This is a genomic window from Nonomuraea insulae (genome assembly GCF_042656245.1).
In genome coordinates this window covers 1-82505 of sequence record NZ_JBHSPA010000117.1, presented here as the reverse complement: position 1 = coordinate 82505, position 82505 = coordinate 1, and the positions used below count along the sequence as shown (strand labels likewise).

Annotated in this window: 78 protein-coding genes and 5 pseudogenes; 44 read left to right on the top strand and 39 right to left on the bottom strand. The window is 68.7% G+C overall.

Translation table 11 applies throughout. The features are described from left to right. Positions 1-282 precede the first annotated feature (282 nt). Complete coding sequence (locus tag ACFPZ3_RS65775; protein ID WP_379524526.1) at positions 283-705, bottom strand: transposase; 423 nt, start codon at positions 703-705, stop codon at positions 283-285. A 238-nt stretch (positions 706-943) separates the two neighbouring features. Here ACFPZ3_RS65775 and ACFPZ3_RS65770 point away from each other — a divergent pair, with 238 nt between their 5' ends. After that, complete coding sequence (locus ACFPZ3_RS65770; RefSeq protein WP_379524525.1) at positions 944-1186, top strand: hypothetical protein; 243 nt, start codon at positions 944-946, stop codon at positions 1184-1186. Here ACFPZ3_RS65770 and ACFPZ3_RS65765 read toward each other — a convergent pair. Beyond that, positions 1166-2167, bottom strand: a complete 1002-nt coding sequence (locus ACFPZ3_RS65765) for a helix-turn-helix transcriptional regulator (RefSeq protein WP_379524524.1) — start codon at positions 2165-2167, stop codon at positions 1166-1168. The two genes, ACFPZ3_RS65770 and ACFPZ3_RS65765, sit on opposite strands and share 21 nt — an antisense overlap. A gap of 184 nt (positions 2168-2351) precedes the next feature. Here ACFPZ3_RS65765 and ACFPZ3_RS65760 point away from each other — a divergent pair, with 184 nt between their 5' ends. The 4 genes and pseudogenes from ACFPZ3_RS65760 to ACFPZ3_RS65745 all read left to right on the top strand — a co-directional run bounded on the left by ACFPZ3_RS65760 (position 2352) and on the right by ACFPZ3_RS65745 (position 6940). Beyond that, complete coding sequence (locus tag ACFPZ3_RS65760; RefSeq protein ID WP_379524523.1) at positions 2352-3296, top strand: alpha/beta fold hydrolase; 945 nt, start codon at positions 2352-2354, stop codon at positions 3294-3296. A gap of 197 nt (positions 3297-3493) precedes the next feature. Beyond that, entirely contained in the window at positions 3494-3853 is a 360-nt protein-coding gene (locus ACFPZ3_RS65755) for a YdeI/OmpD-associated family protein (RefSeq protein ID WP_379524522.1), read from the top strand. 161 nt (positions 3854-4014) lie between these two features. Then, a pseudogene (locus ACFPZ3_RS65750) lies at positions 4015-4160 on the top strand (NAD(P)H-quinone dehydrogenase); the annotation flags it as partial. A gap of 41 nt (positions 4161-4201) precedes the next feature. After that, complete coding sequence (locus tag ACFPZ3_RS65745) at positions 4202-6940, top strand: heparinase II/III family protein (protein ID WP_379524521.1); 2739 nt, start codon at positions 4202-4204, stop codon at positions 6938-6940. Positions 6941-7010: 70 nt separating this feature from the next. Here ACFPZ3_RS65745 and ACFPZ3_RS65740 read toward each other — a convergent pair whose 3' ends face one another. After that, positions 7011-7478, bottom strand: a complete 468-nt coding sequence (locus tag ACFPZ3_RS65740; RefSeq protein ID WP_379524531.1) for a DUF1702 family protein — start codon at positions 7476-7478, stop codon at positions 7011-7013. An 899-nt stretch (positions 7479-8377) separates the two neighbouring features. Beyond that, entirely contained in the window at positions 8378-8815 is a 438-nt protein-coding gene (locus tag ACFPZ3_RS65735) for a hypothetical protein (protein WP_379524520.1), read from the bottom strand. 609 nt (positions 8816-9424) lie between these two features. Between ACFPZ3_RS65735 and ACFPZ3_RS65730 the strand changes: the two genes are divergently transcribed. Then, on the top strand, positions 9425-10129 hold the full coding sequence (locus ACFPZ3_RS65730; protein WP_379524519.1) for a HEAT repeat domain-containing protein: 705 nt from the start codon (positions 9425-9427) through the stop codon (positions 10127-10129). Positions 10130-10269: 140 nt separating this feature from the next. Next, positions 10270-10728: a bacteriocin immunity protein gene (locus ACFPZ3_RS65725; RefSeq protein ID WP_379524518.1), complete on the top strand. Its 459-nt coding sequence runs from the start codon at positions 10270-10272 to the stop codon at positions 10726-10728. A gap of 208 nt (positions 10729-10936) precedes the next feature. On the opposite strand, the gene ACFPZ3_RS65720 is transcribed toward ACFPZ3_RS65725, so the two are convergent. Beyond that, on the bottom strand, positions 10937-11323 hold the full coding sequence (locus tag ACFPZ3_RS65720; RefSeq protein WP_379524517.1) for a hypothetical protein: 387 nt from the start codon (positions 11321-11323) through the stop codon (positions 10937-10939). Positions 11324-11655: 332 nt separating this feature from the next. Here ACFPZ3_RS65720 and ACFPZ3_RS65715 point away from each other — a divergent pair, with 332 nt between their 5' ends. Both ACFPZ3_RS65715 and ACFPZ3_RS65710 read left to right on the top strand, forming a co-directional pair. Further along, positions 11656-12144 carry a sigma-70 family RNA polymerase sigma factor gene (locus ACFPZ3_RS65715; RefSeq protein ID WP_379524516.1) on the top strand — a complete coding sequence of 163 codons (489 nt, stop codon included), beginning with the start codon at positions 11656-11658 and terminating at the stop codon, positions 12142-12144. Beyond that, positions 12141-12725, top strand: a complete 585-nt coding sequence (locus ACFPZ3_RS65710; RefSeq protein WP_379524515.1) for a hypothetical protein — start codon at positions 12141-12143, stop codon at positions 12723-12725. The genes ACFPZ3_RS65715 and ACFPZ3_RS65710 overlap by 4 nt, the downstream gene beginning before the upstream one ends. A 79-nt stretch (positions 12726-12804) precedes the next feature. Here ACFPZ3_RS65710 and ACFPZ3_RS65705 read toward each other — a convergent pair whose 3' ends face one another. Continuing rightward, positions 12805-13419, bottom strand: a complete 615-nt coding sequence (locus ACFPZ3_RS65705; RefSeq protein ID WP_379524514.1) for a hypothetical protein — start codon at positions 13417-13419, stop codon at positions 12805-12807. A 1077-nt stretch (positions 13420-14496) separates the two neighbouring features. On the opposite strand from ACFPZ3_RS65705, the gene ACFPZ3_RS65700 reads away from it, so the two are divergent. The 4 genes from ACFPZ3_RS65700 to ACFPZ3_RS65685 all read left to right on the top strand — a co-directional run bounded on the left by ACFPZ3_RS65700 (position 14497) and on the right by ACFPZ3_RS65685 (position 18807). Next, positions 14497-16044, top strand: coding sequence for an MFS transporter (locus ACFPZ3_RS65700; protein WP_379524513.1), 1548 nt, complete (start codon positions 14497-14499; stop codon positions 16042-16044). Positions 16045-16515: 471 nt separating this feature from the next. After that, entirely contained in the window at positions 16516-17175 is a 660-nt protein-coding gene (locus ACFPZ3_RS65695; RefSeq protein WP_379524512.1) for a TetR/AcrR family transcriptional regulator, read from the top strand. Then, the gene (locus tag ACFPZ3_RS65690; protein WP_379524511.1) at positions 17172-17996 is read left to right on the top strand and encodes a class I SAM-dependent methyltransferase; all 825 of its coding nucleotides are present in this window, start codon (positions 17172-17174) and stop codon (positions 17994-17996) included. The genes ACFPZ3_RS65695 and ACFPZ3_RS65690 overlap by 4 nt, the downstream gene beginning before the upstream one ends. 460 nt (positions 17997-18456) lie before the next feature. Then, positions 18457-18807: a DoxX family protein gene (locus ACFPZ3_RS65685; protein WP_379524510.1), complete on the top strand. Its 351-nt coding sequence runs from the start codon at positions 18457-18459 to the stop codon at positions 18805-18807. Positions 18808-19217: 410 nt separating this feature from the next. Here ACFPZ3_RS65685 and ACFPZ3_RS65680 read toward each other — a convergent pair whose 3' ends face one another. After that, positions 19218-20690, bottom strand: coding sequence for an MFS transporter (locus ACFPZ3_RS65680; RefSeq protein WP_379524509.1), 1473 nt, complete (start codon positions 20688-20690; stop codon positions 19218-19220). Positions 20691-20755: 65 nt separating this feature from the next. On the opposite strand from ACFPZ3_RS65680, the gene ACFPZ3_RS65675 reads away from it, so the two are divergent. Then, positions 20756-21736, top strand: coding sequence for a helix-turn-helix transcriptional regulator (locus ACFPZ3_RS65675; RefSeq protein WP_379524508.1), 981 nt, complete (start codon positions 20756-20758; stop codon positions 21734-21736). A gap of 234 nt (positions 21737-21970) precedes the next feature. On the opposite strand, the gene ACFPZ3_RS65670 is transcribed toward ACFPZ3_RS65675, so the two are convergent. Beyond that, positions 21971-22327, bottom strand: a complete 357-nt coding sequence (locus ACFPZ3_RS65670; RefSeq protein WP_379524507.1) for a C45 family peptidase — start codon at positions 22325-22327, stop codon at positions 21971-21973. A gap of 205 nt (positions 22328-22532) precedes the next feature. On the opposite strand from ACFPZ3_RS65670, the gene ACFPZ3_RS65665 reads away from it, so the two are divergent. From ACFPZ3_RS65665 to ACFPZ3_RS65640, 6 genes are all read left to right on the top strand, one after another. Further along, the gene (locus ACFPZ3_RS65665; RefSeq protein ID WP_379524506.1) at positions 22533-25088 is read left to right on the top strand and encodes a glycoside hydrolase family 97 N-terminal domain-containing protein; all 2556 of its coding nucleotides are present in this window, start codon (positions 22533-22535) and stop codon (positions 25086-25088) included. Between the two features lie 165 nt (positions 25089-25253). Next, positions 25254-27812, top strand: coding sequence for a glycoside hydrolase family 97 catalytic domain-containing protein (locus ACFPZ3_RS65660; protein WP_379524505.1), 2559 nt, complete (start codon positions 25254-25256; stop codon positions 27810-27812). A 44-nt stretch (positions 27813-27856) separates the two neighbouring features. Further along, the gene (locus ACFPZ3_RS65655) at positions 27857-29113 is read left to right on the top strand and encodes an ABC transporter substrate-binding protein (protein ID WP_379524504.1); all 1257 of its coding nucleotides are present in this window, start codon (positions 27857-27859) and stop codon (positions 29111-29113) included. Further along, positions 29110-30039: a carbohydrate ABC transporter permease gene (locus ACFPZ3_RS65650; RefSeq protein WP_379524503.1), complete on the top strand. Its 930-nt coding sequence runs from the start codon at positions 29110-29112 to the stop codon at positions 30037-30039. Before ACFPZ3_RS65655 ends, ACFPZ3_RS65650 begins: the two co-directional genes overlap by 4 nt. Next, entirely contained in the window at positions 30032-30892 is an 861-nt protein-coding gene (locus ACFPZ3_RS65645; RefSeq protein ID WP_379524502.1) for a carbohydrate ABC transporter permease, read from the top strand. The genes ACFPZ3_RS65650 and ACFPZ3_RS65645 overlap by 8 nt, the downstream gene beginning before the upstream one ends. A gap of 34 nt (positions 30893-30926) precedes the next feature. Continuing rightward, positions 30927-33071, top strand: a complete 2145-nt coding sequence (locus ACFPZ3_RS65640; protein WP_379524501.1) for an alpha-galactosidase — start codon at positions 30927-30929, stop codon at positions 33069-33071. Positions 33072-33076: 5 nt separating this feature from the next. Here ACFPZ3_RS65640 and ACFPZ3_RS65635 read toward each other — a convergent pair whose 3' ends face one another. Next, the gene (locus ACFPZ3_RS65635; RefSeq protein ID WP_379524500.1) at positions 33077-33940 is read right to left on the bottom strand and encodes an AraC family transcriptional regulator; all 864 of its coding nucleotides are present in this window, start codon (positions 33938-33940) and stop codon (positions 33077-33079) included. A gap of 162 nt (positions 33941-34102) precedes the next feature. Here ACFPZ3_RS65635 and ACFPZ3_RS65630 point away from each other — a divergent pair, with 162 nt between their 5' ends. Genes ACFPZ3_RS65630 through ACFPZ3_RS65620 form a run of 3 tightly spaced genes read left to right on the top strand, consistent with a single transcriptional unit; the run spans position 34103 to position 35842 of the window. Next, on the top strand, positions 34103-34834 hold the full coding sequence (locus tag ACFPZ3_RS65630) for an SDR family NAD(P)-dependent oxidoreductase (RefSeq protein ID WP_379524499.1): 732 nt from the start codon (positions 34103-34105) through the stop codon (positions 34832-34834). A gap of 34 nt (positions 34835-34868) precedes the next feature. Beyond that, on the top strand, positions 34869-35027 hold the full coding sequence (locus ACFPZ3_RS65625; protein WP_379524498.1) for a hypothetical protein: 159 nt from the start codon (positions 34869-34871) through the stop codon (positions 35025-35027). Continuing rightward, entirely contained in the window at positions 35021-35842 is an 822-nt protein-coding gene (locus ACFPZ3_RS65620; RefSeq protein ID WP_379524497.1) for a hypothetical protein, read from the top strand. The genes ACFPZ3_RS65625 and ACFPZ3_RS65620 overlap by 7 nt, the downstream gene beginning before the upstream one ends. 446 nt (positions 35843-36288) lie before the next feature. Here ACFPZ3_RS65620 and ACFPZ3_RS65615 read toward each other — a convergent pair whose 3' ends face one another. After that, complete coding sequence (locus ACFPZ3_RS65615; RefSeq protein ID WP_379524496.1) at positions 36289-37287, bottom strand: substrate-binding domain-containing protein; 999 nt, start codon at positions 37285-37287, stop codon at positions 36289-36291. Positions 37288-37483: 196 nt separating this feature from the next. Here ACFPZ3_RS65615 and ACFPZ3_RS65610 point away from each other — a divergent pair, with 196 nt between their 5' ends. From ACFPZ3_RS65610 to ACFPZ3_RS65595, 4 genes are all read left to right on the top strand, one after another. Next, a complete protein-coding gene (locus ACFPZ3_RS65610) occupies positions 37484-38128 on the top strand; it encodes a TetR/AcrR family transcriptional regulator (protein ID WP_379524495.1) in 645 nt (214 codons plus the stop codon). A gap of 274 nt (positions 38129-38402) precedes the next feature. Next, positions 38403-38933: an RNA polymerase sigma factor gene (locus tag ACFPZ3_RS65605; protein ID WP_379524494.1), complete on the top strand. Its 531-nt coding sequence runs from the start codon at positions 38403-38405 to the stop codon at positions 38931-38933. After that, positions 38930-40096 (top strand): hypothetical protein, encoded by a 1167-nt coding sequence (locus tag ACFPZ3_RS65600; protein ID WP_379524493.1) that lies wholly within the window; start codon positions 38930-38932, stop codon positions 40094-40096. The genes ACFPZ3_RS65605 and ACFPZ3_RS65600 overlap by 4 nt, the downstream gene beginning before the upstream one ends. A gap of 78 nt (positions 40097-40174) precedes the next feature. Then, positions 40175-40471: a hypothetical protein gene (locus tag ACFPZ3_RS65595; protein WP_379524492.1), complete on the top strand. Its 297-nt coding sequence runs from the start codon at positions 40175-40177 to the stop codon at positions 40469-40471. Between the two features lie 83 nt (positions 40472-40554). Here ACFPZ3_RS65595 and ACFPZ3_RS65590 read toward each other — a convergent pair whose 3' ends face one another. After that, positions 40555-41022 carry a MarR family winged helix-turn-helix transcriptional regulator gene (locus ACFPZ3_RS65590; protein WP_379524491.1) on the bottom strand — a complete coding sequence of 156 codons (468 nt, stop codon included), beginning with the start codon at positions 41020-41022 and terminating at the stop codon, positions 40555-40557. Positions 41023-41363: 341 nt separating this feature from the next. Here ACFPZ3_RS65590 and ACFPZ3_RS65585 point away from each other — a divergent pair, with 341 nt between their 5' ends. Further along, positions 41364-42446 carry an MBL fold metallo-hydrolase gene (locus tag ACFPZ3_RS65585; protein WP_379524490.1) on the top strand — a complete coding sequence of 361 codons (1083 nt, stop codon included), beginning with the start codon at positions 41364-41366 and terminating at the stop codon, positions 42444-42446. Positions 42447-42503: 57 nt separating this feature from the next. Next, entirely contained in the window at positions 42504-42998 is a 495-nt protein-coding gene (locus ACFPZ3_RS65580) for a Dabb family protein (RefSeq protein WP_379524530.1), read from the top strand. Between the two features lie 152 nt (positions 42999-43150). Here ACFPZ3_RS65580 and ACFPZ3_RS65575 read toward each other — a convergent pair whose 3' ends face one another. Together ACFPZ3_RS65575 and ACFPZ3_RS65570 are read right to left on the bottom strand one after the other, a co-directional pair. Beyond that, entirely contained in the window at positions 43151-43609 is a 459-nt protein-coding gene (locus ACFPZ3_RS65575) for a hypothetical protein (RefSeq protein ID WP_379524489.1), read from the bottom strand. A 35-nt stretch (positions 43610-43644) separates the two neighbouring features. Further along, the gene (locus ACFPZ3_RS65570; RefSeq protein WP_379524488.1) at positions 43645-44844 is read right to left on the bottom strand and encodes a cytochrome P450; all 1200 of its coding nucleotides are present in this window, start codon (positions 44842-44844) and stop codon (positions 43645-43647) included. A gap of 126 nt (positions 44845-44970) precedes the next feature. On the opposite strand from ACFPZ3_RS65570, the gene ACFPZ3_RS65565 reads away from it, so the two are divergent. After that, the gene (locus ACFPZ3_RS65565; protein ID WP_379524487.1) at positions 44971-45567 is read left to right on the top strand and encodes a TetR/AcrR family transcriptional regulator; all 597 of its coding nucleotides are present in this window, start codon (positions 44971-44973) and stop codon (positions 45565-45567) included. A gap of 68 nt (positions 45568-45635) precedes the next feature. Then, complete coding sequence (locus tag ACFPZ3_RS65560; protein ID WP_379524486.1) at positions 45636-46451, top strand: SDR family oxidoreductase; 816 nt, start codon at positions 45636-45638, stop codon at positions 46449-46451. Positions 46452-46593: 142 nt separating this feature from the next. Here the strand turns inward: ACFPZ3_RS65560 and ACFPZ3_RS65555 are convergent. Continuing rightward, positions 46594-46827, bottom strand: a pseudogene (locus ACFPZ3_RS65555) (IS256 family transposase); the annotation flags it as partial. 8 nt (positions 46828-46835) lie between these two features. On the opposite strand from ACFPZ3_RS65555, the gene ACFPZ3_RS65550 reads away from it, so the two are divergent. Beyond that, entirely contained in the window at positions 46836-47237 is a 402-nt protein-coding gene (locus ACFPZ3_RS65550) for a recombinase family protein (protein ID WP_379524529.1), read from the top strand. Here ACFPZ3_RS65550 and ACFPZ3_RS65545 read toward each other — a convergent pair. The 5 genes from ACFPZ3_RS65545 to ACFPZ3_RS65525 form a co-directional block, all read right to left on the bottom strand. Beyond that, positions 47218-49026 (bottom strand): glycoside hydrolase family 15 protein, encoded by a 1809-nt coding sequence (locus ACFPZ3_RS65545; protein ID WP_379524485.1) that lies wholly within the window; start codon positions 49024-49026, stop codon positions 47218-47220. The two genes, ACFPZ3_RS65550 and ACFPZ3_RS65545, sit on opposite strands and share 20 nt — an antisense overlap. After that, positions 49023-49535, bottom strand: coding sequence for a hypothetical protein (locus ACFPZ3_RS65540; protein WP_379524484.1), 513 nt, complete (start codon positions 49533-49535; stop codon positions 49023-49025). The genes ACFPZ3_RS65545 and ACFPZ3_RS65540 overlap by 4 nt, the downstream gene beginning before the upstream one ends. After that, on the bottom strand, positions 49532-50728 hold the full coding sequence (locus ACFPZ3_RS65535) for a molybdopterin-dependent oxidoreductase (protein ID WP_379524483.1): 1197 nt from the start codon (positions 50726-50728) through the stop codon (positions 49532-49534). The genes ACFPZ3_RS65540 and ACFPZ3_RS65535 overlap by 4 nt, the downstream gene beginning before the upstream one ends. 558 nt (positions 50729-51286) lie before the next feature. Beyond that, the gene (locus ACFPZ3_RS65530; RefSeq protein WP_379524482.1) at positions 51287-51448 is read right to left on the bottom strand and encodes a hypothetical protein; all 162 of its coding nucleotides are present in this window, start codon (positions 51446-51448) and stop codon (positions 51287-51289) included. 249 nt (positions 51449-51697) lie between these two features. Continuing rightward, the gene (locus tag ACFPZ3_RS65525) at positions 51698-52591 is read right to left on the bottom strand and encodes a coiled-coil domain-containing protein (protein ID WP_379524481.1); all 894 of its coding nucleotides are present in this window, start codon (positions 52589-52591) and stop codon (positions 51698-51700) included. Positions 52592-53008: 417 nt separating this feature from the next. On the opposite strand from ACFPZ3_RS65525, the gene ACFPZ3_RS65520 reads away from it, so the two are divergent. The 3 genes from ACFPZ3_RS65520 (at position 53009) to ACFPZ3_RS65510 (ending at position 55464) form a co-directional block, all read left to right on the top strand. Next, the gene (locus ACFPZ3_RS65520) at positions 53009-54289 is read left to right on the top strand and encodes a hypothetical protein (protein WP_379524480.1); all 1281 of its coding nucleotides are present in this window, start codon (positions 53009-53011) and stop codon (positions 54287-54289) included. A gap of 200 nt (positions 54290-54489) precedes the next feature. Beyond that, positions 54490-54972, top strand: a complete 483-nt coding sequence (locus tag ACFPZ3_RS65515; RefSeq protein ID WP_379524528.1) for a DUF899 family protein — start codon at positions 54490-54492, stop codon at positions 54970-54972. A 117-nt stretch (positions 54973-55089) separates the two neighbouring features. After that, positions 55090-55464 carry a VOC family protein gene (locus ACFPZ3_RS65510; protein WP_379524479.1) on the top strand — a complete coding sequence of 125 codons (375 nt, stop codon included), beginning with the start codon at positions 55090-55092 and terminating at the stop codon, positions 55462-55464. Positions 55465-55546: 82 nt separating this feature from the next. On the opposite strand, the gene ACFPZ3_RS65505 is transcribed toward ACFPZ3_RS65510, so the two are convergent. The 7 genes from ACFPZ3_RS65505 to ACFPZ3_RS65475 all read right to left on the bottom strand — a co-directional run bounded on the left by ACFPZ3_RS65505 (position 55547) and on the right by ACFPZ3_RS65475 (position 61603). After that, entirely contained in the window at positions 55547-56713 is a 1167-nt protein-coding gene (locus tag ACFPZ3_RS65505) for an erythromycin esterase family protein (protein ID WP_379524478.1), read from the bottom strand. Positions 56714-56804: 91 nt separating this feature from the next. Continuing rightward, positions 56805-57440, bottom strand: coding sequence for a response regulator (locus ACFPZ3_RS65500; RefSeq protein ID WP_379524477.1), 636 nt, complete (start codon positions 57438-57440; stop codon positions 56805-56807). Beyond that, positions 57437-58627, bottom strand: a complete 1191-nt coding sequence (locus ACFPZ3_RS65495) for a sensor histidine kinase (RefSeq protein WP_379524476.1) — start codon at positions 58625-58627, stop codon at positions 57437-57439. The genes ACFPZ3_RS65500 and ACFPZ3_RS65495 overlap by 4 nt, the downstream gene beginning before the upstream one ends. Before the next feature lie 7 nt (positions 58628-58634). Next, a complete protein-coding gene (locus ACFPZ3_RS65490; RefSeq protein WP_379524475.1) occupies positions 58635-59339 on the bottom strand; it encodes an ABC transporter permease in 705 nt (234 codons plus the stop codon). Continuing rightward, positions 59339-60256, bottom strand: coding sequence for an ABC transporter ATP-binding protein (locus tag ACFPZ3_RS65485; protein WP_379524474.1), 918 nt, complete (start codon positions 60254-60256; stop codon positions 59339-59341). Before ACFPZ3_RS65485 ends, ACFPZ3_RS65490 begins: the two co-directional genes overlap by 1 nt. Positions 60257-60455: 199 nt before the next feature. Continuing rightward, positions 60456-61070, bottom strand: a complete 615-nt coding sequence (locus tag ACFPZ3_RS65480) for a nucleotidyltransferase domain-containing protein (protein ID WP_379524473.1) — start codon at positions 61068-61070, stop codon at positions 60456-60458. A gap of 47 nt (positions 61071-61117) precedes the next feature. Further along, complete coding sequence (locus tag ACFPZ3_RS65475) at positions 61118-61603, bottom strand: carboxymuconolactone decarboxylase family protein (RefSeq protein ID WP_379524472.1); 486 nt, start codon at positions 61601-61603, stop codon at positions 61118-61120. 283 nt (positions 61604-61886) lie between these two features. Here ACFPZ3_RS65475 and ACFPZ3_RS65470 point away from each other — a divergent pair, with 283 nt between their 5' ends. Further along, entirely contained in the window at positions 61887-62639 is a 753-nt protein-coding gene (locus ACFPZ3_RS65470) for an ABC transporter permease (RefSeq protein WP_379524471.1), read from the top strand. Here ACFPZ3_RS65470 and ACFPZ3_RS65465 read toward each other — a convergent pair whose 3' ends face one another. Next, a complete protein-coding gene (locus tag ACFPZ3_RS65465; protein ID WP_379524470.1) occupies positions 62640-63545 on the bottom strand; it encodes an SDR family oxidoreductase in 906 nt (301 codons plus the stop codon). It lies immediately after the preceding gene. 165 nt (positions 63546-63710) lie between these two features. On the opposite strand from ACFPZ3_RS65465, the gene ACFPZ3_RS65460 reads away from it, so the two are divergent. From ACFPZ3_RS65460 to ACFPZ3_RS65450, 3 genes are all read left to right on the top strand, one after another. Beyond that, entirely contained in the window at positions 63711-64613 is a 903-nt protein-coding gene (locus ACFPZ3_RS65460; protein ID WP_379524469.1) for a LysR family transcriptional regulator, read from the top strand. 107 nt (positions 64614-64720) lie between these two features. Continuing rightward, on the top strand, positions 64721-65779 hold the full coding sequence (locus ACFPZ3_RS65455; protein WP_379524468.1) for a methyltransferase: 1059 nt from the start codon (positions 64721-64723) through the stop codon (positions 65777-65779). Positions 65780-65816: 37 nt separating this feature from the next. Next, positions 65817-66668, top strand: coding sequence for an alpha/beta fold hydrolase (locus ACFPZ3_RS65450; protein ID WP_379524467.1), 852 nt, complete (start codon positions 65817-65819; stop codon positions 66666-66668). A 31-nt stretch (positions 66669-66699) separates the two neighbouring features. Here the strand turns inward: ACFPZ3_RS65450 and ACFPZ3_RS65445 are convergent, their stop codons facing one another. Next, positions 66700-67236, bottom strand: coding sequence for a MarR family winged helix-turn-helix transcriptional regulator (locus ACFPZ3_RS65445; protein WP_379524466.1), 537 nt, complete (start codon positions 67234-67236; stop codon positions 66700-66702). A gap of 52 nt (positions 67237-67288) precedes the next feature. Between ACFPZ3_RS65445 and ACFPZ3_RS65440 the strand changes: the two genes are divergently transcribed. Both ACFPZ3_RS65440 and ACFPZ3_RS65435 read left to right on the top strand, forming a co-directional pair. After that, positions 67289-68008, top strand: a complete 720-nt coding sequence (locus tag ACFPZ3_RS65440; RefSeq protein WP_379524465.1) for an SDR family NAD(P)-dependent oxidoreductase — start codon at positions 67289-67291, stop codon at positions 68006-68008. Positions 68009-68049: 41 nt separating this feature from the next. After that, on the top strand, positions 68050-68901 hold the full coding sequence (locus ACFPZ3_RS65435) for an alpha/beta fold hydrolase (RefSeq protein WP_379524464.1): 852 nt from the start codon (positions 68050-68052) through the stop codon (positions 68899-68901). A 19-nt stretch (positions 68902-68920) separates the two neighbouring features. On the opposite strand, the gene ACFPZ3_RS65430 is transcribed toward ACFPZ3_RS65435, so the two are convergent. Further along, complete coding sequence (locus ACFPZ3_RS65430; RefSeq protein ID WP_379524463.1) at positions 68921-69286, bottom strand: DoxX family protein; 366 nt, start codon at positions 69284-69286, stop codon at positions 68921-68923. 77 nt (positions 69287-69363) lie between these two features. Between ACFPZ3_RS65430 and ACFPZ3_RS65425 the strand changes: the two genes are divergently transcribed. Then, positions 69364-69783, top strand: coding sequence for a winged helix-turn-helix transcriptional regulator (locus ACFPZ3_RS65425; protein WP_379524462.1), 420 nt, complete (start codon positions 69364-69366; stop codon positions 69781-69783). Positions 69784-69789: 6 nt separating this feature from the next. On the opposite strand, the gene ACFPZ3_RS65420 is transcribed toward ACFPZ3_RS65425, so the two are convergent. The 7 genes and pseudogenes from ACFPZ3_RS65420 to ACFPZ3_RS65390 all read right to left on the bottom strand — a co-directional run bounded on the left by ACFPZ3_RS65420 (position 69790) and on the right by ACFPZ3_RS65390 (position 77829). Continuing rightward, entirely contained in the window at positions 69790-71103 is a 1314-nt protein-coding gene (locus ACFPZ3_RS65420) for an aspartate aminotransferase family protein (RefSeq protein WP_379524461.1), read from the bottom strand. A 16-nt stretch (positions 71104-71119) separates the two neighbouring features. Continuing rightward, positions 71120-71704 carry a dihydrofolate reductase family protein gene (locus ACFPZ3_RS65415; protein ID WP_379524460.1) on the bottom strand — a complete coding sequence of 195 codons (585 nt, stop codon included), beginning with the start codon at positions 71702-71704 and terminating at the stop codon, positions 71120-71122. A gap of 36 nt (positions 71705-71740) precedes the next feature. After that, complete coding sequence (locus tag ACFPZ3_RS65410; protein ID WP_379524459.1) at positions 71741-73000, bottom strand: MFS transporter; 1260 nt, start codon at positions 72998-73000, stop codon at positions 71741-71743. Positions 73001-73021: 21 nt separating this feature from the next. Then, positions 73022-75412, bottom strand: a complete 2391-nt coding sequence (locus ACFPZ3_RS65405) for an ATP-binding cassette domain-containing protein (RefSeq protein WP_379524458.1) — start codon at positions 75410-75412, stop codon at positions 73022-73024. Positions 75413-75613: 201 nt separating this feature from the next. After that, positions 75614-75812: pseudogene (locus ACFPZ3_RS65400) on the bottom strand (arginine deiminase family protein); the annotation flags it as partial. A 56-nt stretch (positions 75813-75868) separates the two neighbouring features. Then, positions 75869-76432 (bottom strand): annotated as a pseudogene (locus tag ACFPZ3_RS65395) (amino acid permease); the annotation flags it as partial. 179 nt (positions 76433-76611) lie between these two features. Beyond that, a complete protein-coding gene (locus ACFPZ3_RS65390; RefSeq protein WP_379524457.1) occupies positions 76612-77829 on the bottom strand; it encodes an MFS transporter in 1218 nt (405 codons plus the stop codon). A 171-nt stretch (positions 77830-78000) separates the two neighbouring features. On the opposite strand from ACFPZ3_RS65390, the gene ACFPZ3_RS65385 reads away from it, so the two are divergent. Next, positions 78001-78903, top strand: coding sequence for a LysR family transcriptional regulator (locus ACFPZ3_RS65385; RefSeq protein WP_379524456.1), 903 nt, complete (start codon positions 78001-78003; stop codon positions 78901-78903). A gap of 25 nt (positions 78904-78928) precedes the next feature. Here ACFPZ3_RS65385 and ACFPZ3_RS65380 read toward each other — a convergent pair whose 3' ends face one another. Both ACFPZ3_RS65380 and ACFPZ3_RS65375 read right to left on the bottom strand, forming a co-directional pair. Then, positions 78929-79867 (bottom strand): cyclase family protein, encoded by a 939-nt coding sequence (locus tag ACFPZ3_RS65380; RefSeq protein WP_379524455.1) that lies wholly within the window; start codon positions 79865-79867, stop codon positions 78929-78931. 117 nt (positions 79868-79984) lie between these two features. Continuing rightward, entirely contained in the window at positions 79985-80989 is a 1005-nt protein-coding gene (locus ACFPZ3_RS65375; protein WP_379524527.1) for a LysR family transcriptional regulator, read from the bottom strand. 139 nt (positions 80990-81128) lie between these two features. Between ACFPZ3_RS65375 and ACFPZ3_RS65370 the strand changes: the two genes are divergently transcribed. Continuing rightward, positions 81129-81863, top strand: coding sequence for a flavodoxin family protein (locus tag ACFPZ3_RS65370; protein ID WP_379524454.1), 735 nt, complete (start codon positions 81129-81131; stop codon positions 81861-81863). A 24-nt stretch (positions 81864-81887) separates the two neighbouring features. Here the strand turns inward: ACFPZ3_RS65370 and ACFPZ3_RS65365 are convergent. Beyond that, a pseudogene (locus ACFPZ3_RS65365) lies at positions 81888-82319 on the bottom strand (hypothetical protein); the annotation flags it as partial. Between the last annotated feature and the right edge of the window lie 186 nt (positions 82320-82505).

Genomic DNA, 82505 nt, shown 5'->3' with positions numbered 1-82505 from the left:
TGCTCAGCCAGCTCCTGCGGCTCGGTACTCGGCATAGTCGCGATGTCGGCATAGATCAAGGCACAAAGCTCGTAGCGGCCGTAGCGGTCAATGGTCTTGTTGAGGGCGAGTTCGTCGGGGGCCGCTCGCGGGCTTTGAGCTTGTTCATCAACCACGTGCCGGGGTCCGGTTCCTGTGCATCTGGCCTGGTCATGTCGATCGCTACGACGGCGTGGGGGCGGGCGAGACATCACGTCGCTCATCGCCCAGTACACCCGTGATTCGGAGCTGGCCGGCAGGTGTTCATCGTCGCGGACCAGGCGCCGGTGCAGCATCAAGGTGCCGCATGTCTGCTCGACGATCCATCGTTCTCGGCTGGGGGACGAACCCCTGGTCGGCGGGGTTGCGTTCGACGATCTCCACGTCGATCCCGAGTCCGGCCCCGTGGTCGACGACCGTGTTCTTGAACCCCTGATCGACCAGGGTTTTGGTCACCGTGCTGGAGGCCTGGGCTGCGACTCGGTCCAGCAGAGCGGTCCCGGCGGTGTTCTCGTGCGCGGAGGCGGCCAGCACAACCACCGCGATGACCAGGCCGAACACGTCCACGGCCAGCCCTCCCTTGCGGCCTGGCATCTTCTTGGCCGCGTCGGTGCTCGTCGTGGTGGCGGAGTGGTGGCGGTGACCCCCGGCCGCCACGTGGACGCTCTGGGTCAGCTCAGCGACCAAACAGAGACCCGAAACCGTCGGTGCCGACAGGCACGATGAACTCGTGACGACGCCCCCGATCACCGGCATCGCCGACCGGCCGCCTACTGCAGTGATGGCACCTCATCACTGGACGACGCGGCCTACGACCAGCTGTTGTTATCTTGAGTTACTCTTAGTAGTCAGCCATGTAAGGCAAGTAACGTGTCTCCGTACTCGCCTTACCGATATTCAGGGGTCTTCAGGCACGTCAGGCACGTTGCCTCGCTACCACCGCCCGGAGCGGGCGGTGGCCGTCGACGAGTCGGTGTCGTGGGTGGTGGTCGATGAGGACTTCGGGTCGCAGGTCGAGGCGTGCGCGTACCTGGCGGGGGTGCGCGGGGCGGGCCGGGCGTTCAACACCGAAAAGACGTACGCGGGCCGGATCGCCTTGTATTTGTCGTACTGCCGGGGGCACGGCGTGGACTGGCCGGGCACAAGATCACTGCGTCGGCTGCGGTGAAGGATTCAGGCAGGAGTCGTCGGGGCTGTCTCGGTTGTATCGCTCGACGAGCGCGTTGCCGATCAAGGTGAGGTGGTCCCGCACACCAGGTGGGTCGGTCACTTCGAGCCATTCGACTAGTCCGGCGAGCTCGCCCGCGAGCGCGTACTCGTTGTAGCCGCGGATCACGACCTCGATGCGGCCGTCGATCGTGGAACCTCCAACCTCAAGCCGGTCCCCAAGCCCCATGCGGAGCTTGCCGATCCCTTCGGGAGTGCACACGGCCTGGACTTCGAGGGGTGTTCGCTTTCTGTCGACTTCGTCGGCGATCTCCCTCCAGCTCTCAGCGAGGTCGAACCCCTCGGGTCGGTGCACGGGATCGTCGGTCGGCTCGACGGATGACACGCGATCGATCCGGAACGTCCGTCGACCGGCGTCAGTGTTAGTGACGAGGTACCACGTCGGTCCTTTGGCGACGATGCCCAGCGGGTGGACGGTTCTCTCGGTTTCGGTGCCTCTGCGGTCGACGTAGTCGAGCCGCACCTGGACGCCGCGGATCACCGCGTCTTGGAGTTCGTCGAGGAAGCGAGGTGGTGGCCGGTGCTCGACCCGACTCGACCCCCATCGTTGCGGGTCCATGACCAACGACGACGCTGCCGCCTCGGCCTGCGCCCGGAAGGGCTCCGGCAGGGCATGGACGAGCTTGCGCAGAGCCGCTTTCACGGCCGGCGTCGCAGCCGAGGCCGGGCCGGCGACCAGGAACAAGGCGCGGGCCTCACTCGCGGTCAACCCGGACAGGTCGGTGCGAGCGCCGCCCACGAGGCGCCAGCCGCCGCTTCGGCCCTGCATGGAGTACACGGGCACCCCGGCCATGGCCAGGGCGTCGAGGTCGCGGCGGGCGGTGCGCTCGGAGACCTCCAGCTCTCGGGCGACCTCTGCTGCTGTCACCTGCTCACGCCGCTGCAGCAAGAGGAGGATGGCCACCAGCCGGTCGGTTCGCACGCCGACAACACTTTCACATAAAACCGGTCATGAGGTGACCGGTTTCGGTTGGCAAGATGGCGACATGACCTCACCGACGAGGTCGACCGCAAGCGAACACCCCCCGGCCCATCAGGGATGCGCCGACGCCATCTTCGGGAACGTTCGTCGCCTGATCACCCCGAAAAGACAGAGAGGAAACGCAATGCTCAATCCAACCGATTTTCCCAAGCCCACCCTTGTTCCGGTCAACGGTGTGGAACTCGAAGTCTTCGAAGCGGGCCGAGAAAATGCGGGAAAACCCATCGTGCTCTGCCACGGCTGGCCGGAGCACGCCTTCTCCTGGCGCTACCAGGTGCCCGCCCTCGCCGCAGCGGGCTACCACGTCATCGCACCGAACCAGCGGGGTTACGGCAACTCGTCCCGCCCGACCGAAGTGACGGACTACGACATCGAACACCTGTCGGGTGACCTCGTCGCGCTCCTCGGCCACTATGGATACGAAGAGGCCACCTTCGTCGGCCATGACTGGGGTGCGTTCGTCGTCTGGGGACTGACCCTGTTGCACCCCAACCGTGTGAACAAGGTGATCAACCTGAGCTTGCCTTACCAGGAGCGCGGAGAAAAGCCGTGGATCGAGTTCATGGAAGACATGCTCGGCGGCGACTTCTACTTCGTCCACTTCAATCGACGGCCGGGCGTCGCGGACGCCGTATTCGAAGACAACACATTCCGGTTCCTCCGCAACATTTACCGGAAGAACGAGCCCCCCAGAGAGCCTCAGCCGGGCATGGCGCTGATCGATCTCGCCAGAGCGGAAACACCACTCGGTGAGCCCATCATGAGCGACAGCGAACTGGCCGTCTTCGTCTCCGCCTTCGAATCATCGGGATTCACGGGCAGCATCAACTGGTACAGGAACCTCGACCGCAACTGGCACCTGCTGGCGGACGTGGACCCGATCATCCGACAACCCGCACTCATGATCTGTGGCGACAGGGATTTGGTCGCACGGGGTGAGAACCTGGCGGAGTTCGTGCCCAACGTGGAGGTGGTCAGCCTTGATTGCGGTCACTGGATCCAGCAAGAGAAGCCGGAAGAAACGAACCAAGCGATTTTGAAGTGGCTGGAACAGCAGGATGCCACCTGACCGCGATATGAGAGGCCGGCATCCGGGAAGTGGCTGTTCCGCTCGGCACCGAAGACATACGTGACCTCTGCGCAACCCCGACCGTCGGCGTCCGAGCACCCCGCCACGTGGAGGTTCGACTACCCGATCTACCACGTCGAGACTCGGCCGCAATGGCGATAGTGGCTCGAGCACAACCACATGTCGACCCGCGGCGTGTGGCTGTGCTCGTGGCGCACCGGCCCCGGCCGACCACGATGCCCTACCCCGAAGTAGTCGAAGAAGCGATCTTCTTCGGGTGGATCGATTCGACCGCCAACCTCCTCGACGACGACCGTGGCCTCCAGCTGATCACCCCCCGAAAAGCCAAAAGCCCTTGGTCCCGACTCAACCGCCAACGCGCCGCCGCAATGGAACGGCGCGGCCTCATGACGGACGCCGGGCGAGCTGCGATCAACGCGGCGAAGGCGAAAGGATGGCGGACCATCTCCGACCAAGTCGAAGACCTCGAAGAACCCGCCGACCTCGCCTGCGAGTGCCGACAATCACGTCCGATGGTCTCACCTGCAAGTCCTTAATGAGGGAAGATCATATCTTAAGCAGGCGCTCAATCGAGTTGAGCGACTGCACAAGCGGTTTTGAGCGATCGCTTGGACAGCGACGCTCAAGATCCGCCCGCTTGTCAAGAGCTGCAGGTCGCCATCTGAGTCGAGTATCCGAGCCCCACAGGCTCGGATAGCTGATCCTGGCTGTGTCGGTCGCCGTCCAGCAGCGGCTTACGGTGGACCAGCCGGCCCACACTTCGCGGTCTATCCGTCGCTTTCGGGGTCGATCACGGAGGCGGCGCGGCGCCTCATGCAGCCCATGGCCGCGATCGGCATCTGACGGCATACCCCCGATATACCGGCTACTCCTACCGTTTTCCTATGTACTCGTTCAGACGGCTGGCCGTCGCGCTTGCCCTCGTCGCCGCCGCTCTCGTTCCCGCCTCTCCGGCCGCCGCGGCCGCGCTGTCCGACGCGGGTTTCTTCGGGAAGTGGACCGCGGGCGCGTGGGAGTACGGGCCACGGCTGGACTACAGCATCCCCGGCCTGGTGCCGGTGGGGGACGCGGCCAAGGCCGGGGACTACACCCTGGCCAAGCAGAGGCTGCTGGAGTACTACCGCTCGCGCCCGGCGATCGAGGCGGGCGGCTTCACGCACACCACCTGGCCGGGCGCGCTGGAGCTGACACCCAGCTATATCTGGACGCTGGGGGCCGGCGAGGTGTACGTCAAGACGGTGGCGGTCGGCCCGGGGACGACGACGGTCACGGCGGACGTGACGAGCACCATCACCAGCGGCAAGTCCGGATTTTTCCTGATGAGCCGGTACAAGGATGCGTTCATCGCGTCCGTCAACTCCGGGGAGAACGCGACAGGCAAGCCCATGCTGCGCCTGACCCTGGCCGACGGATCGGTCAAGACGCTCTACGCCACACACGACACCTACATTGCCGCGGGCGCGCCCGGCACGGTGTACGGCGCCGCCTCTCTCCTCCAGGTCAGCGACCAGGGCGCGGGACCGTTCAGCTCGGCCACCCGCAAGGCATACCTGCAGTTCGACCTCAGCGGCGTCTCCGGGGTGACGAAGGCCGAGCTCACGCTCACCGGGAAGGCCACCACCAGGAAGTCCGTCATGCTGTACGGCAACGGCGAGATCTTCAACGAGACCACCCGCACGTGGTCCAACACGGTGCAGAACACCTACTCCTGGCACGGCGATCCGGGCGGCTTCGACTGGAAGCGCCCTGCCGGCGCCGACAAGGAGTACCTGTACCAGCTGCCCCGCTTCTACTTCGCCGGCCCGCTGGCTCTGGAGTACAAGAAGACCGGTAACGAGACCTACGCCCGCACGCTCATCGGCCTGATGACCGACTTCATCAAGGACGCCGACATCCTGGACGCCGATCAGGGCGCCGGTTCGTACCTGGGCAACATCCACGTGGCCAACCGCGTGCACAACTGGATCGCGGCCTACGAGATCCTGCGCAAGAGCCCGTCACTGACCGCCGAGGCCAACGTCGCGATCCTCAAGACGCTCAACAGGGCCGGGGTGTACCTCCAGACGGCGGTAAACGGCTCGCCGAACCAGATGCAGGCACAGAAGAGCACGCTCTTGCACGCCGGCGTTTACTTCCCCGAGTTCCGGGCGGCATCGAAGTGGCGTCCCAACGCGGTCGACTACCTCTCGACACATCTCAACGACTCGACCTATCCCGACGGCGGCTACAAGGAGGCGACCTCCGGTTACCTGCGCGCCTACGCCCTGCAGTACGTGCGCATCGTGGAGTTCATGCAGCGGCACGGGATCGCCTTCACCGCCACCGGCAAGCTGCGCGAGCTCGGCCACTTCATCATGGACCAGACCTACCCCAACGGGTACGGCCCCGCCTACGGCGACAGCGGTTACGAGGATCAGCGCTCGACGCTGAGGTACCTGGGCGAATTGCTGAAGGACCCGGAGCTGGCCTACGTCGGAGGTGCGTCCGGGACCAAGCCCTCGCACACCTCGGCCCTCTACCCGGACACCCGGGTGGCGGTCTCCCGGTCGGGCTGGACCTCCGCCGACACCTACCTGCGGCTCAACGCCGATCGCGGCAACCACAGCCACCCGGACGAGCTGGCGATCACCGCTTATGCGTACGGCAGGCCGCTCCTGGCCGACATGGGCGCGTTCAGCTACAGCGACGACGCCCGCGCGGTGTGGCTGCGGAAGACCACGGAGGCGCACAACACGATCGAGGTCGACGACAAGGCGCAGGACTCCATGGCCGCCGGCGCGGTTTCCCTGATCTCCAACCCGGCCTTCCACCTGCTCGGCGGGTACACCGACGGTTCGGCCCGGGCGCGGCACGAGCGCTCCGTGCTGTCGCTGCCCTCCGGCGGGTGGCTGGTCTCCGACCGGCTGACGCCCAGCGACACGGTCACGCACCGCTACGAGCAGAACTGGCACTTCACCTCCGATGCCAACCCCGCGCTCAGCTCCGGGACCGAGGCGGTGACCACGGCCTTCGGCACAGGCGCGAACATCAGCGTGGTCCCTGCCGACGCCACCAAGGTCGCCTCGTCGTTGCGGAACGGGTACTACTCGCCGAAGACCTACTCGGTGGAGGCCGCGAAATACGTGTCCTACGTCAAATCCGTCGCCGGGCAGACGACGTTCGACACGCTGCTGCTGCCGTCGCGGGGAACCGCGGACACGTCCGTGACCGTGGAGCGGCTGGCGGTCGGCATCACCCCGTCGTACCAGGCGACCGCGCTGAAGGTCGGTGATGCCGTCTATTACAAGTCCTGGGCGGCGAAGGCGTCCCGCGCGTTCGGCTCCTACACCTTCGACGGGAACATCCTCTACGCCGACGCCGGATCGGTCCTGATGGTCGGTGGCACGTCGGTGATGCGCGACGGCGCGGCCATCGTCAAGTCGCCCACGGCGGTGAACGACCTCGCCGTGCGGATCGGCACGGACGGCACCGTGCGCATCGACGGCACCGACCTGACGGCCAGCGTGGATACGACCAAGGCCATCGCCATCGAGGCCCCGGCCGCCACCAAGGTCCTCCTCAACGGCACCCCCGTCCCCTTCGAACGCGCCGGCACCCTCATCTACGCCGCGACGGCCTCCTGACCGCGACGGGGCGTGGCCTCTGCCTCGGCGCCTGGCCGTCCGGCGAGAACGTCCTCGCGGCCGACAGCCGTCAGACGTCGGCTGTCGGGGCCGGGCGTGGGCCATGGGCCGAGGTCCCAGACTGGAGCAGAATCCAACGAACCCGCTCCTGACCTGCGGTAACGGGGCGCGCCGCAGTCATAAAGGAGGACCACCCGCCCTGGTCATTGGCGCGGAGGGCGGATCTGCGGGGTAGCGAGGTTGAAACCCTTGCGGATGTTGCGTACTCGTCGCGGGCCTGTTGGACAGCGTCGGGGAGGCCGGTGAGCAGCGCATTGGTACGGCGGCCCCTGGAGAGCAGAAAGGTATCCTGCAGGGCGCACGCCATTCCCGCGCCCTCGAAAGCAAAACCGCGATCCTCGGGCTCTACCGAACGTGCACTTGGTCGATCGGGGAACCGGCCATCGCGGAGTTGTACCCGTACAGGAACGATCTGGCATGCCCTTCGAGGACGGCACGGCCGACGGGACGATTCAGGACGAATCCTTATTGGGAGCATAGCAGGGAGGGAAAGGGATAATTTCGACCGCTTTGCAACAGTTCGCAGCGTTCGCATGGTGGGAAGAAGGGGCCGTTCAAAGGGTGAGCGGCGGCGGCGCGCCGTGGGCGGGCGACAGGCCACCAGTAACTCGCCCACCCGTTCCGGATCGATCCGGCCTCTGGCCAGGGCGTCATACAGGCTGCCCCAGCTGCGGCGAAAGACCGGCTCCAGGCTCAGATACGGCAGCGAGGTGACCGTCGGCGCGGACAACACCGCGTCGGTGAGCTCGAATAACCGTCCGCGCGCAGGCAGTCATACCGGCCCGCGCGGAACTCCCGCAGCCTCCTCGTGGACTCCGCCACCGGCGATGAACTCTTCGTCGCGGCCACTCCCGCTCGCAGCGGCGTTACCGTCATACTGGACTCCACGGCCATCGGTTTGATCTTCATTTCTTCGCAGAAACAGAAGATCGGCGATGGCCGCTCTCATGTCACGACGGCGTGCCGCTCCGCCACCAGATCGTGATCAGCCAGCACGAGCGACCTGTGACAAAAGTCCGTCTGCTCAAGCAGACCCTCGACCGGACCAAGCCCCGCCTGCGTGACCCGCACACCGCCGACACCTGGACCTGGCTCATCCTCACCGCGCATACCCAGCTGCGCCTGGCCCGCGGCCTGGTGAGCGATCTACGCCGCCCGTGGGAGAAGCCCGCCGTCACCGAGCGATTCACCCCGCCCGCGTCCGCCGAGGGTTTCGCAACCTCCACACCAAGGCCCTGCCCCGGACCTGCGCCGACGGGGCGTCGTGGGCAGTGGTCGGCCGGATGTTGGGGGTGTCCAAGCAGGCCGCCCAGCAGCTCGCGGGCCGTTTGCGCCGGGCGATGTCAACGCGGCGTTGACGCGGCAAAGAACGGCGCGTCAGGACCACGTGTAGGAGACGGCGGAGAGTTCCGCGAACATGTTTCCACCGACTCTGAATGAGGCGATGTACTGCCCCTTGCCGATCCCCTTGCCGGATATGGACTTGGATTTCGTCGCGCTTGATCCGTTTGTCGAGCACTTGGTGTTGCCGAGGTTGAAATTGCCGCTACTGGCGAAACTCTTGTGCTTGGGGCGGAAGATCACCAGTTCGCCGTTCACACAGTGCTTGGTGCTCTTCGAATAGGAGACGGTGGCCTTGACGACGTTTGTCGCCTTGTGGACCGTGAGGCAGACCTTGACGTTCGCTTTCGTCTTGCACGTGGTGACCGACTTCGGCTTCGAGGCGGGGTCGTCTGCCGACGCGGGTGTGGCAGTCAGGGCCGACATGGTGACGGCCAGTACTGAGACGCTGAGCGCTGTTCGGATCTTGGACATGCTGCTCCCTCGCCTGGTAGTGGAACGAGGAGTCATGCTAGGGATCAGCGGTATGTCGTCGGTATGCCGCGTCGCTCGCGGTGCAGCGTGGTCGGTGGCGCGGCACCCTGTACGTGACGGTCGGGTTAGGGCGGGCGTCGCAGGTGCGGGTGTCCCGCCCGGCTGGCGGCGGCGTCCGGGGGAGGGGGGCACGCGATCCGCGCCCTCGCGGGCTATCTCGAGACCGCGCCGGAGCGGTCGAGTTCGATCACCCGGCCCGCTCCGCCACCGGCTTGAGGAGTGCTGATCCCGATGTCCGCCGACCTGTCGCCCGGCTGGAATCCGAACCAGGCCGCCCGCTGGGCGGCGTGCGGCCGATGGGAGTTCGCAGCCCACGAAGCGGCTTCACAACCGTTGGAAGGTTAAATCGCAAGATCCAGGGATCACCCGCGTGGAGAACTGCCGTCAGTCGTTCAGGGCGGACCGGATGCCTATGGGGACCTCCATGACGAGGGACGCCACGGCTGGCTCCTTCGGGGGCAGCACGCAGGCTCTATGGGCCTCAGGCTGTGATCGACACCAGCCGGTGCCGGTTCACAGATCGGACCGGGCGCCTGAAATGCTTTCTCGATGACCTCCGCTGACGCCTCCGAGGGATCGCCGGGCCCGGATCGATTGATCTCCGGCACCGACTGGGAACTCCTGGACGTGCTGATCGGACCCGACCAGGGCTGCCCGACCGTCCCGGAGTTGCTGTCCTCGCTCATACATGGCGCGCCACCGGTCAAGGCCCGCGCGTTGTACGACTTGAGCGAGGCGATCAACCATCAGAACTCCATCGCCGAGGCGACCGCGCCGGCGATGACCGTGATCGCGGCACTCCTGACCCATCCGTCCACCGACCTCGTGTCTCTGCCCGCAGTACCCCACCGGACAGACACGCTGACTTCGCTGCGGGCAGGGCTCCTCCGGCTGATGGGCGCAGTGCTCGACGACGTCGGCGATGAAACCGAGGCAGCCGGCCGCCGCTTCGGCTTCGACCTGACCGCCGAGTACCTCCAGGTCCGTGCGACCCGTCCTGCCTTGCTCCCGGCCGTTCTGCGTCTCCTGGACGATCCGGACGTGCGAGTGCGCGAAGCGGCCGCCTTGACGAGCATCCCTTTGTCGGAAGACCCATCGATCGCTCAGCGGCAGGCTCTGAAAGAGCGGGCGATCGCGATCCTTTCCAGCAGCGCTGAGCCTCGCCATCGTGCGGTTGCCGCTCGTATTCGCGGGCTACCAGATAATCCCGCTGTCCTGGACGACCGAGGGTGCCGTGGCGATCCGCCCTTCTGATCCGGCTCAGGACTCCCGAAGCCACTCCAAGGGCGAAGGAGTGGTTTAACCGCAGGTCAGCAGAGCGCCAGAGCGCGCCGCTCGGCGTCAGTGAGCCGATCGGTGTTGACCGCGGCGTCGGCGGCTCCAGAATGCCTGGCATGGATCTACGACCGGAGCTGCTTCCCCCGTCCGTCTCCCAGGTGCGCCAGGAGCAGTTGGGGAGGGAGATCGACCGGATCGCGGAACTCCTAGAAACCGGCAGGCTGATGGAGGCACGCGAGGCCGTCGCCGCGTTCAACATGCAGACTGGACACACCTACGAGCCGTCGGATTTCGCCGCGTACTGGGAGTCGCAGGATCTGGAGGAACTCGCCCGGGATGCCGCCCGCCCGGAGCGGCTCAAGGTATCGGACATCACCCGGGAAGAACTCGCCGAAATTGTCCGCAGAATCATGGAGGCAGACCCGGACTCCGACTACTATCTACGCCTGCTAGAGGCCAATGTGCTCCATCCACGCGTCAGTGATCTGATCTTCTGGCCTCCGGAAGGCTTACAGGACGCCACAGCCGAGGAGATTGTTGAAGCCGCCCTCCGCTATCGCCCCATCGCGTTGTGAGCGCAGGCCAGGAGTCTGGAACAGACCATCTGGAAACGGACAGCAGAAACCGACAAGTTAGTCCGGACGACCATGAGCCCCCCGTCCGGACTAACTTGTCGAGCCGCAGGTCACGCCGGATTCCTCCGAAACCATGCAGCAGACCTGACAGCCGCGGCAGCTCTTTGACGCCTCGGGGTGGGCGCCCGTAGGGGGGAGCGGGTGTGGTTCAGCATCGCGGTTTCAGCTGGTCGATGCCTGCGGGGTAGGCGTCGCCGAGCGCGACGACGACGTCCAGGAGCGCGCCGTACAGCCTGCCGTGGTACCAGTGCTCGCCGTTCAGATTCCCGCCGGGCTCCAGCTGCCTGGTGAGCTCGGCGAGGTGCTTGACCCAGTCCTGCGCGGCGGTCGGCGGCCGCCGCTCCAGGCGGGTCTCCACCCGGGTACGGGTGCGGGTGACGGTCTCGGTGACGACCTCGCGCACGGGCTCGGCGCACGCGGCCGCGGCGGCGATGTCGCGCTGCAGGCGCTGCTCGGCGGTGCGCACTTCCCAGGCCCGGTTGCGGTGCGCCTTGCTGCAATACAGCGCGGGCCGACCGCGACCGCTGTAGGGCATCCTGGTTTTGTCGGTGACATGTGACAGCGTTTGCCGGTCTGCTGTGACAGCGACCGTTTCCGCTGGAAGGCGATGTCGCTGAGAAGTAACAGCGCTAGGGGGCTTGCGGTGAGAGCCTTTGATGTGTCCCGCAGCTGCGCATGCGCCTTCCTTCGCGTCGCGGCGCCGGGGTGGGTGCGGTGGCGGTGCGGCCAGCCCTGTTTGTCCTGGGCGCGTCCCGATGCTGCCGCGGTTCTTCACTGGTAGTACGCCGAGCATCGCTGTCTCCATCTACGCGCGAACAATTGCGGTGTTCCGGTAAGTGTGATGACGCTCTCAGGCGTGTAGAGGGTGTGGAGCAACTGGAGTTCGAGGAGTTCTACCGAGACAGCAGGGACGCGTGCCTGCGTGCTGTGCTGGTCGGCACCGGCAATCCGCACCTGGCCGAGGACCTGGTAGCCGAGGCCTACGCGCAGGCGTGGAGCGCCTGGCGCAAGGTTCGGGCCCATCCCGCGCCGCGTGCCTGGATCGTGCGCACCGCGCTCAACACCCGCGTCTCGTGGTGGCGCAGACGCCGCCGCGAGGTCGCCCTGGCCGGCCATGACGCCGAAGGTCGCCAGCAGATGCAGGGTGTCGACCCCGCGCTGCTGGCAGCCGTGCGGCGTCTGCCCAGGCGGCAGCGGGAGGTGGTGGGGCTGCGGGTCTTCCTCGACCTGGACACCGAAGCCACCGCCAAAACCCTCGGCATCGCGCCGGGCACCGTCACCACACACCTGGCACGGGCCGTCGCCGCGCTCCGCGGCGACCTCGCCACCGCCATCACTCAGGAGGGCCAACCATGAACGACGTCTTCGACACGATGAAGGAGTCGATGCAGGGCGTGCACATGCACACCCCCGTCGAGCGGATCGTCGCGGCAGGCCGGGCGCGCCGCCGCAGGAAGGTCACGGGGATCGCGGCGGGGGCCGCCGTGGCCGGGGGACTGTCGCTGGTCGTCGCGACCAGCGGCCCGCAAGTCACCGCGCCTCCCGCGGGCGTGCACGTCCAGCTCGCCGCCTTCTCCCTCGACAGCAACACCGACGGTACGGTCACCGTCAAGCTCACCAAGGAGCAGACCCTCGACCCAGCGACACTGCAGAACGCCCTGGCCCAAGCGGGCATCCCCGCCGACATCCGGATCAACGAGTTCTGCAACTCGCCGGTCGACATCCCGGGCTTCGACAAGGTCATGTCCGACAACAAAGAGGAGGACGGGCGGGTCGTGATGACCATCGACCCGGCGGCCATGCCCGAGGGCACGAAGATCATCGCGGGCATCAGGACGCCCGACTACAAGCCGGACGACCCGAGCAGGCTCGGCGCGGTCTTCGGCCTGGCCCGCACCGGCGACACCCTCCAGTGCAGCACCGAGCTCCCCAGGTAGATCCCGCGAGGGCCTTTGCCTCCCGTTTCCGGACTGCTGTTCAGCACAGCCGGGGTCGTACGCGCCGCACCCGCCAGCGTCATAACGATTCAGGGCAGCGGGTCGGCGCCATGCTGAGCGCGGCGGGGCGGCAGAACACCAGCGGCACGAACGCGGCCCCCGTCACCACCAGCCCTGCGACCAAGCTGCAACGCTGCCTTTCCTCATCGTTGTCGGTGACCAGGTAGAACGGCACGGTGACGGTCCGGTCGGTGATCACCGTCAGGGGTGGCGGCTCGTTGTAGTTCTCCAGGTCGGGCGTGCCGGGGCCGTCGGCCTTGTCCACCACAGCGGGCAGATCGAGTACCCAGGTCGTGGCAGTGGGTGCGGGGTTGGAATGCTCGCTGTAGGACAGCCTGCCGGTCGGCAGGATGAGGTGTTCTTCGGTGTCTGCGTGCGGGTAGAGCGGGGCCACGTTGTAGCGAAGGTTGCGGAAGGCATGCAGCGGGGACACCGGGTCGCTCAGTTCGGCCGACCGGGCGTAGGCGCGGTTGTTGTGCGTCTTCTTCACGCACATCACCGCGTCGGCGGCCGGCGTGCTGCTTCCCTGGGTGATGCAGACGCCCAGGGCGACGTAGTCGTTGGAGGGCGGGGTGGGCTGCCGACGGTGCCAAGCGTCGTGCCGCTGGCCGGGAGCGTGGCCAGCCGGGTGCACCCGGACGGCGCCTTGAGCAGATCGCCTTGCGCGGAGTGGTCCTTGACCACCAGGACGACGTCGTTCCGTGAGCAGAACACGGTGCCCAGCGATCGCCATCCGGAGGGCAGAACGGGGTTCCACAATCCGGGCTCAGTTGTGATGCCGGGACCTATCGCGTGCGTGAGGTGCGTGACGAAGCAGAGCTCGAGGTCGCCGTAGCGCTGGATCTGCGGTGCCGTCATCGCGCCGCGGGCGGGCGGGCGAGTGCCCGCTCGCCATGAGGACCTCGGTGAGGTCCTGGTCCGTGAGGGCTGCTGTTTGCGGCTGATCTTGGATGTCCTGCTGGCTCACCGGTGATTTTCCTCGCCATCCGAGAGTTGGGACTCCTGGTAGTCAAATTAGTGACGCTAAGTGACTAACTGGTGGCGCACAAGACAAGGGGCCGCCGCACTCGGTGCGAGATTCCGAGGGATTTCATACGCATGACGAACACCCGATGAAATCATCAAACCCCTTCCGCGTGTGCGCGGGCGGTCGGCAATTCCGGTCGCGCAGTGGCGTCGATGGGATATTCTGTCCGGGATTTCGTCGGCAGGTTCTCTGCCGCCACGCTCGGCGCGCTCGGCGTCGACACGCACCGCGTGCCCTGCCCGGAAGGAGGCGAGAGACATGGACCGTGCCGAATGCATTGCGGCCATAGCTGCCTCCGGCCGTGTGCCCTCCCTCCTCTGCGGCGCGCGGTAACTCTTCCCCCTTCTTGTTTCTTGTCTTCGGCATCTTCCTGAGATGCCGCGTCACGAGATGTCCTGGCCTGCGCGGTTAGTCGCCGCGCGGGCCGCGGGGGCGCGCGCCCGAAGACGGGCCCTTCTTTGCTGGTCACCGTGATCTCGGCACGCTCCGCCTCACGACCAGCAAGAGCGCCGGCGTGAGTGACACGCAGCTGGTGAGGCAGGCCCCGGGTGCTGGTCCCCGGTTCCCGCTGCCCCACCGCCATGCCGTGTCCCCGTGCTGCGTACACCGGCCCGTCGTCACCACTGCGACCGTCCCTGGCCGGCTGTCTCGACAGCACTTCGACACGAAACGTGCGTGATCGCCATGAGCAAGAAACGTCCCGGAGGGAAATCCCTCCCGTCCGCCCCTTCCACGGCCACCGACCGTTCCCCGGACCGCGTGGTTCCCGCCGCGACTCCGGCACCGGCACCGGATCCGAAGCGCTGGTGGGCGCTGGCGGTCATCGCCCTCGCCCAGCTGATGGTGATCCTTGACGGCACCATCGTGAACATCGCGCTGCCCTCCGCCCAGCGCGCTCTCGGCATGTCGGACGCCGACCGGCAGTGGGTGATCACCGCCTACACGCTGGCCTTCGGCGGGCTGCTGCTGCTCGGCGGCCGGATCGCCGATCTGGTGGGCCGCAAGCGCACCTTCGTCATCGGCCTGGCCGGGTTCGCCGCGGCCTCCGCGCTGGGCGGCGCGGCGGCCGGTCCCGGGATGCTGTTCGCGGCACGGGCCTTGCAAGGTGCGTTCGCGGCGGTCCTGGCGCCCTCGGCCCTGTCGCTGCTGACGACGACGTTCACCGACCCCAAGGAGCGGGCCAGGGCGTTCGGGGTCTACGGTGCGCTGGCCGGCGGCGGCAGCGCGGTCGGGCTGATCGTGGGCGGTCTGCTGACCGAGTACCTGAACTGGCGCTGGTCCCTGTACGTCAACGTGCCCATCGCGCTGGCCGCCCTGCTCGGCGCACCGGCCTTCCTGCGCGACCGCTCCGGCCGCCGGGGCGGGCACCTGGACGTGCCGGGCGCGCTGCTGGGCTGCGGCGGGCTCGTCGCCCTCGTGTACGGCTTCAGCGAGGCCGAACCTCGCGGCTGGACCAGCCCATCGGTGCTCACGCCGCTCGTGGCCGGTGTGATCTTGCTCGCCGCCTTCGTGTGGTGGCAGAGCCGCGCGGCGAGCCCGCTGCTGCCGCTGCGCATCGTCAAGGACCGTGTCCGGGCCGGATCGCTCGCGACGATGAGCTTGGCCACCATCGGCATGTTCGGCGTCTTCCTGTTCCTGACGTACTACCTGCAGGTCGTCCTCGGCTACCCGCCGGTGCGGACGGGCCTGGCCTTCGTGCCGATTTCGGCCGGTATCGTCATCGGCGCGACCCAGATCGCGGCCCGCCTGCTGCCACGCACGGCGCCGCGCACCTTGATGTCGTCCGGCATGGTGCTGGCCGCCGCCGGCATGGTGCTGCTCAGCAGCCTGACCGTGCATGCGCAGTACGTCGCGCACGTGCTGCCCGCCCTGCTGCTGCTCGGTCTGGGCATGGGCCTGACCTTCATGCCGGTCTACGCGACGGCCACCGCCGGCGTGCCCGCGCAGGACGCCGGTGTGGCCTCGGCTGTCCTCAACACCGTTCAGCAGATGGGCGCTTCGCTGGGCACCGTACTGCTCAACACCATCGCCACCGGCGCCACCAGCCGTTACGTCCACTCGCACTTGCACGATCCGGCCCACGGCGGCGCGACCCTCAACGAAGGCATGGTGCACGGCTTCTCCGTCGCCTACTGGTGCTCGGCGGGCGTCCTGCTGCTCGCCGCCCTGGTAGCGGGCCTCACCGTACGGCACAAGACGCCGAAGCACGCCGGAAACGACGCACCGGCCTAGCGAGCCGGGCCGTGTCCCGCCACCGTCCGCCTCACCCCTCGAAGGATCCTCCATGAAACCCCTGACCGAGCACGACATCCGAACCTCGTTCGTCAACTGCTCGAAGGCGAGACCAAACGCCTCCCCCTGCTCAAGAACCTGGCGGACCTGACCACTAGGGCGACCTGGACTTCCTGGGCTGGCTCAGCGCATGCTGTCGGCCAGCAGCTGGTCGATACGGCCCGGATGTGACTTGGATCGCTTGAGGTCGTGATTCTTGGATCGTCGTGGTCGGCTTGGCTGCGGTGGTTGGTCCTGGGCGTTCTGCAAAGCCGCTGCCTGGCCCGGAATAGGGGCGAGGCAGCGGCTTCAGTTCGTGATCGTTGATGGCGTTTCTGGTTGGTGTGACCCCATCGAGCCGATGACGAGGTTCTAGTGAAGGCTGGGACTGCACAATTGTGCAGTATAGTGTTCGAAGAGACAGCAAACTGTATGGACGGACAGGAGACGGCCGAACGTATGGTCAGCAACGAACCAGAACCCGAGGACCTCACCGCCCGCGCCCGGATCAGGGACGCCGCAGTCAAGCTCTTCGGTGAACTCGGGTTCGAGCGCGCCACGTTCCGGGGCATAGCCGAGATCGCCGGCGTGGCACCCTCCCTCGTACGCCATCACTTCGGCTCCAAACAGGGCCTGCGGGACGAGTGCGACAAACATCTGATCAAGACACTCCGGCGGCTCAACGAGCGCGTCGAGGCCGCCGGCCTCGACGCGATCCCCGACGTGCGCCCCTCCGCCGCGCTCGGCCCCTACCAGCGCTACCTGGCCCGCGCCCTGAGCGAGGGCGCGGCCACGACGCTGTTCGAGGAGCTGGTACGGATCCACGAGCAGTGGCTCACGCAAGCAGACCTGACCAGGGACGACCCCCCGCAGGCCGACCTCAGAGCACGGGCGGCGGTGCGCACGGCGATGACCCTGTCCATCGCGGTCCTGTACGAGAACGTGTCCCGAGCCATGGACGCCGACCTGACCAGCCCGCAGGGCGAGCTACGGCTGCTGCGAGCCCTGCTCGAGGTGCACTCCCACCCCATGCTCACGCCACAGGAGGCCGCCGCGGCCCGCGACGTCCTCGAGCGAGGAGAAGCGCAATGAACAAGATCGACACTGACTTCACCGGCATCCGCAACAGCGCCTTCGTCACGCTGTACGCACACTGGCGCGACAGCCTGGACCGGCGCTCGATCCTGCACGACTCCCGGGCGGGCGGCGTGATGGAGCAGCTCAGCTTCGACTTCTCCCAGTTCACCCGGATCCACTACACCCGCTTCACCATCGCCGCCCGCTCTGGCCTGCTGGATGAGTGGGTGCGACGGTTCCTGTCGGACAACCTGGGCGCGGTGGTGCTGGACGTCGGGTGCGGGCTCGACAGCCGCGTCTTCCGCGTCGACCCGACACCCGGGCACCACTGGTACGACGTCGACTTCCCCGACATGATCACCCTCAGGGACCGCCTCTACCCCAAGCGGCCCGATCACACCAGCGCCGGCGCCGCCGTCACCGAACCCGGCTGGCTGGAGCGCATCCCCGGCGACCAGCCCGTGATCGTCGTGGCCGACAGCCTGTTCATGTTCCTGCCCGAGGACGAACTGCGGCAGTTCCTGCGCCGGGTCATCGACCACTTCCCGCGCGGGGAGATCGTGTTCACCGCGTACTCGTCCCTGGTCAAGCAGCGGGAGGCCAAGAAAGGGCTTCCGCCATTCTTCGAACGCAACGACATCAGAATGCGGTGGACCTACGACGGGCCAGACGACATCGCCAGACTCGACGACCGGCTGCGCCTGGTGGAGCGGCACAGCCAGACCGAGCTGCGACTGCACCGCAACGCGCCGTTGTACGACAAGCTGATGTGCGCGTTCATCAACATCTTCCCATCCGGCCGGTACGCCGGGACCGTGCTCCGCTACCGGTTTTGAAGGCCCCCTCGGCATCCCCACGCGATGAGCTTCGCCCGCCAAGACCGCTCCCCACTTCGTGTGCCGTCGGGTTGCCCGGCGTAACGGCGCGCAACGCTTGTACTTCCGCTCGCACGTGATTCTGCACAGCGGCACAGAAAAGGCGCAGCAGACGGCCGGTAACCCTGACCTTGGCGCCCGTGACCCGGACATGTGGGCCGAGCGGTTTGAGGGACCGGGTGTCGCGCTGCGGCTCATGCCCACCAACACGCTGCCGGATCTCGGCCCAGGCACGTGAGACAGCGAGACCCTCCAGCAGGACTCCCAGCAACAAACGTCTGAAGGGAGACGCAGCGAGCAAAGGGCAGCGAGGCACGCGCCGCCCTGGCCTTCCGCGTCACCGGCGGCCGTATCGTCTGCCGCGACGTCATCGCGGCCCTCCAGCGTCTCGCCCAACTGCACATCGAGGAGTGAACGCCAGATGTTCACCGTGTACGTCGCCGTGACCATCGCCACGATTTTGGCCAATTCCGCGATCGTCGTCGCCGACCTCGCGAGAGCCGAGTTCGTCCTCGCCAACATGGCCGAAGTGGGCGTCCCGCCATCAGCCCTGCCGATGCTGGCCATGCTCAAAGCCGCTGGTGCGGTCGGGCTTCTCCTTGGCCTGCTGGGTATCGATGTCATCGGGGTCGCCGCGGCGGCCGGACTCGTGGCCTTCTTCGTTTGCGCGATCGTCGTTCACGTGCGGGCCCGGGTCTTTCATAACATCGCGTTCCCCGGCGCCTTCCTCGTCTTGGCTCTCGCATCCTTGGCACTGGGGATCACGCATTAGTACTGGGAGGCCAAGATATCCGCCCGGGTTCTCGGCGATCGCTACGGCGACGCTGGCGACAAGTACCGATCCAAGAACCACGACCCTCAAATGATCCAAGTCACAGCGTGGGGCGAGCTCGAGTGCGTCGTTGTAGTTGCGGGCGCCGATGTGGAAGGCGATGTAGGCCAGGGCGGGGGGTCGGGCCGTGTGGTTGGAGCCGGTCGCGTGCGCCTGCTGGTAGAGCGCGTGGGGCGATGGTGAGTACGGCAGTGGCGTTGTCGAGGATGGGCCGGAGCGACCTGAAGGTCACCGGCCCCGCCGAGCCCCCGCCGACGTCACCCACTACCTCGGGGGTCTTCTCGCCGGGTAGCCCCGGTGCATTGCTGCACCGGGGTAGATGGAGGACGTCCGGCTGGCACGGGACACTTCTACTTGGCGTGCGCGGGTTTCGGGAGTGCGAGCATCACGAGCGCCGTGATCAGGTAGAGCGCGGCGGAGACGATCAGAACAATGCTGAGCGCGTGACTGTAGTCGGCCAGCCCCGGTGCTCCGGTGGCTGAATCGGTGATGGAGGTGAAGAAGATCGTGCCGAGAACGGCGATGCCGACAGCGCCGCCGATCTGGTTGACGGTGGAGAGCACCCCGCCCGCGGCGCCTGCGTTACGTCCGGGGACGCCTGTGAGGACGACGTTGACGAGAATGGGTGCGGCGAGACCGAGCCCGAGGCCACCGATGAAGAGTGCGAGGGCGAGGAGCCAGTATCCGGGATCGTTGCCGTCCTTGACGATGGACCACAGGACGAGCTGAGATGCCGCGATGGTGAGCGAGCCGATGATCAGGAGCGTTCTGCCGGCCTTGTCGGCGAGAGCGACGCCGAGGCCGGAGGTGATGATCGAGCCGAGCGCGTACGGGAGGATCACCAGGCCGGTCTCCCATGCGGTTCGGCCGGTTCCGTTCTGGAGGTAGACCGAGAGGGTGAGGAAGTACGACCCGATGCCGCCGAAGAAGAGCACCGAAGCGCTCAGGCCGACTGCGAAGGCGCGGATTCTCAGCAGGGCCGGGTCGAAGACAGGTTCGTTTCCGCGTCCGGTGAGGCGGCGCTCGTGGGCGAGGAAGATCGCGAGCACGATGATTCCGGCTGCGAGGAGGGCGTAGCCGGCCCAGGTCCATCCCCATGGCTCGGTCTGGATGATCGGCAGCAGCAGGAGAAGGATGCCCATGGCTGCGAGGAGCGCGCCTGTGAGGTCCAGTCGCGCGGTCGAGGCGGAGCGGGACTCCGGCAGGACCTTCGCGCCGATGATGAGCGCCAGGATCGAGACGGGCACGTTGATCCAGAAGATCGTGCGCCAGCCCAGGTCGAACAGGTTGGCGTCGATGAGCAGTCCGCCCAGCAGCGGGCCGGCGACCGAGGCGAGGCCCTGGACCGCTCCGTAGGCGCCGAACGCCTTGGCGCGCTCGCCCGGAGCGAATGATGCCCGGATGATCCCGAACACCTGCGGGACCATGATCCCGGCGGTCAGTCCCTGCCCGGCCCGCATGCCGATGAGCATCCCCGGATCGACGGCCAGCGCGCACAGCGCCGAGGTGACCATGAACCCGGCTAGCCCGATCATGAACAGCCGCTTGCGGCCGTACTGGTCGCCGAGCCGTCCGCCGGTGATCAGGCCCGCGCCCAGGGCGAGGGTGTAGGCGGCGATCGTCCATTGGATCTGAGCGTCGCCGGCATCCAGGTCTTGGGCTATCGCCGGGGCCGCGACGGTGACGATCGTCGCGTCGAGAAGGTCCATGAAGGAACCGAAGAGCACCACCAACAGCGCCGTGGTCGCGCCGGCGCCGGCGGTGAGTGTCGGCGAAGCCTCAGCGGTGCGGGTGCCCTCTCGGGGGCTCGGTGAATCGGTCATGTCGGCCAGCATCACCGGCATAGTTGCCATCGAATGGCCGCTATCGGTGAGAGAATCGGGGAATCATGGCTGCCACTTCCGCTCGGACGCTCAAGCTGCTGTCCATCTTCGGGATCGGTGCGACCCTGACCGCCGGGGAACTCGCCACCCGGCTCGGAGCGTCAGTGAGAACTGTGCGTCGCGATATCGATACGCTCCGGGATCTCGGGTATGAGATCGAGGCCGTCCGCGGAGCGGGTGGGGGATACCGGCTCGGTCGTGCTACGCGCTTGCCGCCGGTCGTCTTCGATGAGGACCAGGCTGTTGCCACCGCCGTCGCGCTCCAGACCGTGCCGACGGTCCTGTCCGGCATCCACGAGAACGCGGCCCGTGCTCTCGCCACGCTGCACCAGGCGATGCCCGCGCGCAGCCGCCTGCACGCCGAAGCGTTCACCGTCTCCTCAGCCCGCAACTACTGGGAGTTCCCCGCGCCACCGATCGACGCCGAGATCGTCCGCGCCGTTGGCAGCGCGATCAACTGGCAACACCTCGTTCGCGTGGGCTACACCGGTGACGGCGAACCCGTCACGCTCACGCTGGAACCGCACGACCTCGTGGTCTGGGCCGCACGCTGGTACCTGGTCGCCTTCGACCCGGACGCGGACCGATGGCGCGCGATGCGCGTAGACCGCATCAAACCACGCACGCCCACGCACACCCCCTTCGCCCGGCGTGACATCCCGTACGGCGATCCCGTCGCCTTCGTCATGACCGCACACGACCGCGGAGACGCCGCCGCCGAATGGCAATGCCGCGGCTCAGCCATCCTCGCCCTGCCCGCCTCCATCGTCGCCCGGTTCGCCCCCGGCGGATCAACAGTGCGGTACGACACCGAAACCACGTGCCGACTCACACTCGGTGCATGGTCATGGCCAGGTCTGGCAGGACTGCTCCTCACTTTCGGCGCCGACATCACAGACATCGAACCGGCCGAACTCAGGCAAGCCCTGCACTCCCTGCGCACCCGAATCACCAAGGGACTCCGGCCCGCCCGACCTCACCGGTGACCCCCATCCTGCCTTCGGAGGTAAGAGCCGGACCGAGACCGCCTCTCGGCGGATGGCACAGTCGCGCACCGTGGCCTGCGGCTATTCCGCCCGGCCCAGTGGAGCGGCGCCGAGCCCCTGCCGGTCCAACGTGCGGCCGTGGCAGGTCCAGCCGAGGGAGGGCCTGTCGGCGGCGGGTGAAATCACGTACTTGCAAGATCTTCGTGTAGGGGTGAGCAGGAGTCCGGAAGCCTCTCAGCTGGCCCGGCCCAAGGTCACGGTGCGGGATCCGGGTGTGAAGTCGCCGAAGGACTGTTGCCAGGACTCACCGGGCCAGTAGTACGTCACAAGGCCTTCGGTGGGCCGGTAGTGGGCGGTGTAGAGCGTTCTCGACCCCTGCTCTTCGACGGATCGATACAGCGGCGGCTTGAGCATTGCCGCCACGTCCGTACCCGCGGCGCGGATGGCTCGCAGCCGCTCCTGCGTCCGCATGGCCCGCTCCTGCTCGTCGATCACCGGCAGGTGCTGGTGATTGGCGGCACAGGCGTCCGGTCGGCGGGGGAGCCCGATGCGCGGTGAGGCTCCGCGGACCTCCGCCGTGCCGTCGGGCACTTCGCCGACGCAGTCGGAATGTCCAGCCGATCCGACGGTTCGACCATTCCGGCCGCGCTCAGCGGGGTCCATAGTTTTGCCTCACCCGTGCGTTTCTGTCAAGTGAAGCCCTAGCCCATCACGCTCAACCGGAGGCGAAATGACGAGAAGGACGAGAGCGCGACGCCCAGCCGTGTTAGCCGCCGTCGCTGTGCTCGGCATGCTCATGTCCCTGCTCACAGCGCCCCCTGCGGTCGCGCTCGCCACCCGCAGCGTGAACTCTCCCAACGGACAGATCACCTTCACCGTCACCGAGCAGACGGCAGGCGCTCTGACGTTCGCGGTGACCGCGGGCACCACCTCGATCTTCGGCGACTCCCCTCTGGGCATCGCCACCTCGGCGGTCGATCTGCGGTCCGGACTGAGCTATGTCAGCGAGGCGCGTACGACGATCGACACCACCTACTCGTTGCCGGCAGGAACCAAGCCATCGTATCGCGATCACGCCAATGAGCTGATCCTGCTGTATGCGAAGAGCGGACAGACGCTGGAGCTGGTGATTCGCGCCTACGACGACGGCATCGCCTACCGCTACCGGCTGCCGGGCGGCGGGCCGGTGTCGATCACGGATGAGACCAGCGGTTTTCGCCTGCCCACGACGAGCGGTGGCTGGGCGGCCCCGTGGAACGCGAACTACGAGCAGGACTACACCTACCATGACGCGTCCCAGCTGAATTCCGGCACGGAGCTCACGATGCCGCTGCTGGCGTCGATCGACGACAACGCCTACTTCACGGTCATCACCGAGGCGCAGGTCGTGAACTCGAACGCCTCCTACGTGCCGTCCCTGGTGAAGGGCAGCGGGGCGAGCGACGGGCTGCTGAACCTCAAGCGGACGCCGGATCAGGCGTTCCCGATCTCGGCGACGTATCCCTTCCAGACGCCCTGGCGCGCGGCGATCATCGCGGGGAACCTCGACACGCTCTACAACTCCGATCTGGTGCAGCACCTCAACCCCCCGTCGCCGGTGAACGCCTCCTGGGTCCGTCCTGGGCGCGCCGCGTGGTCCTGGTACGCCGACGGGGACAGCGCGAGCGATCTCGACAAGCAGAAGGAGTACGTCGACTTCGCCGAGGCCATGGGCTTCGAGTACGTGACCATGGACTGCTGCTACAACCGCACCACGGACCTGCCGGCGATCGCGGCCTACGCCAAGCAGCGCGGCGTGAAGATGTTCGCCTGGGTCAACGCCGAGCCGTTCGCCGACCCGGCCGACGCCGAGGCCCTGATGGCCGAGCACAAGACCTACGGCATCGACGGGCTGAAGGTCGACTTCTTCCTCAGCGACTCACAGAAGTCGATGAGCTGGTACCAGTCGATCGGCCAGGCGGCGGCGAACCACCAGATGATGCTCAACTTCCACGGCAGCACCAAGCCGGGCGGTGAGAACCGGACCTGGCCGTGGGTGGTGACCTCGGAGGCGGTCGCCGGAACCGAGCACTACCTGTATCCGCCGCCCACGACCGCCCGCCAGGACGTCACGTACCCCTTCATCCGCAACATGCTCGGCGGGATGGACTACACGCCGACGATGATCTCGGAGAACGCGTCGATTCTCACCCAGGGTCACTCCCTGGCGCAGGCGATCGTCTTCACCTCCGCGATGGTCAACTACGCCGACTCGGCCGCGGCCTACGAGCAGTGGGCCGGCCGTCACCTGATGCGCGTGATCCCGACGGTGTGGGACGAGACGAAGGTCGTCGAAGGGTTCCCCGGCGACCACGTCACGGTCGCGCGCCGGTCCGGCGACGACTGGTTCGTCGGCGCGATGACGTCGCCGGCCAGGACCGCCTCGGTTCCGCTGTCGTTTCTCGGCTCCGGTAACTACACCGCGACGATCTTCTCCGACGACGCGTCGGGCCGGCTCACCACCTCGACCCAGACCGTCACGAGCGCGGCCACGCTCTCGCTGCCGATGATCGCCACCGGCGGCGTCTCGGTACGCATCTCGAAGACGCCCCTCGCGATGATCGGCACCGGCGACAGCCGGTACGAGGCGGAGAGCGCGTCCAACACCCTGGGCGGCTCCGCCGGCGTCCAAACGTGCAAGGGCTGTTCGGGCGGCAAGAAGGTGGGCAGCGTCGGATCCGGCGGCTCGGTGCGGTTCAACGGCGTGACGGCCGCGACCGCGGGCACCCACAAGCTCACCTTCACCTACACCTCGGGCGACCCGCGATCGGTCCAGGTCCAGGTCAACGGCGCCACCGTAGCGACGGAGAACGTCAAGGACTCCGGCGGCTGGGAACACGTGGGCAAGTGGTCGCTCGACGTGCCGCTCAACGCCGGCGCGAACACGATCACGTACCTGAACGCGGGCGCCTACGCGCCGGACATCGACGCGCTGACGATCTCACGCACGATCGAGGCCGAGGCGGCCGGGAACACGCGCGCGGGCGGCGCCGCCGTGGACGTGTGCTCGGGATGCTCGGGCGGCAACGGGGTGTCCGGGCTGGCGACAGGCTCGCTCTCGGTGCCGTTCCAGGCCACCTCCGCAGGCGACAAGACGGTGCGGATCCACTATGCGTCGGCCGCCGCCGCGTCGATCAAGGTCGCGGTCGGCAGCGGGCCGCCGGTCACCGTCCCGCTGCACGCGACGGGCGGCGGCGACGCCCCGGCCACCGCGACCGTCGGGCTCTCCCTGAGCTCCGGCGCGAACACGATCCTGATCGAGGACGCGTCGGGGGCGGGCGTGACGATCGACTCGCTCGACGTGGTGATGTGAGCGAGGGGCCGGGGCGGGTACGCCCCGGCCCTGCACCGAATTGGCGAATCGTCCCATTTGCAGCTAAGAAATCCCAGTGGCCGAGGATGACGCGACCTGTGACATCCCTGGTGATGGCAGGTCCTTGCCACGTGAACAAGCCGACGGCATCCGATGGAGAACGTGTTGAGCGACGATGTACGCACCCGCCGAACGACGAGCGGGGGCTCGGTGAACGCCTGGATCCGTAACACGGACGACGGCGTGCAGTTGACCGTGACCCGCAACGACGAGACGGTCCTCGACCGAGTTCCGCTCGGATTCTCGATTGACGGCACGCAACTGGGCACGGACGCGGAGCTCGTGCACGTCGCGGACCGTACGGTTCGCGATCGGTTCGCCCTGCGTTCCGGCAAGTCCGCCGGCGACCACGACTACGAGCACCACGAGAGCGTGCATGCGTTCCGCTCGCCCGGCGGTGTCGAGTGGCAGGTCATCCTGCGCGTCGGGCGCGACGGCGTGGCGATCCGCTACGCCCTGCCCGCGCTGGACGGCACCACCCGCGTCACGGGGGATCGCACCGCCGTCACCCTGCCCGCCGGGTCGCGAAGCTGGGTCCTCGACTACCAGACCTGGTACGAAACGCCCCGGTTCGGCGTGGACACCGCCGAGCTGGCGAGCGGTGCGTACGGACTTCCCTTCCTCACCCGCCTGGACGGGACGACCCATCTCCTGATCACCGAATCCGGGATCGACGGCCGCTTCGCCGGCGCGCACGTGCGAGCGGGCGAGCCCGAACCGCAGGGCGGCCCGGACGGCCCGGGCGGGTCGGCGCCGGGAGGCGGCCGGGAGCTGCGCTTCACCCTGGCCGACGACGCCGTCGAGGTCGCCCGCGGCGTCGTGACGCCCTGGCGTGTCTTCCTCGTCGGAACCCTCGCCGAGCTCGTGTCCTCGCTGTTCGTCGAGGAACTGGCGCCGGCCGTCGCGCCCGAGCTGGCGGACGCGACCTGGGTACGCCCCGGCCGCGCGGCCTGGTCATGGTGGTCCGACTTCTACTCGGGCGCGCAACTGGCCAAGCAGCGGCACTTCGTGGACGTCGCCGCCGACCTCGGCTGGGAGCACCTGCTGATCGACTGCGGCTGGGAGGACACCTGGGTGCCCGAGATCGTCGCCTATGCCAGCCGCCGCGGCATCCAGGTGCATCTGTGGACCATCTGGCGCGATCTCAACAGCCCGGAGGACCTGCGCAAGCTGGCGCTGTGGCGCTCCTGGGGCGTCGCCGGGATCAAGGTCGACTTCATGGAGTCGGAGTCGAAGGACCGTTATCGCTGGTACGACACGATCCTCACCGAATCCGCGCGGCTCGGTCTCATGGTGAACTTCCACGGCTCGGTCATCCCGCGCGGCTGGATGCGTACGTTCCCGCAGGTGATCGGCTACGAGGCGATCCGCGGCGCCGAGTACTACGTGTTCTTCGAGAACCAGGCGCTCACCGCGGCCCACAATGTCATCCAGCCGTTCACCCGCAACATCGTCGGGGCGATGGACGCAACCCCCGTCGCCTTCGGCGCCGCCGGCCGTACCACCAGTGACGGCCATGAGCTCGGGCTCTCGGTGGCGTTCGAATGCGGGATCACCCACTTCGCCGACCACGTCGACGCGTATGCGGCGCGGCCGGCGGCGGCCCGGTTCCTCGCGGAGCTGGCGCCGGTCTGGGACGAGACGGTGCTGCTGGCGGGCGATCCCGACACGCACGCGGTCATCGGCCGCCGCGCCGGCGACCGGTGGTTCCTGGGTGGCATCGCCACCGGTGACGCGCGCGTGATCCACGTGCCGCTGGACCGGCTCGGCGCGGGACCGGACGCCCAGGTGTGGATTGTCGCCGACTCCGCGACCGTGACAGGCGGAGCGCAGGCGACCGGCCTCGCCGAGAGGGAGACTACCGCCACGGACGCCATCGACGTCGCCGTGGCCCGCGACGGAGGTTTCTCCGCCATCGTCGCGCCGGCGGGCGCGGACGTCTTCCGCGCCGCGCCCCGGCCGCACCATCCCGCCCCCGTGGTGCACCCGCCCATCGCCGAGCTCGGCGCGGACGGGACCGCGACGATCACGACGGACGCCGACGCCCGATTGCGCCTGCCGGCGGGCTGGACCGCCGCCCGGGTCTCCGAGACCGGCTGGGCCGTGCGCCCCGTACCAGGGCTGCGCCCCGGACGGCTCGGTGTCGTGACGGTCGAGCGGGACGGCACGGACGACACGGTCCCCGTCGTCGCGCACGCGCGAGTGGTGTGCCCTCTGACGCCCGGCGAGTACGCGGTGTCGGAGCTGCCGATGATCGCGTTCGTCAACGAGGACGGTCCCGTCGAGCGCGACCAGTCGAACGGTGGCGGCAATCCCGGCGACGGCGGGCCGATGCGGGTGGCCGGGCAGGAGTTCGAGCGCGGCCTCGGCACGGCGCCATACTCCGAGGCGCGCTTCCATCTGGGCGGGCGTGCCGAGCTGTGCACCGGCGCCGTCGGCGTCGACGACGAGTCCGCCGGCCACGCCAGGGTCAGCGTCCTCGCCGACGACTGCGAGATCTTCGCCGCAGTCGTCGCGGCGGGCAAGCCCGTCACCACCTTCGACCTGGACATCCAGGGGGTCCGTACGCTGTGCCTGCGCAGCGAGGCCGCCGGTCCCGACGACGTCGGCGTGCACGTCGACTGGGTCGACACCACCGTCCACGTCACATCCGTCAACCGCTAACCCCCCGGCCGGCGACGACCGGCGCACAAAGTACGAGGAACATCATGAAGCACAAATGGACGGCCGCTCTGGCCATGACCGTGGCGGCGACCCTCCTCACCGCCTGCTCCGGCGAATCAGGCAGCACGTCGAATGAGAAGGTCACCCTCACCTACGCGAACTGGAGCGAGGACCAGGCTCCCGCGATGGAGCAGATCGCCGCCGAGTTCCAGAAGCAGAATCCGAACATCACCGTCAAGATCCAGACGCTGCCGTGGACCGAGTACTGGTCGACGCTCCAGGTGGGCGTCGCCGGAGGCACCGCGCCGGACGCGTTCTGGATGCTGGCCGACCACTTCCGCGAGTACGCGAAGGGCGGCGCGCTGGTCGACCTGTCCGACACGGTGAAGTCCTCGGGGATCGACATGACCGCCTACCCCAAGGCCGTCTCCGACTCCTACACCTATGAAGGCAAGACGTTCGCGCTGCCGAAGGACTTCGACACCAACGGCATCTGGTACAACAAGGCGCTGTTCGATGCCAAGGGCGTCAAGTACCCGGATGACACGTGGGGCTGGCAGGAGGTGCAGGACGCCGCCAAGAAGCTGACCGACAAGGCCGGGGGCGTGTGGGGGATCGCCGCGCCGATCGACCCGCAGGGCGGCTACTACAACACGATCCTGCAGGCCGGCGGCAGCATCGTGAACGCGGAAGGTACAGCCTCCGACTTCGCGGGACCGGCGGGGGTGGCCGGCCTGAAGTTCTGGACCGACCTCCAGGCGGCCGGCTCGTCGCCGACGCTGAAGCAGTTGTCGGACACCGAGGCGGTCTCGATGTTCGAGAACCAGAAGGTCGCCATGTACTTCTCCGGCGCGTACTGGGCGCTGCGCTTCCACAAGAACGCCGACCTGAAGGGCAAGATCGACGTCGCCCCGCTGCCGAAGGGCGTCAAGCGCGCCACCGTCACCAGCGGCATCGGCAACGCCGGGTTCGCCGGCAGCAAGCACCCGGAGGAGCTCAAGAAGTTCCTGGCCTTCCTCGGCGGCACCAAGGCGGCCGAGATCCAGGCGGCCACCGGGACGGTGCTTCCCGCGTTCAAGGGGACGCAGCAGCCGTGGCTCGACTCGATGCCGGAGTTCCACCTCCAGGTCTTCATCGACGCCATCGACTACAGCGTGCCGCTCCCGGTCGCGGGGAACGCGGCCGAATGGCAGGGTCTCTCGGCGCAGTATCTGAGCCCGGCATGGGAGGGCGCCAAGCCCGTGCAGGTCGCGGCGAAGGAATATCAGGACGCCGTCGACAAGGTGCTCGCCAAGAAATGACGAACGTGGCAGCGAAGCCCGTGCGGCGACCGGCCGGCCGCCGCACGGGCGGCAATCAGTCCAGCGTGTGGTGGGCGCTCGCGTTCATCGGCCCGGCCACGATCGGCCTGGTCGCTCTGTATCTGTGGCCGTTCCTGTCCACACTGGTCAAGAGCTTCCAGGACGTGCCGGCGTTCGGGCCCGCCGAGTTCGTGGGGCTCGACAACTATGTGACCCTGCTGGGTGACGGCGAGGTCTGGAAGGCGTTCGGGAACTCCGCGCTCTACACCGTGATCGTCCTGCTCGGCATCCCCCTGGCGGTCGTGCTGGCCGCGCTGATCGAGCAGGCCGGCCGGGGGCGCACGGTCTACCGGGTGTTGTTCTTCCTGCCGGTCGTGACCCTGCCCGTCGCCATCGGCATGGTCTGGCGGTTCATCTACAACGGCGACTTCGGGCTGCTCAACTATGTGCTGTCGTGGTTCGGCATCGACGGCGCGTACTGGGTGGCCGATCCCCGGTTCACGATCTACGCGTTCGGCGTCGTCGGCATCTGGATGGGCCTCGGCATCAACCTGATCATCCTCGGTGCCGGGCTGCAGGCGATCCCGAAGGCCGTCTACGAGGCGTCCGCCCTCGACGGCGCCGGTCGCGTCCGGCAGTTCTTCGCCATCACCGTGCCGCTGCTCAGCCCCAGCATCTTCTTCGTCACGATCCTCACCGTGATCGCCGCCCTGCAGATGTTCGACCTGATCTTCATCATGCTGCGCAGCGTGAACAACACCGCCCTCGCCGACTCCAAGACGATCGTCTACCTGTTCTACGAGAAGGCGTTCGTGCAGTTCGACCAGGGCTATGGCGCCGCGATCGCGATCGTGCTGCTGATCGTGATCATGATCGCCACGGCTCTGCAGTTCCGTCTTCAGAAATCCTGGGTCTTTTATGGCTGAGCCCGCCGTCCGCCGAGCACCACGCAAAGGACGCCAGAAAACGACCGCCACCTGGCCGATCCACGTGGCGCTGATCATCGCGGCCGTCATCATGGTCGTGCCGTTCGTCTGGCAGATCCTCACTCTCTTCAAGACGACCTCAGAGGTGAGCAGGATCCCGCCGACGATCCTGCCTGACGGGTTCGACCCGCACTCGTTCGAGACGTTCTTCTCCACAGTGCCGTTCTGGTCGATGTTCGCGGTCTCCACCGGTTCGCTGGTGTTAAGGGTCGCCGGGCAGGTCGCGGTCGCCGCGCTGGCCGGCTACGGCTTCGCGCGCATGCCGTTCCGCGGGCGTAACGCGCTGTTCGGCGTGTTCGTCGCCATGCTGATGGTGCCCAGCCAGCTGTTCCTGATCGGCCAGTACGGGCTGATCCGCGACCTGGGGCTGCTGGACACCCTGCCGGCTCTGGCGATCCCCGGCCTGTTCTCGGCGTTCGGGACCTTCCTGATGCGGCAGGCCTTCCTCAACCTGCCGAAGGACTACGAGGAGGCGGCCCGGCTCGACGGCGCCAACCCGTTCCAGATCTTCTGGTACGTCATGCTCCCCATGGTCAGGCCGATGCTCGCCGCGCTGACCGTGCTGACGGGGCTCTACTCGTGGAACGACCTGCTCTGGCCGCTGATCGTCTCGCCCTCCGGGCAGAACCGGCCGCTGCCGGTGGGTCTGGCCGGACTGCAGGGACAGTTCGGCACGGACTACCCGACCCTGATGGCGGGCGCGTTCGTGTGCTCGATACCTCTCGTGATCGTTTTTCTACTGCTGCAACGCCAGTTCTTCGCGGGCATCGCGAACAGCGGCCTCAAGGGATGACGGGACACCCATGGAACAACGGAACGGCGAAGACATGCACATACCGATCCATCTGCGCGCGGGAGGCACCAGCCTCGTCGTCGCCGTCGACGGCGGACGGCTTCCGCGCATCCTGCATTGGGGGCCGGATCTCGGCGAGCTCGGTTCCCGCGCCCTGGCGGACCTCCAGCGGGCCGCGCTGCCCGCCATCGGCGACAGTCCGGTCACCTACCCCCAGCCCGTCCCGGTGCTCGCCCAGCTCGCGGAGGGCTGGCTCGGCCGCCCGGGGCTCGTCGGGGACAGTGACGGCCGCCGCTGGGCGCCCTGCTTCCGCGCGGCGACGCACGAGGCCGGCGACGAGGCCGGCGACGAGGCCGGCGGGCCCGTGCTCCGCAGCAGGGCGCACGACCCCGAGTACGGCCTCGCGATCGACATCGAGATCCAGGTGCTCGCCGGCAGCGGACTCGTCCGCCAGCGGGCCCGGATCACGAACGAGCGGGCGACTCCGTACCGTGTGACCTCTCTCGAACTGGCCCTGCCCGTGCCGCCGGAGGCCACGGAGCTGCTCGACCTGACCGGTCGCTGGGCGCTCGAACGCGTGCCGCAGCGGCGCCCGTTCCAGGTGGGGGAGTGGGTGCGGGCCTCGCGGGGCGGCAAGCCGGGGCTGGAGCACACGCTGCTGCTGTTCGCCGGCGAGCGTGGGTTCGGGTTCCGGGACGGGCTGGTGTGGGCGACCCACCTGGCGTGGAGCGGCAACCAGGTGCTCGCCGCCGAGCTGACCCCGGCGGGCACGCGGCACCTCGCCGCGGGAGAGCTGCTGCTGCCGGGCGAGGTGGTGCTCGGGCAGGGTGAGGTGTTCCAGAGCCGCTGGCAGTACGGGTCGTGGGGGGCCGGGTTGGACGAGCTCGCCGGGCGCTTCCACCGGCACCTGAGGTCCCGGCCGCGACACCCTCGTTCGCCCCGGCCAGTAGTGCTGAACACGTGGGAGGCGGTCTACTTCCGGCACGACCTCGACACCCTGCTCAGGCTCGCCGAACGAGGCGCGGAGCTGGGCGCCGAGCGGTTTGTCCTGGACGACGGCTGGTTCCTGGGCCGCCGCGACGACACCAGCTCGCTCGGCGACTGGACGGTCGACCCCGCCGTCTGGCCGAAGGGCCTGCGACCGCTCGCCGACCGGGTGCGCGAACTCGGGATGGACTTCGGGCTCTGGTTCGAACCGGAGATGGTCAACCTGGACTCCGAGCTGGCCCGGCGTCACCCGGAGTGGATCTTCGACGCGGGGCACGGCCCGGGCCTGCCCTCCCGCTACCAGTACGTGCTCGACCTCGGTCATCCCGGCGCGTACTCCTACCTGTTCGACCGGATGAACGAACTCGTCGGCTCGCTCGGCATCGCCTACATCAAGTGGGACCACAATCGGTACCTGCTCGACGCCGGCCACGTTCCGGACGGCCGTCCGGGGGTGCGCACCCAGGTCGAGCAGGTGTACCGGTTGATGGCGCAGCTCAAAGCCGCCCACCCGGGGCTGGAGATCGAATCGTGCGCCAGCGGAGGCGGGCGGATCGACCTCGGCGTCCTGGAGTTCACCGACCGGGTGTGGCCGAGTGACTGCAACGACCCGCACGAGCGGCTGGAGATCCAGCGCTGGACGGGGCTGCTGGTCCCACCGGAGATGCAGGGCACGCACATCGGGGCCGAGGAGTCGCACACCACCCACCGGACCCATCCGCTCGACTATCGCGCGGAGAAGGCGCTGTGGGGACACCTGGGGGTCGAGACGAATCTGCTCACCGCGGACGACGAGACCCGGGCGGCGCTGGCGCGGTGGGTGGCCTTCCACAAGGAGCACCGGGGCCTGCTGCACTCGGGCGAAGTGGTCCACGCCGACCTCGCCGACGCGGCGTACCGGCTGGAGGGGGTCGTCTCGGTCGACCGCGCCAAGGCGCTCTACGCGTTCAGCGTCGTCGAGCGCCCGGCCACCTGGCCGCCGGGACGGATCCGGTTCCCGGGGCTGGACGACACGCGCGACTACACGGTCGAGGCCGTCTACCCGGGGTCGGTTCCCGCTCCCGGCACCGTGCCGCCGCCGTGGCAGTACGCCGGCGTCACCCTGCCGGGGCGGTTGCTGCGGCTCGTCGGCGTCGAAGCGCCGTCCCTGGACGTCGATCGATCGGTGCTGCTGCGGGCGACGGCGGTGTAGCCTGCTCAGCCCTTCGCCCGATTGCGGTATTCGGTGGGGCTGGCCTCGTGCATTCGCCTGAAGTGACGGGAGAAGTAGAACGGGTCGGAATAGCCGACCTCGCGGGCTATGTCGGCGATGGTGGTGTCCGTGGTGTCGAGGAGGTTGCGCGCATGTGCCATTCGGAGTGCCGTGTGGTGCGCGAGCACCCCGCCGCCGGTGGCGCGGCGGAACAGGGCGCTCAGGTGGGAGGGCGAGACGCCTACCAGTGAGGCCAGGTCGGCGACGCGTACGGTGGTGTCCAGTCGCTCGGTCAGGTAGGCCATCGCGCGCTGCAACGGGTCGCCCGGCGTCGGCATGGCACGGTCGACCACGATCTGAGTCAGCAGCTTCCACGCGGCGCCCGCCGCGCCCATCAGGCTGGCCGGCGAATGATCCCGCTCCAGGGTGGTCACGATCTCGTCGAGCAGGGCAACGGCCCGATCGAGCCGCCGGATGGAGACCACCGGCCTGGACGCGCCGGCGCCGATCTCCTTGATCAGCTCGGGTAGATCGGTGCCGCGCAGGTGGCACCACCAGATCGTCCAGGGGTTGTCCGCGGACGCGCCGTACGCGTGCGGGGTGCCGCGCGGGATCACCAGGGCCGCGTTCGATCCGACGCGGTATTGGACGCCCTCGATGTTCGCCCACCCCATGCCGGTCGTGCACAGGATGAGGATGGCCTCGTCGATGCCGCTGGGCCGTCTCATCAGGTGGTCTGCGGCTGCCGGATAGTAACCGGTGTCGGTGACCATGAGACGCCGGGTCACCGGGCGGGAGTGTGCCTCGGCCACGACCCGGCGCGGTACGACGGTCAGCCGCTGGTTGCGGAACCCTTCCTGGATCGGCATCGGGTCAGTATGGCATATGCATCGGATCGTCCAGGTGATCTCACACATCAGACATTCCCAGCGACCGGTGGGCACGTGTTGACTGGCGGCGACGCTTTGTGAAGCGCCGCCGATCAGCGGTCAGCCGGAAGCGTCACTTGATGAAGCGACAAGGTGGAGACATTGGGACGAGGATTGTTGCCGGGCAAGGTCGCCGTGGTGACCGGCGCCGCCTCCGGCATCGGGGCCGCGGTGGTGGAGCGCTTTCTGCGCGAGGGCGCACGCGTGATCGCGGTGGACCTGACCGACCAGAGCCCCGACCGGCCGGACCTGCTGGCGGTCAGGGGTGACGTCTCCCACGCCGAGACCTGGCGGCGGATCGCGGACACGGCGCGGGCCGAGTTCGGGCGGCTGGACGTGTTGCACAGCAATGCCAGCACGGTGGTGCGGGCTCCGGCGCACGAACTGCCGGAGGATGACTGGGACCGGCAGCTCTCGGTCAACCTGAAAGCCACTTATCTGGCGGTCAGGGCATGCGCCGGGCTGCTGAAGGAGAGCCGGGGCGCCGTCGTGCTGACCTCCTCCGTACACGCGCTGGTGGGGCTTCCCGGGCATCCGGCGTACGCGGCCGCGAAGGGCGGGCTCGTGTCGCTCGGCCGGCAGCTCGCCGTGGAGTACGGCCCGGAGGTGCGGGTCAACACCGTGATCCCCGGGCCGATCCTCACTCCCGTCTGGGACGGCATCGGCGAGGAGGACCGCCGGCGAAGCGTGGCGGCCACCGCCGCCGGGCGGTTCGGCCGGCCTGAGGAGGTGGCCGCCGCGGTGACGTTCCTGGCCTGCGCCGAGAGCTCGTACGTCACCGGTGCGTCCCTCCTGGTCGACGGCGGCTGGACGGCAGTGAAGGACTCGGCATGACGGACAGGCGCGAAATCGACATTCGGCGGCAAGCATGAAGATCACCAGGATCGAGACCCTTCTCGTGCCGCCGCGCTGGCTGTTCTGCCGGGTGGAGATCGACGAGGCCGCGGTCAGACGCGCCGACCAGGCGGGACACACATGGCGCAACCCGGTCTGGAGACATGACGACGGCGGGACGGCCGAGTGGTGATTCCCCTGTCGGCGCGCTTCGACCTGGCTCGGGGAGGCCGGTGGACGTCGTTGTCCGGAGGCGGCCGCGAATGGTTGTGGGCGCGGCCCGATCCCGCCAGGTCCGCGGTCGTCCCGGGCTCGGAGTTCGTCGACGCCGGCGGTCTCGAGGAGTGCGTGCCCACGGTCCGTGGGCTGCCCGACCACGGTGACGCGTGGAGCCGCCCCTGGACCGGCACCCCGGCCCGGAGCACGGTGAGCTGCGACGGATTCGAGCTGATCCGCACGATCGGCGACGAGGCCGGCGCGGTCGTGGCGACCTACCGGCTGTCCGCGGACCCGGGGTTCAGGTTCCTCTGGGCCGCTCACGCGCTGCTCGATCTCAGTGAGAAGGCGCGGCTCGTCGCTCCGGACGGAACGCCGGTGCGGATCTTCCCCGAGGCGGCGCCGCTGCTGGGCTCCTTCTGGCCGTACGGCGCCGCCCACCTGGATGGGCACTGGCCCGCGCCGTTCGGGCTGGAACTCGACCGGTTCGGACCCGACGACGGCACGGCCGTGGGCGCCGTGCTGGGGTGCGCCGCCGTGCGGGTTGAGGACCAGGCCGACTTCCTCGACCTGCGGCTGGAGACACCATCGGGAGTCCCGGTCGGTACCGCCCTGTGGCGTAATCTCGGCGGGTTTCCCGAACGCGCGCCGTATCGCAGCGTCGGGGTGGAACCCATGCTCGGCGCCGTGTTCGACCTGGCGGAAGCCGGGCCCGGTGAGGCGGCGGTCGTCCCCTCATCCGGTGAACTGACCTGGCGGCTCGTGGTGGCCGCGGAACGGATGAGCCGATGACCGTACAGAACTCCCTCGGCCAGGGCCGCCGAACATCACTGAACCCGCTCGGCGCCTGAGAGCAATGGCCTGCGCCGAACGATGCGGCGCGGCTACAAGCGTGAGGGTCTGTGGGCGCTGGTGGATCACCGGTTCTCGCGGTTGTTGTCGCCGACCGGGCGTGCCGACGAACGGGTCGTCGCGGCGATGCTGACCGCGATCGCCGAGCAGACTCAGCTTGACCGCTGGGCCATCCAACGACAGGTGAGCCGTTCGGGCTTGTTTCATAAGCGAGGACCCATGAAACACCGTCCGTGTCCATGTCCGGGTGGAAGCATCCGTGTGCGGCACGCCGGAAAGGATCATGGCCTCCATCGCGGCGGCCCGGACCGGGACGAACCCGGACGCGGCTCCCTGAACCGCCTGCCTTGGTCTGCTTGACCTTCCACCTAAGCACCGTCCCGCACTCAGGTGTTCCTCAGTTCTGCGACGAACAGCTCATCGACCGTGCGCGGCACCGCGGACAGTCCCTGTTCGTCGTGGTAGCGCAGATAGGTCTCAAGAGCTGTGCGGTTGGAGTCGACGCCGTAGGGCCACCAGTCGTGCGGGAACAGCTTGTGGTTCTCTTCGAACAGGTCGTTCATCCACGGCACCATCGTGGTGACCTGGTAGAGCCGACGCATGTCGCGGTAGGACTCCGCAGCGGCGTTCTTGGCCTCCGAAAAGCCCTGGTAGAGGCGTTGGGCCAGGCCGGGATGGGATTCGAGGAGTCCGCGGGACGTGGCGATCGTGTGCATCATCGGGAAGATGCCGGTGCGGCGGTACCAGTCACGCTCGCGCGCCTCGTGGTCCGGGAACAGGGGTGCGATGTTCGGTGATCCCGCAAGGTAGGGCGTCGGCGCGTTGGCGCTGAACAGGACGTCGATCTCGCCGCGGTCGAGCATGTCGGCCAGGGTGCGCCCGGCGGGAGCGAGGGTGATCTCGACGTCGTCGGGGTGTGGATGCGTGGTGAACTCGAACGGGGCGGGCAACGGCGTTTCAAGTCCGCCGAGGATCCAGCGGTTCTTCTCCGGCGCGAAGCCGTACTCGTCGGACAGGATGCCCTTCGCCCAGACGCCCGAGTCCTGGCCGTACATACCGAACTCGCCGATCGTCCGGCCGATGAGATCCTCCGGTCCGCGGATGCCCTTGCGTGTGTTCACGAACACGCAGGAATGCCGGAACACCCGGTTGGGGAACACCGGCAGAGCGACGAGTCCGGCACCGGCATCCAGTGCTCGCAGGTAGTAGGTGAGACCGAACTCGGCGACGTCGAATCGGCCGGCTGTCAGACCCGAGAAGATTTCGGGGATGGTGGACGCGGTGTGCAGGGTCGCGTCGAGGCCGCCGAAGGCCACGGTGCCGTCGAAAAGCGGACGGGTGGTGTCGTAGCGAAAGCTTGCGATGTCCACGTGGAGGGAGGCCACAGGCTTGCTCCTTGCGCTGGTGAGCCGCCACGGCGGTGCGTCGTGGCGGCGGCGGATGCCGGTCCGGCCATACCCCGGAGCGACTCTGTCACTCGAACGGCACGAGCACTTCCGTGAATGACCTTTCACTTTTATGATGGACTTGCGCGACGTCCTCGCCAAGATGAATGATCATTTACTTTACGGGAGGTAGACGGTGCCACGCATTTCACCGGAGCGGCGCGAGGCCAAGCGCGCGGAGATCGTTGCGGCAGCGCGCCGCTGTTTCTCCCGCGACGGGTTCCACCAGACATCCATGCCCGACATCGCCGCGGAAGCAGGCGTGTCGGCCGGGGCACCCTACCGGTACTTCGCGAGTAAGGAGGAGATCATTCTCGCTATCGCCGAGGACGCGTTCGGGCTTGTCTTCAGACCGGTCGAGCGTCTGGCTGCGGTCAGCGAAGCCGCCTCCGTGGCCGAACTGGTGGCCGCCTCGCTTGAAGCGCTCAGCGTGGACACCGTCACCGACGCCACCGGCCGTTCCGTATCGGTGGAGGAGCTGTTGCGTTGCGCCGTGCAGGCCTGGTCCGAGCTCTTGCGCAACGAGGCTGTACGCACCCCTGCCGTGGAGGGATTCGAAGTGGTGCGCCGCAGCATCGCCGCAGCGCTCGGCCGCGGTCAGAAGGCGGGCGCCGTCCCCATCACAGCAGACCCCGAGAACAGCGCCCGCGTGGTGATGGGGCTGCTCCATGGCTACCTGCTCCAGCGCGTGGCGTTCAGCCTCACGGACACGGCCGGGTTCAGTGAAGACGTCACCGTGTTGCTGGGCGGCGGGGCGCAATGCGAAGCCCCGGCCCGTTGACGGCGGGTGCTGCCGCCTCCGGATCGCGGGCAGCGTTCCGGCTCCGCATGAGGGCGGTGATGAAGACGCCGAGGGCGAAGCCGACGGTGGTGCAATATCACGTCTCCTGCCCCGACACCCGCTCGCTGCACACCGGTCTCACGATGGAACGCCTTGCAGCGTGGGGACGGCTCACGGCCCGCGGCATGTTCGCGAGGGAACGATCTCCGCAGTGACTGTAAGACTGATCCGCCTTTGACCATTACCTGATGTAAGGGCCAAAGAAGGAGCCTATGTGCTGAATGATGATGAGTTCGCCGCTTTGTTCGATGCGTACCGCCCCCGGGTGTACGCGTACGCGGTGAGCAGATGTGGTCGCCGGCTGGCCGAGGAGGTGGTCAGCGAGACGTTCGTGGTCGTGTGGCGGCGGCGGGACGTCATCCCGGCCAAGGCGCCCTTGCCCTGGTTACTAGGTGTGGCGCACAACGTGATCCGCGAGTTCTATCGCGACGAGCTCCGGCAGGCGGCGCTGGACGAGGCGCTGCGCGGCTGGACCGAGCAACTTGAGGGGGACGTGGCCGACCAGGTGGCCGAACGGGCCACCGCGATGAAAGCCCTGTCCACGTTGAGCGACGCGGACAAAGAAGTGCTGACCTTGGTCTCGTGGCACGGCCTGACCTCGGCGCAGGCGGCCGCGGTGGTGGGAAGTTCGCGATCGGCGTTCTTCGTCCGGCTGCATCGGGCCCGCCGGCGGCTGGAGGCCGCCATGAACAACGTGACGGCGGCCGGCCCCCGGCCCGCATTCGTCCCGGAGGAGGAGAAGTGAAGCGGAAGAACGCGCTCGATCTGCTGGCGGCGGCCCGGCCCGCCGACCTCGACCTGCCAGGGTCGCCCCGGGCGCGGATGGAGGAACTGCTCCCGCCGGTGCGGCGGGGCCGCGCACGGTGGGTCGGGGCGGTCGCCGCGTCGCTGGCCACAGCGTCCGTGATCGGGGCGCTGGCCTTCCCCCGCCTGCTCGACCCCGGCGTCTCCACGGGGCAGGTGGCCACACATCCCGCCGGGAACGCGCTGGACATGGCGGCCCGCAGTGCGGCAGCGCAGCAGCAGACACCCGGGCGGTTCTGGTACACCGACGGCCTGATCCTAGGCGAGGAGATCATCGGCGCACCGGGCAACCGGTACCGGATCAAGACCCGGGTCCAGACCGGCCTATGGGCCCCGCGCGACCCGGCGACGCTCCCCGTGCTCACCGAACGCGGCCTGCCTACCGTGCCGGCGTCCGGACAAGAGGAGCAGGCGTGGCGGCGAGCGGGGAAGCCCAAGCTGTGCGGCAACGACACCGACTGCAAGAACGACACTGCTCCGCTCGGACGCACGAGATTCATGTTCATGCCCGGCACCTGGCCCTACGGAGATCAAGGGCTCACGCTTCCCGCCGCTGAGCTGCTCGATCTGCCTCAGGAACCGGACGCGCTGCGCGAACGCCTGCTGGCGTTCTGGCCCGCCTACAGCGAGACCATGAAGGACTGGCCGACACCGCCCGCGGGAAGTTCGCTGCCCACGAAGGACTCCTGGCTCCTCGACATCTCCCTGGACCTGCTCCAGCACGCCCCGATCTCAGCGGGCACCCGCGGGGCCCTCTACCGGATGGTGGCCAACCTGCCCGGCACCCGCGCCCTTGGCCGGATCCCCGATGCCGAGGGACGCTTGGGGATCGGCATCGGATGGACCCAGGCCATGAGGGACGGACAGAGCGAGCAGCAACTCATCGTGGAGGAATCCAGCGGCCGGCTACTCGCACTGCAGAACGTCGTCGTGAAGCCCTGGTCGCAGGACCCGGCGGGCAGCGAAGGGGCCGCGGGCCTGCCTGCGGGAACCGTCTACCACGCACTCGTCTACCAGCGAGCCGCCTGGACCGACACCCCCGCCCCGCTTCCCGAGGGGTGTCCTGCCCCCACTCAGAGCGACCAGAAGGACTGCGTCGGCTGAGGCCCGACATCCACTCGGCGGTCAACCCCTGAACCTACAGGAAGTCGTCAAGTCATGTACGTGATGATTATCACGTACATGAGCGATCATGGCGGCCCGGCGACCAGGGCGCTCGGTCTCGGCCATCGCCGAGAAGAAGGCGGAGAGCAGGCGGCCGGGCCCGCTGGGGTCGTACATGCCGGGCAGCGGTCCGGCGAGCATCTCCAGGACCAGGCCGTGGGCGGTGAGTTCGGCGGCGTCGCGGCCCAGGCCCTTCATCTCGTACACGGTGAAGATGACCCGGCAGTGCGGGGCGTGGGCCTTGATCTGGCCGGCCAGCGCGAGCGCGGCTTCGAACTGGGGCCGGACGCGTACCCTTTGATGCTGTCGATCTGACCCTCAAGATGCTCAGCTGTCGGACAGGATCAGGCCAGCGGTGACCCCCGTCGAAGCCGCCGCTCCGCGCTCCGCCTGCACCGCTATCCGAGCGCCTTGGCGAGCGCCTGCATTGCCTCAGCAACGACGGGCAGCGTGGAACGCGGTATGTGGTCGAGAACGCGCGCCCGCACGCTACGCAGGTGCACCGGGTAGGCCCGCTGCAAGGTTCCCATTCCCTTCGCAGTGAGAATGACCTCGACGCCTCGCGCGTCGTTGACGCAACGTCTCTTGATGACGAGATCCTCGGCGGCAAGTTCGTCCACCAGCCGCGTCGTCCTGCTGCCTGACAGGTAGGCCCGATTGGCGAGCTCGGTGATCCGCAGTGTCTGATCAGGCGCTTCGGACAAGTGGGTCAGGGCGCTGTAAGTGCTGAGGGACATGTTTGCTCCTCGTTGTAGGTCCTCGTCGAGGAGCCGCGGCGCAATCACGAAGAAGCGCGCGAGGTCCCGCCACGCAGGCTCTTCGAGAGCGTCCAGTGGCTGGGGCGTCGCGGTGATGCCGTCCGTCATGCTCACAGCGTACTTGCTGTTGCAGACAGTTAATTCCGCTATGAAAGGCCGGGATCGACTGCCTCCCTCACCAGGAAAGCTCCTGCCGGCCCCGTCGCCGCCCATGTGAATGTCCGTGCACTGCATTGCAACTGCCGCTGACCCAGCTGCGGACGGGCCGAGCCGTCGCCGCCTGCACCATCTGAGGTTTGCGGCAGATCGGACACATACAGTTACTTGCTTGCGCAGGTAAATATGTTAGATTGGCTATTGCCGCTGAAGCCAGACCGGCACCCCATCCAATCGAATCCCGGCCAGGCTCCGGGGCCCCTGTCCTGCACGGCACGAAGGAATTGACCATCATGGCCCGATCGACACAGTTACCAACCGACCGCCGCATGTTCCTCAAGCGCACGGCCACAACGCTGGCCATCCCGGCGGCGGCGAGTATCGCCGGCGGCGTCCTGACCGGCACCGCTCACGCGGATACGTCGGACCTGCCCGACTACGCGCCGATCCCAGCTGAGGCGTTCGGCCCGGCGCTGAACGCCGACGGCTACCACGTCGGTCAGATCGCCGGCAATCTGTACTGGGTCACCGACAGCAGCTACCAGGCGATGTTCCTCAGCACCCGGCAGGGTGTCGTCCTCGTGGACGCGCCGCCGACCATCGGCCACAACCTGCTGCGCGCCATCGGCAAGGTCACGAACACCAACGGTCGGCCCAGCAAGGTCACCCACCTGATCTACTCGCACTCCCACGCCGACCACATCGGAGCCGCCGGCCTGTTCGGGCGCGACACCGTCCGGATCGCGCAGGCCGAGACAGCGGGCTTGCTCGCTCGCGCCGCCGATCCCAAACGGCCGCGTCCCACGGTGACGTTCCGGGACAGCTACCGGCTCAGGGTCGGCGGAGAAACCCTGCAGCTGGAGTACCACGGCCCCAACCATGCCCCCGGCAACATCTTCATCCACGCCCCGGACTACACCACGCTCATGGTGGTCGATGTCCTGTTCCCGGGCTGGGTGCCGTTCAAGAACCTGGCCGTCTCGCAGGACATTCCTGACTGGGTCAAAGCGCAGAGCATCGCCATGGACTACCCGTGGCAGACACTCGTCGGCGGGCACCTCGGGCGCCTCGGGACCCGCGCCGACGGCGAGCTGCAGATCCAGTACATGAAGGACCTGGAGGCGAGCACCCGGGCGGCTATCACCTCCGTCGATCCGACACCGTACTTCGCCGAATACGGCGCCCAAGGCAACTCCTGGGCCATCTTCAAGACCTTCCTCGACGCCGTCGCCCAGGCCGCGGCGGCCCCCGTGACCGCGAAGTACACCGGCCGCCTCGCCGCCGCCGACGTCTTCACCATGGACAACGCATGGACCCTCATGGAGTCCCTGCGCATCGACAGCGGGATCCTCGGCCCCTTCGGCGTCCGGCCGTGACGGACGACTCAAACGCAAGGAGTAGCGAAAGGAGGATCAAGATCCTCCTCCGGGGGACTGCGCAAGGCCTCCACGAACACCGTGCTGGTGCGGGTCGCGCAGCAGCAGGTCCCCGAGGGACGTCGAGATCGAGTTCTACGACGGCGTCGGCTCGCTTCCGTTCTTCCACGCCGACCTCGAGGCCGGGCCCCGGCTTCGGTAGTCGACCTGCGCGAGAGGAACGCCGCCGCCGACGGCGTCTTGATCGCCACGCCTGAGTACAGCAACATCGTCCTGTTCAAGCTCAACGAGAGAGTCACCCGCGACTCCGCCGAGGCGGAGGCCCGAATGCAACTGGTGAAGGACCTTGACAAGCAGATCCATGAAGTCCGCCACTGGGACGTCGGCTGGCATACCTTCGACGGCTTCCCCGGCACCTACGACTGGGCGTTGAACAGCCTCTTCGACGGCACCGAGGCGTTCATGCGCTTCTTAAACCACCCCGCGCACCAAGCCCCGATCGCCCATTGGAAGAACCACGCGTCCTGGGTTGTCGTCGACGTGCACGTCTAGAGACGCCGCGGCGCCACCAAGGCCGGGCGCCTGACTCTCACCAACCAGCGTGAAGTCAAGATTTTAACGACCGGCGATCAAGAGCGCGGCCCGTTTGTGCCCTATTCCGGAGGCACCCGTTCTTCGGGCACGAGGACTCCGGGTCCGCTTCACTACTTGATGACCGCGTCCCGTGGTCCGCCGTAGACGGGGTTCTTGTTCAGCCGGTGCTCCGTCACGAGCAGACGGATCACTCCCTTGGCGTTCTCCTCCGCCTCCCAGACGGCCCAATGGTTGCCGACGGGTTCCTCCTGTGTGCGGTCGATGCCGTAACCCCCGGGGTTTCCCGGCGGGATGGAGATGATCGCGAAGATGACCTTCTTGCCACGACTCCTTAGCTCGGGCAAAACCTCGCCGACGGTCTTCTCCTCCACCCGCAACCCCTCTAGCGAGCGGCCCTTGTCGGTCGCGATGCGGAACTCCGGCTCGATTCTCTTCGGCGTGGGGGCGGGCACAGGCTCGCGGGGCGCCACCGGGCCCTCCATCAGGTACGTGGTGGTCAGGCCGCCCTTGCCGCTGATGCTCCAGACGAATGTCTGACCGGGACCGAACAGCTCGGTGTTGATGCGCATCTGCCAGCCCTCCGACTCTCCAGGGATGTTGTCCGCTACCAGACGACCGGTAGCTCGTGGATGCCGTAAACGCCCTTGTCCTTGAACGCGATGTCCTCGATCGGGGTGGCCAGTCTCAGCTCGGGAATCCGGCGGAACAGCGTCTCGAAGACGATCTCCAGCTCCAGCCGGGCGAGGTTCTGGCCGAGGCACTGGTGCGGTCCGTAGCCGAAGGTGACGTGCGAACGGGCGCCCCGCTCGACATCGAACTCGGCGGCGTCGGTGAACGCGCCGGGATCGAAGTTGGCGGCGAGGGCGGAGGCGATGATGCCCTCCCCCGCCTTGACGGTCACCCCGCCAACCTCGACGTCCTCGGTGGCCAGCCGAGGAATGGGGTCCGCGATCGAGAAGTACCGCAAGGACTCCTCGACGGCCATCGGGATCTTGTCCGGGTCGGCCTTGATCGCGGCCAGCTGGGCCGGGTCGTCCAGCAGGCCGACGACGCCGAGCGAGATCATGTTCGCAGTCGTCTCGTGGCCGCCGATCAACAGCAGGAAGGCGAGGCCGATCAGGTGCTCGTGGTCCAGGTCGCCCTCGGCGCGCTGCTTCTCGATCTGCCGGCTGAGCAGGTCGTCGCCGGGTTCGGCCTCCTTGGCGATCAACAGCCGGTCGAGGTAGGCGCGCAGTTCGTCGATTGCCATCTGCCGTTCGGCGGCCGGACCGATCCCGCTGATCAATTTTGCGCTGCGTGCCTGGAAGAATTCGTGGTCGGCGTAGGGCACGCCGAGCAGTTCGCAGATCACCAGCGACGGCACCGGCAGCGATAGCGCCTTCACCAGGTCGGCCGACCGCTCCTCGGTGGCCAGCATCTCGTCGATGAAGCCGTCCACGATCTCCTGGACCCTCGGTCGCAACGCGGCAAGCCGCTTCACGGTGAACTCGCCGATCACCGCCCGCCTGGCCGCCGCGTGCTCGGCGCCGTCCATGGTGACCATCGACGGCGTCAGGCGCCGATTCTGCTGACGGGCCGCCGGATCAGCCAGCAGCACCGGGAACTTCGGGTCGTGGCGGTTGGAGCTGAACCTGGGATCGGCCAGGATCGCCTTGACGTCGGCGCGGTTTGTCGCCCACCAGGTGGTACCGCCGTCGACGGTGGGCACCTTGCTGATGGTTTCCTGTTCCCGCAGGCGCTGATACTCCGGCTGTCCGCCGAACGGGCACCGCTTCGGCGGAAAGGTCGCTTCGGTCTCCGACACGTGGTCCTCCCTTTGCCAAACTCTCGAGCTAACTGGAATGTGCCATCCGATTAGACCGCAACGGTAGCAGAATCATGGACTTCGTCCAATGTTGCACGAAGTCCAGATTTCCCGTACCCTGCTGGCGTGGCAGACGAGGAAGTCCTGGGCTTGCGGGAGCGAAAGAAGCGCGAAACCTGGCGGGCCATCCGTGCCGCCGCGTTCGACCTGTTCGAGGAGCGCGGCTACGAGGCGGTGAGCGTCGAGGAGATCGCCGCGGCCGCGGAGGTTTCACGCAGCACGTTGTTCAACTACTTCGCGTCCAAGGAAGCCATCGTCTTCGATCCGGACCCGCAGGGACCCCAGGTCTGGCGAGCGTTGATGCGCGACCGTCCGGCTGACGAGCCGTTGTGGACGTCGTTGCAGGAAGTCTTTCTCCGGTACCTGTCCATGTTCTCCGATCAGATGGCGCTGCATCAGCGACTGAAGGCGGCGTCGCCGGCATTGGCCGAGTCCACCCGCGACCACAGCGAACGCTTCTTCGCCGACCTGCAGGAGTGGGTCGCGTCCCGCACGCCGCCCGGCCAGGAGGTAAGGAGCGCTCTGTTGGTCAACGTCGCCAAGGCGGTGATGGCCACGGCCTACATGGCGTGGTCACCCGACGATGGATTCGATCGTCTGTTCGAACTCGCCAAGGACAATTTCGCGCAGGCGAGCAACGGATTGGGACCCGACCGGACCTGACCGGCAATCCCGAAACCGAATACCACCAGTCAGCGCCGCGCGGCCCGCGGTGCGGAAGGAACACGCCCATGAGCAAGATCTGGTTCATCACCGGTGCTTCGCGCGGCTTCGGCCGCAGCTGGACCGAGGCGGCCCTGCGTCGCGGGGACAGCGTCGCCGCCACCGCCCGCGACATCGACACCCTGAATGACCTTGCCGACAAGTTCGGCGACGCCGTCCTGCCCATCGCGCTCGACGTGACCGATCGTGCCGCGGCCATCGCCGCGGTCGGTCGGGCTCATGCCCACTTCGGCAAGCTCGACGTCGTCGTGAACAACGCCGGCTACGGACACTTCGGGTTTCTGGAAGAGATCAACGAGACCGAGGCTCGCGCCCAGCTCGAAACGAATGTGTTCGGTGCCCTCTGGGTCACCCAGGCGGCGATCCCGCTGATGCGGGAGCAGGGCTCCGGTCACATCGTGCAGATCTCCAGCATCGGCGGGGTGGCCGCGTTCCCCGGCCTGGGCATCTACCACGCCTCGAAGTGGGCGCTCGAAGGTTTCTCCGAAGCCCTGTCCCAAGAAGTCGCGCCTTTCGGCATCAAGGTCACCCTGATCGAACCGGGCGGCTACGCGACCGACTGGGCCGGCTCCTCGGCCGTCCACTCCGAACCCAACCCGGCCTACCAGCCGATGCGCGACGCCAGGGCCCAGGGGCAACAGGGCTACCAGGCGCCAGGGCCGGAGGCCACCACCGCGGCTGTGTTCGCCGCCGTGGACGCCGAAAACCCACCGCTACGCCTGCTGCTGTCCGGCATTGCGTACGACGTCGCCCAGCGCGTGTACCAGCAGCGGCTGCAAACATGGTCGGAGTGGGAAGCCACGTCTCGTTCCGCCAATTCGTAGGACCAGCCGTTACCGCAACCGCCTCCGGCGCCCTGGCCGCACTCACCACCGGCGACAACCCCGGCCAGTCCCTTGACCCGGTCCAGGTCTATCGGGTTCGCACCGATGACCTGGAGCAATCAATACCTGTGGATCAAGATCTTTAGGCGGCTGCCGACCCCTCCTCGGCAGCCGGTGCCTCCTCGGGTCGCTCGATGAGCTTGCCCTTGCGGAATGTCGATCCGGCGCGGACCAGGGCGACGAGGTGAGGTGCGTTGACCGCCCGCCAGCGGGCCTGAGCCGACTCGATCAGCTTGAAGGCCATCGCCAGCCCGGCAGCGCGTGAGCCCGGCCCCTTGGTGACCTTGGTGCGGTGCCGGACAGTGGCGAAGGTGGACGGCCGGCCTGGACCAGGCCCTCGCCGCGACGTGGATGGGCACAACCTTCACCATCACCAAGTTCGACCGCTTCCCCCGCAACATCGAAGGGGCCTGCCAGATTCCTCAACGACCTGTCTCGCCGAGGCGTGCGTTCGCCATGGGCGCCTCGCTCTACGACTGGAGCGACCCGTTCGGCAGGTTGTTCCTGCAGACCATGGTCATGTCCGCCGAGTTCGAGGCCAACCTCGGACATCTGCGCACCGGCGAGGGTGTTGCGCCCAGGCAAAGCTTCTGCCCATGGGGTGCTTGTCAGAGGCCTCTGGCAGCAGAACCAGAGCCTTCCGAGGTTTGCTCTCCCACGCCGGCCCCCACGGTCAGACCCGTCTTCCTCGCTTCGGTTCTCTTGATCATCGCAGAGCGTCCCTGATGGCACGGGCCGCGTTGATCAAGCCGATGTGGCTGAGGGCCTGAGGAAAGTTGCCGATCGCTTCTCCCGTTGCGGTGTCCGCTTCTTCACTGAGCAGGCCGACGTCATTGGCGTGGGAGGCGACGGTCTCGAACGTTCGTCTGGCCTCGGTGTCCAGGCCGGTGAGGGCCAGGGCGTGGGCGAGCCAGAAGGTGCACAGCAGGAAGGTTCCCTCCTCGCCGGGGAGCCCGTCGGCGGAACGGTAGCGGTGTACCAGTCCCCGCGCGTCGGTCAGGTGGGTGGCGACGGCCTGCACGGTGGAGCGGATTCTCGGTTCGTCCGGAGGCAGGAACCCGACCAGGGGCATCATCAGCGCGGCGGCGTCGAGATGAGTGCCGCCGAACGTCTGCGTGAAGGCGCCTAGCTGCTCGTTCCATCCGTAGGTCAGGATCGCGGCGTGGATCTCATTCCGGATGCGTATCCAGTCGGCGGTCCTGGACGTCGCTCCCAGCGTGGAAGCCAGGTTGATGGCCCGGTCCAATGCAACCCAGCACATCAGCTTGGAGTGCGTGAAATGCATGCTAGGGCCCCTGATCTCCCACAGGCTCTGGTCCGGCTCCTGCCAGCGGTGGGCGGCGGTCTCGGCCGCCCCGACGAGCAGTGAGCGGGTGAGTGGATCGAATGGGCCGATGTCGCGGTAGGTCCGGTGGGCGGCGTCGAGCAGTTCGCCGTACACGTCGAGCTGGTGCTGGCGCCAGGCGTCGTTGCCGACCCGGACAGGGGCGCTGCCTCGCCACCCGCGCAGATGCGGAAGACTCCGTTCGCTCAAATCGCGCTCGCCGCCGATGCCGTACATGATCTGCAGATCTGGTTCCGCGTCGACCTGGGTGGCGGATGCGCGCGACAGGAAGGTGAAGAAGGCGGTTTCTTCCTCTTCGCAGGTGGCCGTGTTCAAGGCGTGCAAGGTGAAGCTGGCGTCGCGGATCCAGGTGTAGCGGTAGTCCCAGTTACGCTCCCCTCCGATACTTTCCGGCAGGGAGGTGGTGACCGCGGCGACGATCGCTCCCGTGGGAGCGTAGGTCATGGCGCGCAGGACCCGGCCGCTGTGATTGACCTGCCGCTGCCACGGCCCCTGGTAGTCGGCATGCGTGCGTGACCAGGAGCGCCATCCGCGGACGGTGTCGTGGATCCGGTGTGCGATGGCCCGGGAGGTACGGCGCGGCGGTTCGGGCCCCCAGGCCGGGCCGGCCTGCAGGGCCAGGCTGAGGCTTTGGCCTGCGCGCAGGGTGTGAGCGGCGTGGGCGATCGAGCCGTTGACGCGGAACTCGACAGGGCTGGACAGGGTGAGCACATCGGTTCCTCCGCGGGCGATCAGACCGCCGGGGACGGGGTGCATCAGTGGGCGCACGAGCCCGAACTCGGGCCGGGGTGCGTACACGATGTCAACAGGCACCCGCCCTTGGGTGCAGGTGAGTCGGCGCAGGAGCAGGCCGGGGGAGGATCTGCCCAGTTCGTGCCCGCGTTCTCCGCGGCCCAGTGCGAGGGCGTCCTGGAGTACCAGGGTGCCGTCGCGGGTTTGGAAGGTGGTCTCCACGACGAGGGTGTCCTCGATGTATCGGCGGGTCACCTCGGCCGGACCTGTAGGGTGGATCGCCCAGGATCCGGCGTCATCGTCCAGTAGCCGGCCGAAGACCGCCGGGCTGTCGAAGCGAGGCAGGCACAGCCAGTCGATGGAACCGTCGGATGTGACCAGCGCGGCCGACCGGCAGTCCGACAGCATCGCGTAGTCGCCGATCGGCCGGGTGCTCAATGCCGGATCCGCCCGGCGGCCAGGCTTCGCAGCAGGTAGACCAGCGCTGAGGCGGCGAAGAGAGCCAAGGTGATCAGGATCCATCGCGAGAGGTAGGGGACGGTGCTCAGGCCGACGGCCGCCCGGTAGTTGGGCTCAGCGCCGCGTAGGACGAGTGGGAACCACACGAGGAGCAACAGGGCGGAGAATGCGGTCGGCACGCGCAGGTAGTTGGTCGGAGCCGGCGCATGCCCCGGAAGCCTGGTCCGAGGTCGGGCAGCCGTACGACCGCGGCGGCGAGGGCGCGTGGTGCGGGTTCGGGCGGCGACGTCGGCTGCTGAATACAGGGGGAACAGCACCAGATCGTGGAGGATGACGGCTCCGACGAACCACACCAGGAATCCTGCCCAGATGCCGGCCTCGACCACTCGGGTGACGGCGTAACCGGCGAGCAGGAAGCAGAGGGCGAGCGAGAGCAGGTGCCAAGGTGGCGCGCCGTAGATCCTGCCCCACCTGCTGCGGCCGTTCATGTCCTCTCCTGGCGGAAGTCGAGTTCGCGCACCCATTTCGTGTTGTGCACGCCTGGGGCGTTAGGGACGATGACCCGCGCGGGGTATCCGTGATCGAGGGACAGGTCGGCGCCGTTGACCCGCAGTGCCAGCAGCGAGCGCGGGTCAGCGACTTGCGCGGCGCTGAGCGAGGCTTGGCCGAAGTAGCCGCCGCGTTGAAAAGACCTGGCGGTGACCCCGGTTGATCCGGCCACGATCCCGGCCAGGCGGGCGAGATCGGACAGCCGTACACCGGTCCAGGCCTGCTGGGTCGACCAGCCCTCGACGCAGGCGATCGGCAGGTCGTAGGTGTGCAGCGGCATCGCGAGCAGGTCCTGGCGGGACAGTTGCACGCGATGCGGCCCGGCGAGTGTCAGCCGCCAGGAATCGCCCGTCTGTTCGGTTGTGACGCCCAGGCTCGCCGCCGTCTTGTTGACCTGGAAGTCGTTGGGATCCGTGCCGTAGACCCGCCCGTGGGGCGCCAGCAGCGCTGTACGGCGCAGCGGCCCGTCGACGCACTGGCCGACCGACAGGCCGAACATGATCAGTGAGCCACCGCCGGCGAAGGCCAGCAGGCCGCGCCGGGACATCGTGGCGGGTGCCGGGTCGGTGGCGACCAGACCATCGGGATCAGGGGGCTCCGGGCGGGTGTCGGCCAATGGAGTACACAGATAGTCGCGCAGGCCGTGCGTCCGCAGAGTGTCGATGACGCGAGGCAGTTTGATGACGACGTGCACCACGAAAGCGGCCAGGAAGATCCATGCGCCGTAGAAATGAGCGGGGTAGAAGGAGAACGGGAAGACGTAGAAGAGCTGGGTGTTGAGGATGCCGGTGACGAATTGGAACACCGCGCCGCCGACCAGGAGCAGCAGGCTGGCGCGCTCGACGGCTTGGGCCACGGAGCGGGCGGGCGGCCAGGAGAACAGCTTGGGGATGACCGACCACAGCTTGGCCAGCAGGATCGGCACCAGCGTGAGGCCGCCGATGACGTGCGCGCCCTGGGTGACCCGATACATCCAGACGGGGTTCGTGGGCCAGTCGAACAGGTAGAAGCCGAGCAGGCCCCTGCCGGGGGTCGTGTCGTTGCCCGGCAGGCGAGGCTCGTAGGCGGCGTAGGACACCAGTCCGGTGAGCGCGACGACGAGGATCCCGGCCAGCAGGACCAGGCCCAGCACCGAGGTCAGCCAGGGGCCACGAAGCGGGCTACGCCAGAACTCCTGTCGGAAAGGCCCGGCGGGCCCTTCTCGCAACCATGCTGCCAGGCGGCCTGCCCTGGCGGACGTGCCCTCACGGCCACGTGACGAATCCGGCACTGACTCCCCCCGAATCCAAAATGTCAGCCGCTTGTTGTCCTTGCCGGAAACGCTCTTTCCAAAGCCACGCTCCGGCACGTTTCGCGCAATTGTTTGAACAATTCCGCTTCTCGACCGTTCCTGTATCAGCGGGTTACCGGGTTCGAAACCTCTACCAGGCTGGATGCTCAATCAGCACACTGACGATGACCTTGCCTCGGGCCATCGGCCGCCTCGTCCCCGAGGATGTCGTCGGCCTGGTTCGCTACGTGCGCAATCACCGGGCCGCGCAGACGGCGGTGTGGCCCGTCCGGCTGGCCGGAACACGGCGGGCGGGCCGCCGTCGACAGGGCATGCCGGGCGGGGTCCGGAGGGCTGGTCAGGGCGCGCGCGGTGAGACAGAAGTCGACCACGTTGTCGACATCCCCGCAAATGCCACTCTCAGCGTTCGCTGACGACCTCATCGACCTGCACATCCACATGCAGACCGTTACCGTTGCCCGCCGATGGAACCTCCGCGGGCGACAGGAGGCGCCCGGCGAGGAAGCGTTGCGTGATCTCCTGACCGGGCGATACAGATTCGCAGTTGACGACATCCCACACCGTGACCTACTCGACTGCGTCGACTCGGAGGGTAACCTACTGTTCCTCGATGCGCCTGCCGAGAGCGGCAATGATCAGGTGCAGCTTCGGGAATAGGCTGTGGAGGACGTGGCCTTGGTCGCCGCAGTGGCCTGCCCCCACAGGCCTAACTTAGGTCGCTGTTCCTAATCCCGTCAGCAACAAAGTGCGTTCGAACCGAACGGTGCTCCGGAAGCGGAAAAGTCAGGCAGGGAGGCCATCGGCACGACCTCAGCCTGCTGGCTCGCCCCTGTCGTCGGCCGGGTCAGTAGAGCCGTTAGGCTGAGCGCCTTGTTGCTTGCGCAAGAGAGCTTGCGCCACTGCGGCAGCGGTGGCGGCCTCTTCGCGTTGCTGCTGAGCGGTCTTGAGAGTGCGGGTGAGGTCGGCGAGCTCACCACGCAGCCGATCGGCCTCACCGGCGGAGTTGGCTTGGTCCTGGGCGGCGGTCTCGCGGGCCTGCTGAGCCACGGCGGCCGCGGTTACGGCTTGTGCGCGCCGCTGTTGTTCGGCGGCCAGCGCCTGGCGTAGCCGGTCGGCCTCTTCGGCGTGCGCCGCGGAGACGCCGCGGGCCAGGTCGCGCTCCTGCTCAGCTGTCCGGGTCTGAACCTCCTGCTTCTGTAGGAGACGGCGGAGGCCGGCGAGTTCGTGCTGCTGGTCGTTGGCCTGCCGTTCCAGTTCGGCGATGCGGGCGGTCGCGGTGGTGTGCAGCTCGGTGAGTTCGGTGGTCCGCTGGCGGGCGATGTCCCGGTTGTGCTCGGCTTGCCGCTGCCGGTCGGCGGCGTCGGTGGCGCGTTGCTCGGCTCGGGAGCGGGCGTTCTGGTGCTCGCCGACCTGGCGCCAGGCGTCCTGCTCGCGCTCCTCGGCACGGTCGCGGGCGGTCTCGGTTTGGGCGCGGGCCTGTTCGGCGGCGGCGATCCGGGTGGCGGCGGTGTTGGCCGCGGTCGTGGCGCGTCCGGACGACTGGCCAGCGAGCGACGAGTGCGAGCCGAGCCAGTGATGTGACGTCCACGTGAGACACGATCGAACAGGCGGTAGAAGGTTGCCCTCCTGGGGGAGTGCGGTCCTTCCGATAACTTGCGGGAACTTCTCCTTCTCGCAAGTTGGGCAAGGGTGCGGGTGGCGCAACGAATCTGATTTTTTGATTTTGATTTTCTAGAAAATCGAAAATGGTACGGTGCTGGCGTGGCTTCGAGACGTCAGGCGCGTGCGACTTTCCGGCCCTCGGACCCGCGGGGGCGGTCAGGTGGCGCGTGATGGCAGGCGGTTTCGGCAGCGTGTGGAGATGGGTCCAAGGGATCTCTTGCGGGAGAGTGGGTGGCGCGTGTGCGCCGGTCGATCGCTGTGTCAGGGGACGTCAGGGTTGGTGGGATGAGAAGCGGGCGGCTGCTTCGACGGCTCAGGAAGGGGCGGGTGGGTGACGGTGTGGGTGGCCTGTACGCGTGGAGATTTGTCACTTCGTAGGAGGGGTTGCGACTGATGGCCACCTGGGACCCGGCGGGGGAAGCGCAGGTCGGTGATGGCGGGGCTCGGCAGGATGAAGGCATGGTTACGCCGTGTAAGCACTGTGGGGCGCCGATTGAGCAGCGGCGGGGGAGAGGGCGGCCCAAGGCGTACTGTCCGGAGAAGGACTGTCAGGCGGCTGCCAAGCGGGAGCGGGAGTTGCGGCGGGCCACCCCAGGGCTGGAAGGGGCGCTGGCCAAGGCCGAGCAGCTGTACGACCGGATGGAGAGCGGGCTCGCCGCGGCCATTGAGCCGCTGGCTCGGGCGTTGGCCGATGAGCTCAGCCCGGCCGGTGTCGAGGCCAAGTTGAGTGCCGTGCAGGCTGAGGCGCACACGCGGGTGGCGATCGCGCGTACTGAGCGTGAGCAGGCCTTTGAGCAGGTACGGCTGGCGCGGGAAGCGGCCGAGCATGCCCGCAGGCAGACGGCTGAGATTCGGACGCGGCTCGAAGAGGCCGAGAACGAGCGGGAGACCGCGCTTGGCGATGCCGAGCGGGCACGCGAGCAGGCGCTGGCCGCGTTGCGGGAGGCGGCGAGCACCGAGCGGCAGGCTCTGCAGACGGCCGAGGAGTCCAAGCGGCGGGCTGAGCTGGCCGAGCGGCGGGCCGGGGAGGCGGTTCAGCAGGTCGAGTTGGTTGAGCGGGCCAGGGATCAGGCCGTGCAGGAGCTTGCTGAGCGGGTCGAACTGGCCGCCAGGGAGACCGCGGAGGCGCGGGGTCAGGTCGTGCAGGCCCGGGAGGAGGCGCAGGCTCGGGTTCTACGGGCTGAGGAGGAGGCGCAGGCCCAGGTCGTACGGGTGAAAGAGGAGGCGCGGGCGGAGGTCGTACGAGCTGAGGAGGGGGCTGAGGTGGCTCGGGGGGAACGGGATCGCGCCCGGGAGGAGGCGGCGGCCGCCGTTCGGGGGCGTGAGCAGGCAGAGCGGGACGTGGTCGGCGCGAAGGCCCGGGAGGAGGCGGCGGCGCAGGAGCGGGAACGGGCCGTGGAGCGGGCCGTCAACGCGGAGCGGGCCGCCGCCGAGGCCGGGCGTGACCGGGCGGTGGCGCTCAAGGACGCCGCCCGGGCGGCGGGCGAGGTGGAGCGACTGGCCGTGAAGGTGGCGGCGGGCCAGGAGGAAGGCGCCGCGGCGTTGTCGCGGGAGCGGAAGCTGATCTCCAAGGAGAAGGCGCGGGCCGATGCGGCGGTCAAGGAGCGGGACCGGTTGCAGGGGGAGCTGCGGTTGGAGCGGGTACGGCTGGAGGATCTGCGGGCCGAGGTGGAGACGGTTCGGGCTGAGGCGGCGCAGTTGAGGGAACGGGCGGTGGCTGCGGAGTTGCGTTCGACGTAGAAGGGCAGGGAGGAAGTGATGCCTGTTCCGGGCGTGCCTTGCCGCCAAACGGCCCTTCCGGGGGACGCAGCGCTCCGACCAGGCGATCATCTCGCACGGCGTGGAGTCCGGTGTGATCTTTGCTGCCGTGATGGCGATGAGTTTCCGGCGTCCGCCGGGTCGGTACCGGTGACCGTGATGAGGGAGGAGCGCCGAAATGGCTGACAAATACGACACGCAGCGGGCGGAGCGGCCGAAGGTCGTGTCGGCTGAGGAGTCGTGGCCAGCTCGTCGTGTACCAGTTCATGGACATCGGGCCGGACGCGTTCTGCTCGGGCTGCACCGCGTTCACCGACAGCGTCGTCGACCTGCCCAAGCTGGCCGGGCGCGACGTCGCGTGGGTGACGGTCTCGGACATGCCGCTCGCCCAGCTCTCCGGGTACGCGGCGGAGCGCGGCTGGACATTGCCGCTCGCCTCGTCGCGGGGCACCACGTTCTCCGCCGACACGGGCGCCGGCGGCGGGTTCCTGCTCAGCGTGTTTCTGCGCGACGGTGAGGACGCCTGCCGCACGTACTCCACGACGCAGCGCGGCGTGGATCGCCTGTTGTTCGCCCACAACATCCTCGACCTCACGCCGTACGGGCGGCAGGAGGAGTGGGAGGACTCGCCGTTGGGCTGGCCGCAGTTCCCGACGTACGGCTGAGGCGGCGGAACCGGCTACGGGCCCAGACCCTCTCGATCACCGGGTGGCCACTGCGTCGCGGTCCTGGGCCGGTTGAGGATTGGCTGCGTGCGGTCGATCCCCCGTAGGATGCCGATCATGGCTAGTCGCATTTCCGAACTGATAATCCCGTGCCGGGACCCGCAACGGCTGGCGGAGTTCTGGTGTGAGGTGCTGGGCTTCATCGTGCTCGACACCGAGGACGACGGCGCGGTGGAGGTCGGACCGCAGGAGGGGTTCGGCGGATTGCAGCCGACTCTGATCTTCAGCCCCACCACCGAGCCCAAGGTGGGCCTCCTGCGGCTGCACTTCGACGTCAACGCCACCGACCGCGACCAGGACGCCGAACTCGAACGCCTCCTGAAGCTCGGGGCACGCCCGGCCGACGTCGGTCAGACCGGCGAGGAGCCCTGGCATGTCCTGGCCGACCCCGAAGGCAACGAGTTCTGCCTTCTGCGAGCCCGCCTGAGCTGAGCTCCGGCAACCGCCGCGCCCAGGCCTCGTGGCGGCGACGGTCAAACCAGACCGCCGCGCCCGGGCCTGCCAGCGGCGACGGTCAATCCAGTCTGACCGCCTCCTTGAGGAAGACGATGCCGTCGATCGTGTCGAGCTGGGCTGGGTCCAGCGGGAAATAGGCGAAATCGTGGGAGATGCGCGGGGCGGGCTTCGTGATGGCCTGGGCCAGGCGGCGGGCGTCGATGAGAGAGTGATCCCACGGGAGCGTGGACAGGATGCCCTCGATGGTGTCCGGGGGCGGGATGTCGTCGCCGGCGGTGCCGAAGGCTGAGGCCAGGAAGGCGTACCGGTCGCCCAGGTGCGTCCCGGTGATCGCCCCCGCGCTCCACCACTCCAGCTGCTGGTCGCCGAACCGCATGAAGCTCTTGTTCCGCTGCAGGTGAAGGTTGCTGGCGAAGACCAGGGCCGGGCCGTGCTCGGCGATGGCACGCAGGTTGGCCGCCATCATCGCGTCACGCAGGGCCGACAGCCGGGTCCACCGTGCCGGGGAGGCGTCGGCCAGCCAGTAGTGGTAGCGGAGCAGGCCGGTGGCGGTGCGCGCGTACAGTGCCGCCCGCTCCCTGTCCTCCGCGCTCAGCCGCGGCGCCTGCGTGTCGAGCAGCGCCACCAGGTCGTCGGCGATCAGCCGCAGTCGCTGGGCGTCGGCGGACTGGCCGATCGACTGGGACGGGTCCATGGCCGTGGCCTCGTTCGTCCACCGGCCGTCCGGGCCGAGCAGCGTGTCAAGGGTTTCCCTGGTCACCACCGTGCCGGGGAGCGGGCCGTCCAGGAGGTCGTAGAGGGCGGTGAGCGCCTGGCGCGGGCTCTCGGCCCAGTATTCCAGCGGGCCGTCGAAGCCGAAGAACCGCAGCTTTTCCTCATGCTCCTCGTTGTACGCGCGCATCCAGCGCACGAGCTCGCGGATGGCCGGGGGCGCGCCGAAGCGGTGGCTGAAGCCGCGTTCCATGACGTCATCGAGCGTGCCCGCGCCCGTCGTGATGTAGTCGTGCACCACGAGGTCCCTGAGGCAGTCGCTCTCGATGGCGAACGACCGGTAGCCCTCGTGCTCGACCAGATGCCGGAAGATCTCGTTGCGCAGCTCGCCCAGCTCCGCCACGAAGTGCCTGGCCTCGCCCAGGCCGAGCAGCAGGGGCTTGGCGGGAAGCGATCGGAGGAACGCCGAGACGCCCGCGCCATCGAGCAGCCGGGCCGTGTCCTTGATATCCATACCTAAACGGTATCGTTGAACATTCGGTGTAAACTTTGTGGCGGGAATGCCGACCTCGGCACCACAAACCCTCAACCGGTGTGGAGCTTCATCAAGATCGGTTGAACAGCCCCCGTTCGAAGGCCACCGCGACGGCGGCGGCGCGGTCGTTGACGCCGAGCTTGGCGTAGATGTGCAGCAGATGGCTCTTCACGGTGGCCTCGCTGATGAACAGGCGGGAGGCGGCCTCGCGGTTGGTGGAGCCGCGGGCGATCAGCGCGAGCACCTCCAGTTCGCGCGCGCTCAACTGATCGGCCGGCGCGCGCACCTGGCCGATCAGCCGGGTGGCCACCGAGGGAGACAGGACCGCCTCTCCGCGCGCGGCGGCCCGCACGGCGCGGACCAGTTCCTCGGGCATCGCGTCTTTCAGCAGGTAGCCGGTCGCGCCCGCCTCGATGGCCGGCAGCACGTCGCTGTCGGTGTCGTAGGTGGTCAGCACGAGGATCCTGGCCGTACTGCCGCGCTCGGCCAGCCGCCTGATCGCGGTGACCCCGTCGGTGCCCGGCATCCGCAGGTCCATGAGGATCACGTCAGGCCGCAGCTCCTCGGCGAGGGTGACCGCCTGCGCGCCGTCTCCCGCGACCCCGACCACCTCGAAGCCCGGCTCGCCGGTGAACATGCCGCGCAGGCCGTCGCGGACGATGGGATGGTCGTCGACGACGATCAGCCGGATCGTGGGCTCGCTCATCGGAGCTCCTGTGCCGGGACCGTGGCCGAGACGGCGGTGCCCCCGCCGGGCTCCGACTCGATTTCCAGGCTGCCCGCCAGCCTGGTCACGCGTTGCCGCATGGAGGTCATGCCGAAGCCGCCGCTGTGGATGCCCGGATTGAACCCTGCGCCATCGTCACGTACGTCCAGCGTGACCACGTCGTCCATGTAGGACACGGTGACGCCGACCCGGGCGGCGCCGGCGTGCTTGCCCACGTTGGCCAGCGCCTCCTGCGCCACGCGCAGCAGGGTCACCTCCACCTCGGGGTGCAGCGGCCGGGCCAGGCCGGTCGTGGCGAACTCGGTCCGCACGCCGTGGATGCCCTCCCACCGCTTCGCCACCTCCGCCAGCGCCTCCGGCAGACGGGCGGACTCCAGCTCCCACGGGCCCACCGCGTGCACCGACCGGCGGGCCTCGGCCAGGCTGTCCCTGGCCAGCCGGGCGGCGTTGTCGAGATGGCGCTGCCACTCGGCCGGGTCGTGCTTGGCCCGGGCGGCGGCCTGGACCTGAGTGATGATCCCGGCCAGCCCCTGCGCCAGCGTGTCGTGGATCTCCCGTGCCATGCGCTGGCGCTCGTCGGTGGCGCCTGCCTCGCGGGCCTGCAGGAGGAGCTGGGCCTGGAGCCCGGCGTTCTCCCGCATCGTCTCCTCCAGCTTGGCGTTGGCCTCGGCGAGCCGGACGCTCTGGTTCGCGGTCATGTCGCCGAAGAGGCTGAATAGGACGACCAGGATCACGATGGCGACGATGACCAGCACGTAGGAGGAGATGACGGCCGGATCAGGGCCGGGCAGCCCGCCGAAGTAGCCGGTGACCGCGGCCGCCGCCGTCGCGGCCACACCCGCGATCCGCCATCGCCCACGCAGCAGGTGCCAGGAGTGGATGTAGCCGGTGAAGGCGAAGAATCCGGCGAACCACGCGCTGAGCAGGCCCAGCGCCGCGGCGAACGCCACCAGTCCGGCGATGTAGAGGCCCGCCACCTTGCCGTTCGCCATCCAGGAAGGGTGCAGGGTGACCATCCACAACACCCATCCCCCGGCGAGCGCGCTCAGCCCCAGGACGGCGAATCGCTGGTCCCCCGAGACGTCCCCGGTGAGCAGCGCGAGCGCCGCCGAGACGGCCAGCAGCACGTACGGGACGACGGCCAGACCGGTGGCTATCCGTGTCATGCCCGCCTCATTCCCAGCGGAAGAAGCGGGCCGCGACCAAACCGATGACCAGCGCATATATCGCCATTATGGCAAGAAGCAGGGGCTGCGTCGCCGTCCCGCTCCAGGCATCGTGGACGGCCTGCCTGAACAGGCCGAGCGGGGTGAACCCGCCGATCGTGGCCAGCAACTCGGGCATGGCCTCCTTGGGCTGCATCACGCCGCCGAGGAAGGCCAGCGGGAAGTAGAGCAGCACGCCGATCCCGTTGGCGGCGCGCCCGCTCGCCGCGGTCGCGGCGATGAGCAGGCCGACCGCGAAGATCGCCGAGGTGCCCAGCAGGAAGGCGGAAACCATCGCCACGACGCGGGCGGGCACGGCCGCCTGGAAGACCGACACCGAGACCGCGACGAGCACCGCCGAGGCGAGCAGCGCGAACACGAGCTGGAGGATCAGCTGCACGCTCAGCAGGGCGCCCGGGCTGACCGGTGTGGTGGACAACCTGCGCAGGATGCCCCGCTCCCGATAAGTGGCCAGGGTGGTGGGCACCATGTAGAGGCCCACCAACCCGACCGCGATCGTCATCGACATCGAGGGCAGCGCGGTGTCTCCTGGACTGGCCCCGCTGCTGAAGATCACCAGGATGAAGAGCGGGATGACCATGCTGAAGATCGCACCGGGGTCGCGCAGCAGGAGCTTGGACTCGACCTTGGCGAGTCTCGAAAAGCCCGTCATCAGCTCTCCTGGGTGTCGAAGGCACGGCCGGTCAGGGCGACGAAGGCGTCGTCGAGCGTGTGCTGCTCGACCCGCAGCTCGGCCACCGGGACATGGCCACGAGCCAGCGCGGAGGTCACCGCGCCGGCGAAGTCCCCCCGGCCCGCGACGATCACCCGGTCGCCGGAGCGGGTCACCGATGCCACCCCCGGCAGCCCCGTCAGCAGCGCGTCGTCGAACGGCGTCAGCGGCCGGAAACGCAGATGCTGGTCGGCGTCCACGGCCGAGATCAGGTGTGAGGGAGAGTCCAGGGCGACGATCCGGCCCCGGTCGAACACCGCGACCCGGTCGCACAACTCCTCCACCTCGTCCATGAAGTGGCTCACCAGGACGACCGTCACGCCCGCCGCTCGCACCCGCTTGATCAGCTCCCAGGTGGCCCGGCGGGCGGCCGGATCCAGGCCCGTGGTCAGCTCGTCCAGGAAGGCCACTTTCGGGTCGCCCACCAGTGCCAGGGCGATGAACAGGCGCTGCTTCTGCCCGCCGGACAGGGTGCCGAACCTGGCCTGGCGTTTGTCGGCCAGGCCCCACTCCTCCAGCAGCTCACGCCAGTCCTTGGGCGCGCGGTAGAAGGAGGCGTACAGGTCGAGGGCCTCCCACACCTTGATGTTCTCCGGCAGGAGCGACTCCTGCAGTTGCACGCCGACCTGGTGGCTCAGCTCCCGCCGATCCCTGACCGGGTCGAGCCCGAGCACCCTGATCGATCCCGAGTCGGGCCGCCGCAGCCCCTCGGCGCACTCCACGGTGGTCGTCTTGCCCGCGCCATTGGGCCCGAGGATGCCGAAGATCTCGTCCTGCTCCACGGAGAAGGACACCTCGTTCACCACCGGGAGCCTGCCGTACCTCTTGACGAGGTCGTTCACCTCGATAACCGCCATGCACTCAGCCTGGCCGGACGTCGCCATCGCCCGAATCGCCCGCCCGGCCATGATCCGCCGCTGATACGGCTGAGCCAGGAATCCACCGATCGGTTGATGCGGTCCCCGAGGACTCCGGTACATCGCCCACGCAGACGGCACTCCCGGCTTGCTGACGGAACGCCGCGTCGATCGCCGCGGCGTGGCAGACCACGTTCACTCACGGATCCCGACGCAGGCGCTCTCGCCAGGGATGTGTGGTGTGTTCCGTCTCCAGCGCCTCGTCCAGCCAGCGCCGCTGAGCGAGGTTGAGCAGTGGGAGGACCGCCTCGAAATCCGCCTCGTCCTTCGGCCGCGGGCCCTTGGCCTTGTAGAGCAACTGCACCTCCGGGACAAGCCGGTGGAAACCGTCCTGCTCGACGGTCAGCTCGGCCAGCGGGCGGCGGATCCGGGGATCACGCCGGTAGATCCACTCCTCTCCGTCGGTCTCGTCCAGCATGAGCTGGAACCGCCATGGCCCGTCAGGATGCTCGCGTACCCAGATGTCGTGCGCCTGCTCGGGCAGCACCTCGTCCAGCGCCCATGGCCGCAGCGTCTGGGGGACGACCGCGGCGTGGACGTCCCAGTCCTTCAGCAGGTGCCGCACCGCGAGCTGGCCCTGGCGTGGCAGCGCGATGTCCACGTCCCCGTGCTCGCGGTAGGCCTGGCCCACTGCCAGTTCGATCGCGTACCCGCCGGCCACCCACCACCGAGTCGTCAACCCGCTCATCAGCGCGACGACCTCGGCAAGTGGCGCGGCTTCCCAGGGCCCCCACGGTGTCTCGATCCTCGTCATGACGGAAATCATGCACCGAAGAGGTCGGCCCGCGGTTCGCCTGCCGGTCAGTTCGCCATGCCGGAGAACATGCCGGGCTCGTAGGAGCCTCCCGGGTTGCGCACGATCACGTTGAGCCGGTTGTTCGCGTTGATCATGGCGACCAGGGAGACCAGTGCGACGATCTGGTCGTCGTCGTAGTGCCTGCGCACCTGGGCCCAGGTCTCGTCGGACACTCCGTGGTGGGCGTCGGCGAGCCGGGTGCCCTCCTCCGTGAGCGCCAGCGCGGCCTGCTCGGGCTCGGTGAACACGGTGGACTCGCGCCAGGCGGCGACCAGGTGGAGCCGGACCGCGGTCTCCCCGGCGGCCGTGGCGTCCTTGGTGTGGTAGTCGATGCAGAAGCCGCAGCCGTTGATCTGGCTGGCGCGCAACATCATCAGGTCCTGGGTGGCCTGGGGGAGCGGCGACTGCTGGATCGCCAGGGCGACGTTGTAGATCCGCTTGGCGATCTTGGCGCCGAGCGCGTTGGCCATCAGGTCGAAACGGGGTTCCATGAGTTCGTCCTCACGTGTGGAGTCGCGTGCCGCGCGGACGGTCCCGCGCGGCGTTCTTACGGACATGGAGATGCCGGCGACCCGATTCTTGTGACGGCGCGGTCATGTGACGTGCGCCACCGATCAGACGAGGTGAGCCTCGTAGGCGGCGATGACCAGATGGACGCGGGTGCGGGCGTCGAGCTCAGGGCAGGCTGCTCGCCGACGCCAGGATCACGGAGCTGGTACGCCCCGGCACCTCGCTGGAGGAGGCGTTCATGGACGTCATCGAGAGGAGCGCGCCGTGAACGCGGTCGCCGCCGAGTGGATCAAGCTGCGGACCCTGCGTTCGACCTGGTGGGCGCTGGGCATCGGGGTGCTGGTGGCGCTCGCGCTGACCGCGCTGGGCGCCGCCACTGTCATCGCGCGCTGGAGTCCCGACCGCGCGGGTGATCAGGCCGCCATGGGGGTCATCGTGGCGGTGTACGTGGGGGTGATCCTGGCCCAGCTACCGCTCGGCATGCTGGGCACGATGACGATCAGCGGGGAGCACGCGTCCGGCATGATCGACACGACGTTCGTGGCCACGCCGTCCAGGACCCGCGTACTGATGGCCAAGGCGGCCGTGCTGAGCGCGGCGGCGATCGCCGGCTCCCTGCTCATCGCGGTTCCCGGCTACCTGTACGGGCGGTTCATAGCCGCGGAGTTCCACCCCTCGCTGCTGCCCGCCGGAGCCTGGACGGTGATCGCCGGCGGCACGCTCATGATCGTGGTCACCACCCTGCTCGGACTCGCGCTCGGCACGATCCTGCGCAATGGCGCCGTGGCGACGGCGGCGCTGGTGGCGATCGTTCTCGTGCTGCCGTTCGTCGCGCTCGTCCTGCCCTGGGGCGAGCGGGTCAACCGGTGGTTGCCGGGGTATCCGGCGCTCCAGCTGATCGAGCAGGTCCCGGACATCATGCCGACCTGGATGGCGTTCACCGTGCTCGCGGGATGGGCGGTCGTCCCGCTGTCGATCGCGGTGCTCACCAACAGGCGATCCCGCCACGGAACCTGACTAGTTGCCGAAGTAATGGCCTTGGCCGAGGTCCGCGATGAGCCCTGGCTGCTCCGGCTTCCAGCCCAGCCGGTCACGGGTCAGCGCGCTCGACACCGGGTTGTCGATCGTCACCAGGCGGGCGAGGAAGGCGAAATGGCCGGCTGCCTCCTCGGGGGCGATGCCGACGGCCGGCAGTCGTAGCCGGCGGCCGATCGCCTGCGCGATGTCACGGAACGGCACGCCCTCCTCGTCGGTGGCGTGCAGGCGCGAACCGGCCGGAGCGGCCTCCACGGCCAGCCGGTACAGGCGTGCCGCGTCGAGCCGGTGCACGGCCGGCCAGCGATTCGTCCCGTCTCCGACATAGGCGGACACGCCCTTCTCGCGGGCGATGCCGATCAGGGTCGGGACGAAGCCCTTGAGGTCTCCCTCGCCGTGCACCAGCGGCGCGAGCCGTACCGCGGAGGAGCGCACGCCGCGCTCGGCCATCGCGATCACCGCGAGCTCGGTCGGCAGCCGCAACGCCCCCGGCCCTTGGAGATCGCCCGTTCCCGCCTCCGTGCTCAGACGCCCGGGCGTCAGGCCCAGGGTTCCCGAGGTGAACACGAAAGGTTTGCCGGAGCCTTCGAGCGCCGCGCCGATCGCCTCGGCCGCGCCGCGTTCCACCCCCGCGCGGGCGGCCGGGTCCGTGGTCTCGGAGATGTGCTGGTTGGCCGCGTGAACGACTCCGTCCGCCGCCGCGGCGCCGGCGCGCAGGTTGTCGAGGTCTTCCAGATCTCCGCGGCGCACCTCCACGCCGGCCGCTGACAGTGCGGCGGCGGCCGCGTCCGAGCGGGCCAGGCCGAGGACCTGATGCCCCGCGCCGAGCAGCTCGCGGACGACAGCGGATCCGATGTAACCCGTCGCGCCCGTGACGAAAACACGCATGTCAGTGCACTCCATTCGGTACCAGGGGGCGCCGGCCTGATGTGGCGGCCCGGCGGTCCCAGCTTGTGACCAGGGTGCGCTCCGGGTCCAATGAATGTTTCGCGACAGGCATCCCGATTCGTGCATCACCCCAGCTCTGGGAGCATGCGGGGCTACGCTGACGTCATGCCCGACTCTCCGGAGGACCTCGATCTGCGGCTGGTGCGCTCGTTCACCGCCGTCGCCGAGCACCGGCACTTCGGCCGCGCCGCCACCGCGCTGCATCTCACCCAGTCCTCGCTGAGCCGGCAGATCGCCCGCCTCGAACAGCAGGTGGGCGCCCGCCTGCTGGACCGCACCCCGCAGGGCACCCGGCTCACCGAGGCCGGTGAGGCCTTCCTCCCGCTCGCCACCGCGGTGCTGCGCTCCGCCACCCGGGCCACGGCCCGCGCCCGGGCCGCCGCCCGGCCACGCCGGATCGCCATCGGCTACGTCGGGAACCTCATCGTCACCCCTGCGGTGCGCGACCTGCGCCACCGGCACCCCGACGCGGAGGTACGAATCACGCGCCTGGCCTGGAACGAACCACACGCCGCGCTGCTCGATCACCGGGTGGACGCGGTGATGGCCCGGTTGCCGTTCGCCACCGACGAGCTGCACGTCACGGTGCTCTACGACGAACCCCGGGCGCTGCTGATACCGCTGGACCATCGCCTGGCGGGCAAGGAATCGGTCACCCTCGACGACATCGCCGACGAACCTCTGCCACGGGCGCTCGACCCGCTCTGGAACGCCTTCTGGCGCGCCGACCCCCGGCCCGACGGAAGCCCGGCGCCCGACGGTCCCCTCATCGAGGACGGCGAGGACAAGATCGAACTCGTCGCCGGCGGGCAGGCCGTGGCCATCGTCCCGGCCACCGCCCCCATCGGCGGCCTGCGCCCCGACCTCACCACGGTCCCCCTGAAGGGCGTCGAGCCCAGCCACGTCGTGCTGGCCACCCGCGCCGGCGACCGCGGCCACCTCGTCGCGGCCTTCCGCACATGCGCGGAAGCTCGCCTCACCGGTCCGGCCGTCCCTGCGAGCCCGTAGTCCGCCGATGACTCAGCTCCCTGCCACGGGCGCCGATTCGTCCAAGACCGAGCGGGCCGGCCGCATGGTAGCTTCCGGGCAGGCCCGCGAAGGAAGGGGCGGTGGCCGTGACCAGCGCCGAAGACGATCACGACGAGCAGCGACGCCGGCCATCGGCATGGCATGCGGCATGGGACGTACTGGGGCCGGTGATCGACCTGGTCACGCCGATGGCGGTGCGGGTCGCGGCCACGCTGGGGCTGAGCGATCTGCTGGCCGCGGGCGCGATGCCCGTCGAGGAGCTGGCCCGCAGGTCCGGCACCGACGCGGACGCGCTGGGCCGGATGCTGCGTCACCTGGTCTGCCGGGGCATCTTCGCGGAACCTGAGCCGGGCAGGTTCGCGGTCAACGAGCCCGCCGCGCTGCTGGCGTCCGGCCACCCCTCCAGGATGCGGGAGCTGCTCGACCTGGACGGTTTCGGCGGGCAGATGGACCTGGCGTTCACGGGTCTGCTGCACACGGTCCGCACCGGGAAACCGGCGTGGGAGACGGTCTTCGGCGCCCCGTACTGGAGCCACCTGGCCGCCACCCCGCAGCTGAGCGCCTCGTTCGACGCGATGATGGCCGAGTCGGCCGACTCCGTCATCGACGTCGCCGGCGGCTATGACTGGTCCGGTGTGCGGCACGTGGTCGACGTCGGCGGTGGCACCGGCGCGCTGCTCGCCGAGGTGCTGAGCGCCAACCCGGACCTCCGCGCCACGCTCGTGGATCTGCCCGACACGGTGGACCGGGGCCGGCGCTACCTGGCCGGGCGCGGGCTGGACACGCGGTGCGCGTTCGCCGGCCAGAGCTTCTTCGATCCGCTGCCCGCCGGGGCTGACGTTTACGTGCTCAGGCGCGTGGTGCACGACTGGGGCGACGACGAGGCCCTGCTGATCCTGCGCCGGTGCGCCGAGGCGGCCGGGCGGCACGGACGCGTCGTCGTGGTCGAGACCCAGGGCGGTCCCGGTGACGACCCGGCCATGTTCGCCGAGATGAACCTGCGCATGCTCGTGCTCAGCGGGGGCCGCGAGCGTACCGTCGAGGACTACATCGCCATCGCCGCCGGAGCCGGGCTCGACACCGCCGGCGTTCACGACACCCCGCTCGGGCACGTCATCCTCGACTGCGTCCCGCTGGCCAAATGACCAACTTTGTCGAGAGATGCGGCTTACGATCACACGCGTGACGCATCATCGATCTTCAGAAGAAGAGACGGGTGGCCGGACCACCCTGGTGGAGGCGGGGCCGCATCGCATCAGCGTCACCGTCTTCGGCAGCGGAGAACCGGCTGTGATCATTGAGCCGGCCTTCGGCGGGAACGCGGAGTCCTGGCGGGACGTGGCGGAGTCCCTGGCCGGAGAGACCACGGTGGTGACGTATGACCGAGCGGCCTACGGCGCCAGCAGCCGGGCGCAGGACAACAGGATGCCGGCCGACATCGCCCGCGATCTCCACGAGGTTCTGAACGCGGCAGGCATAGCCCGCCCGGTCGTGCTGGTCGGTCATTCGGCCGGCGGCGTGCAGGTCAGGGCGTTCACCAAGCTCTACGACACGGAAGTCGCCGGCATGGTGCTGGTCGACTCCAGCACGGAGGGCCAGACGCAGGTGCTTCGCGACTGTCTTCCCTGGCGGGACCGGTTCTTCGAAGCGGTGATCCTGCCTTTCCTCATCACGGTTTCCCGGCAGATCCGCAGCGGCGCCGACCGGCGGTCGATGATGCGCGAGTTGCGGGCCATGAGACGGTTGACGGCAGCCGACCGGTCCCTGGCCGAGGGAGCTCTGGGTGACAGACCACTCGTCGTGCTGACTCGCGGCCCTCGCGACAGCGACGCGGTCGCCGAGGACTGGCGTCGCTGGCACCGCCTCAACGCGGGCCTGGCCCGGCTGTCGGCCAACAGCCGGCATGTCATCGCCGACCGAGCCGGCCACTACATCCACGACGACGATCCCGGGCTGGTCGTCGCCGCGATCAAGGACGTCCTGCACAGCGTGCGAACCGGACACCGGCTCGACGACCTCCCGGCCACCGGATGACCACACCGGCCTGAGCCCACGGCGGCGCCGGTCACGCACCGCTGACGGCGGGCGGCTCGGTGGTCGCGATCCTGTGCTGGACATCGATGGTCAGCTTCTCCAGCAGCTCCGCGAGCGTGACCCGTTCGGCCGCGCTCAGCCCAGTGACCAGGGACGCCTCACGGCCGAGGACCGAGTCGACCGACCGTTCGATGAGCGCGTGACCCTCGTCCGTCAGCGTCACGGCGACACTCTTGCGGCCGGTGTCGCCGGGGCTGCGCCGTATCAGGCCCTCGCGTTCGGCCCTGGCCACGCGCTGGGAGATCGCGCCGGCCGTCACCAGCGTGCGGCGGGCCAGCTCGCGGGTGCTCAGCCTGTACGGCGGCCCGGCCCGGCGCAGCACCGAGAGCAGGTCGAGGGTGGCCGCGTCGATCCCGGCGGCGCGCAGGACGCGGCCCCGGTCGTCGGCGAGGATCTTGGCCAGCCGCCAGATCGGCGTCACGATCTCGATGGAGTCGGTCGGCGTGCCGGGACGCTCGCGCTGCCAGGCGGCCGCGATCTCCGCGGGGCTGGTCGGGATGTCGGCCATTTGGAAATCCTCCGCTATGTTAAGGTCTAAATATATCAGTCAGGGGGTCAACATGGGCAGGACCGTACTCGTCACCGGCGGAACCAGCGGCATCGGCCGGGCCGTCGCCGCTCGTTTCGCCGCCGACGGCGCCGACGTCGTCATCACCGGGCGCCACATGACCACAGTCGGGCCCGCCGCCGAAGAGCTCGGTGTGCGCGGGCTGGCTTGCGACGCCGCTTCCCCCAGCCAGGTCGCCGCGATGGCCGGGGAGCTGGGCGGCTCACTCGACGTGCTCGTCAACGCCGCGGGCGGCCTGCCCACCGGCCTGGCCGCCGGAACGCCGCCGCTGGAAGCGCTCGCCCAGGAGTGGTCGTCCAGCGTCTCCGCCAACGTGCTCACCGCGGTCCTCACCACGGCCGCGGTCCGCGACAGGCTCGCGCGGGGAAGCGCGATCATCAGCATCGGGTCGATCGGCGCCGAACGCCTCGGCGGCTCCTACGGCGCCGCCAAGGCCGCCCTCGCCGCCTGGAACGCCTCCCTCGCCGCCACGCTCGGCCCCGAGGACGTCACCTGCAACGTCATCTCCTCCGGATACGTCGCCGGCACCAACTTCTTCGGCGACGGGATGACCGAGGAACGCCACCGGAAACTCGTGGACGAGACGCTGCTCAAGCGGCCGGGCACACCCGACGACATCGCCCAGACCATCTTCTTCCTCGCGTCGGCCGGTGCCCGGCACATCACCGGCCAGACCATCCACGTCAACGGCGGAGCGTTCACCACCCGCTGAAGGCGGCTGAGAGCCGGGGGCGGAGGTGGTAGGACAAGGACGTGACGAAAATCAAGGAGTTCGATCTGGCTCTGCCCGACGGCCGCACGCTGCACGTGTACGACACGGACGCGGACGATGCCGCCGATCGGCTGCCGGTCCTCTGGCACCACGGCACGCCGAACCTCGGCACGCCACCCGAACCTCTCTTCCCGGCCGCCGAACGGCTCGGCATCCGCTGGGTGTCCTACGACCGCCCCGGATACGGCGGTTCCACCCGGGAGCTCGGCCGGACCCTGTCGTCCGCGGCCACCTACGCCCGGCACGTCGCCGACGCGCTCGGCATCGGCGGCTTCGCGGTCATGGGCCACTCGGGCGGCGCCTCGCACGCCCTCGCCTGCGCCGCCCTGTTGCCGGAGCGCGTGCGGGCCGTGGTCGCCGCTGCGCCGATGGCCCCGTACGACGCCGACGGGCTCGACTGGTTCGCCGGCATGTCGCGCTCCGGCCAGGCCTCCCTGCGCGCCGCCGCCGAGGGGCGGGCGGCGAAGGAACGTCATGAGGCGCGGGCCGAGTACGACCCGGAGATGTTCGCCCCGGCGGATCACGCCGCGCTCAACGGCACCTGGTCCTGGTTCGACAAGGTCGTCGGCCCTGCCCTGGAGCCGGGACGAGACGGGCTGATCGACGACGACCTCGCGTACGTCTCCCCGTGGGGTTGCGACCCCGCCCAGGTGAGCGCGCCGGTCCTGCTCCTGCACGGCGACCAGGACCGGGTCGCGCCCAGCTCGTACGGTCAGTGGCTGGCCCGCCGCTGCCCGGACGCCGAGCTTCGGCTCTCGCCCGGCGCCGGGCACATCTCGATTCTCGACTCGGCCGCGGAGGGCTTGGACTGGCTCCGCGCGACCACGAAGTGACCGGCCGGTTCAGAGCCGGTCAGAGCCAGGTGGTGCCCAGCCAGATGGCCGCCGCCGCGGCGACCAGGAGCACGATGTTGATGCCGATCAGCCGGGCCTCGCCGCGGGAGAGGTGGAGCACGATGCCGCCGACCTGGATCAGGAAGAGGCCGATCGCCGCGGCGATGGCCAGCCAGGGCGCGATTCCGGTCAGCGGCGGCAGGATGAGGCCGGCGGCGCCGAGGATCTCCAGCACGCCGATGGCGCGGACGTACGGCATGGGCACGCGGTCGACCCAGCCCATCATGGGCTGGAGCTGTTCCTGGCTCTGGGCGACCTTCCTGCCTCCGGCGAAGAGGTAGACCACCGCGAGCAGCGCGGCGACGATCCAGTAGGCGATGTTCATGGGGGCTCCGAGGGGGATGGTTACCGTTCGTAAGTTGCCTCATGATGCGTCACTATTGAGAGCCTTACAAAAGGCACATGCGTGTGCGTAACGCACAGGGGGCTGTCATGTCGCAGTACGAGCACACCTGCATGATCCGCGGAGACGGCGGCCGGACGATCCGCACCATCCTCGACCGGATCTGCGACAAGTGGACCCTGCTGGTCGTGGCGACCCTCGACCAGCGGCGACTGCGCTTCACCGATCTGCAGCGGCAGATCCCCGGGATCTCCCAGCGCATGCTGACGCTGACCCTGCGGAACCTGGAACGCGACGGCCTGGTCTCCCGGACGGCGTACGCGGAGGTTCCGCCCAGAGTCGAGTACGCGCTGACCCCCACCGGGCGCAGCCTCATCCCGCCCGCGCTGGCCCTCGCCGGCTGGGCCATGGAGCACAGCGCGGACATCGAGGCCAGCAGAACCGCCTACGAGACCCGGAATGGATCTCCGGCGAGGTAAGCGGATTCAGAGCTCGCGGGCGACGCCGGTGAGTGCTTCGTCGAGGATGTCCACCCCACGGGCGATCTCGTCGTCGCTCGCGGTCAGCGGCGGCGCGATCCGGAAGATGCCCCCCATCCCGGGCAACTGGACGATGTTCATGTGCAGCCCCAGATCGAAACAGCGCCGGGTGACGGCCGCGCCGAGCCGATCGGCTCCTCCGGCGCCCAGAACCTGGTCACCGACCAGCTCCACACCCAGCAGCAGCCCACGACCGCGGACGTCACCGACGATGTCGTGGCGCTTGGCGAGCCCGTCGAGCAGACCGCGCAACATCGTGCCCAGTTCGCGCGCCCGCTCGTCGAGACGGTCGCGGACCAGGACGTCGAGGACGGTGTTGCCGACGGCGGCCGGCAGCGGGTCGTTGACGTGGGTGGTGAAGAACAGGAACCCCCGGTCGTGCGCCTGCTGCTCGATCTCCGCGCTGGTCAGCACGGCGGCCAGCGGCAGCCCCGCGCCGAGCGTCTTGGACAGCGTGAGGATGTCGGGGACGACACCGTCGTGCTCGAAGGCATACCAGTCGCCCGTGCGGCACATCCCGGTCTGAGCCTCGTCGAGGATCAGCAACATGTCGCGTTCCTCGCACTTGCGCGCCAGGGCGGCGAGATAGCCCGGCGGGAGTTCGATGACGCCGCCGGAGCTGAGGATCGGTTCGACCAGGCACGCGGCGAGGCTGCCGACCGACTGGGCGTCGATCAGGTCGAAGCCCAGGTCGAGCTGGCGGCGCCAGTCGAGCGAGCCCTCGGCGTCGACGATGTCGGGGCGGAAGCGGTCGGGAACCGGCAGCGCGAAGTTGCCCGGCGCGGCGGGTCCGTAGCCCCTGCGTCCGGCGCTGTAGGTGGCGTTCGCGGCGGCCTGGGTCATCCCATGCCAGGACCGGGCGAACGACACGATCTCATGGCGGCCGGTGACGAGTTTCGCCATCCGCACCGCGGCCTCGTTCGCCTCCGCCCCCGTGGTCAGGAGCATGGCCTTGTCCAGCGGGCCGGGCAAGGTCTCCGCGAGCCGGCGGGCCAGGTCGACGACCGGGCGGCTGAGCATGCCGCTGTGGAGGTGGTCGAGGAGGGCGATCTGCTCGCGTACCGTCGCGACGATCGCCGGGTGTGAGTGCCCGAGGATCGCGCTCATCTGACCGGAGGTGAAATCGAGCAGTTCGCGGCCGCTCTCGGTGAACAGCGAGGTGCCCGCGGCGCGAGCGATGACCTCCGACGTGAAGGGGGCTCGGCCGGAGTAGCGGATGAGGTGGCGTTCCGTGGCTGCACGGGTCGTCTCGGGGGGCATAGGACCGACGTTAACCTCAGCGGCGGATGCGGTAGCGGATGTGGGTGGCCTCCGGGGTGTCGATCACCCGGACGATCTCCAGCTCCACGTGCGACGGCAACACGTCGAACAGTCGCCGGCCGCCGCCGAACAACACCGGGATCTGATGGATCTGCACCTCGTCCAGCACCCCGGCCTCGATCGCCCGCTGCGCCGTGTAGGCGCCGATCACATGCACGTTCCGGTCCCCGGCGGCGGCCTTCGCCTGGGCCATCGCGCTGGCGATCCCCTCGCTCACGTACCTCACCAGCGGATGGTTCGCGATGGACGGGCCGGGCGGCCGATGGCTGGGCACGAAGATCGGGATGCCCTGACCGTGATGATCGCCATCCCAGTGATCGACCTGTTCCGCGGTACGCCGTCCCGAGAGGACCGCGCCGGCCGCTCCTATCTCGCTGAGCAGGTCTCCGGCGGCCCCGGACAGACGGAATTCCCCGTCCGGCGTGAGGCCCCACTCGTGTAACCGGATGAAGCCGTCACCGCCGGGGTTGCCCGGTTTGTCGTTGGGGCCCGCGATATACCCATCCAGCGACACCGACATGTCAAGCACTGATACCGACACTCCGACCTCCTGCGGTCTCGGCCCGATCGGGTCAGCTCAACGTAGCGAGTTCCCGCGCCTGAAGGCCAGCAGCAGAACGCACGCGACCGCGCCGAGCGCCACGGTGGCGAGCCCCGAGGCGCCGAGCGTCGCCCGCGCGCCCAGCGCCGCGGTGAGCGGTCCGCCGAGCGCCGTGCCGAGCGGCGACGCGGTGAGCAGCGCCGCGCTGCGGGCCGCCAGCATCGCCGCCAGGTGCTGCGGTGGCGACTTCTCCTGCATGAGCGTCACGGACAACGCGACGAAGGGTCCGTAGATCAGGCCGCCGAGCGTGAAGCACGCGACGGTGACGGCCACCGGCACGTCGAACCAGAACGGCAGCAGCGACAGCCCCCAGCCGACCATGATGACGACCGTCACCGGCCAGAGCGGGAGCCGCCGCAGCGCGCCGATCGCGAGTCCGCCGAGCAGCGCGCCGATGCCGAACAACATCCAGTAGAGGCCGAGCAGCGTGCCGGGTGCGTGCAGGTCGTCGGTCACGTGGAGCGGCAGGGCGACCTCGACCGGGCCGTACAGCAGATTGAAGAACCAGGTGAGCGTCAGCAGCCCGAGCAGTTCCGGATGGGAGCGCAGCAACGCGAGACCGCCGCGGGCGGCGCTCCGGTCGACCGGGGAGACGTGCCCTGACTCCGGCAGCCGGATGCGCAGGACGAGCACGGCGAGGAACACGTACGTCAGAGCGTCCAGGCCGAGCACGAGCGCGGAGCTGACGTAGGTCACCAGCACCCCGGCGATCGCGGGACCGGCGATCGTGGCGGCGAAGTTGAGCGAGCTGACCAGGGTGTTCGCGGCGAGCCGCTGCTCGTCGGGCAGCAGTTCGGCCAGCAGCGTGAACTTGCCCGCGCTGCCCCACGCGTGCAACAGGGACGAGATCGCGAGCAGCACGACGTACAAGGGCAGTGTGAGCTGCCCCGCGAGCCAGGCGAGCGGGATCACGCCGAGGAACACGCCGCGCACCACGTTGTCGGCGAGCAGCAGCCGCCTGGCCGGCACCCGGCCCAGACGGCGGCTGAACACCAGCACGCCGACCACGCCCGGCAACGTGTACGCGGCCACCGCCCCGCCGATCCACAGCCCGGCGGTCGCCTGCGGCGCGAGCTCGATGGCGAGCCACGCCACCGCGACGAAGCTCATCCCGTCGCCGAGGTAGGAGACCGCGAAGCCGAGGATCAGCCGCCGGAACACCCGGTTGGCGAGCACCGGCCGGTAGGCGGAGGGGACGAGTCGCCGCAGCGCCGAGGGCCTTTCATGAACACGCACGTGAGATCGAGGCGTCTGGTGTCAGGCGCCGACGTAGGCCGCGAGGTGCTCCCCGGTGAGGGTGGAGCGGGCGGCGACGAGGTCGGCGGGTGTGCCCTCGAAGACGATCCGGCCGCCGTCGTGCCCGGCGCCGGGACCGAGGTCGATGATCCAGTCGGCGTGCGCCATCACGGCCTGGTGGTGCTCGATGACGATGACCGACTTGCCCGCGTCGACGAGCCGGTCGAGCAGGCCGAGCAACTGCTCGACGTCGGCCAGGTGCAGGCCGGTGGTCGGCTCGTCGAGGATGTAGACGCCGCCCTTGTCGCCCATGTGGGTGGCCAGCTTGAGCCGCTGCCGCTCGCCGCCGGACAGCGTGGTGAGCGGCTGGCCGAGGCTGAGGTAGCCGAGCCCGACGTCGGCGAGCCGGCCGAGGATGGTGTGCGCGGCCGGCGTGCGCGCCTCGCCCGCGCCGAAGAACTCCGCCGCCTCGGCCACCGGCATCGCGAGCACCTCGCTGATGTCGCGCCCGCCGAGGTGGTGGTCCAGCACCGAGGCCTCGAACCGCTTGCCCTCGCACTCCTCGCAGGTGGTGGTGACGCCCGCCATCATCCCCAGGTCGGTGTAGATGACGCCGGCGCCGTTGCAGTTGGGGCAGGCGCCCTCGGAGTTGGCGCTGAACAGCGCCGGCTTGACCCCGTTGGCCTTCGCGAACGCCTTGCGGATCGGGTCGAGCAGCCCGGTGTACGTCGCCGGGTTGCTGCGCCGCGAGCCGCGGATGGGCGCCTGGTCGATCGACACCACGCCCGCGGAGGCGGGGATGGAACCGTGGATCAGCGAGCTCTTGCCGGACCCGGCGACGCCGGTGATGACGCAGAGCATCCCGAGCGGGATGTCGACGTCGACGTTCTGGAGGTTGTGGGTGGTGGCGCCGCGGATCTCCAGCCTGCCCTTGGGGGTGCGCACCGACGCCTTGAGCGAGGCGCGGTCGTCAAGGTGGCGGCCGGTGAGGGTGCCGCTGTCCCGCAGCCCTTCGACGCTGCCTTCGTAGCAGACGGTGCCGCCCGCAGTGCCGGCTCCGGGGCCGAGGTCGACGACGTGGTCGGCGATCGAGATCGTCTCCGGCTTGTGCTCGACGACGAGGACCGTGTTGCCCTTGTCGCGCAGCCGCCGCAGCAGGTCGTTCATCCGCTCGATGTCGTGGGGGTGCAGGCCGATGGTCGGCTCGTCGAAGACGTAGGTGGTGTCGGTGAGGGAGGAGCCGAGGTGGCGGATCATCTTGACGCGCTGCGCCTCGCCGCCCGACAACGTGCCCGCCGGCCGCTCCAGCGAGAGGTAGCCCAGCCCGATCTCCACGAACGAGTCGAGGGTGTGCGCCAGCTTGCCGAGCAAAGGCGCCACCGACGGCTCGTCCAGGCCGCGGACCCACGCGGCGAGGTCGCTGATCTGCATCGCGCAGGCCTCGGCGATGTTGACGCCCTCGATCCTGGAGGAGCGGGCGGCCTCGCTGAGCCGGGTGCCGTCGCACTCGGGGCAGATGGTGAAGGTGACCGCCCGGTCCACGAACGTCCGGATGTGCGGCTGCATCGCCTCCCTGTCCTTGGACAGGAACGACTTCTGGATCTTCGGGATCAGCCCCTCGTAGGTGAGGTTGACCCCCTCCACCTTCACCTTGGTCGGTTCCTTGTACAGGAAGTCGTGCAGTTCCTTCTTGGTGTAGTCGCGGATCGGCTTGTTCGGGTCGACGAAGCCCGACTCGGCGTAGACCCGTACCGTCCAGAAGCTGTCGGACTTCCAGCCGGGGATGGTGAACGCGCCCTCGGCGATCGACTTGGAGTCGTCGTAGAGCTGGGCGAGGTCGAGATCGGAGACCGAGCCCCTGCCTTCGCACCGTGTGCACATGCCGCCGATGCGGGTGAAGGTCGCCTTCTCGGCCTTGCGGGCGCCGCGTTCGACCGTGATCGCACCGCTCGCGCGGACCGTGGGGACGTTGAAGGAGAAGGCTTGGGGCGAGCCGATGTGCGGGTGCCCGAGCCGGCTGAACAGGATGCGCAACATCGCGTGGGCGTCGGTGGCGGTGCCGACGGTGGAGCGCGGGTCGGCGCCCATCCGCTGCTGGTCGACGATGATCGCGGTCGTCAGCCCGTCGAGTACGTCGACCTCCGGCCGGGCCAGCGACGGCATGAAGCCCTGGACGAAGGTGCTGTAGGTCTCGTTGATCAGCCGCTGCGACTCGGCGGCGATCGTGTTGAACACCAGCGAGCTCTTGCCCGAGCCGGAGACGCCGGTGAACACCGTCAGCCGGCGCTTCGGGATCTCGATGCTGATGTCTTTGAGGTTGTTCTCCCGCGCGCCGTGCACGCGGATCAGGTCGTGGCTGTCGGCTATGTGCGGCGCAGGCGACTGCGTGTCCGTCCTGGTGGTCATGCTCATGGTCGCTCCATCGGTCACGTCGTGGTCTCCGTCGCCTGGCTTGATATAACCAGCCCTGAGAAGTATGTCTGATTTTCTTCTCAGCTCGGATCCTGCGGCTGGATGCCGAGCAGGTCGTGGCTGTGTCTGGTCTGCCACGCTAGCGGCGGCCCGGGGGCCGCCGCTTCTCGAATCCTGACCGATTCGGAGGTCTGTTCTGATTCAGACCGGGTCGCGCTGGATAGGGCACGTCATACAGTGCGTGCCGCCCCGGCCCTTGCCCAGCTCGAAGCCCTCGATCTCGATGACCTCCACGCCGTGCTCACGCAGCTTGCGGTTGGTGAACTGGTTCTTGTGGTATCCGACGACCACGCCGGGGGCCAGCGCGAAGAAGTTTGTTGCCCGAATCCCACTGCTCGCGCGCCTGCGGGCGTAGCGGGAGTAGACGCTGGCCCCCTCCACCCCCAGGAAGACGAACACGGTCACCAGCATGGTCGCCTTGACCTGCTCGAACAGCGCCCCGGGCGAGCGTTCCGAGCCGCCCCACAGGTTCGCCGCGAACACGTTCCCGCGCAGCGCGACGGCCAGGATGATGACGAAGAGCACGAGCGGCACGAGTTTGGCGACCGTGACGATCTGGTTGATCCTGGCCGCCTCCCGTACGCCGCGCAGGATCATGAAGTGGAAGGCCCACACCCCGACCGCCGAGACGGCCACCGCCGCGATCGTGGCGCCCTCGCCGAAGGCGGGCACGACCGCGCCGAGCGTCGACTTGATCAGCACCCAGTACGAGACGTTGCCGACGCACGCGCTGGCCCAGTAGCCGAATGCGGAGAAGAAGCCGGGGTACTCACCGAACCCGGCCTTGGCGTAGGCGTACACGCCGGCGTCGAGATGCGGCTTGCGCACGGCGAGGGTCTGGAAGACGAAGGCCAGCATGAGCATGCCCACACCGGCGATCACCCAGGCGACGACCGCGCCGAACACGCCCGTGGCCTGGGCGAAGTTGCGCGGCAACGAGAACACCCCGGCGCCGACCATCGACCCGACCACCATCGCGGTCAGGGCCGGCAGCGACATCTTCCGCGCGGATTCGGTGTGCGTACTGGACTGGGTCACTGATCAACGGCTCCTCGGAGTCACAGCCGAGATACCCGCCGTCCATGGCACAGAGCGCCCCCACCAGGTCAAGTTCATTCCACGGCGACGTCATCGTCGGTTCAGGGGTGTTCGGCCACTGCTTGCGCAGTGGCCGGTTGTGGTCCGGGCGGCGGGGTCCCGTTCGACAGGCGCAGGGCCGGGTTGAGCATCGCGGTGACAGCGAGCGACGCCACCGCCATCACGGCCATCGCCGCACCCGCGGGCAGGTACTGCGCGAGGAGCCCGGCCAGCGTGGCGCCGGCCGCCTGCATCGCCTTCATGCCGGTGACGTGCAGGCCCAACGCCTGACCGCGGACGTCTTCGCCGATCAGCGCGATCAGCCGCTCCTGCAGCAGCAGCGTGGATGCGAAGCCGATCGACGCCACCGCGACGACACCTGCCGCGACCGGTGTGCTGAGCGGCAGCGCGAACAGCAGGTACGGCAGCGCGAGCAGGAATCGCAGCGGGGTGACGTAGCGCCGCCGAGCCTCCGGCGTCAGGAACCGCCCGGCGGCCAGATCGCCGAACAGCATGCCCAGCGCCGCCGCGACGAACAGCACGGCGGCGGACCGCGGCGCGTAGGGCACGAACAGCGCCTCGCAGCCCACCACCAGGCCGTTGGGCACCCACGTCGCCAGGTAGACGGCCCGGCGGGCCGGCGTGGACAGCAGGTGCCGGTTGACCTGCCAGGTGGCTGCGACGGACGGCCGGCCGGAGGCCCGTGCCGGCCGGGCGCTGAGTCCCCACCGCAGCACCAGAGCCGCGACGAAGGCCAGCGCCGCGCTGATGGCCAGCGCCGCACGCGGCGACACCACCGCCAGCAGGATGCCGCCGAGCGCGAAGCCAGCGATCTGCATCGCGCCGACCGAGATGTTGAGCGCCGAGCGGCCGAGCACGTACCCGTTCGGCGGCACGATCTCGTTGAGCAGGCCATACCGGACACCGCCGCTGACCGAGCTGACCAGGCCCAGAGCCAAGATCACCGCGAACATCGCCCACAGCGGCATGCCCGGCACGGCCAGCGCCAAGCCGGCCAGGCCGCCGGCCAGCGCGGTCAGCGTCAGCGCCGCACGCGGTCGCACCCGGTCGGCCACCGACAGCAGCGTGGTGGCGCCGACCAGTTCGGCGAACGACGGCCCGAACATGCTCAACGCGGCCAGCAGCGGGGAGTCCGTGCGGGCGTACACCAGCGTGGCGAGCGCCAGCCCGTTCAGCGTGGTCGAGGCGACCTGCGCGCACGAAGCCGCGAACAGCGGGGTGAACTCGGGTGTTCGAAACAGTTCCTGGTACGTACGCATTGCTGTGGATTCCCTTACTCTCGTCCGCCGTCGGGCCTGCACGGCATCCGGCGGCCGGCACTGGCTCTGACCCGGTCATCCAGCCCATCTCGGCTCACCGACGAGCCTGACCCAAGAGGGCTTATGCGTCTAATGCCACCTTTAGCGAAAATCCATCAATAGGATTGATGAATGCTCGATATCGTCCGGCTTCGCGTCCTGGCGGCGGTCGCCGCCCACGGCTCGGTCACCGAGGCGGCCAAGACGTTGCACTACTCCCAGCCCTCGATCAGCCACCATCTGGCCCGGCTGGAGGCGGCGACCGGAGCCAAGCTGACCCAGCGCGTCGGGCGTGGCATCCGGCTCACGCCCGAAGGCGAGTTGCTCGCCCGCCGCGCGGCGGAGATCGTCGGCCGGGTCGACGCGGCCGGCGCCGAACTGGCCGCCCAGCTCGGGCTGCAGACCGGCCGGGTCCGCCTGGCGGCCTTCAGCTCGGCCTTGAGCGTCCTGGTCCCGCCCGCGGCCATGGCGCTGTCCCGGTCGTACCCGAACATCGAGCTGCACCTGGACGACGCCCATCCCACGGTGGCCCAGCAGCGGCTGCGCGACGGCTCGGCCGACCTGGCGATCGTGCACCGCTACGACGACGCCGTGCCGGAGGACGGCATCCGCTACTCCTATCTCCTCGACGACCCGATGTACCTGCTCAGCCGGCACCCTGGCCAGACGCTCGCCGACCACCGGGACTCGGCGTGGATCGCGGGCTGCGAGAACTGCCGTGGTGACCTGCTCCAGTTCTGCGAAGCCGCCGGGTTCAGCCCGCGCATCACCTACAGCAGCGACGACATCGTCGTCGAGCAGGCCTTCGTCGCCGCCGGGCTCGGGGTCGTCGCCATGCCCGGCCTCGCGCTGCGCTCGCACCACGCGGACGGGGTCGTCGCCAGCGAACTGACCGAGTTCCGGCGCCGCATCTACCTCGCCACGTTCGGCGAACCACCCGACCCGCCCGCCACGACCGCCTTCATCGCCGCCCTTCGAACCGCCACCAACGCCCTCTCCAAAGTGGGAGCCGGGGTGACGAGGCCGGATTCGTAGGCGTAGACCCCCTCGTGAACGGCGGTCAGAATGTGGCGATCGGGTTCACTGGGCTGCCGGACGTACCGGCGAAGCGGACCGGCGCGACCGCGAGGTGGAAGTCCCACTGGCCGAGCTCGGCAGCCGTCGTCGCGCACGCCTCCAGGTCGCAGTTGTCGAGCAGCCACAGACCCATCGCGACGAGGCCCACGGCGTGAACCGGCATCAACACGTCTTCGTACCCCGACGGCTGAACGTCCTGGGGGGTGTCAGCACCGATCAGCGCGACCCCCCGTTCATGCAGCCATGGCAGGCAGGACGCGTGCCAGCCGGCCTGCGTGAAACCACCGGCCTCACCGGCCTCGTGCCGGACGCGGCCATAGCCGGTCCGCAGGAGTACCGCATCGCCGGGTCGCACCCGCACACCCTGGCGACGCTCGGCCTCCTCGAGATCGTCGGGAAACACACCCTGCCCCGATTCCAGCCACGGCACATCGCGGGCCCTCGCAACGTCCAGCAGGACACCACGCGTGATGATCCCGTTCGCCGCCGCCGTGACGGCCGCCCACGCCGACCCCGTCGCGGCGTCGACCAGCGAGTGCGACCGCCCGTTGTACATCGTGCCGTCCCAGAAGATGTGGCACGGCGAGTCGACGTGGGTGAGGGTGTTGCCGTGGAAGGTGATGCCGAGCCGCTCAGACGAAAAGCCCCAGCGCCGGTCGTTGTGGAATGCGGCCACCGGCATGTTCTCGGCACCCGGCATGTCGGCGGCGCACGGGCACGTCGTCGTCGACCGCTCCATGTCTGTCGGTACGGCGACCTCCCACGCGCACGACACGCTCCTGCCGTGGCGCACGGCCCGCGCCGCCGCCAGCCGGACGTCGTCGGTGATGTGGTTCAGAGTGCCGAGCTCGTCGTCGTCGCCCCACCGTCCCCAGTTCGACAGCGTGTTGAAGTATCCCAGCACGTCGTCCTGTGTGGGCATCGGTCGCGCTGCCGTCATCCCAGCATCGGCTCCTCCGGTCACGCGGTTCGAGGCACCGAAAGCGGGGTATCCCGCCCTCTCCTTTGACATGCCAAGCTCCGCTGAGCTGGCATGGTACTAGATCAGCGGGCGGGTCGCGTCCAGGCGGTCGGAGGTCGATCGGTCCCGGCTCGTCGCGGTGATGGTGCTGCGGACGCGGCGCGCGTGGTTCGCCATGAAGCTCGACGCCCCCTGATCTCTCGCCGACTCCGCCGAAGCGTGCAGCAGCAGGTCGCGCAGTGCCGTGGCGGTGCCCGACGGATCAGCCGGCGTGAGGACGATCTGGTCGGCGGTGGTCGAGGGGCCGGTCAGGGGGATGACGCGCAGGCCGGGCGGCTCGTGGTCGAGCGCGGACTCGACGGTGATGCCGATGCCCGTGCCCGCGGCGACATGAGCGGCGATGGCGTGCACGCTGTCAGCGGTTCTGATGATGCGCAGGTCGGCCCCGCCGATGTGGAAAGCGGACAGGAGGCGGTCGCAGAGGCCGCTGTTGATCTGGTGGGGCCAGGTGAGCAGGCCGGTGGTGGACAGCTCGGACGCGCTCAGCTCGGCGTGCCGGGCGAGGGGATGGGCCGCGGGTACGAGCGCCACGAACCTCTCGGTGGACAGCACCGTCGCGCGTACGCCGGTGATGTCACCGGTCGCCCAGCCGATGCCCAGCCCGATCGTCTCCGCCCGCAGCGCGGTGAGCTGGGCCGTGGTCGGCATGGCCTCAGGCACGATCGTCACGTCGGGGAAACGCTCGCGAAGTCGCGGCAGGCAGCGCAACAGCAGCTGGTGGCCGGTGTATTCGGCGTGCGCGACGACGAGGGTGGTGCGGGCCTGGTCGCCGGCGGCCAGCGAACGTCCGCGCTGCTGGAAGCGTCGCAACTGGGCCAGGGTGGCGTGAGCGTCGGGCAGCAGCGCTTCGCCGAGATCGGTCAGGGACACCCGGCGGCTGGTGCGGTTGAACAGCCGCCCGCCCAGGGAGCCCTCCAGCCGTCTGATGGCGTCGCTGACGGTGGGCTGCCCCCGGTGGAGGCGCTCGGCGGCGCGACCGAAGTGGAGCTCTTCGGCGACCGCGACGAATGCTTCGAGTTCCATTCTGTCCACGGGGCCAGGCTAACCGGATCGATCGGTGCGACCGATCGCTGGGTGCCGAAGTTCGGCGTTGATGCTGTGCCGTACGCACGTTGTGATGGTTTGTGCCAGCAGGGACTCCCATTCGGAAGTGAAGAAGCAGATGACATTTCATGATGTTGAACGTGAGCAGGACGTGCCGGCTGTCACGGTGACAGTGGTCTACCACTCGGTGCACGGGCACACCCGGGTCCTGGCCGAGCACCTCGCCGGCGGGGCGCGGATGGTGCCTGGCGCCCGGGTTCATCTCGTCGAGATCCGGCCCGAGGACGTCACCGCGGGCCGCTGGCACGATGAGGAGGTGCTGGCGCTGCTTGAGCGCTCCGATGCGATCGTCTTCGGCTCCCCGACGCTGATGGGCAGCGTGTCGGCGGTGTTCAAGGCGTTTCTGGAAGCGGCGTTCACGCCGTTCACGACGCAGGCGTGGAAGGACAAGCTGGCCGGAGGGTTCACCAACTCCGCCTCTCAGAGCGGCGACAAGCTGCTGGTCCTGGAGCAGCTGGCCGTCTTCGCCGCGCAACTGGGCATGCAGTGGATCGGCGTGGGCGACATGCCCGGCAACAACTGGAGCGGCGGCACCCGCGACGATGTGAACCGGCTGGGCTCGTGGCTGGGCCTGATGAGCCAGAGCCACGCCGATCAGGGTTCCGAGCACGCCGGTTCGCTCGGCGACCGGATCACCGCCGAACGCTACGGTGAGCGGATCGCCATGCTTGCGCAGCGTTGGGTCAACGCGGTGCCGTACGACACCCCGCGGATGAGCGAGCACGACGCCCGCGCCCTGTCGGCGTCCCTCAGGCGGACGGACGACGCACCGGCGGCGGCGATCGGCGCCTGAGACCACGCCGATCGCTGGTACGGCAGTGGCGGGCAGGCCGGGCATGGTGGCCGGACCGGCCCAGACGAGCTGGTCGAAGTACGGGTACTCGACGCCGTCGATGTCGATCCGCCGTTCCAGCGGATTGGAGCTGTGGTCGTGCGGGAACGCGGGCGTCGGCGTGATCGGACACACCACGGCATCGAACTCGGCGAACAGCTGCCGCCAGCCGTGGCGGTGGACCTCGCGCCGGTTGTTCGCGTCAGATCGGGCAGCAGCGGGCTGTGCCGTTCGACGCGGGCGCCGCCGTCGGCGAGCGCGGCGGCCACCCGATTCACGCCCCGGCGCGCAGAGCCGACCGGTCGAACACCGCGTTCTGCCGTTGGTCACCCCCTCCGCGCCAATGCGCGCCACGCACCATGTGCGTGGCGCGCAACTTGTGGGTAGAGTGCTGGGCGACGCCTGGCACTCGCCCATGAAGAGTGCCAAAGGCGTGTCCCGGGGCGGCGAGGTGCGCCGACAGGCGGCCGTCCGTCGCGGGCGCCGTCCCGGACAGCCCCATCGAGAGCAGGAGCAGGAATGACTGCGAAAATGATCGCATTCGACGAGGACGCCCGGCGCGGTCTCGAGCGCGGCATGAACCAGCTCGCCGACGCCGTCAAG

Bases quoted from the DNA above. Each gene is read 5' to 3' on its own strand.
- ACFPZ3_RS65760 (WP_379524523.1), top strand. From the start codon at position 2,352: ATGCTCAATCCAACCGATTTTCCCAAGCCCACCCTTGTTCCGGTCAAC.
- ACFPZ3_RS65745 (WP_379524521.1), top strand. From the start codon at position 4,202: ATGTACTCGTTCAGACGGCTGGCCGTCGCGCTTGCCCTCGTCGCCGCC.
- ACFPZ3_RS65740 (WP_379524531.1), bottom strand. From the start codon at position 7,478: ATGCTCCCAATAAGGATTCGTCCTGAATCGTCCCGTCGGCCGTGCCGT.
- ACFPZ3_RS65735 (WP_379524520.1), bottom strand. From the start codon at position 8,815: ATGTCCAAGATCCGAACAGCGCTCAGCGTCTCAGTACTGGCCGTCACC.
- ACFPZ3_RS65730 (WP_379524519.1), top strand. From the start codon at position 9,425: ATGACCTCCGCTGACGCCTCCGAGGGATCGCCGGGCCCGGATCGATTG.
- ACFPZ3_RS65725 (WP_379524518.1), top strand. From the start codon at position 10,270: ATGGATCTACGACCGGAGCTGCTTCCCCCGTCCGTCTCCCAGGTGCGC.
- ACFPZ3_RS65720 (WP_379524517.1), bottom strand. From the start codon at position 11,323: ATGCCCTACAGCGGTCGCGGTCGGCCCGCGCTGTATTGCAGCAAGGCG.
- ACFPZ3_RS65710 (WP_379524515.1), top strand. From the start codon at position 12,141: ATGAACGACGTCTTCGACACGATGAAGGAGTCGATGCAGGGCGTGCAC.
- ACFPZ3_RS65700 (WP_379524513.1), top strand. From the start codon at position 14,497: ATGAGCAAGAAACGTCCCGGAGGGAAATCCCTCCCGTCCGCCCCTTCC.
- ACFPZ3_RS65695 (WP_379524512.1), top strand. From the start codon at position 16,516: ATGGACGGACAGGAGACGGCCGAACGTATGGTCAGCAACGAACCAGAA.
- ACFPZ3_RS65690 (WP_379524511.1), top strand. From the start codon at position 17,172: ATGAACAAGATCGACACTGACTTCACCGGCATCCGCAACAGCGCCTTC.
- ACFPZ3_RS65685 (WP_379524510.1), top strand. From the start codon at position 18,457: ATGTTCACCGTGTACGTCGCCGTGACCATCGCCACGATTTTGGCCAAT.
- ACFPZ3_RS65680 (WP_379524509.1), bottom strand. From the start codon at position 20,690: ATGACCGATTCACCGAGCCCCCGAGAGGGCACCCGCACCGCTGAGGCT.
- ACFPZ3_RS65675 (WP_379524508.1), top strand. From the start codon at position 20,756: ATGGCTGCCACTTCCGCTCGGACGCTCAAGCTGCTGTCCATCTTCGGG.
- ACFPZ3_RS65665 (WP_379524506.1), top strand. From the start codon at position 22,533: ATGTCCCTGCTCACAGCGCCCCCTGCGGTCGCGCTCGCCACCCGCAGC.
- ACFPZ3_RS65655 (WP_379524504.1), top strand. From the start codon at position 27,857: ATGAAGCACAAATGGACGGCCGCTCTGGCCATGACCGTGGCGGCGACC.
- ACFPZ3_RS65650 (WP_379524503.1), top strand. From the start codon at position 29,110: ATGACGAACGTGGCAGCGAAGCCCGTGCGGCGACCGGCCGGCCGCCGC.
- ACFPZ3_RS65645 (WP_379524502.1), top strand. From the start codon at position 30,032: ATGGCTGAGCCCGCCGTCCGCCGAGCACCACGCAAAGGACGCCAGAAA.
- ACFPZ3_RS65640 (WP_379524501.1), top strand. From the start codon at position 30,927: ATGCACATACCGATCCATCTGCGCGCGGGAGGCACCAGCCTCGTCGTC.
- ACFPZ3_RS65635 (WP_379524500.1), bottom strand. From the start codon at position 33,940: ATGCCGATCCAGGAAGGGTTCCGCAACCAGCGGCTGACCGTCGTACCG.
- ACFPZ3_RS65625 (WP_379524498.1), top strand. From the start codon at position 34,869: ATGAAGATCACCAGGATCGAGACCCTTCTCGTGCCGCCGCGCTGGCTG.
- ACFPZ3_RS65595 (WP_379524492.1), top strand. From the start codon at position 40,175: ATGAGCGATCATGGCGGCCCGGCGACCAGGGCGCTCGGTCTCGGCCAT.
- ACFPZ3_RS65590 (WP_379524491.1), bottom strand. From the start codon at position 41,022: ATGACGGACGGCATCACCGCGACGCCCCAGCCACTGGACGCTCTCGAA.
- ACFPZ3_RS65585 (WP_379524490.1), top strand. From the start codon at position 41,364: ATGGCCCGATCGACACAGTTACCAACCGACCGCCGCATGTTCCTCAAG.
- ACFPZ3_RS65575 (WP_379524489.1), bottom strand. From the start codon at position 43,609: ATGCGCATCAACACCGAGCTGTTCGGTCCCGGTCAGACATTCGTCTGG.
- ACFPZ3_RS65560 (WP_379524486.1), top strand. From the start codon at position 45,636: ATGAGCAAGATCTGGTTCATCACCGGTGCTTCGCGCGGCTTCGGCCGC.
- ACFPZ3_RS65540 (WP_379524484.1), bottom strand. From the start codon at position 49,535: ATGAACGGCCGCAGCAGGTGGGGCAGGATCTACGGCGCGCCACCTTGG.
- ACFPZ3_RS65520 (WP_379524480.1), top strand. From the start codon at position 53,009: ATGGTTACGCCGTGTAAGCACTGTGGGGCGCCGATTGAGCAGCGGCGG.
- ACFPZ3_RS65510 (WP_379524479.1), top strand. From the start codon at position 55,090: ATGGCTAGTCGCATTTCCGAACTGATAATCCCGTGCCGGGACCCGCAA.
- ACFPZ3_RS65505 (WP_379524478.1), bottom strand. From the start codon at position 56,713: ATGGATATCAAGGACACGGCCCGGCTGCTCGATGGCGCGGGCGTCTCG.
- ACFPZ3_RS65500 (WP_379524477.1), bottom strand. From the start codon at position 57,440: ATGAGCGAGCCCACGATCCGGCTGATCGTCGTCGACGACCATCCCATC.
- ACFPZ3_RS65495 (WP_379524476.1), bottom strand. From the start codon at position 58,627: ATGACACGGATAGCCACCGGTCTGGCCGTCGTCCCGTACGTGCTGCTG.
- ACFPZ3_RS65490 (WP_379524475.1), bottom strand. From the start codon at position 59,339: ATGACGGGCTTTTCGAGACTCGCCAAGGTCGAGTCCAAGCTCCTGCTG.
- ACFPZ3_RS65485 (WP_379524474.1), bottom strand. From the start codon at position 60,256: ATGGCGGTTATCGAGGTGAACGACCTCGTCAAGAGGTACGGCAGGCTC.
- ACFPZ3_RS65480 (WP_379524473.1), bottom strand. From the start codon at position 61,070: ATGACGAGGATCGAGACACCGTGGGGGCCCTGGGAAGCCGCGCCACTT.
- ACFPZ3_RS65475 (WP_379524472.1), bottom strand. From the start codon at position 61,603: ATGGAACCCCGTTTCGACCTGATGGCCAACGCGCTCGGCGCCAAGATC.
- ACFPZ3_RS65465 (WP_379524470.1), bottom strand. From the start codon at position 63,545: ATGCGTGTTTTCGTCACGGGCGCGACGGGTTACATCGGATCCGCTGTC.
- ACFPZ3_RS65460 (WP_379524469.1), top strand. From the start codon at position 63,711: ATGCCCGACTCTCCGGAGGACCTCGATCTGCGGCTGGTGCGCTCGTTC.
- ACFPZ3_RS65445 (WP_379524466.1), bottom strand. From the start codon at position 67,236: ATGGCCGACATCCCGACCAGCCCCGCGGAGATCGCGGCCGCCTGGCAG.
- ACFPZ3_RS65440 (WP_379524465.1), top strand. From the start codon at position 67,289: ATGGGCAGGACCGTACTCGTCACCGGCGGAACCAGCGGCATCGGCCGG.
- ACFPZ3_RS65430 (WP_379524463.1), bottom strand. From the start codon at position 69,286: ATGAACATCGCCTACTGGATCGTCGCCGCGCTGCTCGCGGTGGTCTAC.
- ACFPZ3_RS65425 (WP_379524462.1), top strand. From the start codon at position 69,364: ATGCGTGTGCGTAACGCACAGGGGGCTGTCATGTCGCAGTACGAGCAC.
- ACFPZ3_RS65420 (WP_379524461.1), bottom strand. From the start codon at position 71,103: ATGCCCCCCGAGACGACCCGTGCAGCCACGGAACGCCACCTCATCCGC.
- ACFPZ3_RS65405 (WP_379524458.1), bottom strand. From the start codon at position 75,412: ATGAGCATGACCACCAGGACGGACACGCAGTCGCCTGCGCCGCACATA.
- ACFPZ3_RS65390 (WP_379524457.1), bottom strand. From the start codon at position 77,829: ATGCGTACGTACCAGGAACTGTTTCGAACACCCGAGTTCACCCCGCTG.
- ACFPZ3_RS65385 (WP_379524456.1), top strand. From the start codon at position 78,001: ATGCTCGATATCGTCCGGCTTCGCGTCCTGGCGGCGGTCGCCGCCCAC.
- ACFPZ3_RS65380 (WP_379524455.1), bottom strand. From the start codon at position 79,867: ATGCCCACACAGGACGACGTGCTGGGATACTTCAACACGCTGTCGAAC.
- ACFPZ3_RS65375 (WP_379524527.1), bottom strand. From the start codon at position 80,989: ATGGAACTCGAAGCATTCGTCGCGGTCGCCGAAGAGCTCCACTTCGGT.
- ACFPZ3_RS65370 (WP_379524454.1), top strand. From the start codon at position 81,129: ATGACATTTCATGATGTTGAACGTGAGCAGGACGTGCCGGCTGTCACG.